The sequence below is a fragment of the Rhodococcus sp. As11 genome (assembly GCF_048957735.1).
In the GTDB taxonomy this organism is placed as follows: domain Bacteria; phylum Actinomycetota; class Actinomycetes; order Mycobacteriales; family Mycobacteriaceae; genus Rhodococcus; species Rhodococcus gordoniae.
On sequence record NZ_JARDJE010000011.1, the window covers coordinates 1 to 108,417 of the forward strand.

Here is a 108,417-nt window from a genome sequence, read left to right on the forward strand (position 1 = left end):
ACCAGAAAAGCACCCGAAAAGCACCAACAAAACATCGAAAAATCATCAAAACAGATGTAAACTAGAGGCATGAACAAGGAAGAGATCACCGCGAAGCTCCACAACCTCGGCCGCGACATCGATGTCCTGCTCGAGAACATCTCGACCGGCAAGGACATCTCCGTAGTCCTGGCCGAGTCCCGCGACACCAAGGCCGCCGCCCGTGCCGCAGGCATGACCGAGGACGAAATCAGCGCCGCAATCGAATCCGGCCTCAGCTGACCGACCACCCCGGAAGGAAAGACGCGATGACCACTCCGGCCCCCGTCCAGACACTCGAGCTTCCCGACCAGTGGTGCGACTACAACGGCTGCACCACCGAAGCCACCCACACCGACGGCGAGTGGGTCATGTGCCCCCACCACGAGGAACGCGCCTACCGGACCACCACCTACTGGCGGCCGATCCTCCGCTGGACCACCCGCCCTGGCCCCCACTGGCCGGTCTTCATCGCCGAGTACTGATCCACATTCCGCGCCGGTGGGGAGTCACCGCGACTCCCCACCGGCGCGCACTACCGACCCGAACAGGAAACGCGCACATGCTCACCATCACGCACACCCCCACAGAGGGCACGATCATCGACGGCACCAGCAAAGGCGACGGCACCGCCCCGATCCTCAAAACCGCAGGTTGGAAATGGGGACGCAGCATCACCGCCTGGTACATCCCGCACAGCCGCGACCGCGCCCCCCACCTCGCCCGCATCGAACACACCGCCGCCGCCCTGCGCGCCGCCGGCTACGACGTCGAAACCGACATCGACACCACCCTCCGCGACGGCACCGACGCCCACCACGACCGCAACGAGCGTCTGACCGACCGCGCCGCCGCCCTCACAGCCAAGGCCGAACGCAAGGCCACCGCCGCCGACGCCGCCCACGCACGCCACGACCACGCCTGTGCCGCACTGCCCGAAGGCGGAGAACCCATCAAAGTGGGACATCACAGCGAACGACGCCACCGCCGCGCCCTCGACCGCGCCCACACCACCGCCCGCGCCGCGATCGAAGCCGACGCCGCCGCCCGCTCAGCCGCCGAATCCGCCCGCATCGCCGCCCGCAGCACCGATCACCGCTACACCCCCGCAGTGATCCACCGCCGCATCGAACGACAGAGCGCCGAACTACGCAGCATCGAACGCCACCTCACCAAGTACCGCGCTGCCGGACACACCGCCGAGACCAGCAACCACATGCACCAACTCGAACTCAACAAAGCCGAACTCGAGCGCGACATCGAATACTGGACCGCAGTACGCGCCGAACAGGACGCCACCGACGGCCCCAAGCTCTACAGCCGCGCCGACCTACGCCCCGGATGCTTCGTCAACTGCTCCGGCACCTGGCACAAGGTGATCCGAGTCAACGCAAAGTCGGTCACCGTCGCCACCGCCTACAGCTGGACCGACCGACTGCCCTACGACAAGATCACCGACGCCCGCGCCGAGGACGCCCACACCCCCATCCGCCCAGGTCAGTAACCCACATCCGGCGGCCGCGACCCCCTCGCGGCCGCCGGTCCCCACTCGCCGCGAGGACGCCATGACCGCCCAATCCCTGTTCGCCGAGTGCATCATCCCCGGATGCAAACAGCCCGTCACCGACGAACTCACCCCCTGCCAGACCTGCCGCACGATCTTCGGACCCATGCTGCACGAAGCCGACCGACCCCCGAGCTACACCGCCGCCGACCTCGCAGAACGAGACGCAGGCACCGCCGCCGCCTACCGCATGATGCGCGCACTACCCACCGCGGCCCAGCACAACGACCTGGACACCGAGCGAGAACGCCGCACAGCCGAACACGAAAAAGCCGCAGCGCAGGAACGCGGCGAAGCCGAAAAAGCCAACCAGACCTGCTGGCTCTGCGAAGAACGACGAACCTGCCTTCTCCGCCCCCCAAGGGTGGGAATGCCGACAGTGCCGCGAGATCCGCTGACACACGGCCCGAGCCGGACGCCCCTCACGGCCCCGGCTCGGGCCGCCGCCATATCCGCCCCACCCCTACGGTCTGCCACCACCGCGAGGCCGGCCGAGAACCGAACCTGAAGGAGCGGCTGCGCCGCACAGACCCCACCGCCGACCACGAGCCCGACGCGAATCCCAGCGACCCCCTGTGCACGAGCGCCACCGATAGTGTTGGATGTTGGCTAGCGTCACGCACCAGCCGACAGGACTGGAAACCCCGCGAACGCAACCAGATTCAACCCACCACCCCCACCCCCAGTGGCAGCGGTGGCCGACGGCCAGGGCATCGAGCCCTGGCCGTCGCCGTTCCATCCACCACTGACATGAAAACCGCACCTGAACAGATGCAACACCACCCAGTCCCCAACAGTCACGAAACCGCCATCCGATAAGAACCAGAAAAGCACGCTTTATGAATCAGAAGTGATGTATTATTGCATCAGGAAAGGGAGGCCATGAGTTCGAAAATCATTCTGATCGGCAACGAGAAGGGCGGGGTGGGCAAGACCACCACCGTGCTCAACGTCGGTGAAGCCCTCGCCCGTGCCGGCGAAAAGGTGCTCCTGGTCGACCTTGATCCCTCCGGCAACCTCACCCACACCCTCACCAAGTTGCAGCCCGACCTCCGTGCCGCAGCGAAGGTGACCGCCGATCACATCGTCGATATAGACCCGGAGACCCGAAAGCCCGCCGCCGAGGCGATCCTCGATGCAATACGCCCCGGCGTCGATCTCATCGCCGCCCCTGCGAACGCGGCCCACCTCATCGCCGCCGAGAAGAACATCACCAACGATCCCATCGAAGGCCCCCACGTCCTGCGGGAATCACTCGAGCCGATCCGTGACCGCTACGACTACATCCTCATCGACTGCTCCCCCACGCGAAATGCCCTCGAGATGTGCGCGCTCGTGGCCGCTGACCAGCTCATCGTCCTCAACGAAGCGCATGACTTCAGCATCGCGGCCATGCAGGGCGTGACCTCGTACGCCCAGAGCATCAAGAAGCGGCACAACAGCACTCTGTGGGTCCGCGGCACCATCCTCAACAAGGTGCAGTCCGGAACGGTCCTCGCTCGCGCCTGGACCACCCAATTCACCGAGGCCGGCATCCCCGTCCTCGGCAGCGTCCGATCCGCCGAGCCGATCAAGAGGGCCGTCAACGACGGAGTATCCCTCGCCGACACGAAGGACGGTTGGCGTCACGCCTTGGTCTATGACGACCTGGCCACCACCATTACCCAAAGGAAGAAGTCATGAGCGACATCCGCAGCATGTTCGACGCCGAAGCTCCCGACGAGAACGTCCCGGCACGGTCCGCAGCACCGAAGAAGATCGTGCAGCAACCCACCTTGACCCGGCGCACGTTCACCCTCGCCGAATCCGTCATCGACGCTGCGACCAACGCTCAAAAGGGTCTGCGCGGTGTCTACCCCGGCGCACACGGCAGTCTCAACAGCTTCATCGAGGCCGCCATCGCCGAGTACACCCACAAGCTCGAAGAGGAATACAACGGCGGCGAGCCCTTCCCCGAGGTGGAGAAGGTGCGCCGGCGCAAAGCCCGCGGCAGCAAGAACGACAGCACCGACGAGGACTGACCGCACCACAGTCCAACCGTTGAAGGCCCCGACCTCCTGGTCGGGGCCTTCGGTCTATGCGGGCCTCGTGTACAGGCACAGAAACTCCCGGCCCGACCCACATCGCTCTACCGATCCCCGGGGGCTCCGCCCCCGGACCCCTGTCCCTCCCTCCCAAGGTTCCCGCTGCTCCGCGTGCACCGCGCCCGGTCACCACACCACGGCCCTACCGGACCCGCCGACCACCGAGCAAGGGAAAACCCGCCCTTGCCCGGCAGTCACCGCGCCCGGTTCACCAGGGCCGCACCGACCGACCGAGGTACCCGCTCCACCACCGCCACCGAACCACCCCGATACGCCCGCAAACCGCAGGTCAGAACCTATAAACGTGTGACCGCCATCACCAGAAAAGCACCGGAAAAGCACCAACTAAACATCGAAAAATCATCAAAACAGATGTAAACTAGAGTCATGCCCAACAACGAGAACGACCATCGCCCCGCCGGTCTCCTGCTCGATGTCTACCGCGCCCACCGCCTGGGCGACTGCACCAACGGCGGTATCAGCGCCGCCGCCGACACTCTTCTTCTGGTCGGCGTCCTCGACGAGCGCCGCGCCCGCACGGGCCGCATCACGTCACTGCCGTCCGGCTGCACCCCCCACGGAGTGCGAAGCCACGTCGGCGGTCGTGAGCAGATCAGCCCCACCGTCGCCGTACGGATTCGACGCCACGCCTTCATCGAAGGCAGCCATGCCGCTCTGGTCGGAGTCGAATGGAACGCCGACCGTCGTCGGTACGAACTCACCGAGGCGGGACGAGTGGTGATGTTCGGAGGCAACTACGCCGGAACCTCCGACTCGAGGCTGGGCGAGCTGTCCGAACGGTACCTCGGCCACCGATCCATGATCCTGCCCATTCACGACCGCACAGAAGGTTAAACCAACGGCCCCGCCCCGGCGGGGCCGTTGTCGTTTCACGGAAAACCCCAGCTCAGAGCGCAAAAAAATGTAACAACGGTCACCAGAAAAGCACGACAAAAGAACCAAAAAATCATCGAAAAATCATCAAAACAGATGTAAACTTGAGTCATGAACAACGGAAGCACCGCCGAATTCGCCACCGTCGACCCCGCTGATCTGCTCACCGACTCCAACATCCGCCATGACCTGCGCCTGACCGATGCCTTCCGCGAGTCGATCGCAGAGCAAGGGGTTCTGACCCCCATCACTGTGTGCCGCACCGCCGCCGGACCCCTGCGCGTGCTCACCGGCCACCGCCGTACCGCCGCAGCCCTCGAGGCTGGGCTGACCCAGATCCCCGCCCTCATCGTCGGCGACGAAGGCGATGGCACCGACGCCGCCGTCGAACGGCTCGTCACCCAGTGGAGCGAGAACGAACACCGCGCCGCGATCACCAACGGCGAACGCCTGGCCCTGTTCGAGACCCTGGCCGACCACGGACTGACCTCCACCAAGATCGCCCGTCGCACCAAGGCGCCCCGCACCGAGATCGAGGCGGCCCTGACCTTGCGCGACACCGAGCAGCGCGACGCTGTGCAACGAGGCGAGCTGACCATCGAACAAGCCGCCGCCCTCGCCGAGTTCGGCGACGATCCCGCTGCCGTCCGCCGCATCGAGTGGGCCATCGGCAGCGGACGACTCGACCACGCACTCGCCGCCGAACGGTTGCGCCGCACCGAACGCAACGCCGCACTGGCCCGCGCCGAGGCGTACCTCGCAGAACACTCCATCGCCGCCGTGCCGCTCGGTGCTCTTCACGAGAGAGTGGGGGAGGGGACCAGCCAGCTGGTCGAGCGCGTCACCGACGAAGAAGGCAACACGCCCGCCATCGAAGAAGTCGCCGCCCTCGGACACCTCGGGCTGTACGTCTACAGCTGCACCATCTATTTCGACCGCGAGAGCGGCGACGAGATCGACGCGGACTACATCGTGGACGAGCTACCCGAGGGCGATGCCCGCGAGGAATGGATGATTCCCCGCGAGAACGTCGTCGAAAACCACGAGACCACGCTGTACTGGCACGTCGTCAATATCGAAGACACCCCTTGGCGCACCTGGTGGGGACACCCCCGCCCCGCCGAGTCCGAACAGGAACAGAGTGCCGAGGACCGCGCAGCTCAGCGGCGCGAAGTGATCGAGAACAACCGCGAATGGCGAGCCGCCACCGAGGTCCGCCGCAAGTGGATCGCCCAGCAGACCACCCGCAAGACCGCCCCCAAGGGCACCGCCTCATTCGTGGCAACAGTGCTGATGAAGTGGCCCCAGATCCCCGCCGCCTATCACGCCCGCACCCTGGCCGAACAGATGCTCCCCACCTCCGACACCCTCGCGAAGCTCGCCAGCGCCACCGACCCCCGCGCCCTGGTCCTGCTGCGCGCCCACATCCTCATCGCCCTCGAATCCCGGGTCAGCGTCGAGCACTGGCGCAAGCCCACCGACCTGTCGCAGTTCTACCTGCGCGCCATCGAAGCCCAGGGCTACACCCTCGCCGACATCGAACGCCGCGCCGCCGGACTCGACCCCCTCGACGAGCAGTAACGCCCCCTTCCGGTGGGCGGTCGTATCGGCCGCCCACCGGGCCGGACCACTCGCCGGGTGCCGGCCCCCGGCACGCATGGCCGTCGACCGGGGCGTCGAACCCCAGTCGACGGCTCCGGCACGGCCCTTACGTACTCATCATAAAAGAATCAAAAAACAACCATACAATCATGTAAAACACATCGAAAAGGCTTCACAAAGCATGTCAATTAAGCGACAATGGACGAGTACCTGGGGAAACCCCGTCAAGCCGAAGGAGCGCCGCAATGATCGTCTGGACCGTCACGCTGACCGCGCCCACCGTCGCGCACTCCGATTCTGGCTGCACCTTCACCCACGCGGCCGCCGCCTCCGACGCCGCCGAAGCAGCGCGCACGCTCGCGCTCGCCTACGGTGCGCCCGCCGGTAGCGCAGTCACCATCACCATCGACGGAAGCGTCATCGCTCGCGCCGTCATCGGCCACTCGGCCATCGGCCATCCCGACCCGACTCCCGTGCTCGACATCGCCGACGCCCTCGACGAACGGATCAGCGCATGACCGTCACCGACCAGATCGATCTCGACCGCTACCTCAGCGCCGACGAGTTCGCGCCCCCAGACGCCGACACCGAAACCCTGCTGCTGTGCGCGCTGCTGTTCGCCACCCGCGCCGCAGCCGCCGACATCGTGGACCTGCTCACCACCGACGACTTCCACCAGCCACTCCACGCCGAATTGTTCGACGCCATCGCCGCACTGATGAACACCGGCCAACCCCACGACCCCGCAATGGTCCTGGCCCACCTCGAGCGCCACGGTCGGCTCGCCGGTCACCACGGCCGCCGACTCGCCTACGTCCTGACCACCGCCACCACCGCCGGCGCCGATCCCACCGCCGCGCCCTACTACGCCCATGCCGTCATCAGCGCCGCCTACCGCCGCAGCTTTCGCACCGCCGGAGCCGCCATCACCGAAGCCGCCGAAACCCTGCCCGAAGCCGACCTGTTCGACCACATGGTCGCCATCGGCCGTGTCCAGCGCGCCGCCGCCCGACGCCTCGAGCGTGTACGCGCCCGACTCGGGGGTGCGCCTACTGTCGGAGCCACAACGTGAACACACCAGTGGGGGAGGGGATCCGCGGCTGATCCCGCCCCACGTCCGAACCACACCACACCAACAAGGGAGACCATGACCGACATGGACGACGACACGACCGAAAACCCGTCCCTACGTGAACGACTCGCCCCCTTCGGCGAGGAGGTGACACGCGAGACCATCGCACAGCACATCCGCGCCGCTTGCGCGATGGCGGGCGACCTCGGCGGCGAAGATCCCCGAGACATCATCGAGCAGATCGAGGCCGGACTCACCCGCGAGGACATCCTCAACGAGTTCCGACGCGGGGAGCGCCCCGAGAAATGACCGCCTCGTCGCTCCCGATCGAGGGCTACATCCCCGGAACCGACACGCGAGTGAACCTTCTCGGCATCACCGACACCCCAACACTCGACAGAATCGAAAAACGCCTGTTCACGCAGGCGATGTACGAATTCGCGGACGTTCCCTCGCCGAGCGCCTTCACCGGAGAGTTCCTACGCGAGATACACCGGCGAGCCTTCGACGGCCTGTACGCCTGGGCCGGCCAGTACAAAACGGTGCCCACCACCCAGGGCAATCTGCCGATCGCCCATTCGAGCCCCGAGGACACCACCGCCGACGTCGACGAACTGTTCGCCGATCTCGCCGCCGAGAACAACCTGACCGGACTCGACCATCACACCTTCGTCACCCGTCTGGCCGATTACTGGTCACGCTTGACGGAGATTCATCCCTTCCCGGACGGGAACTCTCGGATGCAGTACGAGCTGTTCCGCCGCATCGCAGACCGGGCCGGATGGCAGATCGACACCGCACGTGTCGACCTCGCTGCCCTATCGGCGGTCCGCTACATCACCGCCGAGACCGGAGATCCCAGACTGCTCGCCGACGTTCTCGCCCCGGCGGTCGTACCGAACACCGGATACGTCCCTGCCCAGCCCGCCCCAGGTCGACCAGTGCTGTCTTTGACCACCCATATGACGATGCTGCGCGACTACGACCGTGATCGCAGCGGCCCCTACACGGCCTTCCAGACCTTCCGTGAGATCCCCCGCGAGCGATCTTTGAGCGGAGCCGAACTCGACAACGCTCACGCCCTGGTCCGCATCGGCCTGAACCTGGCCGAACGCACCGACTACGGTATCGAACACGATGCCGCCGTACGCCGGATCCTCGAGGGCACCTCCACCCTCGCGGCCGAACGCGCTGCCGCAGCACTCCCCGAGCCGAACCACCGCTACAAGGACCTGTTCGACCCGGCAGCAGGCAAGAACACCATGCGCTACGACACCGGAGCCCCGGTCAATGCCTTCGACGAGCGCGACCCCGCCCGGCTGCGCCGCCTCATCACCTGGGAGTTGGCACTGCGGACCGCCGACTACCTCGCCCACCGCGAAATCACCGGGGACGGCAGCGAACTACACGCGAGTGTCATCCACCGTGAGCTGCACACCGACTTCATGCCGATCGTCAGCGACACCTCCGCCTACACCAGCCCGGTGATCGCCGCCCCGGACGAGAACACTCTCACCGACCCCCACCAGCTCGGACGCCACATTGCCGCCATCCAGGAGGAAACCGAAGGCGTCCAGTCGGTCGCCGTCGTACTCATGACCGACCAGCTCGTCCACGACCGCCCCGACCGCACGATCGACTGGCGCACCATCGACCCCGAAGCGCTCCGTGCCGCCACCCACGCAGCGAACTACCACGATGATCCCCCCGAAGGCATCGAACCGGACCCGGCCCTCGAGGACGCTATGCGAGTTGCCGGCCGGGAAGCCTTCGCCGCCGAACTCGCCCGTGCCATCACCACCGAGCTCCCCGCCGCCGCCCCGGACCTCGGCACGGTCGACGCCGCGCAAGGGTACGAGAAGCACTGGGATGTGCTGGCCCACCGCAGCTACGCCCTGCTGGAGAATTCCCCGGAACGCAACGAGACCTACGAGCCGCTGACCACCGCAATCCCGGTGGCCGAGGAACCCCGTCACGCCACGTCGACCAGGACCGACGATGCCCCAGAGGTAGCGAAACCGAATCCCGCCGACGGCGAGCCGCACCGGAATCTCACGCATGCCGACGAGGTAGGGGAGGAGCAGAGTTCGCTCTCAACAGTGAAGGCCCTCCACGGACCACCGCAGGTCCACCACACACCACCACAACCGAACAGCCGACCTCCGGCTATACATGAACACCAACCATCCACACCCGATCTGCACCTCGGGCCGCAGCTATAGGACCGACGAGGGGCGAAGGTGTCGGGCAGCCGTGTTATTACTGGCGTAGAGCCGCGTTGCACGGCTGACCCCGACGCTGCCATTGGTGCCCGCATCACCACGGCCAGCATTCGAGGGCAAGGTCCCCGGATCTGCAGCCACCTGCGCCTACCGTCGTCCACCAGTGATGACCGAGGCTGGCGGCATCACGACTACCGTGCCCGGATTGCCCGCGTGAGTTCATTCCGCAGCAGACAGAAAGGCAAGAAAAACAGAATCCCTACGAGCTCCGACTACCGCCGCCGACTTTCTAACGTGAACAGCAACACGAACTTCGTGCCCATCAGATCGAACGCGGCCTCGCTGTCCCCGGCGACGAGAAGTTCCCGCTCACGGGCGTGTAGTGCCGCAATTGCGGTCTCGAGCTCATCGTCGGTCATCGCATCGGCGGCGTCGCCGATCGCTCGCGTCCTGTCTTCCACGCGCCGAGAGTAGCCATGGTGTCGTCCGCTGCACGCGCAGCCATCAGTGAAAAGGCGATGGTCCCCGGCGGGGGGGCGCCGGGGACCATCCTTCGACCCGTCAGGGAATCACTCACCTGTCGGGGAACCCGGGTGATTGCAGCGGTCACCGTAGCGGAAACGCGTATCGGTACCAAACAGGTGAAGCGAGAACATCCATTAGGGGAAACGCTCTAGGAGTCAGTCCTCGACGAGCACGAGATCGCTCACGCGCGGCCGGCCACGGATACGTGAGCGGGCTGTCAATGTTGACCTCGATCATGGCCATGCCGGTGTCCTCGTCGATGTCTTTGACGGGTGAACACGAACTTGCCGCGTGCGCTGACCTTCACCTGATCGGGGCCAGGCCTCGTCCCGATCACGACCGGGGCCGGTGCTGCAGCGAGCGCTCAACCTGCGCGTCGGCTTGTGGAGCGCTCAGCGCTGCTGCCATAGTCATCGATCACGCTTAGTCCGTAGCGTTCTCGGCAATCGCCTCGACGGTAAGCATCGTCATGTTGAAGCTCGTCTCGCTGAGTATGCAATCGAGCTGGCCTGTGTTGAGCGTGCCGAGGCACATATTGTCCTGGTACTCCTCGTACTCCTGGTCCCAGTCGTCCAGCTGTTGGAGCATCGACGTTCTGCTCTGGCTGGGGGGAAGTTGCTCGACGTCGGCCCGGAACACCCCGAGCTTCGCGTTGCGGATTCCATTGCAGGCTCCGGTGTAAGATCCGGCATCTTCCGGGCAGGTGTAGGTCAGAGTGTCGGCGTACTCGCTTCGGATGTAGTCCCAGTCGATGCCGGATGAGGCTTCCTCGGTCACAGTGACTGTCTCCACGGTGGAGGACTCTTCCTCGCTTCCACATGCAGGAAGAAGGAGCAGAATCGGGACAAGCGCAAGAAATCGCAACTTCATGTAGAAGTCATCCGCTTTGTCTGATTCGTTGTTACAACTATCTACGTCGCAGTTGAAGCTTCCGTCCACACCCGACGGATTTTCGTACATATGTTCGACTCGGGCGCTATGGTCAGTGGGCGGCAGGTCGATGGAGGGACGCGACAGCGGACTTCGGGAAGCATCGGCCTGCCGCATCGTTTTCGCAGGAAGTCGGGCGTCGGAGTGGAAGAACCTTCCGATATGGGTTCCTCTGCACCGCCCTCCACGCCGGCCTCGGTACCCGGTCACTTCCTCCATGAACCGGCGCGAACCGGGGGACGTGGGCTCCGCCGGCACCGTCATGCCCCCCTCGGGCGATCCGGGGGGGCGACCAAGCCGCCCTTGCCCCCCTCGCAGCGATGGCATAGCGCCGATCCCTACCATTCGTAACGTACGTATCATGATACGTACGTTACGAATGGTGTTACGATGCCGGATACGAACGTCATCGGGTCGGGAGGGCGAGGTCATGGCCGAGGAAGCCAGAGGGGGACGGCGCCGCGAATACGCCACCGACGCCGACCGGGTACGGGCCTGGCGGCAGCGCCAGAAAGACAAGGCCCGCGCCCAGCAACAACAGGATGCGTTGCCGAGCGATCCGGTCGAGGCGATCGGTACCCTCGCCGACGCGGTACCGCTGCTGCGCCGCGAAGCCCAGGCGATGCTCGAGACGCTGACGACGATCGCGTCGTCGATCACCACCGCGACCGATCTGCTCGCCGATCCGGCGGCGATCGATGCGCAGTTGCGGCGCGTGCAGGCCGAGGCCGACAAGGTCCGGGCCGACGCCGCAGCCGAGATCGCGGCACTGCGGGACGAACTCGACACCGCTCGCACCGAACGCGCCGACGCCGATGCCGCCGCCGCGGCCGCCGACGCCGAGGCCACCGAGGCCCTCGCCCAGCTCACCGCAGCCCGGGCCGATCATGCCGCGGCACAGGACCGCTGGCAGCAGCAGCTCGATCAGGCCGCATCGGCCCACCGCGAGCAGATCGTCGGCTTCGAGCACCGGATCGAGCTGCTCACTGGGCAGCTCGACGAGCAGCGCGAGCGGCTGACCCGAGCGATCGCCGAGAAAGACGCCGCGGCGGCCACCGCAGCCGACCACACCCGGCGGCTCGAAGCCGAACTCACCGCCGCCCGCACCGCGGCGGCCGCCGAACGCGACCGCGCCTCCACCGCCCGCGCCGACGCCGCCGCCGCACACGCGCAAGCCGAAGCCGCCCGCGAACGTGTTGCCGAACTGCGCGCCGAACTCCAGGACCTGCGCAAGCCCCCGGCCGGCCCGTGAACCCCCGGCCGGGGTCCCTGTCCTGCCGGCTGGCGCAGCTGCGGACCTCCAGGGCTCGACGGGGTCGACCTGGCATACTTCGATCCGGCCATCCCCGCCGTACCCCTTGCGGCGGGGATGCTTTCTGCGGTCAGGCACTCACTCATCGCCGACCAGGGCGGCGACGTCGTAGAAGGCCTCGGTTTCGTCTACCCACCTGAGCCCGGGCCCTGCGTGATCGCATCCGTCCGAGCCGGTGCGGGGTCGAGTCGTCAGGTGGCGTGCATGATGAGAGGCCACCGACACGCACCGAGGACAACGATGTTCACCGCACTACGCGGCCGATTCCGCACACGATCGACCACAGCCGACGCGCCGACACCGCATCACACCGGAGCGGCACACCCACGCAGACGAAGGCCGATGCGGCAGCGCGCACCCACGTCCAGGCTCGGATCGAGACCTTGGACAGCTATCTCGGCTCGCTCACCGAACAGGACCGCACCGAGTACATCGCCGCAGCGCAAGACCTCCACGATGCGATGAACGAGACCGGCACCGAGGACTTCCGCGCCTGCCACCGAGGTGGACGACCACCCGCCGACGACAACGTCCCCGACGGAATCCGATCGCTGCAGCAGTTGCGGGCACTTGCTCGCACCATCCGCACCTCGAGCCGGCCGGACCCGACGGAAATCGCCGCTGCGACGAACGCAGGCACGTCCGCCGCGACTCCACACACAGACCCGGGAATCAACGACACCGACCCGGGCCCGGCCGGGCAGCAGAAGCCATGAATCGCGCCGGCGGTGAGGCCGCGGCCACGGTGTTGGTGATCGCCGGCCGCAGCATCGACATCGACACCGCGGTCGCCACAGCCCACGGCTATCCGACGGTGACCGTGGCCCGCTACGACCTGCCCGGACCCGGACCCGCCGCGGTGATCACCGCTGACGAGATCGCCCGCACCCACAAGGTGCGCTCCCGCATCAGCCACGCCCAACGCGACTGGTTCATCCGCAGCGCCGTCGACGCACCGTGGGCGGCGGTGCCGACCTCGGCGCAGCTGGTCGACGCCGACCCGAACGTCAGTGGGGGGCTCTACGACCGTGCCGAAGCTCTCTACGACCATTTCCGCACCGCCGCGCCCCGGCAGGTGGGGGTAGCCAAGATCAGCAAGGTGCTCCACCTCAAACGCCCCGGCTTGTTTCCCATCCTCGACTCGAAGGTCATGGCGTTCTACCGGCATCATGCTCGTGCCGCCGCTGCCCGCTACCCCCATCGCGGCAGGCGAGAAATGTTCTGGGCGGCCATCCGCGACGACGTATGCACCAACCTCGACAACGGTGTCCTCCCGCTGTTCCGCCGCCGCCTGGAGCAGTCCGAGACCGAGCAGGTCCGCCGGCTCGCGACCCTGACCGATGTGCGCCTGCTCGACCTGCTGACCTGGGCTGCTTCCTAAAGCCCGATACCGGATCCGCGATACGGATTTCGGTGGGTTCAGGAGGGTCGACTGACGTTTTCTGGGCCCTCCCAGATTTGGCAGAGTCGTTTTGCCAGTTCCACCGAACGGTTGCGAATATCTTCGTCAGTCCACTGCTTCGGATGCTCGTCGATGATTTGCTTGTTCACTCGCAAGACGCTGAACTTGCTGAGCAGTGTTCGCTTGCCACGCCCGGCCTCTTTACCGCCAGGCGCTGCCAGGGCTGCCTCCGCGTCGGTCCAGGGACGATGTGACAGTGAGCCGTTGAGCTTCTGGGTCACTAACGTCAGATTGCCCAGGGTATTGACCAAACGATCGCGTCTGGTGGCTTCTGCGTCGTCGAGACCGGTGTCCCAGTGCGTACGCCACTTCTGTGGCATCACGTGCTCGACCTGCAACGTGTGCCCGATCTTGACTTCTTCGTTGTACTCGTTGCGCAGCTGGTGCTCGATCCCTTCGAGTACCACGCGTAGGCGTCGTTGGTGAACATTGCCGTACATCCGCAGTCGCGGGATCTCCGTGATCACGTCCTCGTCGGTGGGCCAGTGCCGCGCCTCGGAGGTCTGGGCAGCAAGAAAACCGGCAACGATCACACCGATGGCATCCGTGTCGTTTTCATCGAGCATCCCCAGGATCGACACCATCATCTTGTTGACGTCCTTCATGGTGCGACCGAGAAGGGTACGCCGAATCACCCAGCTTTCGAGCGCCGCCAAGGCTTGTCGGACCTGGCCGTCGGGCACGTTGTGATTGTCGGAGACGATCCACATCAGCAGAGGCATCGTGGCAGCGAGCTGAAACTCTTGGACCACTCTCTGGTAGAAGCGGCCGACCTCGGTCTCGTCCGGGTTCTCAGCCATCGCCCGGAACTTGTCGGCGTCGCGCAGGAAGGCATCGAGAAACGCTTCCGCTTCAGCAACGCTGGTCATCCGGTTCGCGGCGTAGGTGGTGAACTTGCGGAACACGTCGTCGGTGAGAACCTCGTCGCGGGTGCGCATGGTCAGCCAGTACTGCAAGAACGTGTCGATGCGCGAACGCATGTGGCGTCCTTGTGCGGATTCTTCCCGCCACCAGTCATCGTCGAACTCGCTCCAGTACCGATCCGGCCAGGTATCGATGTCGGCCCCGACCTTCTCGCCTCGCTGGAAAACCCAGTTCTTGATCAGGTCGGCTTTGAGCAGTGGGGCGCCGCGATCGTTGAGGGTTTCGAAGATCAGTTGGTGGTCGTCGTGACCGGCCAGGTTGATGGCGACCACGCACAGTCGTGATTGCAGGACCTCCGTCAATGCTTCGGCTCGTTGTGCGGCGGTGAACGTGCGGTCTGCGTCCTCTGTTTCTCCCGTCAGCCAGGCGCGGATCTCGTTTTGGAAGAAGCCACTGGCCTCGACGATGCGGTGGTCGGCAAACCCGGCCAGGTTGGCGTCCTCGCTCATCACCGCAGCGAAGGCATCCCGATCCATGCGCGAAGGCCACAGCTTGAACTGGGCTGGCGTTCCTCGGAACCGTTTGGCGGAGTTGAGGGTCAGCTCTTCGAGAGCTTCACTGTGATCCTCGAAGTCCAGTTCCGTCAGTACTTTCTGGGCTGCATTGAGAATCACTTGCAAGGTGGTCGTGCGTTGCTGGCCGTCGATGACCTCATGGCGGGTGACATCCTTGGTGATCGGTGGTTTGGCCTTGAACACGATGGCGCCGAGGAAGTGCACCCCCTCGGTGTCGGAGACGTCCCCAGGCTGCTCGGTAGCGAGAACCTTCTCGGCGATGCGTTGGACATCACGCCAGAGCGGAGACCACTGATCTTCTTCGGACCATACATACGGTCGCTGATAAACCGGGATCTCGTACTGCACCGCTGTGTCGAACAGCTCCTTGGGCGTCGATACGCTCGCCTTCACACCAACTCCGTTTCTTGCTGACCGAACCTGACCGGATCCTGCCCGGGCCACGGGGTATCACGATCTTCATCGCTATGAACGCATTCGATGTCACAGGATCGCCGAACCGCTTCGGCGAGGCTGGCGGCGGGGTTCACCGCCCGCGCCCATAGAGTTGACGCGTGCGCACTGTGAACAACCCTTCCGGCCATCCCGCGAACTCGATCACCGCGGATGATTTCCTCGCCGAGGCAGAAAGCGCCAATGTCATCCCCTGGTCGAAGCCAAGTGGCGCCCCGGTAAGTCTGACGACCCGGTTCATCCACTTCGGACACGGTCAGAACCCGCTCGAGATCGTGGTCGCGGAAGCCGAAGCGGCACCCAAGTCCGACGAGATGCGGCGCTTGTGGAAGACCCGGGCCAACAAAGTCGCACCCGTGCTGCTGGTAGTTCTGCATCAGGGGCGGGCAAGCGCCTTGGGTACCTCCGGTGAACCGGCACCCCTGCACGACTTGGACATCGCTCAAGTCGAGCGAATCTGCGCGGCGGCCCTGGCCGAGCACGATCGGCATGCCGCCGCGGTCTCCGTCGGCCGGCTGGTCACGGCCCTCGCCAAGGACGGATTGTCTTCCGGGCTGCTCAATTCTGGCTTGTTCGCGTCGCATGAGCTGCGTGAAGGGGTGCCGCAAAGAGCGGACTGGGCGCAGGCGTGTGAGCGGTCTTCCCGGCTCCTCGGACTCAGCGGTATAGGTTTGGTCAAAGCGCTGGGATACGACACCGCACCCCGAGGCTCGACCGCAGTGCTGCTCGCCCATGAGGGTGAACACCGCGCCGTTGCGGTGTTGCTGACCGACGACGAAACCTTCGATCGACCCTCGGACCGATTCGGTGCGATGTCCCCGGTCGCGCATGCCATTGCTGCAGCCCAAGACGAGAAGGTGGCCTGGGTCATCGTCCTACGAGGGACGCAGATCCGGCTTTATCCCGTCGACCCCACCATCGGCGTCGGCCGTAAAGGTCAAGCCGAGACCTACACCGAACTCGACCTAGCGCTGCTCACCGACGACGAGAGCGGCTATCTGGAACTGCTCTTCGCCGCCGATGCCCTGCGTCCCGGTGGCACTGTCCATCAGATCCTCGCCGCTTCGAGCAACTTTGTCGTCGGTCTGAGCGAGCGACTGCGTGACCGCGTCTACGTCGACGTCGTCCCCGACCTCGCAGTCGCCGTGGCACGACATATGGAGGCCAACGGCGAGGATGACCTCGACGAGGCGTATCACCGGACCCTGCTCATCCTGTTCCGCATGCTCTTCCTTGCATACGCCGAGGACCGCGGCCTGCTCCCCTACGGTCGCAACCCCCGCTACGACCGACACGCAGTCAAGACCTTGGCCAAGGCCTTTACCGACACCGCGCCGGAGTTCGATTCCGAATCCACCGATCTGTGGGACCAACTGCTGAACCTGTGGGATGCGATCGACGTCGGCAGGAAAGACTGGGGAGTCCCTGCATACAACGGCGGGCTGTTCTCCAAGAACGCGACCACCCATCCTGCCGGCGCCGCGATTGCAGCCATGCGTATCACCGATGCCGAGATCGGTCCCGCTCTGCGAGCGTTGCTGGTCGATCTCGGCGGTGACGGCACCCAAGGACCTGTGGACTTTCGCTCCCTATCCGTTCGTGAGTTCGGCACCATCTACGAAGGTCTGCTCGAATCGTCACTCTCGGTCGCTCCCACCGACCTCACGATCGACCACGAGGGAACCTACGTTCCGGCCAAGTCGGAGCAGTCGATCACAGTTCCCGCCGGCCAGGTGTACTTCCACAATGCCTCGGGCCAGCGGAAGGCCACCGGCTCCTACTTCACCAAATCCTTCGCCGTCGAGCACCTGCTCGATACCGCCCTCGAACCGGCATTGACGGACCATCTGACCAAGGTCAAGGCATTGCTGGAGACGGGTGAAGCGACTGCGGCGTATGAGACCTTCTTCGACTTCCGGGTGGCGGACCTGGCCATGGGCTCTGCGCACTTCCTCGTCGCGGCAGTCGACCGCATCGAAGCCCGATTTACTGCCTTCCTCACCAGAAATCCCATCCCCGCCGTTGCCGACGAGTTGGGGCGTTTGGGTGCAGCGGCGCGTGAGCACCTGGGCGATCAGGCCGATCTCGTCGAAATCGAACCGTCGATGCTGCTGCGCCGCCAAATCGCCCGCCGCTGCATCTACGGACTCGACATTAACCTGGTCGCAGTGGAGCTGGCTCGTCTCGCGATCTGGATTCACACCTTCGTGCCCGGATTGCCGATGTCCTCGCTCGAGCACAACCTCATCGAAGGCAACAGCCTCACCGGGATCGGTTCGCTCGATGAAGCCCTCGACGCACTCGAACCGAACCGTACGCCCGGCCAGGACTCGTTCTTCAGCGAAGCACTGCGCGAGACACTGAGCACCGCCCGCGAACAACTGGTGACGGTGGCACGGTCGGACGAAGCACAAAAATCCGAGGTCCGGCAAGCGGCGGTCGCCTACCGGAAGGCCCTCGAGGAGGCGGCGGACGCCAAGCATCTATTCGATGCCGCCGCAGCCATTCGCATGAGCGTCATCTCTCTCGCGCCGACGGTGGACATGGCAGTAGCAGCAGTTACCCGTGAACCCGGAAAGAGTCGCGTGGAGGAGGCATTGGCCACGCTCAAACCGGTGCACATGCCGTACCGATTCCCTGAGGTCTTCCTCCGAGACAACCCCGGATTCGACGTCGTACTCGGTAACCCGCCGTGGGACGAGGTCATGGTCGAAGAACCAAAGTTCTGGCAACGCTACTTCCCCGGCGTCATGGGTCTGCCGCCGCGGTCACAGACTAAAGAGATCAAGAGATATCGGGAGGAACGCCCCGATCTCGTGTCTCTGCATGAGGCGGAGATCGCCGCAGTCGCGGACTATCGGAGCGCTTTGCTCAGTGGCCCCTATCCCGGACTTGGAACCGGAGACGTCGATCTGTACAAGGCCTTCTCGTGGAGGTTTTGGAAGCTGCTTCGTCTAGGAGGACGCATGGGCGTCGTGTTCCCTCGTTCCCTGTTGAACAGTAAAGGCTCGAAGCCGTGGCGGGAAGAGCTACTTGATCGCGGAGAATTCAGTGCAGTGACAACCCTGGTTAACACCAAGCGTTGGATTTTTCCCGACGTGCATCCTCAGTATTCAATTGTACTTCTGTCCGTCCTGAAACCGGATCGGCCCGCTGATCAGCGGGTATGGATCGCAGGACCTTTCCACTCATTGGAAGAGTTCCTGGAAGGAAGAGATAATCTGGGTACCGTATCGGCCAGTGGATTGCGGAGCTGGTCCGAAGCAGCATCGTTCCCATTGCTCCCAGACAACGACTCAGTTGCGGTATTCACCGCATTGCGTACTCATCCGCGCCTAGATTCAGGAACGGACTGGCTATTCCGACCAGTTGCGGAGTTTCACGCAACCAATGACAAAAAGACGTTCGATGCCGGTGGACCCGCCGACGGTCGGTGGCCGGTACTTACCGGAGCGTCCTTCAATCTATGGAATCCAGATTTTGGTGACCCTTACGCGCACGCGGATCCGGATATCGTGATCGAGGCATTGCAAAATAGGCGCCTGAGGCAGGCACGGTTGAAGGCTTCTGCCTTTTATCAACTTCCTACTGAAATCGTAGAGAATCCGTTAACTCTGCCCTGCAGGAAACCTCGAATCGCATTCCGGGATATCGCCAGGGCCACTGATACCCGAACTGCTCTCGTGACGCTTGTTCCCCCAAACGCATTGCTTGTCAATACTGCACCGTATCTTCTCCGTCGCGAGGGTGACGAGAAGGATGAAGCGTTTCTGCTAGGCGTCCTCTCATCGATTCCCCTGGACTGGTATGCCCGTCGTTATGTCGAAGTGCATCTCAACCTGCACATTTTCAATGCGCTCCCTATTCCGCGACCTACCAAGAACCATCCGCTTCGTGAGCGTGTCGTCCAGATCGCCGGCTCCCTCGCGGCAGTGGACGACAGATATACCGAGTGGGCCGATGCTGTCGGAGTTCCTGTCGGAAGCATTCGCACTGACCAGGAGCGTGAAGCACTTGTTGCCGAACTAGACGCAGTCGTAGCACTGCTATACGGCCTCGAGCGGTCTCAGCTCGCTCACATCTTCGATACGTTCCATCGTGGCTGGGACAACGCCGTCCGGCGTGAGGCGGCTCTTGCCCACTTCGATCGTTGGAAGGGGATGCAGTGACCGTTACCCAACCCGGACACACCTCCCAGCCCACCTTTGCCACGAACAAACCGGGTGAAGGAACTGTGGCCGGGGCGATCACTTCGCTGCTGACCGAGGCCGCTGAACATCTCAGCGTCCCGCCGGCGGTATTGATCGCCTCGGCGTACTTCAATCCTGGCGGCTATGGAGCAATTGCGGAAGCCCTCGACGCGGTCGGGCCGGTGAAACTTCTGCTCGGTGCCGAACCGGAAGTCGAGACGGGGGTCAAGCCGCTCGGGGCGAATACACCGCTGCGCCGCAAAGTGCCGGCCAATGTGCAACGTGCTCTCGAAGGGCACGAACGGTCCATGGCAGCGGATCGGGACCTATTAGGGTTTACCCGGTCCGACGACGAATTGTCCCGCCGACTCGTCGAGTGGCTTCGCTCCTCGCTGCCTGACGGCCGCGGCCGGGTGCAGGTCCGCCGCTTCAAAAAGGGCTTTCTGCATGGGAAAGCGTTCGTGGTGGATGCTCCGTACGGCAAGGGCGTCATCGCCGGCTCATCGAACTTCACGCGCGCCGGCCTGTCTTGGAACAGAGAACTGAACCTCGGCCAATACCAGCCCGAAGCAGTCGATGCAGTCCGCTCGTGGTTCACCGACTTGTGGGACGAATCCGAGGACTTCGACCTCGCTGCTTTATACGAAGCACGGTGGGCCCCACATCTTCCAATGATCGTGTTCTGGCGAATGCTCTGGGAGCTGTACGGCGCCGACCTGGAAGCCGAACAGCAGTCCCGCGAGCGCACCGCATTGGGGCTGACCGGCTTCCAAGCCGACGGGGTATGGCGCGCCAAACGGATCCTCGACCGGCTGCACGGCGTGGTCGTTGCCGATGAGGTCGGTCTGGGTAAAACCTTCATCGCCGGGGAGCTGATCCACGAAGCCACCATCGTGCATCGACAGAAAGTGCTGATCGTCGCCCCGGCGACCCTGCGGGACTCCACCTGGAACCCGTTCCTCAACGAGAAGAACCTCAAAGCGACCGTCGTGTCCTATGAGGAGTTGACCAACGAGATCGACACGGCAGGGCAGTCCGGGTCGAAGCTCATGGACATCGACGAATACGCCCTGATCATCGTCGACGAAGCTCATGCCCTCCGCAACGCCTCCACCAAACGGGCCGACACGATGCGGTTACTCACCGAGGGCGAATCCCCTAAGGACCTGGTGTTGTTGACCGCCACTCCGGTCAACAACTCCCTGCTTGACCTCTACAACCTACTGTCCTACTTCGTCACCAACGACGCGGCCTTCGCCGATGTCGGAGTGCCATCACTTCGGGACTACTTCAACCGAGCAATGGCCATGAACCCGGACGACCTGTCCCCTGAGCACCTGTTCGATGTGCTCGACCAGGTCGCGGTACGCCGCACCCGCAAGTTCGTGCGCAACCACTATCCCAATGACACGGTCGTCATCAAAGGTGAGAAACGGCAGATCAGCTTCCCCACCCCGAAAGTTCGGCGCGTGGACTACGACCTGGAACAGTCGCTGCCAGGAATGTTCCAACGGCTGGCCGAAGCTCTCGGAGTCGACGACCTCGACGATCAGGGCGGCATCAACACCACTACCGCACACGACAAGCGCGGCCAGATCCTCACCCTGGCCCGTTACACACCTTCACGGTTCCGACTGTCGGATCTCGGCGAGACCGAACAGTACGAGCGGCAGAACGCAGGACTGTTGCGCTCCGCCTTGCTCAAACGGTTCGAATCCTCGAGTTATGCGTTCCAACGCACTCTCGAAGCGATGATCCGCTCCCACGAGCAGTTCCTGTCCGCATTGGCGGCGGGCGCCGTCCTCACCGGTGACGCACTGCGGGAATGGGCCTCGTCCGACAGCGACAACCTCGACGACTTCCTCGACTCCTACGACGGGGACACCGACGCCCACGTCTCCAACGCGGCCGACTACGACCTCGAGGCCCTCCAGGACGAAGTCGAAGCGGACCTGGAACTGCTGCGCAGCTTCCACACCGACATGGTCGAACACCACGCCAACGACGACCCGAAGATCAATGCGTTGGTCGACGAGCTCGTGGCGATCGTCGAACAAGCCGAACGTGATGGTGTCACCAACGAACAGAAACGCAATGCCCGCAAGGTCCTGCTGTTCTCCTACTTCGCCGACACTGTCGAGCACATTCAGTCGAGGTTGCTTGCCCGGATCCACGACGATCCTCGCCTGGCTTGCTACCAGGATCGGGTCGCCGTCGCATCCGGACCGGATCGGCGAGGCCGTGCCGAGATCATCGCCGGATTCGCGCCCCTTACGGCAGGTTCGGACAACGACGAAGACCGCTACGACCTGCTCATCGCCACCGACGTGCTGGCCGAAGGCGTCAACCTGCAGCAAGCCCGCAACATCATCAACTACGACCTGCCGTGGAATCCCATGCGTTTGGTGCAACGCCACGGCCGCATCGACCGTATCGGTTCCCTGCATTCCGAGGTCTACCTGCGGTGCTTCTTCCCCGACACCCACCTCGAGGCCCTTCTCGGGCTGGAAGAACGCCTGCAGAACAAACTCAAGCAGGCCGCCGCCGCAGTCGGCGTCGGTGACGTCCTGCCCGGTTTCGCCGGCCGTGAAGTCAACATCACCGAAACCCGCGACCAGATCGAACGACTCAAGGCAGAAGATGCCGCCCTGTTCGAATCCGGAGGCTCGGCCGCCCTCTCGGGTGAGGACTTCCGTCGTCGCCTCGAGCGGGCACTGCGCGACATCCCCACTCGCAGCGCGGTTATGGAACTGCCCTGGGGTTCCGGTACCGGATTCACCCGTCCGGGAGCCGAGCCGGGATTCGTGTTCTGTGCGCGCATCGGCGACCAACCTCAACCATGGTTCCGCTATGTGCCCTTAGCAGCGGACTTGTCTGTTCAGACCCGTCCCGCAACTCCGGATGATGGCGAGGTTCCGGTGCCGATCGTGGTCGACGATACCTTGGCGTGTCTGGCGCACGCCGACCCCGGAGATCCAGCCACCGAACGAGTTCTCTCCGATGAGATGTACGAAGCCGCCTTCGACGCCTGGGCCGTGGCCCGCGAGCACATCGTCGCTGCATGGAACCATCTGGCGGATCCGGCGAACTCGAGACCCCAGATCCCCAGGTCGTTGCGTACTGCGGCGCAGTTGGTACGTGATCATGGCCTGCATCTCGGCAATTGGCAGAACGAACTGATCGACCGCCTCGAAGCGCCCCACGCTCCCCGCATTCAACGGCTCGTTCACGGCATTCTCGGCCTCGCTGACAAGACACCGACACAGAAGGTCGACGAGTTGTCGTCACTGGCCCGGCGGAACAACCTCACTCCCTACAACGCCCCTGAGCCCAAACCGTTCATCGTTGCAGACGACGTGCATCTGGTCTGTTGGAGTGCCATCACACCTTTTGAGACTGAAAGTGGTTCGTTGGCCGCCGACCTTTCCTGAATCGAGCATCGATTCAGTCCCATCCGACACGGGCGCCGTCCAACTCTGTGGCAACCAGCTCATCCGCGAATGCACCCGGGTGTGGCTGGCCGCCCACCGTGCCCGCGGCCGGCCTCCGAAGATGACGTCGAACAAAGTCCGTGTCCGTCAGGCCAAGGGGATGTGGGACAGCGGCATTGGTCAACGTGAGACCGCGGAAATCCTCGGAGTGGGAAGAACAACCTCTACCGCCACCTGAAATAGCACTTCTGCCGTGTCGATGGCGCCAGAACCAGGACGGGCAGACCTCTTCCGCGCTGTTCCTTCGCCCAGACCCGATCAGTCAGTGCGTAGTTGTATCAGTAGTCCACAGCGGCAATTGCTGCCAATTTTCGGGAAACCCCATCTCAAGAGGGCTCCGCAAGTGAAATCCACTGAAGGTGTCGTGGACGAGTGAGCCGAGCTGCAGGGCCCAGGTGCTCCCCGGTGAGGTCGTTCGCAGGAGGTGTCCGGAGATGCAGATCGAGCCGTATACCTTGTCTGCCTGATCGGAAGGCAGCCCGTCGAAGTAGTCCATCGACGCGAGTGCTGGTGTACCAAACGGTGTGAGTGTTCTGTTCCACAAGCGGGCACGGTGTGCGCAGATGTTGCGCACGATCGTGAGATGTTCGAGCCAGTTCGCCAGGATATGGCCTGGTCCGGCGCTGTGCTCTGCCCTGGATCGTCGCCTACGGCGGTGCGCTGCGGTACCTCGTCGCGGACGCGGTGTAGTGGCTTCAATTGCAAACCAGCTGGCGATCTCGTCTCGGTCGTCGTCCTGAAGGCCCTGATAGAGCTTGGAGAGATCACTGAAGTCCAGCACCTCGGTCAGGACCCAGATCGGTATCTGGCCCCCGTATCTGGCGAAGTGGTGTTTGACGAACTGATCCTTGGCTCGACCGCGCTTTACACGCCCGAATGCCGTTGCAAGCCAGGCCATGTGGTCGCCCGACTCGACAAATTTCGGGTGGAAATTGGCTGCCTCGAGATGCGCGAGGGGGCCTCGTTTTCCGAGCGTGTGCCCGATCTGGCTGCGTATAGCCACCTCGATGCGCTCCAGCGCGCTCAGCATCCTGTTTTTGAGGTGACGGTCAAATTCGTACAGGCCGACGACTTCGTCGAACGTGGTTCCTTCCACGTATTCCTCGAGGAGCTCCCCTGAGTCATTGCGGTTCCAGAACGGGTGCCAATACCCGCTCATCCGGTAGTATCCGACAGCATGTAGCCACCTTTCGGCAGCCTCGCGATCCGGGATCTGCATGCCTCTGGACTGCATCAAGTCGACTTGTTCGCTGATCGACAAGAAGGGCTTCGGCTGTAGCACTGCCCGAGTATAAATCCGGCCCGCACCCAGCTATTGCTGAGGCGGGCCGAACGATTGAGTCAAGCATAGCGGGCGGTCCACCGAACGGGCAAACTTTCGGGCCCGCCGCCCAACACAATCTGTGCTGGGCACAACCAAACCATGCGCTGACAACACCTCGGTGAGATCATCCACAACATCGCCCGCCTGACCCCCGCCGCCGGCCGCCACCCGAGAACGCGAAGAGAAACGTCCCCAGAGTGGATACGACTCGGATGCTCCTCAGGTCCCGAGCGCGCCGCTAACTTCGCGAGAACCGCAGCTGCGTGAGGTTGTCCATGAAGTCGACTTAGCTCGCAGGAGTGTCGGGGGGGGGGGGGGGGGGCCCCGCCCCCCCCCCCCCCCCCGGGGGGGGGGGGGCCCCCCCCCGCCCCCCCCACCACAGCCCACCACCACCGCGTCTGCCCGAGGAGTACCCGATGACCATCCTGGATCCAGCCACCCTGCGTGAGACGTCGGTGGACCCCAGAGATCCGTTGGCCCGTCTCGAGAAACTGTTCGACCCGGGCAGCCTGGAGTTGCTGCACAGCCGCGACAAGTCGGGCGTCCTCGCCGCCGTCGGCGACGTCGACGGCATCCGCACGGTCGCGTACTGCTCCGATGCCACCGTCATGGGTGGCGCCATGGGCGTCGAGGGATGCAAGCACATCGTCTCCGCCATCGACTACGCCATCGATCACGAGATCCCCGTGGTGGGCATCTTCCACTCCGGGGGCGCGCGTCTGGCCGAAGGTGTCGAGGCCCTCCACGCCGTCGGCCTGGTCTTCGAGGCCATGGTGCGCGCGTCCGGTCTCGTCCCCCAGATCTCCGTCGTTCTCGGCTTCGCGGCCGGTGGTGCCGCCTACGGCCCGGCCCTGACCGACATCGTCATCATGGCCCCCGAGGGCCGTGTCTTCGTCACCGGCCCGGACGTGGTGCGCAGCGTCACCGGCGAGCAGGTCGACATGGAGTCGCTCGGCGGACCCGACACGCACACCAAGAAGTCCGGTGTCGCCCACATCGCCGCGCACGACGAGACCGACGCTCTGCACCGGGCACGCCGTCTCGTGTCGATGCTCGCCGAACAAGGCGAATTCGACGTCGCCGCAGCGGCACTCGGCGACACCGACCTGCGGGCACTGATGCCCGAGTCGCCGCGACGCGCATACGACGTGCGGCCGATCGTCCACCGGTTGCTCGACAACGTCGACGGCGAGTCCGCCTTCGAGGAGATCCAGGGCGGTTGGGCGCGCAGCATCGTCACCGGTTTCGGTCGTCTCGGCGGCCGCACGGTCGGTGTCATCGCCAACAACCCGCTCCGCCTCGGTGGATGCCTCAACTCCGAGAGCGCCGAGAAGGCAGCGCGATTCGTGCGGATGTGCAATGCCTTCGGCGTTCCGCTCGTCGTGATCGTCGACGTTCCCGGTTACCTTCCCGGCGTGAACCAGGAGTGGGAGGGTGTCGTGCGACGCGGCGCCAAGCTGCTCCACGCGTTCGCCGAGGCGAAGGTTCCCCGCGTCACGCTCGTGACGCGCAAGATCTACGGCGGCGCGTACATCGCGATGAATTCCCGGGCTCTCGGGGCCACCGCCGTCTACGCGTGGCCGGAGTCCGAGGTGGCCGTGATGGGCGCGAAGGCAGCCGTGGGCATCCTCCACAAGAAGGCCCTCGCCGCGGCGTCCGAGGAGGAGCGCGAGGCGCTGCACGATCGGCTCGCCGCGGAGCACGAGGCGATCGCCGGCGGTGTCGGGCGCGCGATGGCCATCGGTGTCGTCGACGAGATGATCGATCCGGCCACCACGCGCAGCACCCTGGCCGCTGCACTCGCTGCCGCCCCTGCGGTTCGCGGACGGCACAAGAACATTCCGCTCTGATACTGCTCTTCCACGGCAGAAGAACACCGGCATCGCTCCGAGGAGCGATGCCGGTGTTCTCGTCTCGGGAAAGCTGTGGGGTGCGTTCCGGTCGTGATTCCGGGGCGGCGACCGCGGTCAGCCGACGTCCCGGCGGAGCCATGTCACCTGGGCGCCTTCGTCGCCGCTGCGGTACGGCTCGAGTTCCTCGTCCCATGCGGTCCCGAGGGCGCGGTGCAGTTCGCTCGTGACGTCGGAAGCGGAGGACAGCAGGGCACGCAGACGCATCTCTCCGACGACGATGTCGCCGTTGGCACTGGTGGCCCCCCGCCACAGGCCCAGTCGGGGGACGTAGCTGAAGCGTTCGCCGTCCACACCCTCGCTGGGGTTCTCGGTGATCTCGAAGCGGAGCATCGGCCACGAGCGCAGCACGTCGGCCAGTCGTGCGGCCGTGCCGACGGGACCGACCCAATCGACGCAGGTACGCAGTAGGCCCGGGGAGGCGGGCTGACCCGTCCACGCGAGGTCGGGCCGGCAGTCGAGGATGTCGGCCAGCGCCCACTCGATGTGCGGGCACACGGCCGCCGGAGAGGAGTGGACATAGATCACCCCCGCCGTGGCATCCGCGAATTGGTTGGATGCGCGCATACATTCACCTCCGATTCGACCAGGACGTCTTCCCCAACGACCTTCGCCGATCAAGGCTTCTCCATGCGGGCTGCGTACAAGTGTGCCCGTGTGGCGGGTGTTTCGCCAGCGAACCAGAGAGGTTCATGTGAATTCGGTGATGATCCCGTCCCCGAGGGCGGGCCAGAGAGGCTTCGCCCAATCTCCGAACGCACGATCAGTAAGTACCACAGTGGCGACGGAAATTTCGGGATCTACCCAAATGAACGTTCCGGATTGACCGAAATGACCGAAAGTGCGCGGCGAATTCCGCGTGGCGGTCCAATGCGGATTCTTCTCACCCCGGATCTCGAATCCGAGACCCCAGTCGTTGGGCTTGAACATCCCGTAGCCCGGTACGAGTCCGTTCAGCCCCGGGAACTGCACTGCGGTCGCCTCGGCGACCGTTCCGGGCGAGACCAGAACAGGCGTGAGCAATTCGCGCGCGAACAGAGCGAGATCGGCCACCGACGACTGCGCACCGTGGCCGGCCGGACCGGGCAGGGAGGAGGACCGCATGCCGAGCGGCTCGAAGACCGCCTGCCGGAGGTATTCCGGGAACTCGATGTCGGTTTCCGTCTCGACGAGTTCGGCGAGTACCTCGAAGCCCGCGCTCGAGTAGATCCGCTTCCGCTCGGGCTCGGTCTGCACGGTGCGCTCACCGAACGCCAGACCCGAGGCGTGGGCGAGCAGATGCCGCACCGTCGACCCCTCGGGACCCGCGGGCTGATCGAGTTCGATCGCGCCCTCTTCGACGGCCACCAGGACCGCGTACGCCACGAGCGGCTTCGTCACGGACGCGAGCGGGAAGACCTCGTCGAGGTCCCCCCGGGACGCGACCGTTCCGCCGTCGCGGGTCACCACTGCGGCGGCGGAACGGTCGACGGGCCAGTCGCTGATCGGATCGAGGCTGTGCACGCGATCAGCCTACGAGACGACCCGACGGGGCGAGGTCACCGGTCGGCGCCGGTCACCAATCGGCTTCGGTGTACCGGATGACGCCGCGGATGTTCCTGCCCTCGAGCATGTCCCGGTATCCGTCGTTGACCTGCTCGAGGGTGTAGGTGCGCGTGACCATGTCGGCCAGGTTCAGCTGACCGGACTTGTACAGGTCGAGCAGGTTCGGGATGTCCACCCGCGCGTTGCAGCCACCGAATATGTTGCCCTTGAGCTCCTTCTGGAGCATCGAGAACATGAAGGCGTTCAGCTTGACGTCCATGTCCGCCATATGACCCATGGCGGTGACGACGCACGTCCCGCCCTTGCCGGTGATGGTGAGCGAGGGATCGACGTACTCTCCCTTCATCTCCCCCACGGTGATGATCGTCTTGTGGCACATGCGTCCCCACGTGATCTCCATGATGGGCACGATGGCTTCCTCGATGGAGGCGAAGGTGTGCGTGGCACCGAACTTCATCGCCTGCTCGCGCTTCCACGGCACCGGATCGATGGCGAAGACGTAACGTGCACCGGACGCGACCGCACCCTGCAGCGCGCTCATGCCCACGCCGCCGACCCCGATGACGGCCACGAAGTCCCCCGCCTTCACGTCGGCGACGTGCGTGGCCGAACCCCAGCCGGTGGGCACGCCGCACCCCACGAGTGCCGCGAGCTCGAAGGGAACGTCCTTGTCGATCTTGACCACCTGGGTCTCGTGGACGGTCATGTACGGCGCGAACGTCCCCAGCAGCACCATCGGGATCACGGGCTTGCCCTGCGCATGGACGCGGTTGGTCCCGTCGGCGATGGCCAGGCCGCTGAGCAGTCCGGCACCGAGATCACAGAGATTGGACTGCCCCATCACACAGGACGGACACCGGCCGCAGGCCGGCACGAACGAGAGCACCACGTGGTCGCCCACCTCGAGACCGGTGACCCCGTCGCCGACCTTGGTGATGACACCTGCACCCTCGTGACCACCCATCACCGGATAGGCCGGCATCGGCGTGGCACCCGTGACGATGTGATGGTCGGAATGGCACATGCCGGCGGCTTCCATGCGGATCTGCACTTCACCCGCGACGGGGTCGCCGAGCTCGATCTCCTCGACCGACCACGGTTCGTCGATGCCCCACAGCACTGCACCCTTGGTCTTCATCTGGCTCGCCTCCATCGCATTGCCGGTTGTGCACGTGACGATAGCCACAATCGCACAGAATTGGAACAGGTTCTACTCACTGTCCCGGTCACCGCCGAACCCGATTCCGCCGGAACGCAGTCGTGGGGCTACCGGGAGGACGATCTGCGCACGGCGTGGCCGATCCTCGCCGAGTCGATGGGCGCCGAGACCCGGTCCCGCACCGGGACACCGCTTCGGCCCGTCACCGATCGGCACGGGCGATCGCGGCGAGGCGCGTCGCGAGCCGGTCCGCGGCCGCCCGAAGCTCCGATGGCTCGAGGACGACCGCTTCGAAACCCATTCGCGCGACATGCATCACGATCCAGTCCGGGTCGTCCGCGCCGACGACGAGCACGCACCATCCGTCCTCGTCCTCCTCGACCCGCCCGACCTGCGGCGGCACCATGTCGCGCACCCGGTCGGCGTCCGCCCGTAGTCGGATCCGCGCGATGTACCGGTAGGGCGACTCCGTCACCGACCGCTGGACGTAGGCCACCGGATCGGGATGCTGCCGCGGCCGGAACCGCCACGTCGTGGGCGTCACCTCGCGCATCCGGTCGAGCCGGAAGGTACGCCAGTCGTCGCGGTCGACGTCCCAGGCCATGAGGTACCAGCGTTGTCCCGCTGCGACCATCCGCACCGGTTCCACCGTGCGCTCGTCGTCCGCATCCAGGCGGGTGGTGTACCGGAACCGCACGCGGGTCGCGTCGCGGCAGGCGCGGGCCAGCGCCATCAGCATGTCGGCGTCGATCTCCGTACCCGCGCCGGCGACGGTCTCGGTGGCGCCGTAGATCGCCCGCACCTTCTCGCGCAGGCGCGGTGGCATCACCTGGTCGAGTGTGGCCAGGGCGCGCAGCGCCGCCTCGGCGGCTCCGGCGATCGTGCTGCCCGACGCCAGTCGCAACGACACCGCCGTAGCGATCGCCTCGTCGTCGTGCAGGAGCAGCGGCGGCAACCTCGTGCCGGCTCCGAGCTGATAGCCGCCCCCGACTCCGGGACACGCGCGCACGGGATAGCCGAGGGCACGCAGACGATCGACGTCGCGACGCACCGAGCGATCGGTCACACCGAGCTCCGCGGCGAGTTCGACGGCGGTCCAGGACGGGCGGCTCTGCAGCAGTGCCAGCATCCGCAGGACCCGTTCGGTGGTCGACTCGACGGTCATACGACGATGGTCGCACGGATCACGGACCGACCCTGTCCGCAATATGCGTCAACCTGTAGCCATGACGGAACTCGCCTGGAACCACCTCTTGCGACAGCAACTCGACTATCCGGTCCGCCACCGTCTCGACGGCCTGACCGACGACGAATACTTCTTCGAGCCCGCCCCGGGCTGCTGGAGTGTGCGGCCACGCGGGACGAGTACCGCTCCCGTGCAGGGCGGAGCCGGGGCGATGACCATCGACTTCGCCTTCCCCGAACCCGATCCGCCGCCGTTCACGACCATCGCGTGGCGACTCGGGCACGTACTCGTCGGCGTGCTGGCGATGCGCAATGCGAGCCACTTCGGGCGCACCCCCACCGACTACACGACGTTCGAGTACGCAGCGACCGCCGACGAGGCCCTGGCCCAGCTCGATGCCGAACTCTCGACGTGGATCGCAGGCGTCGAATCACTCGGGGAAGACGGACTCGCCCGGCCGTGCGGTGAGGCGGAAGGACCGTACGCGCAGTACCCGATGGGCATGCTGGTCCTGCACATCAACCGCGAACTCATCCACCATCTGTCCGAGGTCTGCCTCCTGCGGGACCTGTACCTGCATTCCCGTAGCCGAGCCCGACAGGAGACGAGCTGACATGGCCCGCGATATCCAGATCACGTTCGACTGCGCCGATCCCGGAGCCCTCGCGGAGTTCTGGGCCGATGCCCTCGGTTACGAGATACAGAAGCCGCCCGGCAATTTCGTCTCGTGGGACGACGCACTCGACGCGATGGGAGTACCGCTCGACCGACGCAACGACGCGTCGGCGGTCGTCGATCCGGACGAGGCAGGTCCCCGGTTGTTCTTCCAGAAGGTGCCCGAGGGCAAGCAGGCCAAGAACCGGGTGCACCTCGATGTGCGTGCCGCTCCCGGACTCGACGGCGCCGAGCGCATGGCCGCCCTGGAAGCCGAGGCCGAGCGGCTCGTCGCGCGCGGCGCCACGCGCCGGGAGCGCCACGACCCGGCGCCACCGTTCGGGGCCGGCCACATCGTCATGGCCGACCCCGAGGGCAACGAGTTCTGCCTCGACTGAACCTCGCCTGGGTCAGGCCGGCTCGGAGACCCAGTGGACGAGCTGCCAGATGATCCCGTTGGGATCGGCGAACTGGCAGTACCGCTCGCCCCACGGCTCGGTCTCCGGCTCGGTCACCACCGTCGCACCGGATTCCGCGATGCGCGCGAACTCGGTGTCGACGTCGTCGACGACGAAGGCGATGAGCATGCCCTGCCCGGCCGGTCCGGCGACGGATTCCGGCTTGAAGGTCGACAGCCCGGTACGCAGGAACACGATGTTGAATCCTGCGTGCGGGTGAGTCAACGAGACGAACCCGTCGGCCGACATCTCCTCGGTGAAACCGAAGTGCCGGATGGCGAAATCGGCCGATGCGGCCGTGTCGGCGACGTTGAGCGACAGTGCTGTGGAGTTGATTTTCACAAGACCTCCCGGGACAGAAACTTCGTACGTTGTATAGAGTACGCGTGAGGACGAGATTCCGGGAGGTATCGATGGCACGCGATCTGATCGACCTGCTGTGGCGCGAGCACCCCGAGGCGCCCACCGCCGGTTCACGCGGACCGAGAGCGAAGGTCACCACCACTTCCGCGGTGGACGCTGCCGTCGCCGTCGCCGATGCGGAAGGCCTCGAGGCCGTGACGATCCGCCGCCTCGCAACCGACCTGGGGATCTCCGCGATGGCCCTCTACACCCATGTCGGATCACGCGACGATCTTCTCGTCCTCATGGTGGACCGAGTCCACGCCCGACAACCCCGCCCGTCCTACACGTCGTCGTGGCGGGACCGGATACGGCAGGTCGCCGAAGCGGAACTCGAGCACTATGCCGCGCACTGGTGGCTGCTGGACGTCGACGACCAACGCACAGCCCTCGGCCCCGGCACGATCGCGAAGTACGACCACGAACTCCACGCCTTCGACGGAACATCCCTCGTCGATATCGATCGCGATGCGGCACTCACCTTCGTCGCGGACTTCGTGCGCGGTGCGGCGCGAGCACGACGTCCCGATCCGCACGCGGCCGACATGGGCGAGGCGTGGGCCAGGTGGAACGAGCGATTGGCTCGCTATCTGGGCGACACCCATCCTCTCGCGCAGCGGGTGGGAGCGGCGGCCGGAGCGGAGATGAACGCCGCCTACAGCCCGCACCACGCGTGGGAGTTCGGGCTGCAGCGCGTCCTCGACGGACTCGAACCGCTTGTCTCCGTATCGGGATCGAAGCGCGAGGACCGGCCCGTCCGGACATGAGCCCCCCCTGATCCCACCGAGCACTCCCCACCGGCAACGATGCGCCTCCCGACCGCGCAGCACCCCGCTGCCCGCTGCGAGGCCCACAAAGTTTGCATACGAAACAGTCGGGTATGTGGCCTTCAGCAGGCCCGACAGTCGGGGCCGCAAGGAGGTACACGATCATGGTCGACTCATCCGGCCGCCGCGCCGAATCCCCGGTGGTGCTGCCCTCCGAAGTACGCGGGCAGTTGTCACTGTTCGACCGTTTCGCCACACGTGCCGACGTTCTGGTCTCCCGAGCCGCGTTCTTCGCCTTCTGCGTGCTGTTGGTACTGGTCTGGGCACCGTCGTTTCTGTTGCTCGACAACATCGACACCTGGCAGCTGATCATCAATACCGTGACCACCATCGTCACGTTCCTGTTGGTCGCCCTGTTGCAGAACACCCAGAAACGGTCCGACGATGCGATCCAGCACAAACTCAACGCGATCGCCGACGGCTTGGCCGACCTGATGGCACAGCTGTCCCGTGAGCACCCCGGCCTGCAGATCGATTGCGAGGAACTACGCGCGGCCGTCGGACTCGAGCATCGTGAAGGCTCCTGAGCCGTTCCGCTTTCCGGTCCGGCCGGCCGGGCACATCAGGGTACGCCGGGCACGGTGATCGTCGGGTCTCGGCGGCACACGGTGCGGCCTGACCACCCACCCGGTGCCTCACCTCCCAGTTGCCAGTATTTCACCTCCGTTTTCACCATCGGAACGTCCGTTTCCCGCCGGGACGGTCGTTCCCGAGCGGTGATACTTGTCCGTGGTGGTCCACGATCCCCGACCTGTGGGTCACCGGACGGCCCGCCTCGAGCCCGAGGCGGGCCGTCGAATCCCGCTCGGCGCACTCCGTTACCGCACTGCCTGGTCGGCCGTCCCGATCGCGGATCTCCAACTTTCGATGGATGAACGAACTCAACCAATGCGCGATGTCCGCACCCCCCGTTCTCCGCGAAGCTGGATACATGTTCCTCAGTCTCCGAGATCTCCGTTTCGCCAAAGGCCGTTTCACGCTGATGGCTTCAGCCTTGTTCCTCATTTCGTTGATGGTGGTCATGCTGTCCGGTCTGACCTCGGGACTGGGCAATCAGTCCATCGCCGCGATCGAGAAGATCGATGCCGACCACGTCGCCTTCGGCACTCCGGCCGAGGGCCGAGCGGTTTCGTTCGGCGAGTCGACCGTGACGATGCGCCAACAGGCGGAACTGGCCGGTGCCGACGGTGTCGACGCTGCCGCGATCATCGGGATCGCCCCCGTCCGGATCAGCGCCGACGGACGAGAGGTCGCCGCTTCCGCGTTCGGTGTCGACGGGCGGTCCTTCGCATCCCCGGTTCCACTCGACTCCGGCTCGGTCGCCGTCGACACCGACCTCGCGAGCAGCAACGGGTGGACGACCGGAACTCGGATCTCGCTGGGCGGCAACACATTCACCATCCGCGCTCTGGTCGACGACTCGTTCTACAGTCACCAGCCCGTGGTCTGGATGGAGCACGACGCATGGCAGTCGCTGCCGTCGGCCGGTGGTAGCGAGGGCACCGTCGTGGCGTTGCGCACCTCCGGCGATTTCGATGCCGATTCCGTCGGTGCTGCGACCGGAACGGTCGTCACCGACGACGACGGCGCGTTGAACGCCATCGGCTCGTACACCTCCGAGCGGGGTTCGCTCCTGCTGATGCAGACTATGCTGATGATCGTCAGCGCCCTGGTGGTCGGCGCCTTCTTCACCGTGTGGACGATCCAGCGCAGCCAGGACCTCGCCGTACTCAAAGCCGTCGGTGCATCCACCCTTTATCTGCTCCGGGATGCCCTCGGCCAGAGCCTGATCGTGCTCGTGCTGGGAGCCGGACTCGGCACCGTGGCCGCACTCGGTCTCGGACTCGTTGCCGCACAGGTCGTCCCGTTCTCCCTCTCGATCTCGACCACCGTGGTTCCGTTCCTCGTCCTCGTGGCCACGGGCATGATCGGCGCGGCCGCCTCCCTGGCCCGTATCGCCAAGGTCGACCCCCTCACCGCGCTCGCAACCGCCCGATGAGCCACTCCACGAACCCGAAGGACTCCGATATGAGCATCTCCTTACGCGACATCGTCCTCACATACCCCGACGGCGACGAGCGCCGACGCGTCCTCGACGAGGTGGATCTCGAGGTCCGGCGCGGCGAGTTCGTCGCCGTGACCGGTCCGTCCGGGTCCGGTAAGTCGAGCGTGCTCGCCGTCGCCGGCCTGCTCATCACCCCCGACGCCGGACGCGTCGTCATCGACGGCAGCGACATGACGGGACTGGGTCGCGACGAGCGCACCACTGTACGGCGCGACAAACTCGGATTCGTGTTCCAACAGTCGAATCTGCTGCCGTCGCTGACCGCCGTCGAACAACTGCAGATGATGACCCACCTCGCCGGCGGATCGGTTCGCGAGAACAGCGCGCGCGCCAGGGATCTGTTGTGCTCGCTGGGTCTCGAGGAACACCTGGATCGGCGTCCCCACCAACTGTCGGGAGGTCAACGGCAACGGGTCGCCATCGCCCGCGGTCTGATGAACGATCCTTCGGTACTGCTGGTCGACGAGCCCACCTCGGCGCTCGACGAGGAACGCAGCCGGGAGGTCGTGACCCTGCTCGCCGATCTCAGCCGGGACCGCGACGTTGCGATCGTGATGGTCACCCACGACCTGAACCAACTCACTCTCGTCGATCGCGCCTACCGGATGCGTAACGGAGCCCTGCTTCCCTCCTCCGATCTTCCGACGGACGGCTCGGGGTACGGGCGAAGGTTCTCGACATTGTCCACATCGTGAACGTCTGCGCGGTCGGTTGCCCGGAACGATCCGGGGAACTCTGCCCCCCGCAGCCCGGTCACCGGCTGCCGCGGCGCCCTTGCTCCGCGGCAGGGCGGCACGCGGTGGCCCATGCCGGTCGACATTCCTCACCTCCGGCCGGCATCGGCCTGGAGAACAGCGAGCATCAACGCGCACAACTCGTCCTCGAACATGTCCAGGTCGCGCCACACTCCCGCAACCTGGTCGCGTTCCCAGGACGCCAGCGCGGACACCACGAATCGCGCAGCCAGCGCCACGCGAGCGTTGCACTGTTCCGGGGGTAGATGCCCGAGTTCGGAAGCCAGATCGGAGAAGAGCTCCTTCAGTCCTTCCAGTCCGGGGATCGCAGGATAGGCCGGGTCGCCGGGAACCAGGGGCTGCGGGGAGGCGACGAAGTCGCTGCGGATGCCCGCCAACCACTGTTCGTTGAACCGGGCCCAATAGGAGGGGTTGCGGGCGGCAACTTCCCGGACGAACGGGCGCACATAGGCTTCCACCAGCGCGGGCAGGCGGTCCTGTGCGTGTTTCGCGGTCTCGTGCAGTTCCCGGGCGGACCCGTCTCCGGCAGCGCGGGTGGCCCACAGGTCGATCAGCAGTCCGTGCCAGGATCCGAAGTGGTACTTCACCGCGTCGTTGTTGCGCTGACCGGCTTCCCGGATCACCTCGCGAACCGAGACACCGGCCAGGCCACGCTCGGCGACCAGACGTTCGGCGGCGTCGAGAAGTGCCTCTCGGGTACTGGGTGCAGGCATGGACGTGAGCATACGAGAGTGCCACCTTCCCCGATTAGGTCATTTGACCTAATCTCGTGACCGGTTCAGGAGGAGCACGATGCGCACCGATTCCCCCCGGCGAATCTCCTTACTCGCAGCCCTTACGGCGGCAAGCCTGCTGACGGCCTGCGGTTCCGCCGCCGAACAGGATCCGGTCACCGACGGCCGCGAACACGGAGCTCTGCTGACGAGCCGGTCACTCTCGGGGCCTCCGAAACTGCCCGGCGCCGGGCGCAGCGAACAGATCACCTACCTGTCCCAGGGGCCGATGGGCCAGGACGTCGTCGTGTCCGGCTCGGTGTCCGTACCTGCGGGCGAGGTTCCGGAAGGCGGATGGCCGGTGATCAGCTGGGCGCACGGCACCACGGGTGTCGCAGACGCCTGCGCGCCGTCTTCGGGCTCGGTACCCGGGTCGGACGGTGAATACCTGAGATACGTCGACGAGACCCTCGATCGTTTCGTACGGGCCGGCTACGCAGTCGCCCAAACCGACTATGCGGGACTCGGAACGCCGGGGGTCCACCCGTACATCAACGGCGATTCCGAGGCGGCGGCCGTCACCGACATCGTGCGCGCAGCACGCCGCCTGGATCCCGATATCGGCACTGTCTGGTACGCCGCGGGACACAGCCAAGGCGGGCACGCAGCATTGTTCGCCGCAGATCGCGGACCCGATCTGGCACCCGAACTCGACTTGCGGGGAGCGGTGTCGATCGCACCGGGAAACAACCTCGGCGACACCGTCGAATACTTCGCAGCCGGAGGTCCCGAGTCGCGTGCCGTCCTCGGTTACCTACCGCTGATCCTGCTCGGCGCCCATGCGGCCGACGAGGAGTTGAGTCCCTACGATTACGTCACCGAGAAGATGACACCTCTGCTCGATGCCGCGAAGGGCGGCTGCACCGACATCCTCTGGGAACTCGCGGAATCGGTACCGCTGGACGAGGTGATCCGACCCGACGCAGACTTCGCGCCGCTGGTCTCCTATCTGACCGAGCAGAACCCCGATCGACTCAGCCCCCGCGTGCCGACACTGATCCTGCAGGGCGGCGGCGACACCGCCGTGACCGAACCGGGTTCTGCAGCATTGGTCGAATCACTGTGCGCCGGCGGTTCGCCCGTCGGTTACACCGTCTACGACGGACTCGAACATGTACCGACCGTTCCTGCTGCCGCGTCGGATGCCCTCGCCTTCTTCGACGCTCTCGGAGAAGGTCGGTCCCCTCTCCAGCCCTGCGACCGCTGAGATACCGGCGCGGACGGCCCTCGGCGTATCGGAGCGCGTGGCGGCGTCGTCCTGGCCACAGGCGGTTTCCAAGCCGACCCGGCCATGGTGCGCGACTGTCTGCGGGTCGAAGAGCACGTCCTGTGGGGATCACCTGCCCCCACCGGCGACGGTCACAAGATGGCGCAAGCAGTCCGCGCCGATCTGTGGCACATGGGAAACATGATGACCATCACCGGTGTTCGCGGAGACGACAGTCAGGGCCACTACCTCGCGTTGTGGAATGCACACAACTATCTGTGGGTGGGCGACGACGACCGCCGATTCATGGACGAGACCGCCGATCCGTTCCACGGACATATCCTGCGCGCAGGATCCTACGAGCTGTTCCCCCTCCGGCCCTTCTACTTGATCTTCGACGAGCAGATGCGCACGGCCGGACCTCTGAGTCCGGCACCCGACATCCTGCCGGTCGGATGGAATCTCCTCATGAACGGATCCCTCTGGAGCACCGACAACAGCGCAGAGATCGAGAAGGGCTGGATCGAACGTGCGGACTCGCCGGCCGAACCGGCCGACCTGATCGGGGTGGACGCCGACACGCTGGAACATACCGTCGCCCGCTACAACGCTGCGTGCGCGAGTGGACGCGACGAGCACTTCGGGCGGATTCCGGAGAAACTCGGGCCTGTGATCGAGGCTCCGTTCCATGCCCTGCGGATCACTCCGTTGCTGGGGTGGGCCAACGGCGGACCCCGACGCGACGGGCGAGCGCGTGTTCTCGACACTCGGGGCGAGGTGATCGACGGTCTCTATGCCGCAGGTGAAATCAGTTCCACCTACAGCTGGCGGAAGGACGGCGGGTTCCACATCGTGGACGCCCTGGCGTTCGGTCGTGTCGCGGGACGCGATGCCGCCACCCGGGCCTGACCGTCGGAGTGCCGCGGTCCCGTGATCTGCCGAGCCGGCCGGTAGGGTCGGCCCCGGAAAATATCGCCGACCCGGGGTGTTCGATGACCGAAGTCCTGCTCGTCCTGCTGATCGTCGCTGTGGTCGCGGCTGCCGTCGTGGTGGTGATCCGCACCCGCACACCCACAGCACCACCTGCCAGGGTGGATCCACTCGCCGACTATCCGGAGGTGTGGGACCCCTTCGGGATCGGGGTCGGCGACATCATCACCTACGCGGGTATCGACCACGTCGTCCGCGGCACTCTCACACTCGACGAAGAAGGCTACCGCTGGTACGAGCATCTCCTCGACGGGTCGACCGGTCGCCGCTGGCTCACCGTCGAGAACGACGAGGGTGAGCTCGAGATGACCCTGTGGATGCGTCGCGAGGGCACGGGCCTGCAACCCGACGGTGACGTGATCCTCGACGATCGTGTCTACCGCCGACTCGAGCACGGCACCGCCCGATTCACCGCCGAAGGCACAACCGGAACCGCTCCCACCGGCACCATGGACTACGCCGACTACGCCACGGCCGACCGCACCGGTCTGCTCGCGTTCGAACGATGGTCTCGCGCCGGATCATGGGAGGTGTCCACCGGACGTGCGGTGACCCGCAGCGAATTGACGGTCATCCATGCCGGACCCGCCCGGTGAGCACGCACATCCTGGACATCGTCCCGCGTGATGTTTCCGCCTCGGCGCTGGGACTGGTACTCGACGCTCCCGCACCGCCACCACTGGTGTCCGCACGATTGACCGATTCCGCCGCGGGCATTCTCACCCTCGGTGTACTCGGCGCCTCCCACGTGGTCACAGCGCAATCCGGACGACGCACCCTCACCGAACAAGTGTCGTGCGACGCGGTCGAGGCGGGCGGACACCCGCTCCCCGAGCGTCACGACCGGGACGGCTACCTGTTCCGCAGTCGCACCGCGACGGTGCAGCGCGCAGAACTGGCGCAGCGGGCGAACCGACTGCGCGCTACGGCCCGCTCCGCACCCGGATGGCTGTGTGCAGCGTTCCCGGGGGACGACGACGCGCTCACCGTGCTCTCCGGCACCGCAGATGCCGGCGAATGGCATTGGCGGACCTGGCATCTCTATCCGTCCGTCGACACGGGCGTGATCGTCGAGACCGAGAGCCGGTGGCGGCCGTGAGACGAATCGTCATCGGCTCGCTGGTCGGTATCGCGGTCCTCGCGACCACGGCATGCGGGAGTCAGGCACGCGACCACATCGCCGACACCTACGACTACCGTGGCACCTCCGGTGATATCGACACCTATCATTCTCCGGATCCTGTGGGTACCACGGTCTCCCGAATCATCGCGGAGGACGAACCGGCCGCACGCAAGGCGGACGGCGGCAACGAATACCTCCGATACGACGACGACATCGTCACGGTCGGTGCTGCGCCGGAGGGTGGCAGCACCATCACCGTCGAAGACATCGACGGACGCTTCAGCAGCGGCGGTTTCGTGTTCCTCGGGCCGGGCTTCACCCCTGGTTCTCCGGCTGCCGGCAACCTGTCCGGTGGATCGGGAAGTGCGAAATGACGAACTCACCAGATCGGAACCTCGAAAGAATGATCTCCACCCTGTCGGCAACCGACCTCGAGATCGGCGCCGTGGACCCCCTCCTGCTCGTGCTGGGAGTGATCGGGACACTGATCTACTTCGCTGTCGGTGTCGGCGTTCTCGCACTCGGATTCGCCGTGCTCGACGGGTTGACGCCCGGAAACCTGCGTCACCAGGTCTATGTGGACCGCAACCCCAACGCGGCACTGCTGCTCGCAGGAAATCACCTGGCGCTCGCGGTCATCGTGGTGACCGCGATCGTCACCAGCTCCGACGGGTTCGCGCAGGGGATCGCCGACTCGCTCGTCTACGGACTGGTCGGCGTGGTGCTGCAAGCCACAGCCTTGCTCATCATGAATCGTGTACTGCCGGGCCGGATCACGGCACTGGTCGCCGAGCCCCGCACGAGCGGTGCCGCATGGGCCGTGGCGATCACCCTGTTCTCGATCGGGTTGGTCAACGCCGCAGCGCTGTCGTGACAGCCGTGACGACTCCGGATGTCGACGCCGGTGCGCCACCGCTCGGCCGGCGGGCGCGGGCACTGCTGTTGACAGCGGTCGCCGCCTGCGCCGCGTGCGGACTGGTGTACGAACTGGCACTTCTGACGTTGTCGGCGAGCCTCACCGGCGGCGGAATCACGGAAACCTCGCTCATCGTGGCCGGTTTCGTGGCAGCACTGGGAGTCGGTGCGCTTGCCGCCAAACCGCTGCTCCCCTACGCCGCGACGGCATTCGTCGCGGTCGAGGTCGTTCTCGGATTGGTCGGCGGGTCGAGCGCCACCGTTCTGTACGTGGCGTTCACCTTCGTCGGATCGTCGACCTGGGTGCTCGTCGCGGCGACTGCAGCCATCGGGATGCTGGTGGGCGCGGAGGTCCCACTGCTCATGACGCTGCTGCAGACCGGTCGCAGTGCCGGTGCTCGCGATACCGGCAAGATCCTCGCCGACCTCAACGCGGCCGACTACGCGGGCGCGCTGATCGGAGGTCTGGTGTGGCCCCTGCTGCTGCTACCGTCGGTCGGAATGATCCGTGGTGCGGCGCTGACCGGCATGGTGAACCTGGCGGCAGCATCGATCGCGGCATTGTTTCTGCTGCGCGGGCACCTCGGGCCGGCTACGCGAGCATTGTCCTCGGTGGCGTTGCTGCTCGCCGCGACGCTGCTCGGCGTTCTGCTGGCGCGCTCATCCGATATCGAGATCACAGCACGGCAGCGCCTCTATCCGGATCCTGTGGTGCATGCGCAGCGTTCGCACTACCAGGAGATCGTGGTCACCGCCCGCGGCGACGACGTGCGTCTGTATCTCGACGGTGACCTGCAGTTCTCGAGCCGCGACGAACATCGCTACACCGAAGCTCTGGTATATCCGGCGCTCGCCCGCGATCCCGGCAGGGTGCTCGTACTCGGGGGCGGTGACGGACTCGCCGCGCGGGAACTCCTACGCCACCCGCACGTGCGGGAAGTCGTTCAGGTCGAACTGGACCCGATGGTGCTCGAACTGGCGAACACTCGGTTGAGCGCGCTCAACGGCGGGGCACTACAGGACGAGCGGGTGACGGTGGTCACCGCCGACGCCTTCCGCTGGTTGCGCGAGTACACCGGTGCAGGATTCGACGCGATCATCGTCGACATGCCGGACCCGGATACCCCCACGCTGGGGCGGTTGTATTCGACGGAGTTCTACGGGCTGACCGCGTCGGTGCTGAACCCCGGCGGTCTGATGACCGTGCAGTCGGGCAGCCCGTATTCGACACCGGATGCGTATTGGCGGACGGTGTCGACCGTCGAGTCCGCAGGACTCGGTGTGGCCCCGTACCACGTGCACGTACCGAGCTTCGGCGACTGGGGGTTCGTCCTCGCGCAGGCCGGCACACCGGCGACACCGGCACTGTCGGCGAATGCCGCACCGCGAAGATTTCTCGATTCCGCGACTCTCGCTGCAGCATCGGTCTTTCCGCTCGATCGGCAGCCTCGCGAGATGGCACCGTCGACCCTGGATCGGCCGCGCATCGTCGACGACCTCCGGCGTGGATATCAGTTCTGACCCGAACGCGCCGGCACACCCCCGGTCCTGTTCCGGTAAGGGAGCCGTCATCGGTCGTTGCCCCCACGGAACGATCATCCGAGGACGCAGGCTGTCCTCTACACGGACACCGAACGCAGATACAACAGCCGGTCGTCGGCGACGATGACGCCGAGCTCGGGAGAATCCACCCGGATCAGCCGTCCGTCACGGACGACCCCGAGCACGATGACGGGCAGCTCCCGCGGCGAAAGCCCGAGCTCGTGCGGCTCGACACCGCGTTCGGAGACGGCGAACCCGTCCTCGGGAGTCAACAGATCCTCGATCATCTCCACCACCGTGGGAGTGGCAGGGGCCAATCCCAGCAACCGGCCCGCCGTCTCGGCGGAAACCACGACCGTATCGGCACCGGACTGGCGCAGCACATGGGTGTTCTCCGATTCGCGCACCGCGACGGCGATGCGCGCCTGCGGCGCGAGCTGACGAGCGCTGAGAGTGACGAGCACGGCGGTGTCGTCGCGATTGACGGCCACGATGATCGAGCCGGCATGCCGGGCCCCGGCCAGCTGCAGCACGTCCGACTTGGTGGCCGACCCCTGCACGGTCACCAGACCCTGACGCGACGCGATGTCCAGACTCACCGGATCGGCATCGACCACCACGATCTCCGACGGAGCGAGTCCCTCGGCGAGCAGCGCATCGACAGCGCTGCGCCCCTTCGTGCCGTACCCGACGACCACGGTGTGGCTGCGGGTGCGGCGACGCCACCGCTGAATCTTGAACGCCTGCCGGGAACTTTCGGTCAGCGCCGACAAGGTGGTGCCGACCAGCACGATGAGGAAGAACACTCGCAGCGGGGTGATGACCAGGATGTTGACCAGCCGGGCCTGCGGGGTGAGCGGAGTGATGTCGCCGTAACCGGTGGTCGACAGCGACACCGTGGCGTAGTAGATGCAATCGAGCAACGAGAGCGGGTTCTCCTGGGCATCGCGGTAGCCGTCCCTGCCCATGTACACCACGATCACCGCCGCGGTCAGCGCAGCCAGAGCGTAACCGATGCGGCGGACGATCGCCCGGCCCGGACTGGTCTGTTCCTCCGGTACCCGCAGCACCCCGACGAGAGCGAAGTCGGGACGGTCGGTAAGGGTATCCGAGCGCCGCAGCGGCACCCGCAATTTTCCGGCCATCACGACATCCCCGGCTCAGCGGTCTTCCGCTCCGCCCCCGGACATGCCGGATCAGCGAGGACGACTCGAACAGGCTCCATACGCATGATCATAAGGATGCCTACTGCGGACCTCTCTCACTCATGCACACGCCGACAGCGGGCCGGGAGGGTGGGGCGGGCGGGGCTCGAACCCGCGACCAGCGGATTATGAGTCCGCGGCTCTAACCGACTGAGCTACCGCCCCGTCGCGACGACACTTCGTCGCACAGTGCCGCACTCGTCGCACGGCGCGATCGAATGCTACCCGGACACAGCGGGCGACACTCTGCCGGGTGCAGAGTTAGGGAGATCACATCGATGGATGTCCTGCCGCATCTGTACACCCCCCGGATGCACAGAATCCTCCCACCCGTGACGGGTGGGAGGATTCTCGGGCGCTCCCCCGGCTGGACTCGAACCAGCAACCGTTCGATTAACAGTCGAATGCTCTGCCAATTGAGCTACAGGGGATTGTCCTGCGGTGCTCCGCGGTTTCCCCCGGTGCGTGAAAAACCATAGCGTCCTACCCGCCGCAGTACCAAATCGCCTGCTTGTGGGCATGCTGCGAGGTCATCGGGCAGGATGGGGACGACGCAGTCACAGGTGGAAGGACAGCACATTGATGGGTTTGTTGGTCGGGGTCGCTGCGGGATACGTGCTCGGCACCCGAGCGGGTCGCGCGAGGTACGAACAGCTCAGCAAGACGGCCAAGGCGGTGGCCGCGAGCCCCGTCACGAAGAAGGCGATCGAGGTGGGCCGGCAGAGACTCGCCGACTCGCTCAGCCCTCAGCCCAAACTCGAACCGATGAAGCCCATCGACGAGACGACCACGATCATGATCCCGCGGGACCAGTTGAAGAAGTAGGCGGTCAGCCGGCCAGGCCGTCACCGATGGCCTGGTCGAGCAAGCTCCGCCGGTACTGCTCGAGCGCCATGAGGTCGCCGAGCAGTGCGTGGAACTCCTCGGATTCGGTGGCCGGGGAGATCCGCTGCAATCTGGATTTCAGTTCGGCCACCTGCTCACCGACCCAGACCTCCTGGAGCCGGGCCAGGACACCGCTGATGTAGCGCGGCAGCCGGTCCTCTTCGGTGGGGACCGGTTCGACGGCGAGTTCCATCACCAGCGAATGCGCGACGGGATCCGTCGCGGCCCGGCCCACGGCGTCGACCCATTCGGCTCCCCCGAGGCCGGCGGCCGTTCCGCCGGCATCGGCGACGGCCTGCCGCACCGCCGCGTAGGCGGGGTCGGTGAATGTCTCCGGCGGCAGTGAGTCGAAGACGGTTCCCGCGATACCCGGATACTGCAGCGCGGCTTTGAGCGCGTCGCGTTGCGGCCACAGTGCCGGATCGTTGGGGCGGGGGCGCCGCAGAGCCGAGGCGGGCTCAGCCGTGGCCGTAGCCGGCCGCGTCCTCGCTTCCGGCGCACGAACTCCCCGGCGCGCTTCCTCCTGCACGCGCCGGCGCACCGTGGGGATGTCGTCCCATCCCGTCCAGTGCGCGAGTTGCACCGCGTAGTTGTCGCGGATCGTGCGGTCCTTGATGCGGGCCACCACCGGCACGCACCGGCGCAGGGCTTCGACGCGGCCCTCGACGGTATCGAGGTCGTGTTCGGAGAGAATCGATTTCACGACGAACTCGAACATCGGCGTGCGGCGGGCGATGAGATCGCGCACCGCGCCGTCGCCCGACTGCTGCCGCAGCTCGCACGGGTCCATGCCTTTGGGTGCGATCGCGACGTAGGTCTTCGCCGCGGTCTTCTGATCCCCCTCGAACGCCTTCATCGCCGCCGCACGACCGGCGTCGTCGCCGTCGAAGGTGTAGATGACCTCGCCACGGAAGAAGCTGTCGTCCATGAGCAGGCGGCGCAGCAGAGCGAGATGCTCGTCGCCGAAAGCGGTACCACACGCGGCGACCGCCGTCTTCACCCCGGCCAGGTGCATGGCCATGACGTCGGTATATCCCTCGACGATCACGGCCTGATGGGACTTGGCGATCTCGCGCTTGGCGAGGTCGAGACCGAACAACACTTGAGATTTCTTGTACAGCAACGTTTCCGGTGTGTTCATGTACTTCGCGGTGATCTGGTCGTCGTCGTACAGGCGGCGAGCACCGAAGCCGATGACGTCGCCCGCAAGATTGCGGATGGGCCACAACAGACGACGGTGGAAGCGGTCGATCGGTCCGCGGCGTCCCTGCCGGGACAATCCGGCGGCCTCGAGTTCGGAGAAATCGAAGCCGCGGCCGAGGAGGTGCTTCGTGAGCGCGTCCCAGCCGGCGGGTGCATAGCCGCAGCCGAACGTCTCGGCGGCCGCCTGGTCGAAGTTGCGTTCGGTCAGATAGTCGCGGGCGGCCTGCGCCTCGGGGGTGCGCAGCAGCTCGGCGTAGAACTGCTGAGCGGCCGCGTTCGCCGCGACCAGCCGGGCACGGGTGCCCCGGTCGCGCTGGACGGACGGACCTCCGCCCTCGTAGTTCAGCGTGTAACCGACACGTTCGGCGAGTTGCTCGACGGCCTCGACGAAGCTGACGTGTTCGATCTTCTGCAGGAACGAGTAGACGTCGCCGCCCTCACCGCAGCCGAAGCAGTGGAAGTGCCCGTGATTGGGCCGCACGTGGAAGGACGGGGACTTCTCGTCGTGGAAGGGGCACAGGCCCTTGAGCGAGTCGGCACCGCCGCGCTTGAGTGCGACGTACTCGCCGACGATGTCCTCGATGCGCACGCGGTCGCGAATGGCCGCGATGTCTCTGTCTGAAATACGGCCGGCCACGGTGACGAGTCTAAGCCGCGGCGCCGACCTGCCGACATCATGGTCTGTACGGATGGCTGAACAGGTTCCGCAGCGCTGCGGCGTGCGGACACTGTCTGCTCGTGCCAGGGGCTGCCGAACCGCAGGTTTGCGCGGTCCTGTGGACGGATGCCCGATGTCGACCACGAGCATCCGTCCCGGAGAACGCGTCTTCGTCAGCCCCAGCTCGCCTGTGCGGCGAGGCTGTCGCGATCGATCCGCTCGAGGCGCGATTCGGTGCACGAGGCGATCTGATCGACCACCACCCGCACCTTCGCGGCGTCGTCGGGCGCCGCCTTCCATGCGGCGACGAAGAACGGGTCGAGCCCCACCGGCGCAGTGCGCAGCAGCCACTCGGCGACGCGATGGATGCGTTCGCGCTGGGATTCCTGGCGCGTGCGATGGGCGCGGTCGGACATGACGAACTGCAGCGCCATCGTCTTGAGCAGAGCGACCTCCGAGACCACGATCGGCGGGATCACCAGGTCGGCGTCGTACCGGGTGACCGGGCGGCTCTCCGTCGCTTCCCGGGTCCCGAGGATCGCCGCGTTGGCGAAGCGGCCCACCAGCTCGCTGGTCAGCTTCTTGAGCGCGACCGAGCAGGCGAGAGTGCCGTCGAAGGTGCCGACGGCGCGGACCACCGGCATGGTGGACAACCGCTTGGCCGCCTCGGTCAGCTCGGCCGGGTCGAGGCCCGAGAATTCGCGCATGCCCACCTCGATGAGCCCGGCGACCTCGTCGGGATCCTCGAGCATCCGCAGGTCGATGCGACCGTCGATGACGCCGTCCTCGAGGTCGTGGACCGAATACGCGACGTCGTCGGACCAGTCCATGATCTGCGCCTCGAGGCACTTGCGGCGCTCGGGTGCGCCCTCACGGATCCAGTGGAGGACCTCGGAGTCGTCGTCGTACGAACCGAACTTCGCGCCCGGACGCGGACGCGTCCACGGGTACTTGAGCGTCGCGTCGAGCGAGGCCCGGGTGAGGTTGAGGCCGGCGCTCGTGCCGTCGGGATGGAGGACCTTCGGTTCGAGGCAGGTGAGGATGCGCAGGTTCTGCGCGTTGCCCTCGAATCCGCCGCAGGACTCCGCCACCGCGTCGAGTGCCCGCTCGCCGTTGTGCCCGTAGGGCGGGTGCCCGATGTCGTGAGCGAGGCCGGCGAGGTCGACGAGATCGGGGTCGGCGCCGAGCCCTTCGCCGATGCTGCGGCCGATCTGCGCGACCTCCATCGAGTGCGTCAGACGGGTGCGCGGGGTGTCGCCGTCGCGGGGACCGACGACCTGTGTCTTGTCGGCCAGGCGGCGCAGGGCCGCGCAGTGCTGCACGCGCGCACGGTCGCGTGCGAAGGCGGTCCGCTCGGATGCCGCGCCCTCGGACCCGGCGAGGGCCGAGGTCTTCCGCGGCTCGGCGACGCGCCGTTCGAGATCGTGTTCGCTGTAGCCCTGCATCACACTGCCTTCCGTCACCGAAGACCCTACGTTCCGCCTCACTGCTGCGCCGTGTACGGGAAATCGGCGGAGAAGTGGGTGATCTGGTACCAGATCAACGCGCCGGTCTCGCGGGCGATCCCGTGCAGTTGCGACTCGCGGGTGAACACCGCCGGACCCTGCCGGGTGGGAGCGGTCCACGCATCGAGACCTGCATCGCGCGCCATGGTGCGGGTGCGCAGCGAGTGCCACGGGTCGCTCACCAACACTGCCGACGACAGTCCCAGCTCCGACATCTCCCGGCTGACGGCCTCGACGCTGAGCAGCGTGTCGGAGCCCTCTTCGACGGCGACGATCGATTCCGCCGGCACCCCGCGCGAGACGAGATAGTTCTTCCCCGCCGCAGCCTCGGTGAACAGGTCGCCTTCCTGCTTGCCCCCGACGGTGACGATCCGCGGCGAGACTCCCGCCTCGTACAGCTTGAGTGCCTGTTCGAGGCGGGCCTCGAACACCGACGAGGGCGTCCCCGAGTACTGGGCCGCACCGAGGACGACGATGGCGTCGGCGGGTGTGCGGTCGTCGATCCGCGCGACCTGCCAGACCCGGAGCGCCGTTCCGCCCACGACGAGAACAGCGGCGAGCAACACCCCGACGATCAGCCGTCGGAGCCAGCGCGCGATGCGCGCGCCTGCCCCGAGGTCGTCCCCGGTGTACGTCGCGGTGGTGCCGGTGCGGCGGGATGCGGTGCTCACCCCCGTGATTCTGCCAGCGAACGAGAACGCGCAGACGGGGCGACGCGCCGACCCCGCCGACGCCTCGCAGCCACTAGATTCGATTCCATGCCACACGTATCGGCCGCACCGTCTCGGCGACCCGCACGGTCCGCGCTCGCATTCGTCCCTGCTCTGCTGGCAGTGGCCGCCTGGTTGCTCCTGCCGGCGGCGGCTTCCGCCGAACCTCCGTCGCGGCTTCCCCAGCCGATCACCGATACCGCGGGGGTTCTCGACGATGCCGATGTCGCACGGATCCAGGAGGCGACGAACACCCTGTACGACGAGCACGGTCTGCAGTTGTGGGTGACCTACGTGTCGAGCTTCGACGGACGCGATTACGACAGCTGGGCGCAGGCCACCGCTCAGGCGAGCAACTTCGGTCGGAATACGGCCTTGCTGGCGATCGCGACGACGGACCGCGAGTACGCGTTGTGGACTCCGACGGGATCCGAGATCTCCCCGAGCGAACGCGACCGGATCAGTTCGTCCGACATCGAACCCGCATTGCGGAACAGCGACTGGACGGGTGCCGCGGTGGGTGCGGCCGACGGCCTGAGCAACGCTCTCACGCCGTCGAGCGCCCCGGTGACGACATTGCTCGTCGGCGGCGGTGTGATCGCGGCCGGCGGTGCCGGTGTGTACGCGTACAACCGGCGGTCGAAGAAGAAGCGCGCCGAGTCCGGCGCCGCACAGGCCGCGCAGATCGATCCGGCCGACACCACCGCTCTGCGCGCCCTGCCGCTCGAGGGTCTCGATCGGTACGCGCAGACCCTGCTGGTGGAGACCGACAACGCGGTCCGTTCCAGCGCCGAGGCGCTCGAACTCGCCCGGGGCGAATTCGGGGACTCTGCGGTGGCTCCTTTCGACCGCGCCCATCGGCAGGCGCAGAATGCGTTGGCGAACGCCTTCGAGATCCGCCAGCGTCTCGACGACGACATCCCCGAGACACCCGACCAGCAACGCGACATGCTCGTGCAGCTGATCTCCTCGTGCGGGCAGGCCGACCGCGAACTCGAAGCACAGGTCGAGGCATTCGACACGATGCGTGATCTGCTGCTCGATGCCCCGGCCCGTCTGGACGGCCTCACCCAGCGGGCGATCGCGCTGCAGGCGCGCATCCCGGAGGCCGAACGGATCCTCGGGCAGTTGCACTCGGAGTTCCCCGCCGGTGCACTGACCCCGGTGGTGGACAACGTCTCACTCGCGCGAGAGGAGATCGCGTTCGCCGAGAACGCGATCGATCAGGGCCGCACCGCGGTGGCGCGACCGGTCGGCGAGCAGGGCGACGCCGTACGGGCGATCCGCGAAGCCGAGCGCGCCCTCGGTCATGCCGCGACGCTGCTCGACGCGCTCGATCACGCGGCCGAGGACATCCGACGCGCCATCGCGACACTCCCGGCGGCGATGGAGGATGCGGAGCAGGGCGTGGCGGACGCGAAACAACTCGTCGAGGCCGGCGGTCCCGAACTCGTCGACGCCCTGAAGGCCGTGCAGGAGGCACTCGAACACGCGCGCGCCGAGCAGCACACCGACCCGCTGGGCAGCTTCACACGGGTCGTCGAGGCCGACGCGCGTCTCGACGAGCTGCGCGCCCGGACGCGACAGGCCGAGCAGCAGGCCGCCGAGATGCGTCGCCGTCTCGAACAGGACCTGGGCGCGGCGCAGGCGCAGGTCACCGCCGCCGCCGACTTCATCGGGACGCGTCGCGGGGTCGTCGGCGCGAAGGCCCGCACGCGTCTGTCGGAGGCCCAGCGCCACCTGCAGGCTGCGAGACAGGCCGCGGATTCCGATCCGGCCGCCGCCATCCAGTACGCGCGGACCGCTGCGTCGCTCGCGGTGGAGGCGCTGCGCAGCGCTCAGAACGACGTGCAGCGCTGGGACTATCAACAGCGCCCGCCGCGCGGCGGGTCGTCGGGCGGCAACATCGCCGGGGCCGTGCTCGGCGGCATCCTCATCAACAGCGTGCTCAACAGCGGGCGCGGCGGTGGCTTCGGCGGCGGTGGTTTCGGCGGAGGCGGCTTCGGGGGTGGCGGTTTCGGCGGGTCGAGCGGCGGACGCTTCTAGCCCGTGCGCCCGATCGCGGCACGCGCACCGGACACCGGCCTGGAATCGGTGATCCTGCGCACCCGCCGCGGTGACGAAACCCGTTTCCGGGACGTGGACTTCGAGTACATCGATCGGCGCTCGACCTGATCGCTACGAAACGCTCGGCTACGAAACGGCAGATGCCCTCCGGTCCGTCGGGACCGGAGGGCATCTGTGTCGATCAGGTCGGTCAGCAGCCGAGCAGGCGTTGCGCGAGGTAACCCTCGACCTGGTCGAGGCTGACGCGCTCCTGCGCCATGGTGTCGCGTTCGCGGATCGTGACGGCCTGGTCCTCGAGGGTGTCGAAGTCGACCGTGATGCAGAACGGGGTACCGATCTCGTCCTGGCGACGGTAGCGGCGGCCGATGGCGCCGGCGTCGTCGAACTCGATGTTCCAGTTCTGGCGCAGCTTCGCGGCGAGGTCCTTGGCCTTCGGGCTCAGGTCCGCGTTGCGGCTGAGCGGCAGTACGGCGGCCTTGACCGGTGCGAGGCGTCGGTCGAGGCGCAGCACGGTGCGCTTGTCGACACCGCCCTTGGCGTTGGGTGCCTCGTCCTCGGTGTACGCGTCGACGAGGAAGGCCATGAGCGAGCGGGTCAGGCCGGCCGCCGGTTCGATGACGTACGGCGTGTAGCGCTCGTTGGTGGCCTGATCGAAGAAGCTCAGGTCGGTGCCGGAGTGCTTCGAGTGCGTCGACAGGTCGAAGTCGGTGCGGTTCGCGACACCCTCGAGCTCACCCCACTCGCTGCCCTGGAAGTGGAAGCGGTACTCGATGTCGACGGTGCGCTTCGAGTAGTGCGACAGCTTCTCCAGCGGGTGCTCGTACAGGCGCAGGTTGTCCTTGTTGATGCCCAGATCGGTGTACCAGTTCATCCGGTAGTCGATCCAGTACTGGTGCCACTGCTCGTCTTCGCCCGGCTTGACGAAGAACTCCATCTCCATCTGCTCGAACTCGCGGGTGCGGAAGATGAAGTTGCCGGGCGTGATCTCGTTGCGGAAGCTCTTGCCGATCTGGCCGATGCCGAACGGCGGCTTCTTACGCGAGGTGGTGAGCACGTTCGCGAAGTTCACGAAGATGCCCTGCGCCGTCTCGGGGCGCAGGTAGTGGAGGCCTTCCTCGCTCTCGATCGGGCCGAGGTAGGTCTTGAGCATCATGTTGAAATCGCGGGGCTCGGTCCACTGGCCCTTGGTGCCGCAGTCCGGGCACACGATCTCCGTCATCGGCACGGCGTCGGGATCGTCGAGCTTGTTCTTCTCGGCGTAGGCCTCCTGTAGGTGGTCCTGCCGGTGGCGCTTGTGACAGCTCAGGCACTCGACGAGCGGGTCGTTGAAGACACCGACGTGGCCGGACGCGACCCAGACCTGGCGCGGAAGGATCACCGACGAGTCGAGGCCGACGACGTCCTCGCGGCCGGTGACCATGTTGCGCCACCACTGCTTCTTGATGTTGTCCTTGAGCTCCACACCGAGCGGTCCGTAATCCCAGGCCGACCTGGTTCCGCCGTAGATCTCACCGCAGGGATAGACCAGGCCCCGGCGCTTGGCGAGGTTGGCGACGGTATCGATCTTGGATTTGGGTGCCACTCGGTTCTCCATCTTCGATGCGGGTTTTCGCAGCATGCGTCGATCTGTAAGCCTATCGCTCCTCGTTCGGAGTCCGAATTCGCGCCGGTTGACATGCGCAATCGTGCATATCAAAATGGAATCGATTTGCAATAAGGCCGCCGATCGGCGGCCGACCCGCCCCGAGGAGCCCCGTGAGTGTCGACGCCGATCCACACGACTGCAGCACAGGCGAGCGGACCCTCGGATCGACCGGGACCGACGCCCTCGCATCCCGGCCCGACATCTCCCACGACACGCTGATCGCGGCCGGCGAGCTGCTGCGGGCGCTGTCGGCGCCCGTCCGCATCTCGATCGTGCTCGAACTGCGCGAGTCCGCTCGTTGCGTGCACGAACTCGTCGGCGCCCTGGGAGTCACCCAACCGCTCATCAGCCAGCATCTGCGAGTACTCAAGACCGCCGGCGTCGTACGCGGCGAACGCTCGGGACGCGAAGTGCTCTACCACCTGGCCGACGACCATCTCGCCCATATCGTCGTCGATGCCGTTGCTCATGCACAGGAAGGACGATCGCAGTGACCTCCGCCCGCAAACCTCTCGTGGGGGTCCGCTCGACCCGTCAACGCAGCGCCATCGTCGACCTGCTCGACAACACCGAGGAGTTCCGCTCCGCCCAGGATCTGCACGACGAACTGCGCAAGCGCGGCGAAGGCATCGGCCTGACCACCGTCTACCGCACCCTGCAGTCGCTCGCAGAGGTGGGCAGCGTCGACGTGCTGCGTACCGACAGCGGCGAGTCGCTGTTCCGGCGGTGCTCCTCCGGGCACCACCACCATCTCGTGTGCCGCCACTGCGGCTTCACGGTCGAGGTGGACGGCCCGGAGGTCGAACGCTGGTCGCACGAGGTGGCCGAGGCGAACGGCTTCGTCGACGTCAGTCACACCGTCGAGATCTTCGGCAACTGCCGGGACTGCGCACTCGCACAGGGCTGACCGCGGCGGTCAGCCGCAGTCGCAGTCCCCACAGCCGCAGCCGTCGACGAGCAGGTCCTCCTCGTCGCCATCGGCCTCACCGTCGAAGACCGACGCCTCGCCCCCGAGGCGCTGCGCCAGCGCGCGTGCCTGTTCGACGACCGGGACGAGCGACGCGACGGCCCGCACGAGATGGATCGGGACGAGCGGCGACGCCGCGACCCGCAACTCGACGGTGACCCGGTCCTTGTCGAGGACGAACTTCACCTCCGGGAACTCGATCTGCAGGTCGCCGAGGACCTCCGCCGCCCGGGTGCGCCCCGCGATGCCCTCGACCAGGTACGTGGTGAGCAGCACGAAGCCACCCTCGGCGTCGACGGTCGCGTAGGTGAGCACGTCGTCGATCCAGATCGGGATCTCGCCGTCCTCGTCGGCTTCGGGAGCCTCCTCGAGAATCTCCGAAAGCGTCTCCACCACGGCGGCACGCAGCGTGTCGTCGTCCTCGGTGGGGATCGCGACGGCATGCGGCCCGTCGGCGGCGACGACCTCCTCGGTGGTGGTCTCGACGTCGGTGTCGGTCGTGGTCACGAATTCTCCTTCGGATCGGGGGTTCCCGCGACGGCACCGCGCGCGTCGGCGGCGCCGTCGAGCACGAGCAGCAGCATGGTGGTCAGCGCCGTGTCGTCGAGACCGGTCGCGGGAAACGAGTACCGCAGTACGACGTCGGCCTCGGCGTCGCGTTCGACGAGGTGCACCGAGCCGAACTGCAGGGCGTCGGCAGCGGTCGCGACCCGGATGCGCACGGCGTCGTCGAGCGGAAGATCCCATGCGAGCACTCCGGTGACGGAGATCACGTCGAGTCCTTCGGTGAGCGTGACGACCTGCAGCGCGAAGGGCACGGCGCCGTAGTCGAATCCGAACGAACTGTCGCCGTTCGCGGCGGACGACGGGGTGCGGACGTCGACGAAGGGCGTGAGGGCGACCGCGACCCGCTCGCGCAGGGAGGTCATTTCACACCGCCGAATCGCCGGTCGCGCGAGGCATATTCGACGCATGCCGCCCACAGGTCGCGCCGGTCGAAATCGGGGAACATCGTGTCCTGGAAGACCAGTTCGGCGTAGGCGGACTGCCACAGCAGGAAGTTCGAGGTGCGCTGCTCGCCCGAGGGCCGCAGGAACAGGTCGACGTCGGGCATCTCGGGCTCGTCGAGATACCGCGCGACGGTCGACTCGGTGATGCGCTCGGGGTCCAGTTCACCGGCCGCGACACGCCGGGCGATTTCCCTTGCGGCGTCGGCGATCTCGGCGCGTCCGCCGTAGTTGACGCACATCGTGAGGGTCATGACGTCGTTGTCCTTCGTCAGCTCCTCGGCGATCTCGAGTTCCTTGATCACGCTGCGCCACAGGCGGGGACGGCGGCCGGCCCACCGGACGCGCACACCCATCTCGTGCATCTCGTCGCGGCGTCGCCGGATCACGTCGCGGTTGAAGCCCATGAGGAATCGGACCTCGTCGGGGCTGCGCTTCCAGTTCTCGGTGGAGAAGGCATAGGCCGACAGCCACTTGACGCCCATCTCGATGCATCCGCACACCGTGTCCATCAGTACGGCTTCGCCTCGTTCGTGCCCGGCGGTGCGCGGCAGACCGCGCTCCTGCGCCCAGCGACCGTTGCCGTCCATCACGAGCGCCACGTGCTGCGGAATCAGCTCGGACTGCAGGACGGGAGGCCGTGCGCCCGACGGGTGCGGGTCGGGCGGCCGGATCACCCGCTCAGACGATGGGGGCGTGGTACGTCGTCGAATCACGATCCCCATCCTGCCGGACGGCCCGTGCGACGTCATCAGCCCGGTTGGAGATCGGAGGCTCGGTGCGACCGCGTTCGACGAGGGGCAGCGAGCGCAGTTGCCGCTCGAGGTGCCATTGCAGGTGCGCGGCGACGAGGCCGCTGGCCTGGCGCCGCACCGCTGCGTCGGCCGATTCGGTCTCGGCCCATCGTCCGCGGTCGAGCGCGTCGAGCAGTGCGAACACTCCCGGTGCGGGTGTGGCCGCCCCCGGGGGACGGCAGTGCACGCACACCGCACCGCCGGCGGCGACGTGGAAGGCGGTGTGCGGGCCGGGACGGTCGCAGCGCGCGCAGTGGGTGATCGCCGGCGCCCACCCCGCGTAGGTCATGGCTCGCAGCAGGTAGGCGTCGAGCACGAGTTCGGGTGGCCGGGTGTGGTCGCACACCGCACGGAGGGCTCCGACGGTGAGCGCGTGCAGGCGCGGTACGGGTGCGCGTTCCTCACCGGCGAGCCGTTCGGCGGTCTCGAGGATCGCGCACGCGGTGGTGTAGCGGGAGTAGTCGTCGACGATGCCCACGGCGAAGGCGTCGAGGGTCTGCACCTGGGTGACGATGTCGAGATTGCGGCCCGGGTGGAGCTGGACGTCGATGTGGGCGAACGGTTCGAGCCGCGCGCCGAACTTCGAGCGTGTGCGGCGCACGCCCTTCGCGACGGCCCGCACGAGTCCGTGCCGGCGTGTCAGCAGGGTGACGATGCGGTCGGCCTCGCCCAGCTTGTGCTGGCGCAGCACCACCGCGTTGTCCCGATAAAGCCTCACTCCCCGAGTCTGTCATGGCGCGGTGACACGGGACGACCCGTGAGGGGACTCGACATCCAGAACTGGAACGCGTTATTGTTCGTTCGAACGAACGGGGGAACGAATGGATGCTCGAACCAATCTGCGCGACCTGAAGGCGACCGTCGGAGCGCTCGACCGCGGTGAGACCACCTCCACGGATCTCGTCCGTGCGAGCCTCGACCGGATCGACGAGTCGCAGCCGCACCTCAACGCCTTCCGTGTCGTGCGCCGCACGGCCGCACTCGACGAGGCCCGCGAGGCCGACCGACGCCGCGCGAGCGGCGAACGCCTGCCCCTGCTCGGGGTCCCCATCGCGATCAAGGACGACACGGACGTCGTCGGCGAGACGACGATGTTCGGGTGCGCCGGCACCTTCGCTCCGAAGGACACCGACGCCGAGGTCGTGTGCCGCCTGCGCGCCGCCGGAGCCGTGATCGTCGGTAAGACGCACTCCCCCGAACTCGGCCAGTGGCCGCTCACCGGTGGTGATGCGTTCGGGCACACCCGCAGCGCGTGGTCGCGCGACCACACCCCCGGCGGTTCGTCGGGCGGCAGCGCCGCCGCCGTCGCCGCCGGGCTCGTGCCGGCCGCGCTGGGATCCGACGGCGCCGGATCGGTCCGTATCCCTGCCTCGTGGTCGAATCTCGTCGGCATCAAGCCGCAGCGCGGCCGCATCTCCATGTGGCCCGACGCCGAGTCCTTCAACGGGCTGACCACGCACGGTCCCCTCGCCCGCACGGTCGCCGATGCGGCCCTGCTCCTCGATGTCGTGTCCGGCAACCATCCCGGCGACCGGCACACGTGCGCGCCACTCACCGTCTCCGACTCCGTGGGACGGGATCCTGGCAGGCTGAACATCGCCCTGTCGGTGAAGATCCCGTTCACCGCGACACCCACCCGCCTCGACGCCCGCGTCCGCACCCGCATCGCCGCGCTCGCCGCCGTGCTGCGCGATCTCGGACACGAGGTGACCCTCGCCGATCCCGACTACGGAATCCTCTTCGGGCTGAACTTCCTTCCGCGCTCCATGTCCGGCATCGAGGACTGGCTCCATCGCCTGCCCGATCCGTCTCTCCCCGACGTCCGCACCCGCGCCAACGCGCGCACCGGCCGCCTGCTCCACGGCTTTCCGCTACGCGCAGCACGCGCCGCCGAGCCGCGCCTGCACCGGCGGGTCGGCCGCACCTTCGACCGGTTCGACGTCGTGCTCGCCCCCACCACCGCCACACCGCCGCTACCGGTGACGGCGATCGACGGAATCGGCGGGTGGGCCACCGACAAGGTCATCACGGGCGCGTGCCCGTACGCGTGGCCGTGGAACGTGCTGGGCTGGCCCGCGGTCAACGTCCCGGCCGGATTCACCGAGGAGCGCCTGCCGGTGGGCGCCCAATTGCTCGGCCCGGAGAACTCCGAACCGCTCCTGGTGTCCCTCGCCTCGCAACTGGAGTCGGTGCTGCGCTGGCACGAGCACACCCCGGAGCAATGGTGGTGACCACGCGCGACGACACCCGCTCGCGGATCGTCCACGCCACCCTGCATCTCGTCGGAACCCACGGTGTCGCGGGCGTGACGAACCGGCGCATCGCGGCGCGCGCCGAGGTATCGCTGGGATCGATCACCTACCACTTCCCCACCCAGGCCGACCTGCTGCGGGCCGCCCTCGAGTTCTTCGTCGACGAGGAGACCGAGCGCCTGCGCGAACTCACCGATCGCTATCGCTCACAGGCGTTGTCGTTGACCGAAGCGGCGGAGATCACCGAGCGGGTCGCCCACGACCTGACCTTCACGGCCGAGCGCATCGCGCCCTTCGAACTGTACGTGCAGGCGGGACGCGACGACGAGCTACGGCAGGTCGCCGAGCGGTGCTGGCGCGCCTACGACGTGCTGGCCGTCTCCGTCCTCTCCGCCCTCGGTGTGCCGACACCGGAGACGATCGCCCCGACGGTCGTGGCCACCATCACCGGCCTGCAGCTGCGCCGCCTGTCGACGGGCACGGAGCCGGACCTGTCGGAGGCCGTCCTGCTGATGCTGCAGGGAGCAGCGGCAGATCGCCGCTGAACCCCGCAGTACACGCGGCATCGGTCTCGGTGGTCGCGCAGAACTTCGGGCCGTGGTGACCGCGGACGACCTCGCGTCGGTGTGGCTCACCGGCCGGTCGCCACGTCCGCCCGACAGGGTGCCCGCAGCGAGCGTCAGAATCCCAGGCGGCCCAGCTGTTTGGGATCGCGCTGCCAGTCCTTCGCGACCTTCACGTGCAGGTCGAGATAGATCTTCACGCCGAGGAGCTTCTCGATCTGGGTGCGCGCGGCGGTGCCCACCTCGCGCAGCCGCGCGCCGCCCTTGCCGATCACGATGCCCTTCTGGCTCGGCCGCTCGACGTAGAGCAGGGCGTGCACGTCGAGCATCTCGCCCTGCTTCTCGGTGCGGCCCTCACGTTCCGTGATCTCTTCGATGACGACCGCGAGCGAGTGCGGCAGCTCGTCGCCGAGACCTTCGAGCGCGGCCTCACGGATGAGCTCGGCCATCAGGGTCTCCTCCGGCTCGTCGGTGAGCTCGCCGTCGGGATAGAAGGCCGGACCGGGTTCCATGTGCGAGACGAGGACGTCGATGAGGACCTCGACCTGCTCACCCGACGCCGCGGAGACGGGCACGACCTCGCAGTCCTCGCCGAGGAGCTTCGACACGGCGAGCAACTGCGCCGCGACCTGCTGCTTGCCGACCTTGTCGATCTTCGTCACGATGCCGACGACCGGGGTCTTCGGCGCCATGTGCCGCACCTGCTCCAGGATCCAGCGGTCGCCGGGGCCGATCTTCTCGTCGGCGGGGAAGCACATGCCGATCGCGTCGACCTCGGAGTAGGTGTCCTGCACCAGATCGTTCAGTCGCTGGCCGAGCAGGGTGCGCGGACGGTGCAGTCCTGGCGTGTCGACCAGGATGAGCTGCGCGTTGTCGCGGTGGACGATGCCGCGGATGGTGTGCCGGGTGGTCTGCGGACGCGACGAGGTGATCGCGATCTTGCTGCCCACGAGCGCGTTCGTGAGCGTCGACTTCCCGGTGTTGGGCCGGCCGACGAAACAGATGAAGCCGGAACGGAAGTCGGTGTCGGTCATGCATGCTCCTCGGTCGTGGCCGTATCGGTATCGCTGTGTTCTTCGTCGGGTGCCGCCCGCTGCACGTGGACGGTGCTCACACGCACCCGCCCGCGGACGTCCGGTCCGCCCTCACCGCGCAGCAGCAGGCCGTGGGTCCGTACCTCCGCGCCCGGCAGAGGAACTCGGCCGAGCTCGTAGCCGAGGAGTCCGCCGACCGTGTCGACCTCGTCGTCCTCGATGTCGATATCGAACAGTTCGCCGAGATCCTCGACGGGCAGTCGCGCCGAGACCCGGTAGGTGTCGTCGCCGAGATCCTCGACATCGGGAATCTCCCCGGTGTCGTATTCGTCGGCGATCTCACCGACGATCTCCTCGATGACGTCCTCGATCGTCACCAGGCCTGCGATGCCGCCGTATTCGTCGACGAGCACCGCCATGTGGTTGCGGTCGCGCTGCATGTCGGCGAGCAGATCGTCGAGGCGCTTCGAATCCGGCACGAACACCGCCGGTCGCATGACGTCGGCCACCGAGACGCTGCGCCCACCATCACGGTGGTAGTAGGTCTGCTTGACGAGATCCTTGAGGTAGACGACACCGCGGATGTCGTCGACGTTCTCGCCGATCACCGGGATCCGGGAGTGTCCGCTGCGGACCGCGAGCGAGGTGGCCTGACCGGCCGTCTTGGTCTCCTCGATCCACACCATCTCGGGACGCGGAACCATGATCTCGCGGGCGGTGGTGTCGCCGAAATCGAACACCGACTGGATCATCCGGCGTTCCTCGTCGGCCACGACTCCGCTCTCCTGCGCGAGGTCGACCAGTTCGCGCAGCTCGATCTCGTTGGCGAACGGGCCGTTCCGGAAACCGCGGCCGGGTGTGACGGCGTTACCCACGGCGATGAGGATCCGGCTGATCGGACCGAGCAGGACACCGAGGATCCGCAACGGACCGGTGGCCGCGAGCGCGATCGGGTAGGCGTGCTGGCGTCCGAGAGTGCGAGGGCCGACGCCGATCACGACGTAGTCGACGATCACCATCACCGCGGCGCCCACCACGAGCACCCACGTCCGGTCGAGGACGGCGAGCAGTGCACCGACGAGCACCACGGTGGCGGTGATCTCGCAGAGGATCCGCAGCAGCACCGTCAGATTGACGTAGCGGGGCCGATCGTCGAGCAGACCGAGCAGGCGCCGCGCACCGGTCCGGCCCTCTTTCGCCAGTTCCTCGGCGCGCGCAGCGGATACGGTGTTCAGGGCGGAATCGACGGCGGCGAACAGACCGCCGAGCACCACCAGGACGACCGCCAGGACGACGAGGGGCACGGTACTCACGCGACCGTCACTCCCCCGGCCGGCGTCGTCCGATCAGGTGGGTTCGTACTGTCGCCGCTCATGATTCGGGAGTGTCGACGAAACCGGCCTTGCCCAGCAGCTTCCGGTCGCGGGCGGCGAGGAGTGCCTCCTGCTCGGCGCGCCGGATCTCCTCGTACCACTCGGCGAGGAGCTGATTCTGCAGGCCGAACATCTCCTTCTCCTCCTCCGGCTCGGCATGGTCGTAGCCCAGGAGGTGGAGCATGCCGTGCACGGTGAGCAGGGCGAGCTCGTGGTCCACCGGGTGACCGGCCTTGACCGCCTGGTCTGCGGCGAACTGCGGACACAGCACGATGTCGCCGAGCATCGACGGGCCCGGCTCCGGAGCGTCGGGACGTCCGCCGGGCTCGAGTTCGTCCATGGGGAACGACATCACATCGGTGGGGCCGGGCAGGTCCATCCACCGCACGTGCAGATCGGCCATGGTGTCGAGGTCCACGAGCACCATCGACAACTCCGCCGCCGGATGCACATCCATCCGGGCGATCACGAAGCGAGCGACGTCGAGGAGTTCCTCCTCCGAGACGTCCATGCCCGATTCGTTCGAGATCTCGATGCTCATGACTGGAGTTCCTTCTGCACGACGGTATTCGGTTGATCTACAAGGGGGTTCATCGACGCTGCACCCGCTGCGCGCGGCGCTGGGCGCGGTTGCCGGAAATCCCGTCGCCGTCGCGGCCGGCCTCGAAACGGCCGTAGGCGTCGACGATGTCGGAGACGAGCCGGTGCCGCACGACGTCGCTGCTGTCGAGTCGCGCGATGTGGATGTCGTCGATGCCGTCGAGGATCTCGGTGGCGGCGGCGAGACCCGAGCGGGCACCGCCGGGCAGGTCGATCTGCGTGATGTCGCCGGTCACGACGATCTTGGAGCCGAATCCCAGGCGCGTGAGGAACATCTTCATCTGCTCGGCCGTGGTGTTCTGCGCCTCGTCGAGGATGATGAACGCGTCATTGAGGGTCCGGCCCCGCATGAATGCCAGGGGCGCAACCTCGATCACCCCGGCCTGCATGAGCTTCGGGATCGCCTCCGGATCCATCATGTCGTGCAATGCGTCGTGCAGCGGACGCAGATAGGGGTCGATCTTCTCGTACAGGGTGCCCGGCAGGAAGCCGAGTCGCTCCCCGGCCTCGACGGCGGGTCGGGTGAGGATGATGCGGTTGACCTGCTTGGTCTGCAGCGCCTGCACGGCCTTCGCCATGGCGAGATAGGTCTTGCCCGTACCGGCGGGGCCGATGCCGAAGACGATGGTGTGAGCATCGATGGCGTCGACGTACCGCTTCTGGTTCAGGGTCTTGGGCCGGATCGTCTTCCCGCGACGCGACAGGATGTCGAGGCTGAGCACGTCGGCCGGCGACTCGGAGAGCCCCTGGGTGAGCATGCCCACGGTGCGGCGCACGGCGTCGGGGGTGAGCGGCTGACCGCGTCGGACGAGGGTGACGAGTTCGGCGAGCGCGCGTTCGGCGAGCGCGACGTCGGCGGGTGCACCGGTCAGCGTGACGGTGTTGCCCCGCACGTGGATGTCCGCCGCCAGGAGGGCCTCGAGGGCGATCAGGTTCTCGTCCGCGGCTCCGAGCAGGGGCGCTGCGGCCTCCGACGGGAAGTCCAGGCTCGATCGGACCGTGGTCGGTTCGAGTTCGGCGGGCTCGTGGGGTCGGTCTGGTTCACTCACGTGGACGGTACGTCCTGCTTTCGGTTCGGCTCGTGCACGACGGTCGTCGTGTTCGTGCCAGTCTAGCGCCGGGCGGGGCGTACCCTCCCGCAACAGTGCGTTTCACCGGGCTTCGGTGCCCCCGTCTCCCGAGGTGGCCTCCGCGAGCCATCGCCGCGCCTCGGCGAGGACGGCCGGTGCCCGATCGGGTGAGACCCCGGCCAGCACGAGGTTGCCGAGCACGATGGTGTCGCCCGAGTCGTCCACCAGACCGAGGTTGGCCTGCTCGAGCGTGGCCATCGTCAGGCCTTCCATCATCCCGACCAGCACCGGCGCCGGAAGGTAGTCGGAGAACTGCCCCTGCGCGAGGCCACGTTCGACGAGCCCGAGGACGCGTGAGCGCACCGGCGCGACGAGTTCGGCGATGCGTTGCTCACCCACCTCCTTGCGCGCGAACGAGAGCAGCACGCGATAGCGGTCGCCGATCGGCCAGGTCCGCAGCCCCTCCACCGCGAGGGCGACCTCGGGGTCCTCCGGTTCGGGGTGGTCGAGGGCCTCGGCGAGCGCGGTCGAGGCGTCGTCGACGATCCCCTCGACGAGCGCTTCCCGGTTGGGGAAGTGCGCGTACACCGTGCGGCGGACCACGCCCGCGGCCTTCGCGACATCGTCCATGCTCGCGTCGAAGTCGGTGGCGAAACACATCACTGCCGCATCGAGTATGCGCATGCGGTTCGCGATGAATCGGGTTCGTGGCCGAGTGACCGAGTTCTCCACGTTCTTCGCCCTCTTCCTACTGACTGTGATCTGTCTTTCATTCTAGTTGCACACGGATGTGCAACTGTGTAACTTGCACAGCGCCGTGCAGAACGGGGGTCCGTCCCCGTCCACCCAGCACCCCGAGGAGAGCCCGATGACCACTGCTGTCACCCGATCGGAAGGGAGCGCGGCGAAGGAACCCTACCGGCTGCGCTGGGCAGGACTCGCGGTGCTGTGCCTGAGCCTGCTCATCGTCGTGATGGCGAACACCTCACTCATCGTCGCAGCGCCCGGAATGCTGCGCGACCTGCAGCTCACCAGCGCCGACATGCAGTGGATCATCGACGGCTACACCGTCCCCTACGCCGCGCTGATGCTGCTGTTCGGCGTGCTCGGCGACCGGTACGGCCGTCGACGCGCGCTGCTGGCAGGCCTGGCGGGGTTCGCCGCGGGGGCGGTGTACGGATCGCTCGCCGACAGCGCGGGTGATGTGATCGTCGCGCGCATCGTCATGGGTGTGGGCGCCGCCGTCATCATGCCTGCAACGCTGTCGCTGCTCGTCGCGATGTTCCCCCCGCGCGAGCGTGCCCGGGCGATCGCCGCATGGGCGGCCACCTCGGGCCTCGCCATCGCCCTCGGCCCACTGCTCGCCGGATGGCTCCTCGAATCGAACTCGTGGGGGTCGACCTTCCTCATCAACGTACCGATCGCGGCGCTCGCCGCCCTCGCCGCCATGATCCTCGTGCCCGCATCGAAGGCCGACGATCTCACCCGCACCGATTGGATCGGCGGCGCCCTGTCGGTCCTCGCCCTCGGCGGGATCGTCTACGCGATCATCGAAGGCTTCCACTTCGGTTGGGGCACCGGGGTGATCGCGACCACGGTCGGTTCGGTGGTCGTCGCGGTTCTATTCGTCGTGTGGGAACTGCGCCATCCCCGGCCGCTGCTGGATCTGCACCGTGTCGCGGACCGGACCGTCGGCGGTGCCTGCGTCGCCGTGCTGTTGCTCTTCCTCGTCGCGTTCGGAGCCATCTACTTCGTCTCCCAGCAGTTCCAGTTCGTGCTGGGCTACGGCCCCCTCGAGACGGGGCTGCGTCTGCTCCCCCTTGCGGCGACGGTCTCGCTGGGTGCGGCGCTGAGCGGCCGGCTCGCCCCTCGCCTGGGCGCGCGGCTCCTCGTGGGCGCGGGCATGATCGCCGCAGCGGCAGGCATCCTCGCCCTCACCGTCACGGACACCGGCTCCGGCTTCACACCCTTCCTCATCTCGTTGCTGCTACTGGGGCTGGGCATCGGCCTGGCCACACCCCCGTCCACCGACCTCGTCATGGGCGGCTTCCCCGACTCGGATCTCGGATCGGCGGGCGGATTGAACGACACCGCAGTGGAATTCGGCGGTTCACTGGGCATCGCCGTACTCGGCTCGATCCTCGCGACCACCTATCACCGCGAGATCTCCGGTTTCCTCGACGGATTCCCCATGGCAGATCTGACGGGCCCGATGGCCGAGCAGGCGGCGATGGCGATCGAGGCGGCCGGCGACTCGGTGGGCGGTGCGGCGATCGTCGCGGAGGAACTCGCAGCCCATCCGTTCGCGGCGTCGTACGCGCAGCCTCTGCTCGACGCGTCGTCCGCGGCGTTCGCGCAGGCGATCTCGTCCGCGAGCCTCGTCGCCGGTATCGTCCTGCTCGTCGGCGCCGCGGCGGTCACGGCGCTACTCCCCCGCGGGCTCCCCGCCCGCTCCCGCAGCGATGCCGAGGTCGGCGACTGACGGAGCGGTGAGCAGTTCGAGCGATCGCTCCCAGGAGCGGGTCGTGCGGTTCAGGAAGGCGACATGGTCGTCGCCGTCGAACAGTTCCAGCGACACCGGATCTCCCGCTGTCGCGGCCACCTCGGCGTAGCGGTGCGCCACACTCACCGGAACCTGCTCGTCGGTGGTGCCGTGCAGCACCGCGACCGGCACACCGATCGGCACCCGGTGCGTGGGTGAGGCGGAGCGGTAACGCTCCGGCTCATCCGTGTAGGACGCGCCGAAGAGCGCCTCGAATGCGTGCACACGGCGGCCTCGCTCCCCGGACGTGACGAGGTCGAGTGCTCCTGCCTGCGAGACCACGAATTCCGGCCGCACCGATGTGTTCTCACCGGCGAGCCACACCGCCAGCTGACCTCCCGCCGAATGGCCGACGAGCCGGACACGGTCGACGTCGATCTCGATGCCGGCGCGCTGCGCGTGCGGAACGACCTCGGTGAAGATCGTCTCGAACGCCGCAACCACGTCGGCGGACATCTCCTCCCACGCGCCACCGGCCTCGAGTCGCCGGTACTCGACGTTCCACGCCACCACACCGCGACGAGCGAGGTCGACGGCGAGCGCCGTGCCCAAGGTGAGTCGGTAGCGACCGTGCCACGAACCCCCGTGGACGACCATGACAACGGGAACGGGCCCCGTCACGGTCTCGAGGTCGGGCAGGAAGACGTGCCCGAACTGCTGTGAGTGGGCGCCGTAGGCGATTCTGGTGCGAGCCAAGAGGAATTCCTTCAGTGCAGAGGATCGGGACCCGCACGCGGTCCCTCAGTACAGAGAGCCGGAACCCGCACGCGGTCCCTAGTGCAGCGGCCGGGTGCGCCACCGGTCGGTGAGCACGCCGATCGCTCCGAGTGCAACGGCCGCCGCGGTCGAGGTACGCAGCACCGTGGGGCCGAGACCGACGGCCACCGCCCCCGCGTCGACGAGAGCGTGGACCTCCGCGTCGTCGAGTCCGCCTTCGGGACCGACGATCAGCGTCAGCGAATCGGCGTCGCCCACCGGCAGGTCGGCGAAGGGAGTGGTCGCGGATTCGTGCAGCACCGCGACGACGTCACCGCGCTCGACGGCCGACCGCACACGGGCGACGACCTCGGAAGTGCGGTGCAGCGCGTCGACCGTGGGCACGTGCGCACGCCGCGACTGTTTGGCCGCCGAGGTCGCAACAGCCTGCCACTTGGCAACACCCTTGTCCGCCTTGGCATCCCATCGTGCGACGCACCGCGCCGACTGCCACGGCACGAACTCGTCGGCTCCGGCCTCGGTGGCCAGTTCGACGGCGAGTTCGGACCGGTCGGACTTCGGCAACGCCTGCACGACCGTCACACTCGGACGCGGCGGGGCGACGGCGCGACGACCGAGCACGAGGGCTTCGAGCCGATCCTTCGCCACCGCGGTGACCTCGACGTCGGCGACCCCACCCGCACCGTCGGACAACACGAGCCGTTCGCCGACCGCGATGCGACGGACCGTGGCGGCGTGCCGGCCCTCCTTGCCGTCGAGCACGGCCGTCTGCCCTTCGGCGGGCAGCGGGTCGAGGTAGAACAGTGTCGCGGCCACCCGGGCGACCTAACGGGCGCTGAACGCGTCGCGCAGACGCGAGAACAGGCCGCCGGAGTTCTGCGAACCGGTCGTCACGACCTCGACACGCTCGCGGTCGCTGTGCCGGCGCAGATCCTCGAGCAGCTTGGTCTGCTTGTGATCGATCCGGGTGGGCACCACGACCTCGAGATGGGCGTGCAGATCGCCGCGCGTGCCCGACCGCAGCTTCGGCATGCCGTGACCGCGCAGCACCGAGACCGAACCGGGCTGGGTGCCGGGATCGACGGTGATCTCGATGGGGCCGTCGAGGATCGTGTCGACCGTCACCGCAGTGCCGAGCGCCGCGTCGACCATGGGCACCCGGATGGTGCAGTGCAGATCGTCGCCGTCGCGGACGAAGACCTCGTGCTGCTGTTCGAGCACCTCGACGTAGAGATCGCCGGCGGGACCACCGCCGGGGCCGACCTCGCCCTGGGCCGCGAGGCGGATGCGCATGCCGTTGCCCACACCGGCAGGCACCTTGACGGTGATCTCACGGCGGGCGCGCACGCGACCGTCGCCGCCGCACTTCCGGCAGGGGTCCGGGATGGTCTCGCCGACACCGCGGCAGGTCGGGCAGGGCCGGGACGTCATGACCTGGCCGAGGAAGGAGCGCTGCACCGACTGGACCTCGCCGGCACCACCGCAGGTCTCGCATCGCACGGGCTTCGAGTCGCCGTGGGTACCGGAACCGGTGCACGCATCGCACAGGATCGCGGTGTCGACGGTGACCGTCTTGGTGACGCCACGAGCGCATTCCTCGAGGGTCAGCCGGGTGCGGAGCAGCGAGTCGGCGCCGGGCTGGACGCGGCCGCGCGGGCCGCGGGATCCGCCTGCCCCGCCACCGAAGAACGCCTCGAAGACGTCGCCGAGTCCGCCACCGAAGCCGGCGCCCCCGAAGCCACCGGCGCCGCCGCCACCGGGTTCGAGCGGATCGCCGCCGAGGTCGACGATGCGTCGCTTCTCGGGATCCGACAGCACCTCGTAGGCGGCCGAGATCTCCTGGAAACGCTTCTGCGCCGACTCGTCGGGGTTCACGTCGGGGTGGTGCTCGCGCGCCAACTTGCGGTACGCCCGTTTGATCTCCTGGTCGGTCGCGTTCTTGGACACGCCGAGCGTCCCGTAGTAGTCCCGTGCCACGTTTCGTTCTCGTCCTTACTTCGTTCTACACAGAAAATGGACGGTGCTCAGCGCTCGCCGAGCACCTCACCGATATATCTCGCAACGGTAGCCACCGATGCGATGGTTCCCGGATAGTCCATCCGGGTGGGGCCGAGCACTCCCAGACCACCGAAGACCGTACCTGCGGCACCGTAGCCGGTGGACACGACGGAGGTGGTGCGCATCTCCTCGAACTGGGTCTCCTCACCGATGCGGACGGTGACCCGGCCGGCGTCCTGGCTGGACGCGAGCAGCTTCAGCACCACCACCTGCTCCTCGAGCGCTTCGAGGACCGTACGCAACGATCCCGGCACGATCCCGTGGCCGTCGAAGTCCGCGGCGTTGCGGGTGAGGTTGGCGGTGCCGCCGAGCACGAGGCGTTCCTCGGGATGCTCGACGAGGGTTTCCACCAGCACCGTGGTGCACCGGATGAGCGCGTCGCGCAGATCCTCCGGCGCGTTGTCGGCGAGTTCGGTGACCGCGACGGACGCGGCAGCGAGCCGCTTGCCGGCCAGCGCCCCGCCGAGCAGCTCACGCAGTCGCGACAGACCGTCCTCGTCGATCACGTCGCCGAGTTCGACGATCCGCTGATCCACGCGACCCGAATCGGTGATGAGCACGAGCAGCAGCCGCGCCGGTGTCAGCCCGACCACCTCGAGGTGTCGCACGGACGACGCCGAGAGCGTCGGGTACTGCACGACCGCGACCTGACGGGTGAGCTGTGCGAGCAGACGCACCGCGCGCCGCAGCACATCGTCGAGGTCGACACCGGATTCGAGGAACTGCAGGATCGCGCGACGCTCGGCCGACGAGAGCGGCTTGACCTCCGCGATCCTGTCGACGAACTGGCGGTAGCCCTTGTCGGTGGGTACACGCCCGGAACTCGTGTGGGTCTGTGTGATGTATCCCTCGGCTTCGAGCACAGCCATGTCGTTGCGGACCGTGGCGCTGGATACACCGAGATTGTGCCGGTCGACGAGAGTCTTGGAGCCGATCGGCTCCTTGGTGGACACATAATCCGCCACGATGGCGCGCAAGACCTTGAATCTCCGCTCCTCGGTACTCGACAACCCGCCACCTCCGTTTCCGCCGCCTGCAGGACCGCACCTTTCGGGGCCGTACCCTGCCAGTCTAATCGCGCGAGGACCGTGCAGGTGTCGGGCACGTGCGCGACACCACCCCGGCACCGGACGCGACGCCGGCAGCGTGTTCCCCGTAATGTGTTCGCATGATCTTCAAGGGCGTCCGGGACGGCAAGCCGTATCCCGATCACGGACTGTCTCTGCGCGACTGGTCGAGGATTCCGCCCCGGCAGGTGCGCCTCGACGAAATCGTCACGACCACGAAGGTTCTCGAACTCGACCGGCTGTTGTCGGAGGATTCGACCTTCTACGGCGATCTGTTCCCGCACGCCGTCCAGTGGCAGGGCGTGCTGTATCTCGAGGACGGGCTCCACCGGGCGGTGCAGTCCGCGCTGCGGAACCGGCCGGTGATGCACGTCCGGGTGTTCGAGTACGACCTGTTGATTCCCGGTGGCGCTTCCGATCCGGGTGCCGAGGTTCGGGGCACGTCTCCCGCGTAGCCGGATCAGGAGTGGACTCACTCCGTTTCGACCGATGTCCGACGGAGCGACCGAGCTCGGGCCGCGACCGGGAAGCAGTGGGCACGGACGAGCCGGCTAGGTGAGGATCGAGCGGACCACCGCGTCGGCCAGCAGCCTGCCCCGGTCGGTCAGCACGAGGTGGTCGTCGTGCACCACCGCGAGACCGTCGGCGATCACCGTCTCCGCCGCCTCGCGCTCCTCGGCGTCGAGCACGGCGAGCGGCAGGCCCGTGCGCAGCCGGACGGTGAGCATCACGAGTTCGGTGTGCCGGTCCTCGGCCGTGAGGTGTTCGCTGCCCGCCACGGGCAGGACACCGTCGGCGAGGGTCGACGCGTAGCGGGCGGGGTGCTTGACGTTCCACCAGCGCACGCCGCCGACGTGACTGTGCGCCCCCGGTCCGGCACCCCACCAATCGCCACCGTCCCAGTAGCCGAGGTTGTGGGCGCAGCGCGCCGACGGATCGTCGGCCTTCGCCCAGTTGGACACCTCGTACCAGGTCATACCCGCCTCGGCGAGTCGTGCGTCGATCCGTTCGTACCGCGTGGCGAGCACATCGTCGTCCGGTGCGGGCAGCTCGCCGCGACGCACACGGCGCGCGAGCGCGGTGCCGTCCTCGACGATGAGCGCGTACGCCGAGACGTGGTCGACGCCCGCCTCGAGCACCGCGTCGAGGGAGGCGTCGAGGTCGGCGTCGCGCTCGCCCGGTGTGCCGTAGATCAGATCGAGGTTGACATGGTCGAAACCGGCGGCGCGCGCTTCCTTCGCCGCCGCGACCGGCCGCCCGGGTGTGTGGGTGCGGTCGAGAACCGCCAGCACGTGCGGCGCGGCGGACTGCATGCCCAGCGACACGCGGGTGTATCCGGCCTCCCGGATGGCCGAGAAGAACTGCGTGGAGGTGGATTCGGGGTTGGATTCGGTGGTCACCTCGGCGCCGGGCGCCAGTCCGAACGAGTCGCGGATCGCGTCGAGCACCTGCGCGAGCCCGTCCGCGCCGAGCAGCGAGGGGGTGCCGCCGCCGACGAAGACCGTCTCGGCGGCGGGCGCCCGTCGTCCGGTGTCCGAGAGCAACCGGGCGCCGGCGTCGAGTTCGCGGCGCAGACCCTCGAGCCAGGACTGCGGTGAGGCGGCGCTGCCGAGCTCACCGGCCGTGTAGGTGTTGAAATCGCAGTAGCCGCAGCGGGTCGCGCAGAAGGGCACGTGCACGTACACCCCGAACGGTCGCGTCCCCACCCCCGCGAGCGCCGGAGCGGGAAGTTCGAGACCGGCCGGACGACCCGCGATACCGATTTCCGTGCCGGTGCGCCGACCGATCTCCGTGGTGTTCACGACCCCAGTCTTCCAGAGAGCCGGAGGGCGCCTCCGCGCGCGAGCCCCCTACCTCGACATTTCCCGAAAATCGGGTGGAAATACCGGCCACAATTCGGAATCGCCCCGGTGACATGGCACAATGGTCGGCATGACAGGACCCGGAGTGCGACTCGTGGCGCGACGCCACGTCGACTTCAAGCGCGTCTGCGCGTCCTGCTGTCTGCCTTGCGCCGCTCGTCTCTGCGCCGACTGTTCCTAGTCGGCACTCCCCGGCACATCCCAGATCCCGCCGGGTCGAAGCATGCGTGCACGAGGTTCAGCCCCCTCCTGCGCTCGCCGATCCGGTTCCAGCGAACATCAGGAGACCCTGTATGTCGTCGACCACCGACGTCACTCCCGCCGACGAGTCGGCCAAGCCCGCACGTCGCGCTGCGCGACCTGCCACCCGCCGCGCCGAGGGACAGTGGGCCCTCGGTTACCGGGAGCCGCTCAACGCGAACGAGCAAGCGAAGAAGGACGACAACCCGCTCAATGTCCGTCGGCGTATCGAGGATATCTACGCGCACACCGGTTTCGACGGCATCGACAAGAGCGACCTGCGCGGCCGGTTCCGCTGGTGGGGTCTGTACACCCAGCGCGAGCAGGGCTACGACGGCACCTACACCGGCGACGAGAACCTCGACCTGCTCGAGGCGAAGTACTTCATGATGCGGGTGCGCTGCGACGCCGGCGCCCTGAATGTGACCCAGCTGCGGACGATCGCCGGTATCTCCACCGAGTTCGGCCGCGACACCGCCGACCTGTCCGACCGCCAGAACGTCCAGTACCACTGGATCGAGGTCGAGAACGTCCCGGAGATCTGGCGGCGTCTCGAATCGGTCGGCCTGAAGACCACCGAGGCGTGCGGCGACTGCCCCCGCGTCGTACTCGGTTCACCGCTCGCCGGTGAGTCCCTCGACGAGGTCATCGACGGCACCCCGGCGATCGACGAGATCGTGCGCCGCTACATCGGCAACCCCGAGTACTCGAACCTGCCGCGCAAGTTCAAGACCGCGATCTCCGGCCAGCAGGACGTCGTGCACGAGATCAACGACGTCGCCTTCATCGGTGTCGAGCACCCCGAGCACGGTCCCGGTTTCGATCTGTGGGTCGGCGGCGGTCTGTCCACCAACCCGATGCTCGCGCAACGGGTCGGCGCGTGGATCCCGCTGCACGAGGTCGCCGACGTGTGGGAGGGCGTCGTCGCGATCTTCCGCGACTACGGCTACCGCCGGTTGCGGTCCAAGGCGCGCCTGAAGTTCCTCATCAAGGACTGGGGCATCGAGAAGTTCCGCGAGGTGCTCGAGACCGAGTACCTGAAGCGTCCGCTGATCGACGGCCCGGCCCCGGCCGCTCCCGAGCGTCCGATCGACCACGTCGGCGTCCAGAAGCTGCGCAACGGCCTCAACGCCGTGGGGGTCGCGCCGATCGCCGGCCGTGTCTCGGGCACGATCCTGTCCGCAGTGGCCGACGCCGCCGAGCGGGCGGGCTCCGACCGGATCCGGTTCACGCCCTACCAGAAGCTCATCGTGCTCGACGTCGCCGACGACAAGGTCGAGCAGCTCGTCACCGAGCTCGAGGCGCTGGGTCTGCCGGCCTCGCCGTCGCCGTGGCGCAAGAATCTCATGGCCTGCACGGGAATCGAGTTCTGCAAGCTGTCCTTCGTCGAGACACGCAAGCGTTCGCAGGCCCTGGTGCCCGAACTCGAGGAGCGGCTCGCCGACATCAACGCGCAGCTCGACGTTCCGGTCACGATCAACATCAACGGCTGCCCCAACTCGTGCGCGCGTTCCCAGATCGCCGACATCGGCTTCAAGGGCCAGCTCGTCGACGACGGTGAGGGCAACCAGGTCGAGGGATTCCAGGTGCATCTCGGCGGTGCGTTGGGCTTCGACGCGAAGTTCGGGCGCAAGCTGCGCCAGCACAAGGTCACCAGCGCCGAACTCGGCGACTACATCGAGCGGGTGGTGCGCACCTTCGTCAAGGAGCGCACCGAGGGCGAGCGTTTCGGCGAATGGGCCGTCCGGGCCGAGGAGGCCGACCTGCGATGACCGGCACTGTTGCAGCGGTCGACACGAAGACGGATCGGGAAGGGACGCGATGACGATCGACACGAACATCGACGAACTCCGCAGTATTGCCGCGCAGGGGGCGGCAGAACTCGAGGGTGCGTCGGCGCAGGAACTCCTGCGTTGGACGGACGAGACGTTCGGTACCCCCACCGACAGCGGACGCAGCGGCTACATCGTCGCGTCCAACATGCAGGACGGGGTCCTGGTCCATCTCGCCGCGCAGCAGCGCCCCGGGGTGGACGTGCTGTTCCTCGACACCGGCTACCACTTCGCCGAGACGCTCGGCACACGTGACGCGGTGGCGCAGGTGTACGGCGTGAACATCGTCGACGCGCAGGCACAGCAGTCGGTCGCGGAGCAGGACGACCTGCTCGGCAAGGATCTGTTCGCCCGCGATCCGAACGAGTGCTGCCGCCTGCGCAAGGTGGTACCGCTGACGGAGAGCCTGAAGGGCTACCGCGCATGGGTGACCGGCATCCGCCGCGTCGAGGCCCCCACCCGCGCGAACGCTCCGCTCGTCTCGTTCGACGACGCGTTCGGGCTGGTGAAGATCAATCCGATCGCGGCATGGTCCGACGAGGACATGCAGAACTACATCGACGAACACGGGATCCTCGTCAATCCCCTCGTCGACGAGGGCTACCCGTCCATCGGGTGCGCCCCGTGCACCACCAAACCACTTCCCGGAGCCGATCCGCGCAGCGGGCGCTGGGCCGGCCGAGCCAAGACCGAATGCGGGTTGCACGCCTCATGACACTCACCGATACGAATCCCACCGAAGCCCGGACACTGTCGGACGGCAACCGGTTCGACACCCTCGATGCCCTCGAGTCGGAGGCGATCCACGTCTTCCGCGAGGTCGCGGGCGAGTTCGAACGACCCGTCATCCTGTTCTCCGGAGGCAAGGACTCCACCGTCCTGCTGCACCTGGCCATCAAGGCCTTCTGGCCGGCACCGCTGCCCTTCGCGTTGCTGCACGTCGACACCGGGCACAACCTCCCCGAGGTTCTCGAGTTCCGCGATCACGTGGTCTCGAAGTACAACCTGCGCCTGCACGTCGCGAGCGTCGAGGACTATCTCGCCGACGGCCGGCTCACCGAGCGTCCCGACGGCATCCGCAACCCGCTGCAGACCGTTCCGCTGCTCGACGCGATCTCGGAGAACCGGTTCGACGCCGTCTTCGGCGGTGGCCGCCGCGACGAGGAGCGTTCGCGCGCCAAGGAGCGGATCTTCTCGCTGCGCAACGCATTCGGCCAGTGGGACCCGAAGCGTCAGCGTCCCGAACTGTGGAATCTGTACAACGGGCGGCACGCACCCGGGGAGCACGTGCGCGTCTTCCCGCTGAGCAACTTCACCGAACTCGACATCTGGCGGTACATCGCCCGCGAGAACGTCGAACTGGCGAGCATCTACTACACGCACGAGCGTCCCGTCTACCGCCGCGACGGCATGTGGATGACCCCGGGCGTCTGGGGCGGTCCGGCCGAAGGCGAAGAGCTCGAGGTGCGTTCGGTGCGCTACCGCACCGTCGGCGACGGCTCGACCACCGGCGCGATCCTGTCCGAGGCCTCCACGAACGAGGAGATCCTCGCCGAGGTCGCGGCATCACGACTGACCGAGCGCGGCGCCACCCGCGGCGACGACCGGGTTTCCGAAGCGGCGATGGAAGACCGCAAGCGAGAGGGCTATTTCTGATCATGAGCGACCTCCACGAGCGGGCCGTGCAGAGCGACACGCAGCTGCTGCGCCTCGCCACCGCCGGTTCGGTCGACGACGGCAAGTCCACCCTGGTGGGCCGGCTGCTGTACGACACCAAGTCCGTGCTCGCCGACCAGATCGACGCCGTCACCCGCGCGTCGGTCGATCGCGGCCTCGACACCCCCGACCTGTCGTTGCTCGTCGACGGCCTGCGCGCCGAACGTGAGCAGGGCATCACCATCGACGTGGCGTATCGCTACTTCGCCACGCCGAAGCGCAGTTTCGTCCTGGCGGACACCCCCGGCCACGTCCAGTACACCCGCAACACCGTCTCGGGTGCGTCCACCGCGCAGCTCGTCGTCCTGCTGGTCGACGCGCGCAAGGGCGTCGTCTCGCAGACCCGCAAGCACGCCGCGGTGCTCGCCCTCCTCGGTGTGCCGAAGCTCGTCCTCGCGGTCAACAAGATCGACCTCGTCGAGGATCCGGCGGCGGTGTTCGCGCAGATCTCCGCAGAGTTCGGCGAGCTGACGAGTTCGCTCGGCTGGGCGGCCGAGGACGTGCAGGAGATCCCGGTCTCCGCGCTGCACGGCGACAATGTGGCGGTGCGCAGCGAGAACACCCCCTACTACGACGGCCCGACCCTCATCGAGTACCTCGAGTCCGTCCCCGTCGACGCGGATGTGCACGGCCGGCACGAGACCGGTCTGCGGTTCCCTGTGCAGTACGTGATCCGTCCCCGCACGGCGGAGTTCCCCGACTACCGCGGCTACGCGGGTCAGGTCGCAGCGGGTTCCGTGCGTCCCGGCGACGAGGTCGTCGTGCTGCCGTCCGGTGTCCGCACCACCGTCGAGCGCATCGACACTGCCGACGGCGCATTCGATGTCGCGCACGCCGGCCGGTCGGTGACGCTGGTGCTCGCCGACGACGTCGACGTCTCCCGCGGCGACATCATCGCCACGCCGCAGGCCGCACCGGAGCCGCTGTCCGAGTTCGAGGCCACCGTGTGCTGGCTCGCCGAGAAGCCGCTGCGCCCCGGCGCACGGCTGCTGCTCAAGCACGGCACCCGCACCACGCAGGCCATCGTCGGGACGATCGACGAGCGGTTCGACGAGCAGGACCTCTCCTCCGTCCCCAGCCCGGAGAGCATCGAGCTCAACGAGATCGCGCGCATCACGGTGCGTGTCGCCGAGCCGATCGCCGCGGACGACTACCGCGTCAACCGTCGCAGCGGCAGCTTCCTGCTCATCGATCCGGCCGGAGGCAACACCCTCGCCGCCGGTCTCGTGGGCGACGGACTCGCCGACATCGAACTCGGGGACCGCGTCCCGGCATGATGCCGCTCGTCGCCGTCGCGCACGGCAGTCGCGACCCGCGATCGTCGCGGGCCGTGGCTGCTGCGCTCGACACCGTCCGGGCCGAGAACCCCGGCCTGGACGTGCGGCTCGCCTTCCTGGACCTGAACACCCCGTCGGTCGGACAGGTCCTCGACGCGCTCGTCGCCGACGGACATCGGCAGGTCGTGGTGGTGCCCCTGCTCCTCGGTAGCGCCTTCCATGCGCGCGTCGACCTGCCGGCACTGCTGCGCGAAGCCCGGCAGCGCCACCCGCGGCTCGAGGTGCTGTGCTCGCCGATTCTCGGCGACGACGATCGTCTCGTCGACGCGGCTCGCGCTCTGATCACGGCGACGGGTGTGTCGGTGGACGATCCGTCCGTGGGAGTCGCGGTGTGCGCGGTGGGATCGCGACGCGCCGAAGCGAACCGGACGACGGAACTGGTCGTGCCCCGCATCCTCGCCGGCACGGCCTGGACGCGGGCCGCGGCGTGCTTCGCCACCACGGCTCCGTCGGTCGAGGCGACCCTCGACACCCTCACCTCTCGCGGCGCCCGCACCGTCGTGCTGACACCGTGGATCCTCGCCCCAGGGCTGCTGTGGGATCGCGCCCGCACCGCCGCCGAAAGTCTCGGGCACGTGCGGGTCGCGCAGACCCTCACCCGGCACGACGCCGTCGCGCGGGTGATCACCGAGCGGTACACCGAGACCCTGCGCCGGGGACACGGACTGCACGTGGCCTGAGTCGCCACCGACGCTCCGTTCGAGTTCACCCGCGATTCGCATTCCTCCGCTACAACGTAACCACAGGGCGTCACTCGATATCCGTGATCCGGGAGGACCTCGCGTGCAGAACGAACTCCGTCGCTACATCGATCGGCTCCGCACGGAGGGCTACTCGGTGCGCGACGACCACGGCGAGGACCCCGACCTGATCGACATCGAGGGCAAGGCCGTCGACACCTGGCGGGAGAACTATCCGTACGACACTCGGATGGATCGCGCCACCTACGAGGTCGAGAAGTATCTCCTGCAGATCGAACTGCTGAAGTTCCAGTCGTGGGCCAAGGACAACGGATCCAAGCACATCATCGTGTTCGAGGGCCGCGACGCCGCCGGCAAGGGCGGCACGATCAAACGGTTCCAGGAGTACATCAACGTCCGGCACGCCCGCACCGTCGCGCTCAACAAGCCGTCCGACCGCGAGCACGGTCAGTGGTACCTGCAGCGCTACATTCAGCACTTCCCCACCGCCGGTGAGCTCGTACTGTTCGACCGGTCCTGGTACAACCGCGCCGGGGTCGAACGCGTCATGGGCTTCTGCAGCGACGACGAATACGAGCGCTTCATGGAACAGGTCCCGATGTTCGAACAGCTCGTCGTGGACGCCGGCATCACTCTGACGAAGTTCTGGTTCTCCGTCACCCGGAGGGAACAGCGCACCCGCTTCGCCATCCGCCAGCTCGATCCGGTCCGGCGATGGAAGCTGTCGGAGATGGACCTCGAGTCGCTCGACAAGTGGGACCAGTACACCGACGCGAAGGAAGAGATGTTCCGGCGCACCGACACCGACTGGGCGCCGTGGACGACCATCAAATCCAACGACAAGAAGCGGGCCCGGATCAACGCGATGCGGTTCTTCCTCGACCAGTTCGAGTACGACGACAAGGACCGCCAGATCGTCTTCCCGGCCGACCCGATGATCGTCCGGCGCGGCAAGGATGCCGTCGGCGACTAGGGCCTCCGTATGCGGTGTTCCGCACCTGCCCGAACCGGCAGGGCTGGCGCACACGCTGTGATCCGTACCACACTGGACGGTGACGCGAGGAGGCACCATGGGCACAGCCAACGCCGCTCACGGCATCGTCGTCGGGATCGACGGATCGGACAGCGCGGTCGATGCCGCTCGCTGGGCCGCTTGCGTCGCCCGGCGTCTCGGCGAACCGGTCGAACTCGTCCATGTGCATCCCCACGCCTCCGGCGACGAAACCGAACCGTCGGATGCCGTCCTCACCGCCGCCGAAGCGGCGGCTCGCGCGGCGGTGGACCGGATCGAGCTCCACCGGTCCACGCCGTCCGGTAAACCCGACAAGGTGCTCACCGACCTCTCGGGATCGGCACGGATGGTCGTCCTCGGCCACACCACCACCAGCGAATGGCAGTCGATGGTCCGGCGCTCCGACGTCGTATCCGTCGCCAACCACGCCGAATGCCCGGTGGTGACGTGGCGCAGCCGGGAGGGGTTCCGGCCGCCCGACGGCCGTCCGGTCGTCGTCGGGGTGGACGGTACCGAGCTCAGTGCGGCCGCCGTGGAACAGGCCTTCGCGACCGCGTGTGCGCTCGAGGCGCCGCTCGTCGTGCTCCACACCTGGACCGAGCAGTCGACCCTGACCTACGGCGAGGGCTCACGATTCAGGGACTGGTCGGCGTACGTCGAGTACCGGAAGAAGGAGATGATCACGAACACGGCCGGATACACCGAACAGTATCCCGACGTCGACGTCTCCTACCGGGTGGAGCGGGGCAAGCCCGACATCGTGCTGCTCGAGGAGTCGAAGACCGCCCAGCTGGTCGTGGTGGGAAGCCACGGCCGAAGCCCTCTGGCCGCCTCGATCGTGGGCTCGAGCAGCCAAGGGCTGATCCACCACAGCTGCTGCCCGGTCATGATCTGCAGGGCCCGACGCCGCGCGGAAGCGGATGCCGAAGCCCACTGACCTCGTTCACGGCGCGAGGGTACCGAGAGGTTCGCCCTCCGACGCGGCCGGGGCGTGCGCGTAGACGGTGTCGCCCGCGGCAAGCCCGAGATCGTGGGCCTCGCCGCGGGTGATCTGCGTCGTGAACCGATCGCCGGTCGCATCGTTGCGCAGTTCGACACGCACCTCGAAGCCCAGCCGGACGACACGCTCGACGGTCGCCCGCGTGACACCGACAGCTCCACCGGACGCCTCGGAGAGAGTGGGCTGCCGAGTCAGCCGGATGTCGTGCGGGCGCACCAGCACACCGTTGAGCTCGGACACCGTCCCGAGAAACGACATGACGAAGCTGTTCGCCGGGCGATCATAGAGTTCCTCGGGTGTTCCGATCTGCTCGATACGTCCGGCGTTCATCACCGCGATACGGTCGGCGACGTCGAGCGCCTCCTCCTGGTCGTGCGTCACCAGCACAGTGGTGACGTGGACCTCGTCGTGCAGGCGACGCAGCCAGGTGCGCAGGTCGGCGCGGACCTTCGCGTCCAGCGCACCGAACGGCTCGTCGAGCAGCAGCACCTGCGGATCGACGGCGAGGGCCCGGGCGAGCGCCATGCGCTGGCGCTGGCCACCGGACAACTGTGCCGGATAGCGTCGCTGGAATCCGCCGAGCCCGACGATCTCGAGGAGTTCGTCGACCCGCCTGGTGATCTCGGCCTTGGGGCGTTTGCGGATCTTCAGTCCGAAGGCGACGTTCTCACGCACCGTCATGTGCTTGAACGCCGCGTAGTGCTGGAAGACGAAGCCGATGTCGCGCTTCTGCGGGGAGATGTCGGTGACGTCCTCACCGGCGATGTGGACGGTACCCGCGTCGAGGGTCTCGAGACCGGCGATCGAGCGCAGCAGGGTCGATTTCCCCGAACCCGACGGCCCGAGCAGCGCGGTGAGCGAGCCGGACGGGATGTCGATGCCGACGTCGTCGAGTGCGGCGAAGTCTCCGTAGTTCTTGCGCGCCCCGGTGACGGTGATCATTCGGTGCTCCTCTTCCGGTCGAGCAGGGTCATCAGCAGCAGCACGATCACCGCGATGGCCATGAGCAGGGTCGCGGCGCTGTAGGCGCCGAAGGTGTTGTGGTCGTCGATGTACCGGGCGTGGACGAGCAACGTCAGCGTCTGGGAGACGCCGGGGAATCCGGACGAGACCATGATGACGGCGCCGAACTCGCCGAGGGCTCGCGCAACGGTGAGGACGATGCCGTAGGTCAGGCCCCAGCGGATCGCCGGCAGCGTGATCCGCCAGAAAGTCTGCCACGTGTTCGCGCCGAGGGTCGCAGCTGCCTGCTCCTGCTCCTCCCCGATCTCACGCAACACCGGTTCGACCTCGCGCACCACGAAGGGCAGGGTCACGAAGATCGTCGCGAGCACCATGCCCGGCAGCCCGAAGATCACCTTGACACCGAGATCCTCGACGGCACCGAACCAGCCGTTGGCGCCCCACAGCATGATCAGCGCGACACCCACGACGATCGGTGAGACGGCGAAGGGCAGGTCGACGACGGCCTGCAGCAGTCCCCGCCCCGGGAATCGGCCGCGGACGAGCGCCAGCGCGACCACGATGCCGAAGATCACGTTCAGGGGAACGACGATCGCGACGATCAGCAGCGACAGGTTCAGCGCCGAGATCGCCGCCGGGGTGCTGATCGACTCGGCGAACGCCACGATGCCGTTCTCGAAGGTGCGGTAGAGGATCACCCCGATCGGGACGAGCAACAGCACGAACAGATAGGCGAGCGCGACGAAGCGCAGCGACAATCGGGACGCGAGGGACGGTTTCACCGGTCGTCCTCCTCTCGGCGCAATCCGCGGTTCGCGACCAGGCGCAGAACGAACAGCACGACGAATGCGAGCACCAACAGCACGACGGAGACCGCGGCGGCGTTGACCGACCGGTCGATCTCGATCTGCTGCTGGATGTACTGCGACGCGACCTGCGTCTTGTAGGGGATGTTGCCGCCGATGAGCACGATCGAGCCGTACTCACCGATGGCGCGGGCGAAGGCCAGCCCGGTGCCGCCGAGGATCGCCGGTGCGAGCACCGGCAGGACCACCGTGCGGAAGATCGTGACGTTGCCGGCGCCGAGCGAGGCGGCGGCCTCCTCGACCTCCCGGTCGGCTTCGATGAGCACCGGCTGCACGGAGCGCACCACGAACGGCAGCGTGACGAACGCCAGCGCCACCACCAGTCCCGGCTCGGTCGCGTTGAGCTGCACACCGATCGGGCTCTGCGGTCCGTACAGCGAGAGCAGCACGATGCTCGCGACGATCGTGGGCAGGGCGAAGGGCAGGTCGATGAGTGCGTTGACGAACTTCTTCCCCGGGAACTCGTCACGGACGAGCACCCACGCGATCACTGTGCCCATCACGGCGTTGATGGCCGCGACGACCAGCGAGACGACGACGGTGATCCGCAGGGTCGCGAGGGCGGCGGGCGCGGTGATCGCATCGACGAACGTTCCGAGTCCGTCCGAGACGGAGTGGAAGGCCAGGGCTGCGAGGGGAAGCAGGACGATCAGGCTCAACCACAGGGTGGCGATGCCGATACCGAGGGGCCCGACGGCGCCGGTGAACATCCGGCGTCGCGGCCGGGCGGGGGCCGCGGTGGACGGCCCGCGACGCGAACCCGCCGGAGCGGGAGACGAATCTCCCGACCCGGCGGTGTGTTCCGAAACGGTCACGCGCGTGCTCTACTTCGTGGCGTTGTCGTAGATCACCGCGATGGTACCGGTGCTGTCGGCGAACAGCTCCTCGTTCACGGTGTCCCAGCCGCCGAGGTCGGCGACCGTCCACAGCGTCTCCGGCTGCGGGAACTCGCCGGCGAACTCCTCGGCGACGGCCGGGTCGACGGGCCGGAAGCCGGCCTCGGCCCACAGACGCTGCGCCTCGGGGGTGTACAGGAAGTCGTTGAACGCCTGCGCGACCTCGACATCCTTCGCGTTCTTCAGCACCGCCGCAGGGTTCTCGATCTTGAAGGTGGCGGGCGGGGTGACGTGCTCGACGGGGTCGCCGTTGCGCTCGATGAACAGTGCCTCGTTCTCGTAGCTCAGCAGCACGTCGCCGGTGCCCTGCAGGAAGGTCTCGGTGGCCTCGCGACCGGACTTCGGCTGCACCTTCACGTGATCGGTGACCAACGCGGTGACGTAGTCGATGCCGGCCTGCGGGTCGGCGCCACCGTTGCTCTTCGCGGCGTACGGGGCGAGCAGATTCCACTTCGCCGAACCCGAACTGAACGGGTTGGGCGTGACGACCTCGACGTCCGGACGGAGCAGGTCGTCCCAGTCGCGGATGTTCTTCGGATTGCCCTCACGGACCACTATGGTGACGACCGATCCGAACGGAATTCCGTTGTAGGCGTTCTCCTTCCACCCCTCGTCGACCAGTCCGGCGTCGACGAGACGGGTGATGTCGGGCTCGACCGAGAAGTTCACGAAGTTGGCCTCGGCGCCGTCGCGCACCTTCCGGGACTGGTCTCCGGAGGCCCCGTAGGACTGCTGGAAGACGACGCCCTCCCCTTCCTCGGTCTCCTGGAAGGCGGGGATCAGCAGGTCGAACCCGACCTTCGGCACCGCGTAGGCGTAGAGATCGACCGTGCCGCCGGATCCGTCGGCCCCGCTCTCCGCTCCGACGGTGTCGCTCGAACCTCCGGAGCAGGCGGTCAGGGTGGTGATCGCGGTGACCGCCGCGAGCGTCGCGACGACGAGCCTGGAACGTTTCATGACGAGCCTCCTGAGGGGCTGTTTCGAGGGGAATGAAGGCGACCTGACCCGGACGAGGAGCTGCCGGGATCGGACAGGTCGGAATTCGCGAGGATGCGGAACCGGCAGGAACCGGGGAGACCCGGACACGGGGACCGCAGAGAAGAAGGGGTCAGCGACAACAGTCGATGTCGGCGACCGAAGGCATGCCCACAGCGATCAACGCCAGTTCATGGCGGATGTAGGGCACTGCGGTCGCGGACACGCGGGAGAGACTAGCAGAGGTGGAAGGTCGACCGGAATCGATGATTCGGACACCGCGGATCGAGCAGCGGAACCGGATCCGCGAGCGGAGTGCTCACATGGAGAGGAGCCATGCGACGACGACGATGATCAGCAGCGCGATCAGCGCCAGGGTCACGCGCGAACGCGGCATGTCAGCAATCCTCCGTCGTCGTGGCGGGCGAGTCCGTCTCTTCACGGCCGAGCAGTCGGAAGACGCCGGCCATCGCCCGATCGAGCAACCATGCGACCCCGAAGCAGGCCGGCACCAGCACCACCGATACCAGGGCCACCTGGGGGACGAAGGACAAGCCCGCGAGCCACAGCTCGAAGCCGTCCCACCACGATGCCACCCGATCCATTGGCTACACCCTAGTAGGTTCGGCAACCACCCTGCGATCCGCCCGGTCCACGGTGATCATGGAGGGATGGACCACCATCACCATTCCTCCTCACCGCCGGCAGGGGCACCCTTCCGGCGGAGTCCGTTCCCACCCATCGACGACTACGCATTCCTCTCGGACTGCGAGAGCACCTGCCTGATCGCGCGCGACGGCACGGTGGAGTGGATGTGTGTGCCCAGACCGGACTCCCCCAGCGTGTTCGGGTCGCTGCTGGACCGCAGCGCGGGACATTTCCGGTTGTCGCCGCACGACCGCACGGTTCCTGCCGCACGCCGGTACCTGCCGGGCGGCCTGGTCCTGGAGACGACCTGGCAGACCGACACGGGATGGATGATCGTGCGGGACGCGCTGGTCATGGCTCCCTGGTACGACATCGAGGAGCGCTCGACGACGCATCGCCGGACCCCGTCCGACTGGGAGGCCGAGCACATGCTGCTGCGGACGGTGCGTTGCGTGAACGGGACCGTGGACCTGTATGTCAGCTGCGAACCTGCCTTCGACTACCACCGCGGCCGGACCGAGTGGAGCTACACCGGCAAGGTCTACGAAGAGGCCACCGCGGTGTGCAGGAACGCACCGGACGAGCACCCGACGCTGCGCATGACCACGGATCTGCGCCTCGGGATCGAGAACCGCGAGGTCCGCGCGCGGCGTCGACTCCACAAGGGCGACACGGCATTCGTCGCACTGTCGTGGTCGGACTGCCCGATGCCGCACACCTTCGACGAGGCCATGGCCAAGATGGTCGCCACCCAGGACTACTGGCGGGAATGGATCACGACGGGCCGATTCCCGGATCACCCCTGGCGCACCTACCTGCAGCACAGCGCCCTCACACTCAAGGGACTGACCTACAGCCCGACCGGGGCGCTGCTCGCCGCGTCGACCACATCGCTGCCGGAAACTCCTGGCGGAGAGCGGAACTGGGACTACCGCTACGCGTGGGTGCGCGATTCGACCTTCGCGTTGTGGGGCCTGTACACACTCGGGTTCGACCGGGAGGCCGACGATTTCTTCTCGTTCATCCTCGACGTCTCGCGCGACGCGGACGGGATGCGGTATCCACTTCAGGTGATGTACGGGGTGGGTGGTGAGCGCGAACTACCCGAGTCGACCCTCGAGCATCTGAGCGGGTACGACGGCGCCACCCCGGTCCGGATCGGCAACGACGCCTATCACCAACAGCAGCACGACATCTGGGGCACGTTGCTCGATTCGGTGTATCTGCACGTGAAGTCCCGCGGACACTTTCCCCAGACGTTGCTGCACACGCTGCGCCGGCAGGTGGAAGAAGCAGCGGCCAACTGGCGCAAGCCCGACCGGGGCATCTGGGAGGTGCGGGGCGAACCCCAGCACTTCGTGTCCTCGAAGGTGATGTGCTGGGTGGCACTCGACCGCGGCGCGAAACTCGCCGAACTCCAGGGCCGGCCCGACTACGCCCGGAAGTGGGCAGCCGTCGCCGACGAGATCAAGGCCGACATCCTCGAGCACGGCGTCGACGAACGCGGGGTGTTCACCCAGCGCTACGGGCATCCCTCACTCGACGCCTCCGCGCTGCTGATCCCGTTGCTGCGGTTCCTGCCCGCGGACGATCCGCGGGTGCGGACCACGGTGCTGACGATCGCCGACGAACTCACCGAGGACGGACTCGTACTGCGCTATCGGGTCGAGACGACCGACGACGGACTCGCGGGCAAGGAGGGCTCGTTCACCATCTGCTCGTTCTGGCTGGTGTCGGCGCTGGTCGAGATCGGTGAGGTGGAGCGGGCTGCCGCACTGTGCCAACGTCTGCTCGACTTCGCGAGTCCGTTGAAGCTCTACGCCGAGGAGATCGACACCGACACGGGACGGCATCTGGGGAACTACCCGCAGGCCTTCACCCATCTGGCCCTCATCAATGCCGTCGTCCATGTCATCCGCGCCGAACGCGAGATCGGAGCAGGCAACTTCCGGCCGGCGCATCTCGGTCCGTGACTCGGTCTCCGGTGCCGGCGACCGCCCCGAGCTACGGCCGGATCACGTCGAGTTCGACTCGAGCGGGGACGTCCGCGCCGATGTCACCCCTCAGCGGAACCGGGACAGCAGCGATTCCGCCTGTTCGGCGATGTCCCGGATCACCTCGCCCGCGGGCCGCTCGGACCGCACCAGCCCGGCCGCCTCCCCCGCGTACACCACACCGATATCGGGATCGTCACCCGTGTACGCCTCCGCGAGGGTCTCCTCGTCGGCGCCCCGGCCGTGCCATTCGTCGGTGAACGCGTTGCGCAGGGCGCGCCCACCCCACCGCGCCGGCCACGGCTGGTGCCGGGCCTTGTCGAAGACATCGGTGTAGACGGTGTCGGCGCTGCCCGCCTCGACGAGCCGGCCGCGGGCGTAGTCCGGGCCGACGGTCTCGGGACTGGCGAGCAGGGCCGTACCCACCAGGGCGCCCTGCCCACCCGCCGCGAGCACCGCCGCCAGGCCGCGACCCGTGGCGATGCCACCTGCGGCGAGTACCGGCAGCGACGTCGACTCGAGCACCTCCTGCAGCAGCGGCAGGGTGCCGATCCTGCCGGTGTGCCCACCGGCCTCGTGGCCCTGCGCGATCACCGCGTCGACACCCGCCGCCTCGACCACCCGCAGATCGTCGATCGTGTTGATCTGCGAGAGCACCACGGCTCCTGCCTCGTGGACCCGCTCGATGTAGGGTGCGGGATCGCCGAACGAGAGCGTGACCAGCTGCGGCCGGTGGTCGAGCACCGCGGTGAGGAGGCTGTCGTCGTCGGCGAGCGCCCAGGTCATCAGGCCGAATCCGACAGGTCCGCCCCCGATCTCGCGGGCGGTGCGGACCTCCCCCGCGATCCACTCGGCGGTGTTGTACCGGGCGGCGCCGATGAGGCCGAGACCGCCGGCACGGGTCACCTCGCCGGCGAGCCGCCCGCCGGCACGTCCACCCATGGGCGCGCCCAGCAGGGGAACGGAGATTCCGAGTTCACGGGTGAGCCAGGTGTCGAGCATGCGAATCCTTCCGATGGGCGTCGGAGCAGGGACGGCTACTTCTTCGGCTTGTCCGACGAGGCCTCCGACGAGAGCGCGGCGACGAACGCTTCCTGTGGCACGTCGACCCGGCCGATCGTCTTCATCCGCTTCTTGCCTTCCTTCTGCTTCTCGAGCAGCTTGCGCTTACGGCTGATGTCGCCGCCGTAGCACTTGGCGAGAACGTCCTTGCGGATCGCCCGGATGTTCTCGCGGGCGATGATCTTCGAGCCGATGGCCGCCTGGACGGGAACCTCGAACTGCTGCCGCGGGATGAGTTCCTTGAGCTTGGTCGTCATCTTGTTGCCGTAGGCGGCGGCGGCATCCTTGTGGACGATCGCGCTGAACGCGTCGACGGCCTCGCCCTGGAGCAGGATGTCGACCTTCACCAGCGCGGCCTCCTGCTCGCCGGCCTCCTCGTAGTCCATCGAGGCGTAACCGCGGGTTCGCGACTTGAGCGAGTCGAAGAAGTCGAAGATGATCTCGGCCATCGGCAGCGTGTACCGCAGTTCGACGCGGGTCTCGGACAGGTAGTCCATGCCGCCGAGCTCGCCGCGCCGCGACTGGCACAGTTCCATGATCGAGCCGATGAACTCGCTCGGCGCGATGATGGTGCACTTGACGATCGGTTCGTAGATCTCGCGCGCCTTGCCTTCGGGCCACACGGACGGGTTCGTCACGACGACTTCCTCCCCGCCCTCGAGCACCACGCGGTACACGACGTTCGGGGCGGTGGAGATCAGGTCGAGGCCGAACTCGCGCTCGAGGCGCTCGCGGGTGATCTCCATGTGCAGCAGGCCGAGGAAGCCACAGCGGAAACCGAAGCCGAGGGCGACGGACGTCTCGGGTTCGTAGGTGAGCGCGGCGTCGTTGAGCTGGAGCTTGTCGAGAGCGTCGCGCAGCACCGGGTAGTCGGAGCCGTCGAGCGGATACAGACCGGAGTAGACCATCGGGCGCGGTTCGCGGTAGCCGGTGAGCGGCTCCTCGGCACCGTGGCGGGCGGTGGTGACGGTGTCGCCGACCTTCGACTGGCGCACGTCCTTCACGCCGGTGATGAGATAGCCCACCTCGCCGACGCCGAGTCCGGCGGTGGCCTTGGGTTCGGGCGAGACGATGCCGACCTCGAGCAGTTCGTGGGTCGTGCCCGTCGACATCATCTTGATCTTCTCGCGGGGCACGATCTTGCCGTCGACCACACGCACGTACGTCACGACGCCGCGGTAGGTGTCGTAGACGGAGTCGAAGATCATGGCGCGGGCGGGCGCATCGGCGTCGCCCACCGGCGGCGGCACCTGCCGGATCACGGCGTCGATGAGTTCGGGGACACCCTCGCCGGTCTTGCCCGAGACCCGGAGCACGTCGGACGGCTCGCAGCCGATGATGTTCGCGATCTCGCCGGCGTACCGATCGGGATCGGCCGCGGGCAGGTCGATCTTGTTGAGGACCGGGATGATCGTCAGGTCCTTGTCGAGCGCGAGGTAGAGGTTGGCGAGGGTCTGCGCCTCGATGCCCTGCGCGGCGTCGACGAGCAGGACCGCCCCCTCGCATGCCTCGAGCGCACGGGAGACCTCGTAGGTGAAGTCGACGTGACCGGGCGTGTCGATCAGGTGCATCACAAAGTCTTCACCGTCGAGCTTCCACGGCAGGCGCACGTTCTGCGCCTTGATCGTGATGCCGCGCTCGCGCTCGATGTCCATGCGGTCGAGGTACTGAGCGCGCATCTGCCGCTCCTCGACCACCCCGGTGAGCTGCAGCATCCGGTCGGCGAGCGTCGACTTTCCATGGTCGATGTGCGCGATGATGCAGAAGTTCCGGATCTTCGCGGGGTCCGTGAACGTGGTGTCGGCGAAGGTGCTGATGTCGTGCTCCTGACTCGGACTGGCAGCGGCCTGCAGACCGCGGTCACCCTGCAGAATATCCAAGTCGGGCAGCGGCCGGGACTTCGCCCGTGTCCGGTCCGGTTAAGCTCGGTTCCCGTGGCCGGTACATGGAAGAAGTTGGGCAGGCAACTCGGGCGTCTCGCCGTCGAGCAGGGACCGAAGATCTACCAGCAGTTGCAGCAGTCCGGAGCGCTCGACAGGGCACGCGCCGCGCTGAACCCGACCGCACAGACCGGCACCTCCGGAAGCGGTACCACCGAGGCACCGAAGCCCGGTGCTGCCGGGACGGCGGCACCGAAGCCCGGCGCTGCGAAGACCCCCGCCGGCACGAAGCGCCCGGCCCCCGGCCGGCCGGTGGCCTCGCGCACCACGCCGACCGCCCAGCGTGCGCGCCGCCTCGAATACTCCCCCGACCTGGACGGCCGCGCCGATCCGGGCGAGATCGTGTGGACCTGGGTGGCCTACGAGGACGACCCGGCGCAGGGCAAGGACCGCCCGGTGCTCGTGGTGGGACGCGACGACTCGACGCTGCTCGGACTGATGCTGTCGTCGAACACCGACCGCGACGCTCAGCGCGACTGGCTCGGGATCGGCTCCGGACCGTGGGACGTGGAGAACCGTCCGAGCTGGGTTCGACTCGATCGCGTGCTCGACGTCCCGGAGGACGGCATCCGCCGCGAGGGGGCGATCCTTCCCCGGGCACGGTTCGATCAGGTCGCGGTCCGGCTCCGCACCGAGTTCGGCTGGAGCTGAACCGGGCCGCTCCCGATCGGGGATTCAGGAAGCTCTGAGCCCGTATCGCCGTCCGAAGAGGAAGGTGTACACGAGGGCTCCGAGTGCGCCTCCGATGAGCGGGAACACGATGAACGCCCACAGCTGCCCGAGCGCGCCGTCCTGATAGAAGGAGACGGCCAGGCTGCGCGCGGGATTGACCGAGGTGTTGTCGATCGGGATCGAGATCAGGTGGATCACGGCGAGGGTGAACCCGATGGCGATGCCGGCGATCGGTGCGTCGGCGATCTGATCGGTCGCACCGAGCACCACGAACACCAGTACCGCGGTGAGCAGGACCTCGACGACGATCATCGCGCCGATGCCGTAGCCGTTCTGGAGTACACCGCCGAGCGGGCCGCGTACGGCCGAGGGACTGTGTGCACCCCAGCCGTTGGCCCCGAGGCCGTCCGCGGCACGGTTGTAGCTCGGCAGCGACGATGCCACCGCGTAGAGCGTCAGACCGGCGATCAGGCTGCCGACGACCTGCGCGATCCAGTAGCCCACGGCACGCACCGGGGTCACGTGCCCGACGATGAGTTGCCCCAGCGTCACCGCCGGGTTCACGTGGCACCCGGAGATCGGGCCGATGGTGTACACGAGGAACAGCAGGGTCAGGCCGAACGCCAATGCGACGCCGAGCTGGCCGACACGGCTTCCGGCGAACACTGCGGTACCCACCGCGGAGAACACCAGAAGAAACGTCCCGATGGCCTCCGCCACGTACTTCCGCAGGTCGGAGAACTCACCGGGATCACGGATTTCCAGGGACGTCTCGCGCGCGAGATCTTCGTCGAGCCGGGATTCGGGATCGCGTGGGGGTTCCATGGGTCACCTCGATGTTCGCGGCTCCGCACGCAGGCGGAACCTGGTGGTAGAACACTTCGAGTCGATGCACCGCTGGGCGAACGCGCCGTTCGCGCTGTGACGCAGACTACTCAAGCGTCGTCACCTCGACAACGACATCGTGCGCTGTGGCGTGTCCGCCCGGGCAGCAGGCGAGGAAGCGTCGACCCAGGCACGACAACACCGTCGATCGGACGGGGACTGTCTCGTAGGAGACATCAGCGCTGGTGACGAGGGTGCATTCTCCACCGGTTTGGGCTTTGGGAACCGCTCTTGGTAGCCTTGTCCATCGGTGCTCGGATGCACCCAGAGCTTTCCTACCAGCTACCAGCAAGACGACAGGATTTTACGCGTGGCCAACATCAAGTCCCAGGTGAAGCGGATTCGCACCAACGAGCGCAACCGACTCCGGAATCAGTCGGTGAAGTCGTCGCTGCGTACGGCGATCCGTTCGTTCCGCGAGGCTGCGGCCGCCGGCGACAAGAACAAGGTCAACGAGCTCCTCGTCGCCACCAGCCGTCAGCTCGACAAGGCTGCCAGCAAGGGTGTCATCCACCCCAACCAGGCCGCCAACAAGAAGTCTGCTCTCGCGAAGCTTGCCAACAAGCTCTGAGTTCATCGCTCCGAGGTAGTAGACGCAGGCTCTGCTTCACTGAGGCCGTCCCCGCAGGGGACGGCCTCAGTGGCGTCGGATGCCACACGGTGCCGGTCGCCCGGAAACCGAGTGAGGCGCGCGGACGGCTCAGGCCGCCAACTGCGAGATGACCCGCACGGCGTGTTCGAGCGTGTAATCCGGATCGGCCGCCGCCCCTTTGACGTCGGCGTTGAGAGCGGCCACCACCGTGAGCGCCGTGCCGATGGACGCCGGCGCCCACGTCCGCGCTTGGGCCTGAGCCTTCTTGACCTTCCACGGCGGCATGCCGAGCGACGAGGCGAGTGAGAACGGGTCGCCCCGACCGGCCGAGCCGACACGGGCGATGGTGTGAACGGCATCGGCGAGGGCATCGGCGAGCAATACGTGGGCGACGCCGCGGTGCATCGCCCATCGCAGCGCTTCGAGCGCTCCGGCGGTGTCACCGGCCACGGCCTTCTCGGCCACATCGAATCCCGACACCTCGGCCTTGCCGGAGTAGTAGCGCCGCACGGCTGCGGCGTCGATCTTGCCGCCCGTGTCGGCCACGAGCTGGCCGCACGCGGCAGCGAGTTCGCGGAGGTCGGATCCCACTGCTTCGATGACGAGCTGTTCGACGTCGCCGGAGACCCGTACGCCCGCGGCCTGGAACTCCTTGTGGACGAACGTGCGCACCCAGGCGGCCTTCTCCCCCGCTTTCGCGGGAGCGGCACACATGTGTTCCTCGGCGCCGCACTTGCGGAGCGCGGGCACCATCGTCTTGGTGCGGCCCCCACCGCTGTGGAGGATCACCAGCGTCACGCCCGGGGGCGGATCGGCCGCGACGTCGAGGATGAGCGCCGCGGCGTCCTTCCCGGCGTCGGCGGTGGATTCGAGGATCACGATGCGCTCCTCGGCGAACAGCGACGGGCTCAGCAGCTCGGCCAGTTCGGGGACACCGGCGTCGCCCGCGCGGAGCCGGGAGACCGGTAGATCGCCCGGAGTGTCGCTGCGCGTGCGGACGTCGGACACGATCTGCGCGACAGCACGGTCGACGAGCAGTTCTTCCTCACCGAGGACCAGATGCAGGGACGCGTCGCTCACGGTTCGATCGTGCCACGCACGTCCGACACCACCGCGAGCGCCCCGGAAGCGGCACGGACCACGGCGACGTCGCCGTGCAGGTCGGTACGCAGCACGCGCGTCCCCACTGCAGCCAGCGTCGCGACGATCTCGGGGTGCGGGTGCCCGAAGAGATTGTCGCGTCCGGCGCTGACGACGGCGACGCTCGGCCGCACGGCGGTGAGGAAACGCTCGGGCGTGGTGCGGGATCCGTGGTGCGGCACCTTCAGCACCTCCGCACGCACGTCGATGCCGGATCGTACGAGCGCATCGAGCGCGGACTCCTCGGCGTCACCCGGGAGCAGGATCCGCCCCACGACGGTCTCGACCGCCAGGACGAGAGAGTCGTCGTTCTCGGAGCGGCCCGTCCCCGGCGTATCGGGGCCGAGCACCCGGATGTCGAGGTCGCCCGCGTGCAGCACCGCACCGGCACGCACTTCCCGCACGGCGACACCGATCGCGGTCGCCGGCCGGAGGCCTTCGGCCGCCCCGTCATCCGCAACACCCGGACCGACCACGACCGCCTCCACGGACCGCCCGTCGAGGACACCGCGGAGCCCACCCGTGTGGTCGGCGTGCAGGTGCGACAGCACGATCAACGCGACCTCACGAATCCGCAACCGGCGCAGGCACCGGTCGATGGGCTCCGGCTCGGGCCCGGTGTCGACGACGACGGCGCGTCCGTCCCCCGCAGCCAGCACCAGCGCATCGCCTTGGCCGACATCGCATGCGACGAGCACCCATTCGGCTCCGGGCCAGCCGGGCCTCAGCACACGCACCGGCAGCCACACCGCTGCGACCGCCAGCGCGATCACGAGAGCCGCCACCCGCGCTCGCCGGTGACGGACCACCGACCATGCAGTGGCGGTCATCAGGGCCGCGGTGACGGCTCCCGCCGGCCCGTCGGGCACCTCCAGTTCGGCCGACGGCAAGGACGCCGCTCGGTCCGCGACCGTGATCAGCCACCACAGGAACGGACCTGTGCCACGTGCGAGTACCTCACCCGCCCACGGGAAGATGCAGGCGGCCATCGCTACGAGCGCGCCGAGGATCGTCAGCGGCGCGAGCACCGGGGCGACGAGGCAGTTGGCCACCACCGACACGACGCTCACCGTCCCGCTCACCGCCGCGACGAGAGGCGCGGTCGCGGCGAAGGCGACCAGCGACATCGCCGTGACCTCCGCAACGGGCCGCGGCCACCCGCGATCCGTGAGTCGAGCCACCACGGGCGGTGCGGCGACGATCAGCGCTGCCGTAGCGGACACCGACAACGCGAACCCGACATCGACGGCGAGATCCGGCATCAGCACGAGCAACACGCCGACCGCCGCACACAGGGCGGGAAGTGCCTGTCGCTCACGGCCCGTCACGAACGCCAGCAGACCGATCGATCCCATCGCCGCAGCACGCACCACGCTCGCCGACGGACGGACCACGACGACGAACGCGACGAGAGCCGTTGCGGCGAGAACGGTCCCGGAACGCGGACCGAGTCCCACCGCGCGCACGAGCAGCAGCACCGCTCCGAGTACGACTCCGACATTGGCGCCCGATACGGCCGTCAAGTGCGTCAGTCCGGCCACCCGGAAGTCCTCGCGGACCTCGTCGGTCAGCGCCGTGGTGTCCCCCACCACGAGACCGGGCAGCAGGCCGGCCCGATCATCGGGAAGCACGGCGGAACCCACTTGCGCGAGGCGCTCTCGTACCGTTCCGGCCCACCGCTGCCACACCGGTGGTGCGCCGATCACCGTCGGCGCGGTCTCCGCTCGGAGCACCGCCACCGTGGTGCCCGGCCCGGTGTGCGGTGCCGCTCGCACACGTGCGGTGACCTGTTGCGCCGGTAGAAGATCACCCCACGAGTCGGCCGGCGCGAAGACCATCACCGATCCTCCGGTGTCGAGGGCCCGCCCGCCCGTCGTCACGTGCTCGAGGCGTGCCGGAATACGCACCCGGGGCGTGCCGTCGAACGCCGCCGCCCGGATGCGTCGCGGGTCGTCGGTCGGGACGAGAACGACGGTGGCCCACGATCCGGTCTCCGCTGCGGAAGCGATCGGGTGATGATCGGCCGCCCACATCCGCAGTCCGGCGGCCGACCCGAATCCCGCGACGACGGCCGATACCGCGAGGAGGACCCCCGCACCGACGCGCCGCAGGCGGCCGGTCGCGACGAGACGGGCCGTCACCGCGCACCCGACGACGGCGACGAGCGCCACGACGCTCACGATCCGCCAGCCGGTGTACAAGGCCAGCAGGGTCACGCCCCACGCGGCGAGCGCACACGGCACCAGCCGCGCGTCGAGAACCGTCGGGACCGCGGTATCGCCGCGTGCGGTCACGCGATCACCGGTTCGCGCAGCCGCATCGTCACGCGGTGACCAGTTCACGCAACCTCGCCAACCGCGCCGGTCCGATCCCGTCGACCTCACCGAGTTGTTCGACGTCCGTGAACGGTCCGTTCGCGTCCCGCCACGACACGATCGCCGCAGCCGTCACCGGTCCGACTCCGGGCAGGGCGTCGAGCGCGGCCTCGTCGGCCGCATTGAGGTTCAGCAGCCCACCTGCCTCCGGCGGACCGGCACCCGACGGCTGCGCGCCCACGATTCCACTGGCATTCGGAACAGGTTGGGGCGGAGCGATTCCCACGACGATCTGATCGCCGTCGGCCACCCGCCGGGCCAGGTTCAGTCCCACGAGATCGGCTCCGTCCGCAGCACCACCGGCAGCATCGAGCGCGTCCGCGACGCGCGTGCCGGGTTGCAGCCGCACGAGGCCGGGGCGTGCCACCGCCCCGACGACGCTGACGACGATCTCGGCCGTACCCGGTTGTGCCGCCTCTGCCGCCCTCGGCCGGAGCGCGTCCGAAGGCTCGGCCGATTCCACGACCTCGACCCGCGGGAGGGGTGGCACCGGTTCGGCGACGGGACGGTCGCGCCATACGACGACGAGGGCCACAGTGGCAGCGAGCACTCCGATCCCTGCGAGAGCAGCGGTCCCCCGCCGTCCCGTGTCCCACCGCGCGGCGGTCAGCCGATCGGCGAACCGCTCCCGGACGGCACCGGAGTGAACGGGTTCGTCGTCGCCGTCCGGATCCGCCCAGGGGTGATCGTCGTTCGTCGGCCTGCCGTTCGTCCAGGACGGTTCCGCAGGCATGTCCGCCGAGGAACGTGTGATCGCGCCGAGACGGGTGCGCGCGAGGTCACGGTGGTCACTGCTCGCCATGCCGCGACGCTAACGGCGTCCACACCGGCCGGGTCCCGTGTCGCCACCGATCCGGCCGGGGCTGTGGATGACTCGTATCCCTGTGGATGAACGTGCGAATCGGTCCCCGGCCGCCGCGATGCGGTCGGGGGCGTGGCGTAGAGAGGTTCAGTCCTCCGAGGTGCCGGATGCCCCGGTCGCCGCAGACGCGACGACGACACCGACCGCGCCCGGTCCGACGTGCGCGCCGAGCACCGCATCGAGTTCGGAGACGATGATCTCGGTGCCGTCCGGGAGTCGCTGTGCGAGCTGATCGGCAAGGCTGCGCGCACGATCCGGCGCGTCGCGATGGTGCACGGCGACGAGCGGTTCGTCGCCGACGTCCGTGGCCGCACCGTCGACGAGTTTCGCCATCGCCTTGGTCATGGTGCGGGTCTTCTCCCGCAGGACGAGCTTGCCGTCGGAGATGTGCAGGACCGGCTTCATCGCGAGCGCGGTGCCCAGCAATGCTGTGGCCGTGCCGATCCGGCCACCCCGGCGCAGATGGTCGAGCCGGTCGACGACGAGCAGGGTCCGGGCGGACGCCGCGACCTCCACCGCCCGGTCGTGCACCCGTACCAGATCGGCTCCGGCCCGAGCGGCACGCACCGCTTCGAGAACGGCGAAGCCGGAACCCATTGCGGTGTTCCGCGAATCGACGAGCCGGATACGGTCGCCCAGCGATTCCGCGGCGTGTCGGGCGGCGTCCCACGTACCGGACAGCACACGTGAGAGATGCACCGCGACCACGCCGTCGCCGCCGCTGGCCTCGAGCGCTTCGGTGTAGGCGTCCGTGAGCTCGGCGGGCGACGGACCGGAGGTGGTTACGGTCGACAGGTCCTCCGGCAGTTCGTCGACGCCCTCGCGGAGGTCGCGTCCGGCCGCGATGATGTGCAGCGGCACTACGCGGATACCGTACCGACCGACCAGTTCGGGGTCGAGACAACTCGACGAATCTGTGACGACGACGACGGGCACGACGCCTACCGTAGGCCCTCCACCGGGAATTCCGCATCCCGATGCACGATCCGGACGGCGTCGCCGACCGCGGCGGCGACTCGCCGGTGTCCCTCCCAGCCCCAGTGGATCCCGTCGGGATTCGCATCGTCGGAGAAGATATTCTCCCTCACCGCCTCGGCGAGATCGACGAGGGGAACCGACTTCTCGGCCGCCCAGTGGGTGATCGCACGCGCCGCGGGGAGCCGGCCGGCATGGACCGACCGGTATTGTTCGCTCCGATGCACCGAGGGCAGGGTGCCGATCACGGGCAGATCGGGACGCATGTATGCCAGTGCGTCCCTGATCGTTTCGAGATATTCGACGCTGACCCGCGGTGGCAGCGCCACGGGGCGGCCCAGCGGCGACAGTCGCGGCTGCAACCACCCGTAGGCGGTGCGCGCCGCCCGGCGCAGAGCCGGTGGGCGGATGTAGCGCAGGCCTTCCCGCAGTGCGGTGGGCAGCGGCGACGGCAGGGTGTCCATACCGCCCACGGCCAGGACCACGGCTCCGGCGTGCGGAATCGCGGCCCACACGCGCGGGTCCTGGGTCATCGCCCACCACGCGTCGCGTGTGGTCCACCCGATCCGGGCGACGAGTTCGACGTCCCACCCGAGTTCGGCCGCGACCAGGTTGGGCCAGATCTGCGGATGATCGGCGGGCAGGCCGCCCTTCGGGCCGTAATAGCTCAGCGAATCGCCGATCACCAACAGGACCGGACGTCGCGGGGCGACGTCGGCCTCGAGCGGCGTCGATTCAGAGGACGTCATCGGGGGCCACCGTGGCCGACGCGTTCCACACGTCGAGACGCCAGGACGGCACCTCTCCGTACCCGCTGAGCTGCACCCAGCCGGTGTTCCCCAGTCCACCGAGGACGGGCCATCGGTCCACCGGCAGATCGAGCAGTGCCGCGGTGAGCGCGGCGATCAGACCACCGTGCGCGACCAGCACGATGGGCCGGTCGCTCCAGTTCTCGTACTTGTCGAGCAGTTCGCCGACGACGGCGATGCTGCGCCGCGCCACGTCCACTCGGTTCTCGCCTCCCGGCGGCGCCCAGGTGGCGTCCGCGCGCCAGGAGTTGCGCGCACCCGGAGCGACGGCGTCGACCTCGGAGTGGGTCAGACCCTGCCATTCGCCGAGATGCGTCTCGCGCAGTCGCGTATCTATCTCGACGGGCAATCCGATGCGGTCGCCGAGTGCGGTCGCCGTGTCGTAGGCGCGGCGCAGATCCGACGAGACGACGGCGATCGGATCGAAGCGGGCGATCACGTCCGCGACGACGAGTGCCTGCCGTCGGCCGAGCTCGGACAGGTCTGTGTCGAGCTGCCCCTGCATGCGGCGGGTGGCGTTGTACTCGGTCTGCCCGTGACGCAGCAGGACCAGCTGACGCACCCGCGGGCTCCGAGTGTCCTCCCCCGGACGACTCACACGTCCTCCGGGGAGTCGGCAGCGGCGTCGAGAGCGGTGCGGGGGCCGCCCACACCGTCGACCTCGATGGTCGGGCAGTCCTTCCACAGACGGTCGAGGGCGTAGAAGTTGCGCTCGTCCTCATGCTGGATGTGCACGACGACGTCGACGTAGTCGAGCAGCGTCCACCGTCCTTCGCGGGTGCCCTCGCGGCGGACCGGCTTGTGTCCGGCCAGGCGCAGCTTCTCCTCGACGTTGTCGACGATGGCGTTGACCTGACGCTCGTTGGGCGCCGACGCGATGACGAAGCAGTCGGTGATCACCAGCTGTTCGGACACGTCGAGCACCACAACATCGGTGGCGAGTTTCTCGTCGGCGGCCAGGGCTGCGATTCGGGCCATCTCCGTGGCTTCTGCCGTTGCGCTCACTGCGTGCTCTTTCTCTCGATGGTGCCGGGGGTGTTTCCGTCGAACGCCGGGACGGGATCTCCGTCGCGGTGCGTATTCGTGCGGTAGAGCCGGCGTTTGCTGATGTACTGCACCACTCCGTCGGGCACCAGATACCAGACCGGGCGGTTCTCCCGGGCTCTCCTGCGGCAGTCCGTGGAGGAGATCGCCAGGGCCGGGATCTCCACGAGACTCACCGCCTCGGCGGGGAGGTCGTCCAGATGCGGTGCCAGGTGCTCGGCGTGCAGGTCGTATCCGGGCCGGGACACCCCGACGAAGCGCGCGAGGTCGAACAGGGTCTGCCAGTCCTGCCAGGACAGGATCGATCCCAGTGCGTCCGCACCGGTGATGAAGTACAGGTCCGCATCGGGATACTGCTTGCTGAGATCTCGCAGCGTGTCGACGGTGTAGGTGGGTTTGCGGCGATCGATGTCGACGCGACTGACGGAGAACCGCGGGTTGGATGCGGTCGCGATCACCGTCATCAGGTAGCGGTCCTCGGCGGCACTGACCTCGCGGCCGGTCTTCTGCCAGGGTTGCCCGGTGGGCACGAAGATCACTTCGTCCAGGTCGAAGCTCGCGGCGACCTCACTGGCCGCCACGAGGTGTCCGTGATGGATCGGGTCGAACGTCCCGCCCATGACGCCCAGGCGGCGCCTGGGGGCCGAGGGCCGATCCGTTGGCTGATGCACGGTTGTCCAGCTTACGGGTTCACACGGGGAGCAGACTCGCCACCACCGTCGCGAGCTGCTTCGCCGACCGGCACTCGTGCATCGTGACGACCTCGCTGTAGACGCGAGCGGCCGAGTCGCCGGAACCCCATTGCCCCTTCGGCTCGGGGTTGAGCCAGTACGCGTGGCGCGCGACGGACACGAGATGGTCGAGGGCTTCGAGGTTCGGATTGCGGTAGTTGGTGCGGCCGTCGCCGAGGATCAGCAGCGAGCTGCGGCCGGTCAGGGCGTGGGCGTGGTTCTCGGCGAAGCTGCCCAGCGCGTTGCCGTAGTCGGAGTGACCGTCGTAGGTGATCAGCTTCGCTTCCCGCAGCATCCGCGACATCGACTCCCCCAGCTCGGCGCCGGCCGAGAAGTAGTGGGTGACCTCGTCTGCGGTGTCGATGAATGCGAACACGCGCACGCGGGAGAACTGTTCGCGCAGGGCGTGCACGAGCAGCAGCGTGAAGTGGGAGAACCCGGCTACGGAACCGGAGACGTCGCACAGTACGACGAGTTCCGGGCGCGCCGGCCGGGGCTTGCGGTTCACCGGATCGATGGGCACACCGCCGGTGGACATGGACTTGCGCAGCGTGCGGCGCAGGTCGATGGCGCCGGCGCGGGCACGGCGGCGGCGCGCGGCGAGACGGCTCGCGAGCAGCCGTGCGAGCGGCACGACGCTTCGGCGCAGGGCCACGAGTTCCGCGTCGGAGGCGCGCAGGAAGTCGACTTCCTCGGCGAGCTTGGGCACCCCGTACTTCTCGACGCGTTCGCGGCCGAGCTGTTCGGCGGTGCGGCGGCGGGTCTCGCGTTCGATCATGGCCCGGAAATCGGCGATCCGCTGGGCCGCGGTGCGACGCGCGACCTCGCTCTCGTAGGCGGTGTCGTCGCGTTCCTCCCGGGTGCCGTTTCCGAGGAGCCCCTCGAGGATCTTCGTCAGCAGGGTGTCCGGGGAGACGTCCCGCAGCGCCTGGTAGGCCGAGAAGGACGGTCCGTTCGACGATGCGTACCGACCGAGTTCGTCCACGATGCCGGAGACGAGCATCTCGGTGGCCTCGAGCGCCTCCGGCGACTCCTCGGACAACAGTTCGGCGAGCAGGTCGCGCAGCGCGTCGAGGTCGACCTCCCCTGTCGGGGTGCGTGGAATGCTCACCTGCGGACCGTCGGCCTCGCGCCGTCCGATCGCGGGCGGGAACCACAGGTCGAACAGGGCGTCGAAGGTCGGACGGTGGGTCGGGCGGCGGAGCAGTGTGCAGGCGAGACCTTCGCGGAAGGCTTCCCGGTCGAGGAGGTCGAGCACCGTCATCACGCGTCCGGCGTCGACGGTCTCGGACGGGCCGACCGCGATGCCGCGGCGACGCAGCGCCTCCACGAATCCGACCAGGTGCCCGGGCAGGCCGTGGGGTGCCGGTGGCACCGCGGATCCGGGAAGGTGCGCTGCGGCCATGTCAGTTCAACCGGAGCTCGGCGGCAGCGCGGACCTGATCGGACTGGTGTTTGAGGATCACGCCGAGCGTGCTGCGGACCGCGTTGTCGTCGAGGGTGTCGAGTCCGAGGGCGAGCAGGGTGCGGCCCCAGTCGATGGTCTCCGCCACCGACGGGACCTTCTTGAGCTGCATACTTCGGAGCACCCGGACCGTGCGCACGAGGTGATCGGCGAGAGCGTCGGGCAGGTCGGGCACCCGGCTCGCGAGGATCCGGCGTTCGAGATCGGCGTCGGGGAAGTCCAGGTGCAGGAACAGGCACCGCCGTTTGAGCGCCTCCGACAATTCGCGGGTGGCGTTCGAGGTGAGCACCACGAACGGCTTCCGGGTGGCACGGATCGTACCGAGTTCGGGCACCGTGACCGCGAAGTCGCTGAGCACCTCGAGCAGCAGACCTTCGATCTCGACGTCGGCCTTGTCGACCTCGTCGACGAGCAGCACCGTCGGATCCTCCCGGCGGATCGCGGTGAGCAACGGCCGCGACAGCAGGAACTCCTCGGAGAAGACGTCCTCCCTGGTGCGGTCCCACGACTCACCCGCCGCGGCGGTCGCCCCCGCCGACTGGATGCGCAGGATCTGCTTGGCGTGGTTCCACTCGTACAGCGCGCGGGATTCGTCGACCCCCTCGTAGCACTGCAGACGCACCAGTTCCGCCTCGGAGGTCTCGGCGACGGCCCGGGCCAGTTCGGTCTTGCCGACGCCCGCGGGTCCCTCGATCAGCAACGGCTTGCCGAGACGGTCGGCGAGGAACACCGCGGTCGCGGTGGATTTGTCGGCGAGATATCCGGTACCGGCCAGACGATCGATCACGTCCTGGACGTCCGCGAAGATCGGCGGGGTGGTGGGCAGCGCACGATCCACGCTGGTTCCTTTCGTCGGACCGGTAACGATCAGGCGGGGCGGGTGTGGCCGTCGCCCCACACCACCCACTTCGTGGACGTCAGTTCGGGCAGGCCCATCGGACCCCGGGCGTGCAATTTCTGGGTGGAGATACCGATCTCCGCGCCGAAACCGAACTGCTCGCCGTCCGTGAACGCCGTCGAAGCGTTGACCATAACGGCTGCGGCGTCGACCCGAGTCGTGAACTCCCGTGCGGCGGCGAGGTCCGCGGTGACGATCGCTTCGGTGTGGCCGGTGCCGTAGCGGTCGATGTGGTCGACGGCGGCGTCGAGGTCGTCGACCACTGCGAGGGCTACGTCGAGCGAGAGGTACTCGTCCGACCAGTCCTGCTCGGTCGCGGGCACGAGGCCGGGCAGGTCGCCGTGGACCGTCACGCTGTGCTCCTGCAGGGCCTGCAACAGCTTCGGGACGGCGGTGTCCGCGATCGCCTTGTCGACGAGGATCGTCTCCGCGGTGTTGCACACGCTGGGCCGGCGCGTCTTCGCGTTGATCACGATCTTCTCGGCCATCGCGAGGTCGGCCGCGGAGTGGACGTAGACGTGGCAGTTGCCCGTGCCCGTCTCGATCGTGGGGACGGTGGCGTCGCGGACCACGGCCGCGATCAGGCCGGCACCACCCCGGGGGATCACCACGTCGACCAGGCCCCGGGCCTGGATGAGATGGGTGACCGACGAGCGGTCGGCGCTCGGCAGCAGCTGCACGGCATCGGCGGGGATGCCCTGTTCCTCGAGCGCGGCGCGCAGCACGTCGACGAGCGCGGCGTTCGACCGGGCCGCGGACGACGAACCGCGCAGCAGTGCGGCGTTGCCGGATTTCAGTGCCAGACCGAAGGCGTCGACCGTGACGTTCGGGCGGGCTTCGTACACCATTCCGACCACGCCCAGCGGGACGCGAACCTGACGCAGCTCGAGACCGTTGGGCAGGGTCGAGCCGCGGACCACTCCGCCGATCGGGTCGGGCAGTCCGGCCACCTGGCGCAGGCCGGCGGCGATCCCGTCGATCCGGGCGGAGGTCAGGCGCAGCCGGTCGAGGATGGCCTCCTCGGTGCCACCGGCGCGGGCGGCCTCGATGTCCTCCGCGTTCGCGGCGAGGACGGTGTCGGCGGCAGCGAGCAGAGCGTCGGCGGCGGCGTGCAGTGCCGCGTCCTTCTCGGTGGTGGTGAGCAGCGCGAGCCGGCGCGAGGCCACACGGGCACGACGCGCGGCCTCGTGGACGGCTTCGCGGATGTCCGTGCCGGCGTCGGTCGCAGCTGAGTCGGGGGTCACGGCAGTCATGGGTCCAGCCTAGTCGGGTCCTGGCGGTGGCCGACAGGCCGCGTGCCGCTAGCGCAGGCCGGTGCCCCTCACGAGCGCCGTCTCCACCAGGATCGACAGCAGCTCGGCGTACTCGACGCCGGTGGCCTCCCACATCCGCGGGTACATCGAGATCGACGTGAAACCGGGCATCGTGTTGATCTCGTTGATCACCGGTCCGTCCTCGGTGACGAAGAAGTCGACGCGGGACAGGCCGTGGCAGTCGAGGGCCCGGAAGGCCCGGACCGCGAGTTCGCGGATCCGGTCGGAGGTCTCCTCGTCGAGCTTCGCCGGCACGTCGAATTCGCAGACGTCGTCGAGATACTTCGTGTCGAAGTCGTAGAACGCCTCGTGGTCGCCGGAGGTGTCGGGCATGCGGATCTCCGCCACCACGCTCGCCCGCACGTCACCGTCCGGGAATTCGAGCACGCCGCACTCGACCTCACGCCCGATGATCGCGGACTCGACGATGACCTTCGGGTCGTGCTCTCGGGCCTTGGCGACCGCGGCGTCGAAGGCCGCCCAGTCGGCCACGCGGCTGATACCGATCGACGACCCGCCGCGGGCGGGCTTGACGAAGACGGGCAGGCCCAGACGGGCCTTCTGCTCCTCGGTGAGGATCGCGGTGCCGGGGCGCATGACGATCTGGAAACCGACGGGGAGCCCTTCGGCCGCGAGCAGCTTCTTGGTGAACTCCTTGTCCATACCGGCGGCGCTGGCGAGGACACCGGGACCCACGTACGGGATGTTCGCCAGTTCGAGGAGTCCCTGGATGGTGCCGTCCTCGCCGTAGGCGCCGTGCAGGACCGGGAACACCACGTCGACCGATGCGAGCACCCGGCCGTAGGAACCCTCGTCGAGGGCGACGATGTCGCCCCCGCGGGTGGGATCCGCGGTGAGGACGAGATCGGAGCCGTCACCGGCGACGACGGGCAGCTCGCGACCGGCCGCGGCGAGGCGAGCGGGGTCGGCGTCACCGAGAACCCAGGCACCCTCGGGAGTGATGCCGATGGGCACGACCTCGTACTTCTCCGGGTCGAGATGGCGCAGGATGCTGCCTGCCGAGATGCAGGACACGGAATGTTCGTTGCTGCGACCACCGAAGACGACGGCCACCCGGGTGCGGGGCGTACTCACGTGTCGCACCGTACCGGTAGCGCCTCGCCGAGACCCAGCCGAGTCCCGTCCACACCGGGCATCCGCCCTCGCTCAGCGTGCGTTCAGCGCCGCGTCGAGATCGGCGAGAAGATCGGCGGTGTCCTCGATTCCGCACGACAACCGGACGAATCCCTCCGGCACGGCATCGCCCCAGCGTGCACGGCGATCCGCGGTGGTGTGGATGCCGCCGAAACTGGTGGCCGGCGCGACCAGCGTGGCGGCGCGGACGAAACGGTGCACCTCGTCGCGGCCGGGCAACCGGAAGGTGAGCAAGGGACCGAATCGGCTCATCTGCCCGGCGGCCACGGCATGCGCCCGGTCGGAGACGAGTCCGGGATAACGGACGTCGGTGACGGCGGGGTGCCCGAGCAGCATCGCGGCGACGGCGAGCGCGTTGGCGCACTGCCGATCGAAGCGCAGCCCGGCGGTGCCGAGGCTGCGGTGCGCGAGCCAGGTCTCGAAGGGCCCCAGGACGGTTCCCGAGAGCAACCGCTCCCGGTCGATCGCGGGCAGCAGACCGGGATCGGCGACGGCGACATATCCGAACAGCAGGTCGCTGTGCCCGCTGAGCGATTTCGTGCCACTGGCCACCACGACGTCGGCCCCGAGGTCGAGCGGACGCTGCCCGAGCGGGGTGGCGGTGGTGTTGTCGACGAGCAGCAATGCCCCGGCGCGACGGCACGCCGCCGCGGTCGCACGCAGATCCACCGTGTCGAGACCGGGATTCGACGGTGTCTCGGCGAGGACGACCGCTCCCTTCCCCGCGCCGTCGAGCACGCGCCGCAGCGAGCCGTCCGCGAATTCGGCGACGGAGAGTTCGTGCACCTCGATGCCGTGCGGTGCGAGATATCCGGTGGCGAACTTGCGCACCTGGTAGTAGCCGTCGGAGGGGACGACGACCGTGCTGCCCGGGGCCACGAGCGATCGCAACGCGACCGTGATCGCCGACATGCCCGAGCCGACGACGCGCACCGCCGAGGCGTGTTCGAGCGCGGCGAGCGCCGATTCGAGTGCGCGCCAGCCGGGATTCGAGGCCCGCGCGTAGGTATCGACGTCGTCGCGTTCGTCCTCGCCGAGGAGGTACGGCGCGGCGAAGACCGGTCCCGCCTGCAACGGGGAGCCCGGAACGCCTTCGTGTGCAACCGCCTTCACGCAGCGTGTCGAATCGCCCGTCATGCGGCTCATTCCGGCTTGATCCGGCGCCCGAGCAGCTGCCCGATCGCATCCGGTACCGACATGCCTTCGTGGCACACGCGATGTACGGCGTCGGTGAGCGGCATCTCGACGTCGTAGCTCGCCGCGAGGGCGCGGACCGAGGTGCACGACTTGACCCCTTCGGCCACCTGGCCGTGGGTGGCCTCCTGTGCGCTCTCGAGCGATTCGCCGCGGCCGAGGCGTTCGCCGAACGAACGGTTGCGCGACAGCGGGGAGGTGCACGTCGCGACGAGATCGCCGACGCCGGCGAGGCCGGCGAGCGTGGCCGGCTTCGCCCCGAGGGCGGTTCCGAGACGGGTGATCTCGGCGAGACCGCGGGTGATGATGCTCGCCACGGTGTTCTCACCGAGTCCGATACCGGCGGCCATGCCGCAGGCGAGTGCGATGACGTTCTTGCACGCGCCGCCGATCTCGCAACCGATCACGTCCGAATTGGTGTACGGACGGAAATACTTTGTCGCGCAAGACTTCTGAATCTCCATGGCACGGGTCGAATCGGGGCACGCGATCACCGTCGCGGCCGGTTGCCCCTCGGCGATCTCCCGAGCGAGGTTGGGGCCGGACAACACGGCGATCCGATTCTGCTCGGCGCCGGTGACCTGACCGATCACCTGACTCATGCGCATCAGGGTGCCGCTCTCGATTCCCTTGGCGAGACTCAGAAGTGTGACGTCGGATCCGATATCCGCCTTCCACGCCTCGAGATTGGTGCGCAGGGTCTGGCTCGGTACGGCGAGGACGACGAAGTCGGCGCCCGCCACCGCCACCCGGTGATCGGCGGTGGCCTTCAGCGAGTGCGGCAGTTCCACACCGGGCAGATAATCGGAGTTCTCGTGCCGTTCCGCGATGCCGCGCGCCACCTCCTCGCGTCGCGCCCAGATCGTCACGTCCGTTCCGGCGTCGGCCAACACCTTGGCGTACGCCGTCCCCCACGAACCCGCGCCCAGAACTGCTGCTGTGGTCACGCGATCCTCACTCTCGTCCGATGCCCGGCACGGGCGGTCACCACCCACGGTCGTACCCAGTATCGCGCAGGCCCCACGGCACCGTGCCGAGTCGGTGGACGGACCGCGTGCCACACCGACCGCGCCGGTCGACCGCGCAGTGGCCGAACTCGTCGCTGATGGCACAATCGGGCAATGTCCGCGACGCACGTGCTCGTCCCCGTCAAGGCCCTCGGCCTGGCGAAGTCGCGGCTCGCCCATGTTCTCGACCCGGTGGCACGGGAATCGCTGGTGCTCGCGATGCTGCAGGACACCGTCACGGCGGCGCTGTCCGCCGGAGACGTGACGGTCACCGTCGTCACGGCCGACGACCGCGTCGCGGTCGTCGCGCGGGCATGCGACGCGGACGTCCTTCCCGACCACGTCCCGCCCGGCTCCCCCGATCCGCTCAATGCCGCGCTGCGCGCAGCGGCCCGCCGGGTGCGCGACCTCGCACCCGATGCCGAACTCGTGGTCCTGCAGGCCGACCTGCCGTCCTTGCGACCCGGCGACTTCGCGCTCGCACGCGAGACGGCGCGCCGGACGGGGACGGCCGTCGTGGCCGACCACACATCGAGGGGTACGACAGCGTTGCTGCACTGCGTGCGCGGCACCCTGCCGCCGCTGGCGTTCGGACCGGAATCGGCCCACCGTCATGTCGGGGCCGGCGCATACCCGGTGCCGGACGCACTTCCGGGCCTGCGACTCGATGTGGACACACCGGACGATCTTGCCGCCGCAGTGCAGCTCGGCGTCGGGCCGGCCACCGCGGCCGTGCTGGACGGCCTCGAATTCCCTCTTCGTCACCGATGCGACAGCGCTGCGAGGAGCCGCGGCTCTGCCACAATGAACAGGTGACCAACGGCGATTCCCCCGAACCCACGAGTTCCGAGAACGCGGCTCCGTCCGGCGTCGCACGATCTTCCGGTCGTGTGGCCACCGCCACCAGCGCGCCTCCGGCCGCGACCGGCCTGCAGTCGACGACCGATCACGACAACACGCTTCCCGTCGACCGCTATCTCAACCGGGAACAGAGCTGGCTCGATTTCAACGCCCGCGTGCTCGCGCTCGCGGAGGACACCTCGCAGCCGTTGCTCGAACGCGCAAAGTTCCTCGCGATCTTCGCGTCGAATCTCGACGAGTTCTACATGGTGCGGGTCGCCGGTCTCAAACGGCGCGCCGAGACGGGACTGTCGGTCCGGTCGGCCGATGGGCTGTCTCCCCGCGCTCAGCTCGCCCTCATCGCCTCGAGCACGCGAGAACTTGCCGGGCGTCAGGCACAGGTCTTCCTCGATTCGGTGCTGCCCGCTCTGGCAGCCGAAGGGATCTCGATCATCCGGTGGTCGGATCTGACACCGACCGAACGCGACCGTCTGACACAGTATTTCGCCGAGCAGGTCTTCCCCGTGCTGACACCGCTCGCGGTCGATCCCGCCCACCCCTTCCCCTACATCAGCGGCCTGTCCCTCAACCTCGCTGTCACCGTCAAGGATTCGCAGTCCTCGGGGGAGCACTTCGCGCGCGTGAAGGTGCCCGACAACGTCGATCGCTTCGTGCGGGTCGATCGGGCGGGTTCGTCGCACGGGCTGCCGGCCTTCCTCCCCCTCGAGGAGCTGATCGCCGCCCACCTCGACGTCCTGTTCCCCGGTATGGAGATCGTCGAGCACCACGCCTTCCGCGTCACCCGCAACGCCGACTTCGAGGTCGAGGAGGACCGTGACGAGGATCTCCTCCAGGCCCTCGAACGCGAACTCGCCCGGCGGCGCTTCGGTTCTCCCGTGCGACTCGAGGTGTCGGACGACATGACCGAGCACATGCTCGAACTCCTGCTGCGTGAGCTCGACGTCGACCGGGTCGACGTCGTCCAGCTGCCGGGTCTGCTCGACCTGTCGTCGCTGTGGCAGGTGCACGCCGTCGACCGTCCGGATCTGAAGGATGCGCCCTTCGTGCCGGCGACCCATCCCGCGTTCGGTGAGCGCGAGACCCCGAAGAGCGTGTTCTCGACTCTCCGCGAAGGCGACATCCTCGTCCACCATCCGTACGACTCGTTCTCCACGAGCGTCCAGCGGTTCATCGAGCAGGCCGCGGCCGACAGCCAGGTGCTCGCGATCAAGCAGACGCTGTACCGGACGTCGGGCGACTCGCCCATCGTCAACGCCCTGATCGCCGCGGCCGAGGCCGGCAAACAGGTCGTCGCGCTGGTGGAGATCAAGGCCCGATTCGACGAGCAGGCCAACATCAAGTGGGCCCGCAAGCTCGAACAGGCCGGTGTCCACGTCGTATACGGACTCGTCGGTCTCAAGACCCACTGCAAGACCTGTCTGGTCGTGCGACGCGAGGGGTCGACGATCCGCCGCTACTGCCATATCGGCACGGGCAACTACAACCCGAAGACCGCCCGCCTGTACGAGGACGTCGGCCTGCTCACGTCCTCCCCCGAGATCGGCGCCGACCTGACCGACCTGTTCAACACCCTCACCGGATACTCCCGAAAGGCCCAGTACCGCAATCTGCTCGTCGCACCGCACGGGGTCCGCAAGGGCATCGTCCAGCGCGTCGAGCGTGAGATCGAGCACCACAACGCCGGTCGTCCCAGCGGGATCCGGCTCAAGGCCAACGCGCTCGTCGACGAGCAGGTGATCGACGCGCTCTACCGCGCATCCCGCGCGGGGGTCCGGGTGGAGGTGGTCGTGCGCGGGATCTGTGCGCTCAAGCCCGGGGTGCCCGGTTTGAGCGAGAACATCACGGTGCGATCGATTCTGGGCCGCTTTCTCGAGCACTCGCGACTGTTCCATTTCCGCGGCAGCGACGAGTACTGGATCGGCAGCGCCGACATGATGCACCGGAATCTCGATCGTCGGGTCGAAGTGATGGTGCAGGTGAAGAACACCCGGCTCGCAACGCAGTTGGACGGCATTTTCGATTCTGCGTTGGATCCGGCGACACGCTGCTGGATTCTCGAGGGCGACGGCACCTGGACGGCGTCGCCCGAGCCGGGCACAGCTGCCCGCGACCACCAGGTCGAACTCATGCGTAGCCGCTCGTCCTGAGGTGGAGGAAACGTTGACCGAATCACGCGACAAGCCCGTGAAGGCCAACATCTTCGCGGCGGGTGCGGTCCTGTGGCGGGGCGCCGCCGAGAACGCTCCGTACGATGCGGAGGTCGCCCTCGTACACCGTCCCCGTTACGACGACTGGTCCTTCCCGAAGGGCAAACTCGACGCGGGCGAGACCGCCGTGGTCGCCGCGGTGCGGGAGATCGAAGAGGAGACCGGGTTCCGCGCCGCACTCGGACGCAGCCTCGGAAAAGTGGTCTACCCGGTTCCGGGGCACCGCAAACTCAAGAGGGTCGACTACTGGGCCGCACGCACCGTCGACGGGCAGTTCACACCCAACGACGAGGTGGACGAATTGCGTTGGGTGACCCCCGGAGACGCTTTCGATCTCCTGTCGTACCCGATGGACCGCAGTGTCCTGCGCCGATTCCGTCGCGTGCCGCTCGACACCACCACCGCTCTGATCGTCCGCCACGCCAAGGCCGGAAGTCGTAAGAAGTACAAGGGCGACGACCGCTACCGTCCCCTCGACGCGTCCGGACGTGCCCAGGCCACCGCTCTCGTTCCGCAACTGACGGCGTTCGGCGGCGATCGGGTGGTATCGGCCGATCGCACACGGTGCACCGCGACGGTCGAACCGTTCGCCTCCCGGCACGGGCTCGAGGTCTCGCTCGAACCGTCCTTGTCCGAAGAGGAGTACCGCGCCGACCCGGACCGCGGCCGCAAGCGGGCGCTGGAGATCGCGTCCGGTCCCGGTACACCCGTGATCTGTAGTCAGGGCAAGGTGATCCCGCCACTGCTCGAGTGGTGGGCGGAGCGCGACGGTCTCGTGCTGCCTCCGGCACGGAATCGGAAGGCGAGCATGTGGGTGTTGTCTCTGCGCGGCGACCGCCTGGTCGCGGCAGACCACATCGACAGTCCTCTTCCCACCGGCCGCCCCACCGTGGACGACGAGAGCATCTGACCCGTAACGCGCGACGGCGGCCACCGGATGTCCGGTGGCCGCCGTCGCCGCACCTGTGCTGCCCGCACGTGTGCAGGCAGCATCGAGGGTGACTTCTACTTCTTGGCGCTCTTGCGAGCCGTGGTCTTCTTCGCCGGGGTCTTCTTCGCCGCGGTGGTCTTCTTCGCCGCGGTCGACTTGGTGGCGGTGGTCTTCTTCGCCGGCGTCGACTTGGCCGCGGTGGTCTTCTTCGCCGCGGTCGACTTGGTGGCGGTGGTCTTCTT

103 protein-coding genes, 2 tRNA genes and 1 pseudogene are annotated in these 108,417 nt (G+C 67.5%); 52 read left to right on the forward strand and 54 right to left on the reverse strand.

All coding sequences use genetic code 11. The annotated features are described in order from the left end of the window. Positions 1–69 precede the first annotated feature (69 nt). The 11 genes from PV766_RS15750 to PV766_RS15800 all read left to right on the forward strand — a co-directional run bounded on the left by PV766_RS15750 (position 70) and on the right by PV766_RS15800 (position 9,456). A complete protein-coding gene (locus PV766_RS15750) occupies positions 70–261 on the forward strand; it encodes a hypothetical protein (protein WP_264722583.1) in 192 nt (63 codons plus the stop codon). Between the two features lie 26 nt (positions 262–287). Further along, complete coding sequence (locus PV766_RS15755) at positions 288–503, forward strand: hypothetical protein (RefSeq protein ID WP_029547350.1); 216 nt, start codon at positions 288–290, stop codon at positions 501–503. Positions 504–580: 77 nt separating this feature from the next. Further along, positions 581–1,522: a DUF3560 domain-containing protein gene (locus tag PV766_RS15760; protein WP_421097358.1), complete on the forward strand. Its 942-nt coding sequence runs from the start codon at positions 581–583 to the stop codon at positions 1,520–1,522. Between the two features lie 942 nt (positions 1,523–2,464). Continuing rightward, positions 2,465–3,265, forward strand: a complete 801-nt coding sequence (locus PV766_RS15765; protein ID WP_039585755.1) for a ParA family protein — start codon at positions 2,465–2,467, stop codon at positions 3,263–3,265. After that, positions 3,262–3,603: a hypothetical protein gene (locus PV766_RS15770; RefSeq protein ID WP_072816384.1), complete on the forward strand. Its 342-nt coding sequence runs from the start codon at positions 3,262–3,264 to the stop codon at positions 3,601–3,603. The genes PV766_RS15765 and PV766_RS15770 overlap by 4 nt, the downstream gene beginning before the upstream one ends. 450 nt (positions 3,604–4,053) lie before the next feature. Then, positions 4,054–4,521: a hypothetical protein gene (locus PV766_RS15775; protein WP_421097359.1), complete on the forward strand. Its 468-nt coding sequence runs from the start codon at positions 4,054–4,056 to the stop codon at positions 4,519–4,521. A gap of 150 nt (positions 4,522–4,671) precedes the next feature. Continuing rightward, positions 4,672–6,141 (forward strand): ParB/RepB/Spo0J family partition protein, encoded by a 1,470-nt coding sequence (locus PV766_RS15780; protein ID WP_421097360.1) that lies wholly within the window; start codon positions 4,672–4,674, stop codon positions 6,139–6,141. Between the two features lie 266 nt (positions 6,142–6,407). Next, the gene (locus tag PV766_RS15785) at positions 6,408–6,680 is read left to right on the forward strand and encodes a hypothetical protein (protein ID WP_421097361.1); all 273 of its coding nucleotides are present in this window, start codon (positions 6,408–6,410) and stop codon (positions 6,678–6,680) included. Beyond that, positions 6,677–7,234 carry a DnaB-like helicase N-terminal domain-containing protein gene (locus PV766_RS15790; RefSeq protein ID WP_421097362.1) on the forward strand — a complete coding sequence of 186 codons (558 nt, stop codon included), beginning with the start codon at positions 6,677–6,679 and terminating at the stop codon, positions 7,232–7,234. The genes PV766_RS15785 and PV766_RS15790 overlap by 4 nt, the downstream gene beginning before the upstream one ends. 75 nt (positions 7,235–7,309) lie before the next feature. Beyond that, positions 7,310–7,543 (forward strand): hypothetical protein, encoded by a 234-nt coding sequence (locus PV766_RS15795; protein WP_237211665.1) that lies wholly within the window; start codon positions 7,310–7,312, stop codon positions 7,541–7,543. Next, on the forward strand, positions 7,540–9,456 hold the full coding sequence (locus PV766_RS15800) for a Fic/DOC family protein (protein ID WP_421097363.1): 1,917 nt from the start codon (positions 7,540–7,542) through the stop codon (positions 9,454–9,456). The genes PV766_RS15795 and PV766_RS15800 overlap by 4 nt, the downstream gene beginning before the upstream one ends. 272 nt (positions 9,457–9,728) lie before the next feature. On the opposite strand, the gene PV766_RS15805 is transcribed toward PV766_RS15800, so the two are convergent. After that, a complete protein-coding gene (locus PV766_RS15805) occupies positions 9,729–9,917 on the reverse strand; it encodes a hypothetical protein (protein WP_421097364.1) in 189 nt (62 codons plus the stop codon). Positions 9,918–10,404: 487 nt separating this feature from the next. Continuing rightward, positions 10,405–10,851 carry a hypothetical protein gene (locus tag PV766_RS15810; protein WP_421097365.1) on the reverse strand — a complete coding sequence of 149 codons (447 nt, stop codon included), beginning with the start codon at positions 10,849–10,851 and terminating at the stop codon, positions 10,405–10,407. 490 nt (positions 10,852–11,341) lie between these two features. Between PV766_RS15810 and PV766_RS15815 the strand changes: the two genes are divergently transcribed. The 3 genes from PV766_RS15815 (at position 11,342) to PV766_RS15825 (ending at position 13,604) form a co-directional block, all read left to right on the forward strand. Continuing rightward, a complete protein-coding gene (locus tag PV766_RS15815) occupies positions 11,342–12,163 on the forward strand; it encodes a hypothetical protein (RefSeq protein WP_421097366.1) in 822 nt (273 codons plus the stop codon). Positions 12,164–12,423: 260 nt separating this feature from the next. Then, positions 12,424–12,939: a hypothetical protein gene (locus PV766_RS15820; protein ID WP_421097367.1), complete on the forward strand. Its 516-nt coding sequence runs from the start codon at positions 12,424–12,426 to the stop codon at positions 12,937–12,939. Further along, a complete protein-coding gene (locus tag PV766_RS15825; RefSeq protein WP_421097368.1) occupies positions 12,936–13,604 on the forward strand; it encodes a DUF6308 family protein in 669 nt (222 codons plus the stop codon). Before PV766_RS15820 ends, PV766_RS15825 begins: the two co-directional genes overlap by 4 nt. Before the next feature lie 38 nt (positions 13,605–13,642). On the opposite strand, the gene PV766_RS15830 is transcribed toward PV766_RS15825, so the two are convergent. Continuing rightward, on the reverse strand, positions 13,643–15,517 hold the full coding sequence (locus PV766_RS15830) for a DUF262 domain-containing protein (RefSeq protein ID WP_421097369.1): 1,875 nt from the start codon (positions 15,515–15,517) through the stop codon (positions 13,643–13,645). 161 nt (positions 15,518–15,678) lie between these two features. Between PV766_RS15830 and PV766_RS15835 the strand changes: the two genes are divergently transcribed. Beyond that, positions 15,679–19,746 (forward strand): Eco57I restriction-modification methylase domain-containing protein, encoded by a 4,068-nt coding sequence (locus PV766_RS15835; protein WP_421097370.1) that lies wholly within the window; start codon positions 15,679–15,681, stop codon positions 19,744–19,746. Positions 19,747–19,811: 65 nt separating this feature from the next. Continuing rightward, positions 19,812–23,198: an SNF2-related protein gene (locus PV766_RS15840; protein ID WP_421097371.1), complete on the forward strand. Its 3,387-nt coding sequence runs from the start codon at positions 19,812–19,814 to the stop codon at positions 23,196–23,198. A gap of 322 nt (positions 23,199–23,520) precedes the next feature. Here the strand turns inward: PV766_RS15840 and PV766_RS15845 are convergent, their stop codons facing one another. Continuing rightward, complete coding sequence (locus tag PV766_RS15845; RefSeq protein ID WP_421097372.1) at positions 23,521–24,540, reverse strand: Abi family protein; 1,020 nt, start codon at positions 24,538–24,540, stop codon at positions 23,521–23,523. Between the two features lie 458 nt (positions 24,541–24,998). Between PV766_RS15845 and PV766_RS15850 the strand changes: the two genes are divergently transcribed. Continuing rightward, entirely contained in the window at positions 24,999–26,432 is a 1,434-nt protein-coding gene (locus PV766_RS15850; protein WP_016933195.1) for an acyl-CoA carboxylase subunit beta, read from the forward strand. Positions 26,433–26,549: 117 nt separating this feature from the next. Here PV766_RS15850 and PV766_RS15855 read toward each other — a convergent pair whose 3' ends face one another. The 4 genes from PV766_RS15855 to PV766_RS15870 all read right to left on the reverse strand — a co-directional run bounded on the left by PV766_RS15855 (position 26,550) and on the right by PV766_RS15870 (position 30,361). Beyond that, positions 26,550–27,059, reverse strand: a complete 510-nt coding sequence (locus PV766_RS15855; RefSeq protein ID WP_016933194.1) for a DUF3145 domain-containing protein — start codon at positions 27,057–27,059, stop codon at positions 26,550–26,552. 123 nt (positions 27,060–27,182) lie between these two features. Beyond that, positions 27,183–27,995, reverse strand: coding sequence for a serine hydrolase domain-containing protein (locus tag PV766_RS15860; protein ID WP_064064124.1), 813 nt, complete (start codon positions 27,993–27,995; stop codon positions 27,183–27,185). 52 nt (positions 27,996–28,047) lie between these two features. Further along, positions 28,048–29,175, reverse strand: a complete 1,128-nt coding sequence (locus tag PV766_RS15865) for an NDMA-dependent alcohol dehydrogenase (RefSeq protein ID WP_064064171.1) — start codon at positions 29,173–29,175, stop codon at positions 28,048–28,050. A gap of 223 nt (positions 29,176–29,398) precedes the next feature. Continuing rightward, positions 29,399–30,361 carry a helix-turn-helix transcriptional regulator gene (locus tag PV766_RS15870; RefSeq protein ID WP_421097373.1) on the reverse strand — a complete coding sequence of 321 codons (963 nt, stop codon included), beginning with the start codon at positions 30,359–30,361 and terminating at the stop codon, positions 29,399–29,401. Between the two features lie 61 nt (positions 30,362–30,422). Here PV766_RS15870 and PV766_RS15875 point away from each other — a divergent pair, with 61 nt between their 5' ends. Together PV766_RS15875 and PV766_RS15880 are read left to right on the forward strand one after the other, a co-directional pair. Further along, positions 30,423–30,995 carry a DinB family protein gene (locus PV766_RS15875; protein ID WP_421097374.1) on the forward strand — a complete coding sequence of 191 codons (573 nt, stop codon included), beginning with the start codon at positions 30,423–30,425 and terminating at the stop codon, positions 30,993–30,995. Between the two features lies 1 nt (position 30,996). Beyond that, positions 30,997–31,434 carry a VOC family protein gene (locus tag PV766_RS15880; protein WP_064064121.1) on the forward strand — a complete coding sequence of 146 codons (438 nt, stop codon included), beginning with the start codon at positions 30,997–30,999 and terminating at the stop codon, positions 31,432–31,434. A gap of 12 nt (positions 31,435–31,446) precedes the next feature. On the opposite strand, the gene PV766_RS15885 is transcribed toward PV766_RS15880, so the two are convergent. Continuing rightward, the gene (locus PV766_RS15885) at positions 31,447–31,836 is read right to left on the reverse strand and encodes a VOC family protein (protein ID WP_016933188.1); all 390 of its coding nucleotides are present in this window, start codon (positions 31,834–31,836) and stop codon (positions 31,447–31,449) included. Between the two features lie 71 nt (positions 31,837–31,907). Between PV766_RS15885 and PV766_RS15890 the strand changes: the two genes are divergently transcribed. The 4 genes from PV766_RS15890 to PV766_RS15905 all read left to right on the forward strand — a co-directional run bounded on the left by PV766_RS15890 (position 31,908) and on the right by PV766_RS15905 (position 35,483). After that, complete coding sequence (locus PV766_RS15890) at positions 31,908–32,663, forward strand: TetR/AcrR family transcriptional regulator (protein ID WP_421097375.1); 756 nt, start codon at positions 31,908–31,910, stop codon at positions 32,661–32,663. 164 nt (positions 32,664–32,827) lie between these two features. Beyond that, positions 32,828–33,250: a low affinity iron permease family protein gene (locus tag PV766_RS15895; RefSeq protein WP_064064119.1), complete on the forward strand. Its 423-nt coding sequence runs from the start codon at positions 32,828–32,830 to the stop codon at positions 33,248–33,250. Between the two features lie 404 nt (positions 33,251–33,654). Beyond that, on the forward strand, positions 33,655–34,722 hold the full coding sequence (locus tag PV766_RS15900; protein WP_421097376.1) for an ABC transporter permease: 1,068 nt from the start codon (positions 33,655–33,657) through the stop codon (positions 34,720–34,722). A gap of 29 nt (positions 34,723–34,751) precedes the next feature. After that, positions 34,752–35,483 carry an ABC transporter ATP-binding protein gene (locus PV766_RS15905; protein ID WP_421097377.1) on the forward strand — a complete coding sequence of 244 codons (732 nt, stop codon included), beginning with the start codon at positions 34,752–34,754 and terminating at the stop codon, positions 35,481–35,483. A 128-nt stretch (positions 35,484–35,611) separates the two neighbouring features. On the opposite strand, the gene PV766_RS15910 is transcribed toward PV766_RS15905, so the two are convergent. Next, entirely contained in the window at positions 35,612–36,256 is a 645-nt protein-coding gene (locus tag PV766_RS15910; RefSeq protein ID WP_421097378.1) for a TetR/AcrR family transcriptional regulator, read from the reverse strand. Positions 36,257–36,335: 79 nt separating this feature from the next. Between PV766_RS15910 and PV766_RS15915 the strand changes: the two genes are divergently transcribed. From PV766_RS15915 to PV766_RS15945, 7 genes and pseudogenes are all read left to right on the forward strand, one after another. Next, positions 36,336–37,523, forward strand: coding sequence for an alpha/beta hydrolase family protein (locus tag PV766_RS15915; protein ID WP_421097379.1), 1,188 nt, complete (start codon positions 36,336–36,338; stop codon positions 37,521–37,523). Between the two features lie 6 nt (positions 37,524–37,529). Next, positions 37,530–38,432: pseudogene (locus PV766_RS15920) on the forward strand (FAD-binding protein); the annotation flags it as partial. A gap of 83 nt (positions 38,433–38,515) precedes the next feature. After that, positions 38,516–39,109, forward strand: coding sequence for a DUF4178 domain-containing protein (locus PV766_RS15925; RefSeq protein WP_016933820.1), 594 nt, complete (start codon positions 38,516–38,518; stop codon positions 39,107–39,109). Next, positions 39,106–39,612 carry a DUF2617 family protein gene (locus PV766_RS15930; protein WP_064064116.1) on the forward strand — a complete coding sequence of 169 codons (507 nt, stop codon included), beginning with the start codon at positions 39,106–39,108 and terminating at the stop codon, positions 39,610–39,612. Before PV766_RS15925 ends, PV766_RS15930 begins: the two co-directional genes overlap by 4 nt. Continuing rightward, positions 39,600–40,010, forward strand: a complete 411-nt coding sequence (locus PV766_RS15935) for a DUF4247 domain-containing protein (RefSeq protein WP_016933822.1) — start codon at positions 39,600–39,602, stop codon at positions 40,008–40,010. Before PV766_RS15930 ends, PV766_RS15935 begins: the two co-directional genes overlap by 13 nt. 29 nt (positions 40,011–40,039) lie before the next feature. Beyond that, positions 40,040–40,510, forward strand: a complete 471-nt coding sequence (locus PV766_RS15940; RefSeq protein WP_016933823.1) for a DUF350 domain-containing protein — start codon at positions 40,040–40,042, stop codon at positions 40,508–40,510. A 5-nt stretch (positions 40,511–40,515) separates the two neighbouring features. Next, positions 40,516–42,072 carry a polyamine aminopropyltransferase gene (locus tag PV766_RS15945; protein WP_064064167.1) on the forward strand — a complete coding sequence of 519 codons (1,557 nt, stop codon included), beginning with the start codon at positions 40,516–40,518 and terminating at the stop codon, positions 42,070–42,072. 98 nt (positions 42,073–42,170) lie between these two features. On the opposite strand, the gene PV766_RS15950 is transcribed toward PV766_RS15945, so the two are convergent. The 3 genes from PV766_RS15950 to PV766_RS15960 form a co-directional block, all read right to left on the reverse strand. Further along, complete coding sequence (locus PV766_RS15950; protein ID WP_129976286.1) at positions 42,171–43,238, reverse strand: potassium channel family protein; 1,068 nt, start codon at positions 43,236–43,238, stop codon at positions 42,171–42,173. A 151-nt stretch (positions 43,239–43,389) separates the two neighbouring features. Beyond that, positions 43,390–43,463, reverse strand: a tRNA-Ile gene (locus PV766_RS15955). 193 nt (positions 43,464–43,656) lie between these two features. Beyond that, a tRNA-Asn gene (locus tag PV766_RS15960) sits at positions 43,657–43,729 on the reverse strand. Positions 43,730–43,877: 148 nt separating this feature from the next. Here PV766_RS15960 and PV766_RS15965 point away from each other — a divergent pair. Next, on the forward strand, positions 43,878–44,123 hold the full coding sequence (locus PV766_RS15965) for a hypothetical protein (protein ID WP_026003515.1): 246 nt from the start codon (positions 43,878–43,880) through the stop codon (positions 44,121–44,123). Between the two features lie 4 nt (positions 44,124–44,127). Here PV766_RS15965 and dnaG read toward each other — a convergent pair whose 3' ends face one another. From dnaG to PV766_RS15980, 3 genes are all read right to left on the reverse strand, one after another. After that, positions 44,128–46,023 carry a DNA primase gene (gene dnaG, locus PV766_RS15970; protein ID WP_421097380.1) on the reverse strand — a complete coding sequence of 632 codons (1,896 nt, stop codon included), beginning with the start codon at positions 46,021–46,023 and terminating at the stop codon, positions 44,128–44,130. A 194-nt stretch (positions 46,024–46,217) separates the two neighbouring features. Beyond that, the gene (locus PV766_RS15975) at positions 46,218–47,489 is read right to left on the reverse strand and encodes a deoxyguanosinetriphosphate triphosphohydrolase (RefSeq protein ID WP_255162914.1); all 1,272 of its coding nucleotides are present in this window, start codon (positions 47,487–47,489) and stop codon (positions 46,218–46,220) included. Between the two features lie 38 nt (positions 47,490–47,527). Next, positions 47,528–48,220 (reverse strand): YdcF family protein, encoded by a 693-nt coding sequence (locus PV766_RS15980; RefSeq protein WP_016935368.1) that lies wholly within the window; start codon positions 48,218–48,220, stop codon positions 47,528–47,530. A gap of 87 nt (positions 48,221–48,307) precedes the next feature. Here PV766_RS15980 and PV766_RS15985 point away from each other — a divergent pair, with 87 nt between their 5' ends. Beyond that, positions 48,308–50,305, forward strand: a complete 1,998-nt coding sequence (locus PV766_RS15985) for a TPM domain-containing protein (RefSeq protein WP_421097381.1) — start codon at positions 48,308–48,310, stop codon at positions 50,303–50,305. Between the two features lie 3 nt (positions 50,306–50,308). After that, positions 50,309–50,434 carry a hypothetical protein gene (locus PV766_RS15990; RefSeq protein ID WP_255161257.1) on the forward strand — a complete coding sequence of 42 codons (126 nt, stop codon included), beginning with the start codon at positions 50,309–50,311 and terminating at the stop codon, positions 50,432–50,434. Between the two features lie 82 nt (positions 50,435–50,516). Here the strand turns inward: PV766_RS15990 and PV766_RS15995 are convergent, their stop codons facing one another. After that, positions 50,517–51,908 carry a glycine--tRNA ligase gene (locus tag PV766_RS15995; protein WP_064064166.1) on the reverse strand — a complete coding sequence of 464 codons (1,392 nt, stop codon included), beginning with the start codon at positions 51,906–51,908 and terminating at the stop codon, positions 50,517–50,519. A gap of 173 nt (positions 51,909–52,081) precedes the next feature. On the opposite strand from PV766_RS15995, the gene PV766_RS16000 reads away from it, so the two are divergent. Continuing rightward, a complete protein-coding gene (locus PV766_RS16000; RefSeq protein WP_421097382.1) occupies positions 52,082–52,465 on the forward strand; it encodes an ArsR/SmtB family transcription factor in 384 nt (127 codons plus the stop codon). Further along, positions 52,462–52,878: a Fur family transcriptional regulator gene (locus tag PV766_RS16005; RefSeq protein WP_129976293.1), complete on the forward strand. Its 417-nt coding sequence runs from the start codon at positions 52,462–52,464 to the stop codon at positions 52,876–52,878. The genes PV766_RS16000 and PV766_RS16005 overlap by 4 nt, the downstream gene beginning before the upstream one ends. A gap of 9 nt (positions 52,879–52,887) precedes the next feature. Here the strand turns inward: PV766_RS16005 and PV766_RS16010 are convergent, their stop codons facing one another. The 4 genes from PV766_RS16010 to recO are packed head-to-tail and all read right to left on the reverse strand — an operon-like array spanning position 52,888 to position 55,457. Next, positions 52,888–53,445: a T3SS (YopN, CesT) and YbjN peptide-binding chaperone 1 gene (locus PV766_RS16010; protein ID WP_129976295.1), complete on the reverse strand. Its 558-nt coding sequence runs from the start codon at positions 53,443–53,445 to the stop codon at positions 52,888–52,890. After that, entirely contained in the window at positions 53,442–53,867 is a 426-nt protein-coding gene (locus PV766_RS16015; protein WP_421097383.1) for a hypothetical protein, read from the reverse strand. Before PV766_RS16015 ends, PV766_RS16010 begins: the two co-directional genes overlap by 4 nt. After that, a complete protein-coding gene (locus tag PV766_RS16020) occupies positions 53,864–54,670 on the reverse strand; it encodes an isoprenyl transferase (RefSeq protein ID WP_421097408.1) in 807 nt (268 codons plus the stop codon). The genes PV766_RS16015 and PV766_RS16020 overlap by 4 nt, the downstream gene beginning before the upstream one ends. Next, positions 54,627–55,457 carry a DNA repair protein RecO gene (recO, locus tag PV766_RS16025; RefSeq protein ID WP_084421531.1) on the reverse strand — a complete coding sequence of 277 codons (831 nt, stop codon included), beginning with the start codon at positions 55,455–55,457 and terminating at the stop codon, positions 54,627–54,629. The genes PV766_RS16020 and recO overlap by 44 nt, the downstream gene beginning before the upstream one ends. A gap of 103 nt (positions 55,458–55,560) precedes the next feature. Here recO and PV766_RS16030 point away from each other — a divergent pair, with 103 nt between their 5' ends. Both PV766_RS16030 and PV766_RS16035 read left to right on the forward strand, forming a co-directional pair. Continuing rightward, a complete protein-coding gene (locus PV766_RS16030; protein WP_421097384.1) occupies positions 55,561–56,970 on the forward strand; it encodes an amidase in 1,410 nt (469 codons plus the stop codon). Continuing rightward, a complete protein-coding gene (locus PV766_RS16035) occupies positions 56,961–57,536 on the forward strand; it encodes a TetR/AcrR family transcriptional regulator (protein WP_421097385.1) in 576 nt (191 codons plus the stop codon). The genes PV766_RS16030 and PV766_RS16035 overlap by 10 nt, the downstream gene beginning before the upstream one ends. A gap of 134 nt (positions 57,537–57,670) precedes the next feature. Here PV766_RS16035 and era read toward each other — a convergent pair whose 3' ends face one another. From era to PV766_RS16060, 5 genes are all read right to left on the reverse strand, one after another. After that, a complete protein-coding gene (gene era, locus PV766_RS16040; RefSeq protein ID WP_016933439.1) occupies positions 57,671–58,588 on the reverse strand; it encodes a GTPase Era in 918 nt (305 codons plus the stop codon). Next, a complete protein-coding gene (locus PV766_RS16045) occupies positions 58,585–59,901 on the reverse strand; it encodes a hemolysin family protein (RefSeq protein ID WP_016933438.1) in 1,317 nt (438 codons plus the stop codon). The genes era and PV766_RS16045 overlap by 4 nt, the downstream gene beginning before the upstream one ends. Positions 59,902–59,959: 58 nt before the next feature. Beyond that, positions 59,960–60,502 (reverse strand): rRNA maturation RNase YbeY, encoded by a 543-nt coding sequence (gene ybeY / locus PV766_RS16050; protein WP_016933437.1) that lies wholly within the window; start codon positions 60,500–60,502, stop codon positions 59,960–59,962. 49 nt (positions 60,503–60,551) lie between these two features. Next, the gene (locus PV766_RS16055; RefSeq protein WP_421097386.1) at positions 60,552–61,610 is read right to left on the reverse strand and encodes a PhoH family protein; all 1,059 of its coding nucleotides are present in this window, start codon (positions 61,608–61,610) and stop codon (positions 60,552–60,554) included. Between the two features lie 102 nt (positions 61,611–61,712). Then, positions 61,713–62,315, reverse strand: coding sequence for a TetR/AcrR family transcriptional regulator (locus tag PV766_RS16060; RefSeq protein WP_016933435.1), 603 nt, complete (start codon positions 62,313–62,315; stop codon positions 61,713–61,715). Positions 62,316–62,499: 184 nt separating this feature from the next. Here PV766_RS16060 and PV766_RS16065 point away from each other — a divergent pair, with 184 nt between their 5' ends. Then, positions 62,500–64,113 carry an MFS transporter gene (locus PV766_RS16065; RefSeq protein WP_421097387.1) on the forward strand — a complete coding sequence of 538 codons (1,614 nt, stop codon included), beginning with the start codon at positions 62,500–62,502 and terminating at the stop codon, positions 64,111–64,113. Here the strand turns inward: PV766_RS16065 and PV766_RS16070 are convergent. The 4 genes from PV766_RS16070 to hrcA all read right to left on the reverse strand — a co-directional run bounded on the left by PV766_RS16070 (position 64,057) and on the right by hrcA (position 67,958). Further along, a complete protein-coding gene (locus PV766_RS16070) occupies positions 64,057–64,869 on the reverse strand; it encodes an alpha/beta hydrolase family protein (protein ID WP_421097388.1) in 813 nt (270 codons plus the stop codon). The genes PV766_RS16065 and PV766_RS16070 overlap by 57 nt on opposite strands. Before the next feature lie 78 nt (positions 64,870–64,947). Next, entirely contained in the window at positions 64,948–65,706 is a 759-nt protein-coding gene (locus PV766_RS16075) for a 16S rRNA (uracil(1498)-N(3))-methyltransferase (RefSeq protein WP_129976311.1), read from the reverse strand. A gap of 9 nt (positions 65,707–65,715) precedes the next feature. After that, positions 65,716–66,867 carry a molecular chaperone DnaJ gene (gene dnaJ, locus PV766_RS16080; protein WP_016933789.1) on the reverse strand — a complete coding sequence of 384 codons (1,152 nt, stop codon included), beginning with the start codon at positions 66,865–66,867 and terminating at the stop codon, positions 65,716–65,718. 47 nt (positions 66,868–66,914) lie between these two features. Beyond that, positions 66,915–67,958: a heat-inducible transcriptional repressor HrcA gene (gene hrcA / locus PV766_RS16085; RefSeq protein WP_129976312.1), complete on the reverse strand. Its 1,044-nt coding sequence runs from the start codon at positions 67,956–67,958 to the stop codon at positions 66,915–66,917. Positions 67,959–68,116: 158 nt separating this feature from the next. Here hrcA and PV766_RS16090 point away from each other — a divergent pair, with 158 nt between their 5' ends. Further along, the gene (locus PV766_RS16090) at positions 68,117–68,470 is read left to right on the forward strand and encodes a type II toxin-antitoxin system VapB family antitoxin (protein ID WP_016933791.1); all 354 of its coding nucleotides are present in this window, start codon (positions 68,117–68,119) and stop codon (positions 68,468–68,470) included. Positions 68,471–68,566: 96 nt separating this feature from the next. Here PV766_RS16090 and hemW read toward each other — a convergent pair whose 3' ends face one another. Further along, positions 68,567–69,778 carry a radical SAM family heme chaperone HemW gene (gene hemW, locus PV766_RS16095; RefSeq protein ID WP_421097409.1) on the reverse strand — a complete coding sequence of 404 codons (1,212 nt, stop codon included), beginning with the start codon at positions 69,776–69,778 and terminating at the stop codon, positions 68,567–68,569. A gap of 392 nt (positions 69,779–70,170) precedes the next feature. On the opposite strand from hemW, the gene PV766_RS16100 reads away from it, so the two are divergent. The 7 genes from PV766_RS16100 (at position 70,171) to PV766_RS16130 (ending at position 77,652) form a co-directional block, all read left to right on the forward strand. Next, positions 70,171–71,889, forward strand: coding sequence for a nitrite/sulfite reductase (locus PV766_RS16100; protein WP_421097389.1), 1,719 nt, complete (start codon positions 70,171–70,173; stop codon positions 71,887–71,889). A 49-nt stretch (positions 71,890–71,938) separates the two neighbouring features. Continuing rightward, complete coding sequence (locus PV766_RS16105; protein WP_064063060.1) at positions 71,939–72,664, forward strand: phosphoadenylyl-sulfate reductase; 726 nt, start codon at positions 71,939–71,941, stop codon at positions 72,662–72,664. After that, positions 72,661–73,605 carry a sulfate adenylyltransferase subunit CysD gene (gene cysD, locus PV766_RS16110; RefSeq protein WP_421097390.1) on the forward strand — a complete coding sequence of 315 codons (945 nt, stop codon included), beginning with the start codon at positions 72,661–72,663 and terminating at the stop codon, positions 73,603–73,605. The genes PV766_RS16105 and cysD overlap by 4 nt, the downstream gene beginning before the upstream one ends. Positions 73,606–73,607: 2 nt before the next feature. Further along, positions 73,608–74,942, forward strand: a complete 1,335-nt coding sequence (locus PV766_RS16115) for a sulfate adenylyltransferase subunit 1 (RefSeq protein WP_129976317.1) — start codon at positions 73,608–73,610, stop codon at positions 74,940–74,942. After that, complete coding sequence (locus PV766_RS16120; RefSeq protein WP_255161269.1) at positions 74,939–75,682, forward strand: sirohydrochlorin chelatase; 744 nt, start codon at positions 74,939–74,941, stop codon at positions 75,680–75,682. Before PV766_RS16115 ends, PV766_RS16120 begins: the two co-directional genes overlap by 4 nt. A gap of 103 nt (positions 75,683–75,785) precedes the next feature. Further along, on the forward strand, positions 75,786–76,676 hold the full coding sequence (ppk2, locus tag PV766_RS16125) for a polyphosphate kinase 2 (RefSeq protein ID WP_016933378.1): 891 nt from the start codon (positions 75,786–75,788) through the stop codon (positions 76,674–76,676). 97 nt (positions 76,677–76,773) lie between these two features. Then, positions 76,774–77,652, forward strand: a complete 879-nt coding sequence (locus PV766_RS16130) for a universal stress protein (protein ID WP_421097391.1) — start codon at positions 76,774–76,776, stop codon at positions 77,650–77,652. A 6-nt stretch (positions 77,653–77,658) separates the two neighbouring features. Here PV766_RS16130 and PV766_RS16135 read toward each other — a convergent pair whose 3' ends face one another. The 6 genes from PV766_RS16135 to PV766_RS16160 all read right to left on the reverse strand — a co-directional run bounded on the left by PV766_RS16135 (position 77,659) and on the right by PV766_RS16160 (position 82,020). After that, the gene (locus tag PV766_RS16135; protein WP_255161271.1) at positions 77,659–78,657 is read right to left on the reverse strand and encodes a sulfate/molybdate ABC transporter ATP-binding protein; all 999 of its coding nucleotides are present in this window, start codon (positions 78,655–78,657) and stop codon (positions 77,659–77,661) included. Continuing rightward, on the reverse strand, positions 78,654–79,460 hold the full coding sequence (gene cysW / locus PV766_RS16140) for a sulfate ABC transporter permease subunit CysW (RefSeq protein ID WP_421097392.1): 807 nt from the start codon (positions 79,458–79,460) through the stop codon (positions 78,654–78,656). The genes PV766_RS16135 and cysW overlap by 4 nt, the downstream gene beginning before the upstream one ends. Next, positions 79,457–80,254 carry a sulfate ABC transporter permease subunit CysT gene (cysT, locus tag PV766_RS16145; protein WP_421097410.1) on the reverse strand — a complete coding sequence of 266 codons (798 nt, stop codon included), beginning with the start codon at positions 80,252–80,254 and terminating at the stop codon, positions 79,457–79,459. The genes cysW and cysT overlap by 4 nt, the downstream gene beginning before the upstream one ends. Before the next feature lie 114 nt (positions 80,255–80,368). Further along, on the reverse strand, positions 80,369–81,397 hold the full coding sequence (locus PV766_RS16150) for a sulfate ABC transporter substrate-binding protein (RefSeq protein WP_421097393.1): 1,029 nt from the start codon (positions 81,395–81,397) through the stop codon (positions 80,369–80,371). Positions 81,398–81,548: 151 nt separating this feature from the next. Continuing rightward, positions 81,549–81,641 carry an Ms4533A family Cys-rich leader peptide gene (locus PV766_RS16155; RefSeq protein ID WP_421097394.1) on the reverse strand — a complete coding sequence of 31 codons (93 nt, stop codon included), beginning with the start codon at positions 81,639–81,641 and terminating at the stop codon, positions 81,549–81,551. Between the two features lie 172 nt (positions 81,642–81,813). Next, positions 81,814–82,020: a hypothetical protein gene (locus tag PV766_RS16160; RefSeq protein ID WP_421097395.1), complete on the reverse strand. Its 207-nt coding sequence runs from the start codon at positions 82,018–82,020 to the stop codon at positions 81,814–81,816. Positions 82,021–82,086: 66 nt separating this feature from the next. Between PV766_RS16160 and PV766_RS16165 the strand changes: the two genes are divergently transcribed. Further along, positions 82,087–84,036, forward strand: coding sequence for a glycoside hydrolase family 15 protein (locus PV766_RS16165; RefSeq protein WP_421097396.1), 1,950 nt, complete (start codon positions 82,087–82,089; stop codon positions 84,034–84,036). A 90-nt stretch (positions 84,037–84,126) separates the two neighbouring features. Here the strand turns inward: PV766_RS16165 and PV766_RS16170 are convergent, their stop codons facing one another. Both PV766_RS16170 and lepA read right to left on the reverse strand, forming a co-directional pair. Next, positions 84,127–85,059: an NAD(P)H-dependent flavin oxidoreductase gene (locus PV766_RS16170; protein WP_421097397.1), complete on the reverse strand. Its 933-nt coding sequence runs from the start codon at positions 85,057–85,059 to the stop codon at positions 84,127–84,129. Positions 85,060–85,094: 35 nt separating this feature from the next. Beyond that, on the reverse strand, positions 85,095–86,990 hold the full coding sequence (gene lepA, locus PV766_RS16175) for a translation elongation factor 4 (protein WP_421097411.1): 1,896 nt from the start codon (positions 86,988–86,990) through the stop codon (positions 85,095–85,097). A gap of 63 nt (positions 86,991–87,053) precedes the next feature. On the opposite strand from lepA, the gene PV766_RS16180 reads away from it, so the two are divergent. Further along, on the forward strand, positions 87,054–87,710 hold the full coding sequence (locus PV766_RS16180; protein WP_421097398.1) for a type II toxin-antitoxin system PemK/MazF family toxin: 657 nt from the start codon (positions 87,054–87,056) through the stop codon (positions 87,708–87,710). A gap of 24 nt (positions 87,711–87,734) precedes the next feature. On the opposite strand, the gene PV766_RS16185 is transcribed toward PV766_RS16180, so the two are convergent. Then, positions 87,735–88,556, reverse strand: a complete 822-nt coding sequence (locus tag PV766_RS16185; RefSeq protein WP_421097399.1) for an aquaporin — start codon at positions 88,554–88,556, stop codon at positions 87,735–87,737. A 370-nt stretch (positions 88,557–88,926) separates the two neighbouring features. Between PV766_RS16185 and rpsT the strand changes: the two genes are divergently transcribed. Further along, positions 88,927–89,187, forward strand: a complete 261-nt coding sequence (rpsT, locus tag PV766_RS16190; protein WP_016933984.1) for a 30S ribosomal protein S20 — start codon at positions 88,927–88,929, stop codon at positions 89,185–89,187. A gap of 129 nt (positions 89,188–89,316) precedes the next feature. Here the strand turns inward: rpsT and holA are convergent, their stop codons facing one another. From holA to PV766_RS16260, 14 genes are all read right to left on the reverse strand, one after another. Further along, the gene (holA, locus tag PV766_RS16195; protein WP_421097400.1) at positions 89,317–90,288 is read right to left on the reverse strand and encodes a DNA polymerase III subunit delta; all 972 of its coding nucleotides are present in this window, start codon (positions 90,286–90,288) and stop codon (positions 89,317–89,319) included. Then, positions 90,285–92,642 (reverse strand): DNA internalization-related competence protein ComEC/Rec2, encoded by a 2,358-nt coding sequence (locus tag PV766_RS16200; protein ID WP_421097401.1) that lies wholly within the window; start codon positions 92,640–92,642, stop codon positions 90,285–90,287. Before PV766_RS16200 ends, holA begins: the two co-directional genes overlap by 4 nt. A 28-nt stretch (positions 92,643–92,670) precedes the next feature. Continuing rightward, the gene (locus tag PV766_RS16205) at positions 92,671–93,525 is read right to left on the reverse strand and encodes a ComEA family DNA-binding protein (protein WP_421097402.1); all 855 of its coding nucleotides are present in this window, start codon (positions 93,523–93,525) and stop codon (positions 92,671–92,673) included. Between the two features lie 147 nt (positions 93,526–93,672). Next, positions 93,673–94,521, reverse strand: a complete 849-nt coding sequence (locus tag PV766_RS16210) for a DegV family protein (protein WP_064063070.1) — start codon at positions 94,519–94,521, stop codon at positions 93,673–93,675. Between the two features lie 5 nt (positions 94,522–94,526). Then, positions 94,527–95,309, reverse strand: coding sequence for a diglucosylglycerate octanoyltransferase (gene octT, locus PV766_RS16215; RefSeq protein ID WP_064063071.1), 783 nt, complete (start codon positions 95,307–95,309; stop codon positions 94,527–94,529). Then, a complete protein-coding gene (locus tag PV766_RS16220) occupies positions 95,296–95,967 on the reverse strand; it encodes a histidine phosphatase family protein (protein WP_064063072.1) in 672 nt (223 codons plus the stop codon). The genes octT and PV766_RS16220 overlap by 14 nt, the downstream gene beginning before the upstream one ends. After that, positions 95,964–96,374, reverse strand: a complete 411-nt coding sequence (gene rsfS / locus PV766_RS16225) for a ribosome silencing factor (protein ID WP_064063073.1) — start codon at positions 96,372–96,374, stop codon at positions 95,964–95,966. The genes PV766_RS16220 and rsfS overlap by 4 nt, the downstream gene beginning before the upstream one ends. Further along, positions 96,371–97,084, reverse strand: a complete 714-nt coding sequence (gene nadD / locus PV766_RS16230) for a nicotinate-nucleotide adenylyltransferase (RefSeq protein ID WP_084421535.1) — start codon at positions 97,082–97,084, stop codon at positions 96,371–96,373. The genes rsfS and nadD overlap by 4 nt, the downstream gene beginning before the upstream one ends. A 19-nt stretch (positions 97,085–97,103) precedes the next feature. Then, the gene (locus PV766_RS16235) at positions 97,104–98,549 is read right to left on the reverse strand and encodes a vWA domain-containing protein (RefSeq protein ID WP_421097403.1); all 1,446 of its coding nucleotides are present in this window, start codon (positions 98,547–98,549) and stop codon (positions 97,104–97,106) included. Between the two features lies 1 nt (position 98,550). Further along, positions 98,551–99,447 carry an AAA family ATPase gene (locus tag PV766_RS16240; protein WP_064063076.1) on the reverse strand — a complete coding sequence of 299 codons (897 nt, stop codon included), beginning with the start codon at positions 99,445–99,447 and terminating at the stop codon, positions 98,551–98,553. 29 nt (positions 99,448–99,476) lie between these two features. Next, positions 99,477–100,760 carry a glutamate-5-semialdehyde dehydrogenase gene (locus tag PV766_RS16245; protein WP_421097404.1) on the reverse strand — a complete coding sequence of 428 codons (1,284 nt, stop codon included), beginning with the start codon at positions 100,758–100,760 and terminating at the stop codon, positions 99,477–99,479. A gap of 48 nt (positions 100,761–100,808) precedes the next feature. Beyond that, positions 100,809–101,915 (reverse strand): D-alanine--D-alanine ligase family protein, encoded by a 1,107-nt coding sequence (locus PV766_RS16250; RefSeq protein ID WP_064063078.1) that lies wholly within the window; start codon positions 101,913–101,915, stop codon positions 100,809–100,811. 72 nt (positions 101,916–101,987) lie between these two features. Next, on the reverse strand, positions 101,988–103,112 hold the full coding sequence (locus PV766_RS16255; RefSeq protein WP_421097405.1) for a cystathionine gamma-lyase: 1,125 nt from the start codon (positions 103,110–103,112) through the stop codon (positions 101,988–101,990). A gap of 5 nt (positions 103,113–103,117) precedes the next feature. Further along, positions 103,118–104,116 carry an NAD(P)H-dependent glycerol-3-phosphate dehydrogenase gene (locus tag PV766_RS16260; protein WP_064063080.1) on the reverse strand — a complete coding sequence of 333 codons (999 nt, stop codon included), beginning with the start codon at positions 104,114–104,116 and terminating at the stop codon, positions 103,118–103,120. Between the two features lie 174 nt (positions 104,117–104,290). On the opposite strand from PV766_RS16260, the gene cofC reads away from it, so the two are divergent. From cofC to PV766_RS16275, 3 genes are read left to right on the forward strand one after another with little or no spacing between them, the layout of a single operon-like run. Continuing rightward, a complete protein-coding gene (cofC, locus tag PV766_RS16265) occupies positions 104,291–104,992 on the forward strand; it encodes a 2-phospho-L-lactate guanylyltransferase (protein WP_421097406.1) in 702 nt (233 codons plus the stop codon). Then, on the forward strand, positions 104,989–107,184 hold the full coding sequence (locus PV766_RS16270; protein WP_026003456.1) for an RNA degradosome polyphosphate kinase: 2,196 nt from the start codon (positions 104,989–104,991) through the stop codon (positions 107,182–107,184). Before cofC ends, PV766_RS16270 begins: the two co-directional genes overlap by 4 nt. Before the next feature lie 13 nt (positions 107,185–107,197). After that, entirely contained in the window at positions 107,198–108,154 is a 957-nt protein-coding gene (locus PV766_RS16275; protein ID WP_421097407.1) for an NUDIX hydrolase, read from the forward strand. Positions 108,155–108,417 lie beyond the last annotated feature (263 nt).

Excerpts from the sequence above, each read along its gene's own strand:
- PV766_RS15890 (WP_421097375.1), top strand. The coding sequence starts at position 31,908 with ATGGCACGCGATCTGATCGACCTGCTGTGGCGCGAGCACCCCGAGGCG.
- PV766_RS15850 (WP_016933195.1), top strand. The coding sequence starts at position 24,999 with ATGACCATCCTGGATCCAGCCACCCTGCGTGAGACGTCGGTGGACCCC.
- PV766_RS16245 (WP_421097404.1), bottom strand. The coding sequence starts at position 100,760 with ATGACTGCCGTGACCCCCGACTCAGCTGCGACCGACGCCGGCACGGAC.
- PV766_RS15900 (WP_421097376.1), top strand. The coding sequence starts at position 33,655 with ATGTTCCTCAGTCTCCGAGATCTCCGTTTCGCCAAAGGCCGTTTCACG.
- PV766_RS16135 (WP_255161271.1), bottom strand. The coding sequence starts at position 78,657 with ATGATCACCGTCACCGGGGCGCGCAAGAACTACGGAGACTTCGCCGCA.
- PV766_RS16035 (WP_421097385.1), top strand. The coding sequence starts at position 56,961 with ATGGTGGTGACCACGCGCGACGACACCCGCTCGCGGATCGTCCACGCC.
- PV766_RS15810 (WP_421097365.1), bottom strand. The coding sequence starts at position 10,851 with ATGAAGTTGCGATTTCTTGCGCTTGTCCCGATTCTGCTCCTTCTTCCT.
- PV766_RS16235 (WP_421097403.1), bottom strand. The coding sequence starts at position 98,549 with ATGGCCGCAGCGCACCTTCCCGGATCCGCGGTGCCACCGGCACCCCAC.
- PV766_RS15910 (WP_421097378.1), bottom strand. The coding sequence starts at position 36,256 with ATGCCTGCACCCAGTACCCGAGAGGCACTTCTCGACGCCGCCGAACGT.
- PV766_RS15800 (WP_421097363.1), top strand. The coding sequence starts at position 7,540 with ATGACCGCCTCGTCGCTCCCGATCGAGGGCTACATCCCCGGAACCGAC.
- octT (WP_064063071.1), bottom strand. The coding sequence starts at position 95,309 with ATGACGTCCTCTGAATCGACGCCGCTCGAGGCCGACGTCGCCCCGCGA.
- PV766_RS16165 (WP_421097396.1), top strand. The coding sequence starts at position 82,087 with ATGGACCACCATCACCATTCCTCCTCACCGCCGGCAGGGGCACCCTTC.
- PV766_RS15950 (WP_129976286.1), bottom strand. The coding sequence starts at position 43,238 with ATGGCCGGAAAATTGCGGGTGCCGCTGCGGCGCTCGGATACCCTTACC.
- PV766_RS15790 (WP_421097362.1), top strand. The coding sequence starts at position 6,677 with ATGACCGTCACCGACCAGATCGATCTCGACCGCTACCTCAGCGCCGAC.
- PV766_RS15785 (WP_421097361.1), top strand. The coding sequence starts at position 6,408 with ATGATCGTCTGGACCGTCACGCTGACCGCGCCCACCGTCGCGCACTCC.
- PV766_RS16105 (WP_064063060.1), top strand. The coding sequence starts at position 71,939 with ATGACGATCGACACGAACATCGACGAACTCCGCAGTATTGCCGCGCAG.
- PV766_RS15875 (WP_421097374.1), top strand. The coding sequence starts at position 30,423 with ATGACGGAACTCGCCTGGAACCACCTCTTGCGACAGCAACTCGACTAT.
- PV766_RS16185 (WP_421097399.1), bottom strand. The coding sequence starts at position 88,556 with ATGGAACCCCCACGCGATCCCGAATCCCGGCTCGACGAAGATCTCGCG.
- ybeY (WP_016933437.1), bottom strand. The coding sequence starts at position 60,502 with ATGAGCATCGAGATCTCGAACGAATCGGGCATGGACGTCTCGGAGGAG.
- PV766_RS15775 (WP_421097359.1), top strand. The coding sequence starts at position 4,054 with ATGCCCAACAACGAGAACGACCATCGCCCCGCCGGTCTCCTGCTCGAT.
- era (WP_016933439.1), bottom strand. The coding sequence starts at position 58,588 with ATGACCGACACCGACTTCCGTTCCGGCTTCATCTGTTTCGTCGGCCGG.
- PV766_RS15780 (WP_421097360.1), top strand. The coding sequence starts at position 4,672 with ATGAACAACGGAAGCACCGCCGAATTCGCCACCGTCGACCCCGCTGAT.
- PV766_RS15770 (WP_072816384.1), top strand. The coding sequence starts at position 3,262 with ATGAGCGACATCCGCAGCATGTTCGACGCCGAAGCTCCCGACGAGAAC.
- cysD (WP_421097390.1), top strand. The coding sequence starts at position 72,661 with ATGACACTCACCGATACGAATCCCACCGAAGCCCGGACACTGTCGGAC.
- PV766_RS16160 (WP_421097395.1), bottom strand. The coding sequence starts at position 82,020 with ATGGATCGGGTGGCATCGTGGTGGGACGGCTTCGAGCTGTGGCTCGCG.
- PV766_RS15915 (WP_421097379.1), top strand. The coding sequence starts at position 36,336 with ATGCGCACCGATTCCCCCCGGCGAATCTCCTTACTCGCAGCCCTTACG.
- PV766_RS16205 (WP_421097402.1), bottom strand. The coding sequence starts at position 93,525 with ATGGCGAGCAGTGACCACCGTGACCTCGCGCGCACCCGTCTCGGCGCG.
- PV766_RS16170 (WP_421097397.1), bottom strand. The coding sequence starts at position 85,059 with ATGCTCGACACCTGGCTCACCCGTGAACTCGGAATCTCCGTTCCCCTG.
- PV766_RS16120 (WP_255161269.1), top strand. The coding sequence starts at position 74,939 with ATGATGCCGCTCGTCGCCGTCGCGCACGGCAGTCGCGACCCGCGATCG.
- PV766_RS15895 (WP_064064119.1), top strand. The coding sequence starts at position 32,828 with ATGGTCGACTCATCCGGCCGCCGCGCCGAATCCCCGGTGGTGCTGCCC.
- PV766_RS16100 (WP_421097389.1), top strand. The coding sequence starts at position 70,171 with ATGTCGTCGACCACCGACGTCACTCCCGCCGACGAGTCGGCCAAGCCC.
- cysT (WP_421097410.1), bottom strand. The coding sequence starts at position 80,254 with ATGTTCACCGGCGCCGTCGGGCCCCTCGGTATCGGCATCGCCACCCTG.
- PV766_RS16255 (WP_421097405.1), bottom strand. The coding sequence starts at position 103,112 with ATGACGGGCGATTCGACACGCTGCGTGAAGGCGGTTGCACACGAAGGC.
- PV766_RS16020 (WP_421097408.1), bottom strand. The coding sequence starts at position 54,670 with ATGGGGATCGTGATTCGACGACGTACCACGCCCCCATCGTCTGAGCGG.
- PV766_RS16130 (WP_421097391.1), top strand. The coding sequence starts at position 76,774 with ATGGGCACAGCCAACGCCGCTCACGGCATCGTCGTCGGGATCGACGGA.
- PV766_RS15870 (WP_421097373.1), bottom strand. The coding sequence starts at position 30,361 with ATGACCGTCGAGTCGACCACCGAACGGGTCCTGCGGATGCTGGCACTG.
- PV766_RS15985 (WP_421097381.1), top strand. The coding sequence starts at position 48,308 with ATGCCACACGTATCGGCCGCACCGTCTCGGCGACCCGCACGGTCCGCG.
- PV766_RS15750 (WP_264722583.1), top strand. The coding sequence starts at position 70 with ATGAACAAGGAAGAGATCACCGCGAAGCTCCACAACCTCGGCCGCGAC.
- PV766_RS16030 (WP_421097384.1), top strand. The coding sequence starts at position 55,561 with ATGGATGCTCGAACCAATCTGCGCGACCTGAAGGCGACCGTCGGAGCG.
- PV766_RS15940 (WP_016933823.1), top strand. The coding sequence starts at position 40,040 with ATGATCTCCACCCTGTCGGCAACCGACCTCGAGATCGGCGCCGTGGAC.
- PV766_RS15865 (WP_064064171.1), bottom strand. The coding sequence starts at position 29,175 with ATGAAGACCAAGGGTGCAGTGCTGTGGGGCATCGACGAACCGTGGTCG.
- PV766_RS15765 (WP_039585755.1), top strand. The coding sequence starts at position 2,465 with ATGAGTTCGAAAATCATTCTGATCGGCAACGAGAAGGGCGGGGTGGGC.
- PV766_RS16150 (WP_421097393.1), bottom strand. The coding sequence starts at position 81,397 with ATGAAACGTTCCAGGCTCGTCGTCGCGACGCTCGCGGCGGTCACCGCG.
- PV766_RS16090 (WP_016933791.1), top strand. The coding sequence starts at position 68,117 with ATGATCTTCAAGGGCGTCCGGGACGGCAAGCCGTATCCCGATCACGGA.
- PV766_RS16015 (WP_421097383.1), bottom strand. The coding sequence starts at position 53,867 with ATGACCTCCCTGCGCGAGCGGGTCGCGGTCGCCCTCACGCCCTTCGTC.
- PV766_RS15975 (WP_255162914.1), bottom strand. The coding sequence starts at position 47,489 with ATGCAGGGCTACAGCGAACACGATCTCGAACGGCGCGTCGCCGAGCCG.
- PV766_RS15855 (WP_016933194.1), bottom strand. The coding sequence starts at position 27,059 with ATGCGCGCATCCAACCAATTCGCGGATGCCACGGCGGGGGTGATCTAT.
- PV766_RS16060 (WP_016933435.1), bottom strand. The coding sequence starts at position 62,315 with ATGCGCATACTCGATGCGGCAGTGATGTGTTTCGCCACCGACTTCGAC.
- PV766_RS15925 (WP_016933820.1), top strand. The coding sequence starts at position 38,516 with ATGACCGAAGTCCTGCTCGTCCTGCTGATCGTCGCTGTGGTCGCGGCT.
- PV766_RS15795 (WP_237211665.1), top strand. The coding sequence starts at position 7,310 with ATGACCGACATGGACGACGACACGACCGAAAACCCGTCCCTACGTGAA.
- PV766_RS15815 (WP_421097366.1), top strand. The coding sequence starts at position 11,342 with ATGGCCGAGGAAGCCAGAGGGGGACGGCGCCGCGAATACGCCACCGAC.
- PV766_RS16065 (WP_421097387.1), top strand. The coding sequence starts at position 62,500 with ATGACCACTGCTGTCACCCGATCGGAAGGGAGCGCGGCGAAGGAACCC.
- PV766_RS16115 (WP_129976317.1), top strand. The coding sequence starts at position 73,608 with ATGAGCGACCTCCACGAGCGGGCCGTGCAGAGCGACACGCAGCTGCTG.
- PV766_RS15825 (WP_421097368.1), top strand. The coding sequence starts at position 12,936 with ATGAATCGCGCCGGCGGTGAGGCCGCGGCCACGGTGTTGGTGATCGCC.
- PV766_RS15760 (WP_421097358.1), top strand. The coding sequence starts at position 581 with ATGCTCACCATCACGCACACCCCCACAGAGGGCACGATCATCGACGGC.
- PV766_RS15880 (WP_064064121.1), top strand. The coding sequence starts at position 30,997 with ATGGCCCGCGATATCCAGATCACGTTCGACTGCGCCGATCCCGGAGCC.
- cofC (WP_421097406.1), top strand. The coding sequence starts at position 104,291 with ATGTCCGCGACGCACGTGCTCGTCCCCGTCAAGGCCCTCGGCCTGGCG.
- PV766_RS15755 (WP_029547350.1), top strand. The coding sequence starts at position 288 with ATGACCACTCCGGCCCCCGTCCAGACACTCGAGCTTCCCGACCAGTGG.
- PV766_RS15905 (WP_421097377.1), top strand. The coding sequence starts at position 34,752 with ATGAGCATCTCCTTACGCGACATCGTCCTCACATACCCCGACGGCGAC.